The sequence below is a fragment of the Singulisphaera chitinilytica genome (assembly GCF_049331405.1).
In the GTDB taxonomy this organism is placed as follows: Bacteria; Planctomycetota; Planctomycetia; order Isosphaerales; family Isosphaeraceae; genus PoT.
On the sequence record NZ_CP186274.1, the window covers coordinates 2,645,110 to 2,760,452 of the forward strand.

Consider the following 115,343-nt stretch of genomic DNA (forward strand, 5'->3'; position numbering starts at 1 on the left):
CCCACCCCCGCCGTGGCGGCGTGGAGGATGAGCGCGACCAGCACGGCTCCCCACGAGAAATAAGCAGGATTGAACGCAAAGAGTGCCCCGACGTGAAGTCCCCCAATCCAGATCAGGGACTTCCAGGCGATCGGGTTGGATCGGTACGAAGGGATCGCGTCCGCTTGCATTGTTGACCCGTTGGACCTGCGAATCATTACGATTCGGATGCTTGAGAATCCGCGCCTCGCCCCATGAGGCCGAGATCCGTGCGCGGCCCGTCTCAACAGAAAATCAAATTATTTACGTTAGTAGCGGAGCGATGACCGGGTGCCAGGCTGGAGGAGTGGAGCTGGCTCGCCGGGGATCTAGGACGATCGGGGCTATCCGCATCCTCGCCCTTCCCGGCGCACGGGTGGAGGTTAGTGATTCGCATCGCGACGATCAAGGATGCTGTCCCGATGCTTCGTCACCGACCGATCTCTCGGCGAAGGCCGCGACAACGTCGTCTCGACCAGTTCGCTTCGATATCCGCAGTCATCTCAGATTTTCGAAGCGATCCCCATTGCCCGCGTCCGACACCAACCCCGGAGGATTGCACAGGAACTCAATGGAGCAGATTTCAATCATTGCCATTGACGGCGGGCAGTTCATTGGGCTGGACGCCCGGCTTCTGCGACTCCGCCTGCCGCAGGGCACATTGGGGGTGGATCCCCGACCTCGAGTAGACCGCCTCCAGGCAGACCGGACATCGCGCCCGCGACGAGGGGGCCGAGATCGGATTCCGTCGATGGTTGCTGCTCATGGATTCGCCTTGGAGTTCGGGGACGCCAGCCACATCCCGGCGGGACTTCCGGGAGCGGGGCGGGACCCTCGACTTGCCTCGGGCTATCGGCGCGAGGAAACTCATGCCGGGATGAACGACGGCTATCGCCGTCGATCCGGCCCTAATTCACTCGGAATCCTCGCACAGGGCGTGAGGCCAGGAGGCTTCCCAGCCCCTCGGCCCGTCGCGAACGAGCGGGGATCGCCCGCGGCCAGGTCGAACGGATTCAACCCGGCCCGTAGATCACTCGATCAGGCGACCGGACGATCCGCTCAATAACGGCCATATCCGCCGCGGCTGCCGCCGCCATAACCGCCGCCACCCGAACGGGGTTCGCGGGGCTTGGCTTCGTTGACCGTCAGGTTGCGACCGTTGTGCTCGGTGCCGTTGAGCCCTTCGATGGCTGCATCCACTTCCGCGTCGGAGCTCATCTCCACGAAGCCGAAGCCCTTGGAGCGATTGGTATCTCGGTCGATGATGATTTGCGCGCTCTGGACGACGCCGAACTGGCTGAAGAGGGCCTCGAGGTCGGACTCGTTCACGCTGTAAGTCAGGTTGCCGACATAAATCTTCTTGGCCACGGTCAAACTCCGACTCGGAGGGGATACATCGCCCGGGGGGTCCGCCCGGAACCGAGGCGAAATGTATCCATAAAACGGATCTTAAGGGAAGGAGAGGCGAGGGAGGGGAGCAGAGACCGGAGTAGGACTCGGCCAGCTACGCAACTCGGTCGACAGACCTAACCTTCGCCAATGTAACCCACATGGAGGGGAAATGATAGGAAAAACCGTATTATTTTTACGCATCCGACGAGGCCTGAAACGGGACATTCCGACGCGAGGCGGGCGGGGTTTCTGCCCGCGGACGGACGCCATTTTCATCATGAATTCTTAACAATTCACGTCTCAAGGCCACACAAACAAATCCCAATATTCTAAAAACATGAACACCATTAATAAGCTGATACAAGGCGCCAAACCCTGCAGAACTCAGGGGGATTCCGCGGCCCCGACGCGTCATCGACGCGACGATAAACCCTCCCGCTCCCGCCCGATTTCGGGCCGGACCCTCGAACAATCGGATCGGGGCTTGTGGACAAGCGGGTACGGACACGTGTATAGTATCAGGCTCGTCGGCCCTTTCGGTAAAGACATGGGATTGACGCTGCCTTGAGGAACAACCAAGGATGGCCACGACGGACATCGTGATCCGAGGTGCCCGCGAACACAACCTGCGGGACGTCTCGCTCAATCTACCGCGCGGCGCTTTGATCTGCTTCACGGGTGTCTCGGGTTCGGGGAAGAGCTCGCTCGCGTTCGACACCCTATATGCCGAGGGACAACGACGTTACGTCGAGAGCCTCTCGAGCTACGCACGCCAATTCCTGGGCCAGATGCCCAAACCCGAGGTCGACCGGATCGACGGGCTGAGCCCCTCCATCTCGATCCAGCAGAAGACCGGCGGCCGCAATCCGCGGAGCACCGTCGGCACGATCACCGAGATCAATGACTATCTCCGCGTCCTCTTCGCCCGAGTCGGCCAGGGGCACTGCCCCAAATGCGACCGTCCCGTCGCCGCCCAGACCCGCGAGCAGATCCTGGCACGCGTGCATGAACTGCCCGAAGGAACGGCGTTCAGCATCCTCGCGCCGGTGATCCGCGGCCAGAAGGGGGAATACAAGGACCTCTTCAGCGAACTCTCCCGCGCCGGTTATGTCCGGGCCCGCGTCAACGGGCAGGTCTTCAACCTGACCGACAACCTCGCGCTCGACCGCCAGACGAAGCACAACATCGAGGTCGTCATCGACCGGCTCAAGGCGAGCGCCTCGATCCGTTCGCGGCTCGCCGAGGCGATCGAGGCGGCCCTGCGCCTGGGCGAAGGCTCGGTCATCATCGCGCGAGAAGGGCAGCCCGACCTGCTCCTCTCATCCCACTATGCCTGCACCCACTGCGGCCTCAGTTTCGACCCGCCCAGCCCCCAGCTCTTCAGCTTTAATAGCCCCCAGGGGATGTGCCCGTCCTGCGACGGCCTGGGCGTCCGCCACGACTTCGACCCGAGCCTCCTGATCCCCGACCCTTCGAAATCCGTCTGGAAGGGTGCGATCGAGGCGCTGGGGCCGGTCTCGGACATGGGACGCTGGCGCAGGCATATTTTCGAGGGCGTGGCCGCGAACGTGGAGGCCGACAAGGACGGCCCGGCCAAGGGGACGATGCTCAAGGGACCCTGGCGTGACCTCGATCCCAAGTGGCAGAATGCCTGGCTGTACGGCCTCGGCGAGCGGGTGATCGTCCACAACTGGAAGAGCCGCGGCAAACGCTGGTCGCATGCCGAGACCTGGCCCGGGGTCGCCACCGAACTGCTCGCCAAGTTCCGCGAGACCGCGAGCGGGCCGCATCGGGCCAAGCTCGAGCCTTACATGCGGAGCATGACCTGCCCCGAGTGCTCCGGCGCCCGCCTCAACGCAAGGGCCCGAGCGGTCCGCGTGGGGGGCAGGACCCTCGTCGAGCTCGGTGGCATGCCGATCGGCAAGGCGGCGACGTTCTTCGATGCCCTGGCCAGCACCGAGCGCGACGCCTCGGTCGTCCCGCTCGATCCGCTCTCGAGGATGATCGCCGAGGAACTGCTCAAGGAGATCCGGGGTCGGCTAGGGTTCCTCACGAACGTCGGCCTGCATTACCTGACGCTCGACCGCTCCGCCCCGACCCTCTCCGGCGGCGAGGCCCAGCGCATCCGGCTGGCCAGCCAGGTCGGCGCAGGGCTCGTGGGCGTCCTCTATATCCTGGACGAACCCTCGATCGGGCTCCACCCTCGCGACAACGACCGGCTGATCGCCACACTCGAGCGGCTCCGCGACGCGGGGAACACCGTGATCGTCGTCGAGCACGACGAGGATACGATGAGGGCCTCCGACCACCTCGTCGACTTCGGCCCCGGGCCGGGGGTCAAGGGGGGCGAGGTCGTTGCGCAAGGGACGCTCGCCAAGGTCTCGGGGGCGTCGGAAAGCCTCACCGGGCAGTACCTCTCCGGCCGCAAGTCGATCGCCGTGCCCCAGCAGCGCAGGCCGCGGGGCGATAAGAAACTCAAGATCGTCGGGGCCAGGCAGAACAACCTCAAGGGGGTCGATGTCGAGGTCCCCCTGGGAGTCTTCGTCTGCGTGACCGGGGTGAGCGGCTCGGGCAAGAGCTCCCTGATCAGCGACATCCTCCGCGACGTCCTGGCGAGGGACCTGAACGGGGCGATCACCGAGCCGGGCCTGCACGATCGGATCGAGGGGATCGAACATCTCGATAAAATCATCGACATCGACCAGTCCCCGATCGGCAGGACCCCGCGGTCGAATCCGTCGACGTATATCAAGCTCTTCGACCTGATCCGGGACCTGTACACGAAGTTGCCGGAGGCGAAGTCGCGCGGGTACAAGGCCGGGCGCTTCAGCTTCAACGTGTCGGGCGGACGGTGCGAGGCCTGCGAGGGGAACGGCTCGAACCGGCTCGAGATGGACTTCCTGGCCGACGTCTGGGTCACCTGCCCGGTCTGCGAGGGGAAGCGCTTCAACCGTGAGACCCTGCACGTCCGGTTCAAGGGGAAGAGCATCAGCGACGTCCTCGAGATGGACGTGCAGGAGGCGCTCGAGCACTTCGCGAACGTCCCCAAGATCGCGGGGATGCTCCAGACCCTGCACGACGTCGGCCTCGACTATCTCAAGCTCGGCCAGGCCTCGCCGACGCTCTCGGGGGGTGAGGCGCAGCGGATCAAGCTGGCCCGCGAGCTCGTGAAGCGAGGGACGGGGCGGACCCTCTACCTGCTCGATGAGCCAACGACGGGGCTCCACTTCGACGACGTGCGCAAGCTCCTCGAGGTCCTGCACGGGTTCACCGCGCTCGGCAACTCGGTCGTCGTGATCGAGCACAACCTCGACGTGGTGAAGACGGCCGACTGGCTCCTCGACCTCGGCCCCGAAGGGGGCGAAGGAGGGGGGCAGGTCATCGCCGAGGGGACGCCGGAAGACGTGGCGAAGGTCGCCGAGAGCCACACCGGCGCCGCACTGCGCCGGCTCTTCCAGGGAGCCGCACCCAAGAAGGCCAAGGCGAAGGCAGGCCGCAAGGGCAAGCGGAAGTCGTCGGAGGAGGGGATCGACTCGATCGTCATCCGGGGCGCTCAACAGCATAACCTCAAGGGTGTGGATGTCGACATCCCCCGGCACAAGATGACGGTCTGCAGCGGGCCGAGCGGATCCGGCAAGACCTCGCTCGCGATCGATACGCTCTATGCCGAGGGGCAGCGGCGGTACGTCGAGAGCCTCTCGAGCTACGCCAGGCAGTTCCTCGCCCCCTTGCAGAAGCCCAAGGTCGAGCGCATCAGCGGCCTCTCGCCGGCCATCTGCATCGAGCAGAAGACGACGAGCAAGAGCCCGCGCTCGACGGTAGGGACCGTCACGGAGATCCATGATTATCTCCGCATCCTCTTCGCCAGGCTCGGCCAGCCGTATTGCCCGAGCTGCGGACTGGCGATCGGCACGCAGACGGCCGACGAGATCGTCGAGAAGATCCTGCACCTGCCCGAGGGGTCCAAGGTCTTCGTCATGGCCCCCGTCGATCGCCGCGACAATGACTCCTATGACGCCCTCTGGGACGACCTTCGGGGATCGGGCTTCACCAGGGTCCGGGTCGACGGCGTCTCGGTCAGTCTGGACAAGCCCCCCAAGCTGAGCCATCGCCGCAAGCACAGGGTCGAGGTCGTCATCGACCGCGCGGTCGTGAGGCGCTCGACCCGCTCTCGCCTGGCCGACTCGATCGAGGCGGCGCTCGACCTGGGCAAGGGGGTCGTGCTCGTCGCCAGGGTCGGTGACGAGGCGAACGAGGCCCACTGGCCCGTCGACCGCTACAGCCAGCATCGCTCGTGCGACGGCTGCGGTCGCAGCTTCGAGGAACTCTCGCCGCACAACTTCTCATTCAACAGCCCGCTCGGCTGGTGCCCGGTCTGCGAGGGGCTCGGCACCCAGCACGGGGCGAACCCGGCCATCCTCATCCCCGACGGCTCCAGGAGCCTGCGCCAAGGGGCCGTGGCCGTCTGGCCCGGCTTCGACGAGAACCCCTTCTTCGGGCGCATGATCTCGAGCATGGCCGAGGCCCGCGGGATCGACCTGGATATGCCCTTCGACGAGCTCGAAGGCCGCCACCGACGGTCGATCCTCCACGGCACAGGCGACTCCTGGTTCCAGGTCCCCGCCGGCAAGGGAACTGCCCCGTACTCGTTCCAGTACAAGGGGCTCTTCCCCGCCATCGAAGAAGCGGCACGCGTCTCATTTATTTATCGGTTCAAACTTCAGGGGATGGTCGACGACGTCCCTTGTGCGGCGTGCATGGGGGGGAGGCTCCGGGACGACTCGGCGGCCGTCCGGTTCCGCGACTTCACGATCGACCAGGTCGGCCAGTGGCCCCTGGGCCGTGCCCTCGACTTCTTCCAGGGGCTGAAGCTCGGCGGCGACGAGAAGCACATCGCGGGGGACCTCATCCGCGAGATCCGCGACCGGCTCAAGTTCCTGGTCGACGTCGGGCTCGATTATTTGACCCTTACCCGCGGCACCCCCACGCTCTCCGGCGGCGAGAGCCAGCGCATCCGGCTGGCCAGCCAGATCGGCAGCGGCCTGACGGGGGTGCTCTACGTCCTCGACGAGCCGACGATCGGGCTCCACCCTCGCGATAATACGCGACTCCTCGGGGCGCTCGAGCACCTGCGGAATCTCGGGAATTCGCTGGTGATCGTCGAGCACGACCGCGAGGTCATCGAGGCGGCGGACCACCTGATCGACTTCGGGCCCGGCTCGGGTCAGGGGGGCGGACAGGTCACCGCGGCGGGGACGCCGGCCAAGGTGAAGTTGAACAAGAAGTCGCTCACCGGGCAGTATCTCAGCGGCAAGGCCGCGATCCCCGTCCCCACCAACCGCCGACCCTGCGATGGGCCGGCGATCAAGGTCATCGGCGCCCGGCACCACAACCTCAAGAACATCGATGTGTCGTTCCCGCTCGGCGCCGTGACCGTCGTGACCGGGGTGAGCGGCTCGGGCAAGAGTTCCTTGATCGAGGACATCCTCTGGAAGTCGGCGGCCAGGGCCTTGCACCGGGCTCAGGTCACGCCGGGGGCCCACGACGAGATCGAGGGGTTGGAGCAGGTCGACAAGGTCATCAGCGTGGATCAGACCCCGCTTGGTAGCACGCCGACCTCCACGCCGGGGACCTATTCCGGCGTCTTCGACCTGATTCGCGAGTTGTACGCCAAGCTGCCCGAGTCCAAGGTCCGCGGGTACACCTCCAGGCGGTTCAGCTTCAATCAGGCGGGGGGGCGCTGCGAGGCCTGCGAGGGGGCCGGGCAGAAACGCATCGAGATGCACTTCCTGCCCGATGTGTGGGTCACGTGCGAAGCCTGCGAGGGTTCGCGTTACACGAAGGAGACCCTGGCGGTCAAGTTCCGCGGTCGGTCGATCGCCGACGTGCTCGCGATGACGATCGACGGGGCCCTCGAGCTCTTCGCGGGCGTGGCCCGGATCCGCAAGATTCTCCAGACCTTGCACGACGTGGGCCTCGGGTATCTCTCGCTCGGCCAGGCGGCGCCGACCCTCTCCGGCGGCGAGGCCCAGCGCGTCAAGCTCGCGGCCGAGTTGGCTCGGCCCGACACGGGGCGCACCCTGTACATCCTCGACGAGCCGACGACGGGCCTCCACCTGGACGACGTCCGCAAGCTGCTCGAGGTGGTCCATCGCCTGGCCGACCTCGGGAACACGGTCGTGATCATCGAGCACAACCTCGAGGTCATCAAGACGGCCGACTGGCTGGTGGACCTCGGGCCCGAGGCGGGCGGGGCAGGTGGGGAGATCGTCGCCCTGGGGACGCCCGAGACGATCGCGGCCACCAAGCGGAGCCTGACCGGGGCCATCTTGAAGGACGTGCTCGCCGCCGGGCCGTACCTCGAACGCCCCAAGTTCGACCGCAAGGCGGCAGCCCGCAAGGCGCTCGCCGAGGTGAAGAAGGCCAACGTCGAGGAACTCACCAACGGCGTCAAGCCTCCCTGGGAGCTCGACGGCCGGCGCTGGCATACCCGCGACCGGATCAGCCGCAACGGCAAGGCCGCCCGCTGGGAAGGCCGGCTCCTGGAGAACGTGGTCGACCGGATCCAGGATCTCGGCGAGTTCGCGGAGACCGATTGGACCCAGCGCGCCACCGTGAAGATCGCCGGGGCCGGGAAGGAGGCACCCGTCTTCTTCCAGGCACTGACCGGCCACGAGTGGATCGTGACACTCAAGTTCAACGTCGCCCGCAACGCCTTCAAGACGGCGACGCTCTCCGAGAAGCTCAAGCTCACCCCGTTCCATGAGAGTTCGCCGCCGATCCTCAGCGACTCCAATCGGGTCGAGGTCTCGAACGGGAAGGGAGGGGTCCAGGAAGTGACGGTGACCTGCCACTCCGCCGCGGACCTCGAGACGCCCGCATTCGAGTCCTTCCTGGGCGAGGCTATCGTGGCTTACCAGCGGATTGGTAAGACCGGGGCCCTGGTGAAGGGGAGTAAGCTCCAGAAGGTGAACTGATCTGAGCGTCGACTTTCGAGCGCAATATTTAACCCTCCGCACTGGTCATCTTTCTCCTGAAGACCAGTGCGGAGGGCTCTTTTTTCTTTACGTTTCAGGTAGTTTTCGTGGCGAACTGACGGCGATCTCGCTTCTTAGTCAAGTAATATTGCGATACATCAAGACTTCATAAAAGATTACAAATATCGTGATTTGACGTCGGGAGCGCGCCCACGACACGCCCCGACGAAAAACCACAGCGAGACCTCTTTCGGAAGGCTTTTCTCTAATTACTCTAGGGGTCTCAAGGTTGTTCGTCGTCATCGATTACTGACATACCAACCCCGAGCTCGCCTTACTTATTTATCCGAACAAGCGTTACTTATCTAATAATATCCGAATCCGGCCAGCCTAATCTATTTACCCATAACGGCGGTGATCGCTGACATATCGGATTTAATCCCTAACCTACCTAATTTAATCAACGACCGGATTACCACCCTCTTATTGACCCGCGGCAGCATTGCCCGCGGGTCACAGTCCTCTTCCAGGGGAAGCCAGGCCACGATTCATGGGAGATAACCTCCAAGAATCACCGGCCTCGATTCTCCCCTACACCTACTTAAGTGCGAGTCGGGCTCGGATCTAAACCTGGGATCTCGAGATTTTTGCAGGCGGCAGCATTCATGTTGCCTTTTTGCAACACCCTTGGCCTGCCAGATTTCTGGAAAGCGTTACCTCAAAGCACTTAAGGGTGATTGCCCTGGTTGATGCATGGCTCAAGTCCTTCTCGCATGAGATCACAATTTTCAGACACAAGATGGGGGTTGGAATTCCCGTGATAACCATGCTGCTGGTGGATCGAGCCGTTCGCACTGGCGGCCTGGAAGGCTTGGGATTTCGCATCTTGGCGGGATTTCGTATGATTTTCTCGTGACGATTTCCGAAGTACCGACGCGGCCTGACGAAGTTCGACGGGGTCGAACCGACGTTGGGTCGCGGGCTTTGTAGGCAGCCATGACCCGACGCACTCGAGGACGAGAGATCGCGCTCCAGGTCCTCTATCAGACCGAGCAGAATGCAGGACTCGCCCGCGCCGAGATCCGCAGGTTCGTCGAGCGACGACTCCGGGGCGATCGTAAGCTCTGCGAATTCGCCGAGGCGCTCATCGCCGGAGTTCAGGAGCACCAGGCCCGCATCGACGCCCTGATCTCGGGAGTGGCCGAGAACTGGCGGCTCGACCGCATGGCGGCCATCGACCGCAACATCTTGCGGCTCGGGGCCTATGAGATGCTCTTCAGCCCCGACGTCCCCGCCAAGGTCGCCATCAACGAATCGCTCGAGCTCGCCAAGCGTTACAGCACCGCGCAGTCCAGCCGGTTCGTCAACGGGATCCTGGATCGGCTCCAGGCGGCGGAGGTCAACGCGACGACCTCGGAAACGCCCGCCGGGTCGACCGAGGGCCCCAAGACCGCGGACGCCGGACCCACCGAGGCCGTCCCCCAGGCCGAGGAAGGCCCGGAATCGACCCCCTCAGCCCCCGAGGATGGGGACTGATCTCTCTGCAGAGTTCCCGGCGTCCATTGATTCGGACCCTGTTCGCCGCCGCAAAGGAGTACGGCCGTGAATTGGAATGGGAAGTTGAGCGGAATCTTGGCGATGAGCGTCGTCCTGTTCGGGGCCCATGCCCGGGCGGAGGACGACCAGAAAACAGTCCAGGGGACGTGGGTCCTTGTCGCCAGCGAACGCGACGGCCAGTCCACCCCCGCCGAGCAGTTGAAAGCTCGCGACGTCCGGATGATCTTCGAGGACGACCGCTTGCTCGCCAAGATGGCGGACAAGTCGGTGGGCCTGGGGACGTTCACCCTCGACCCCACGGCGTCGCCGAAGACCTACGACCGGATCTATCCCGACGGCAGCAAGCGTCTGGGGATCTACAAAATCGAAGGGAAGAACCTGACCATATGCGTGGCCGACCTCAAGAAAGAACGTCCCAAGGACTTCGGGACGGCCAAGGGGGATGGCCGCACACAGGTTGTCTATCAGCGTGAAGACTAGGAAGCGTTCGAGGCCGGGCGGAGAGCGACGGGACAAGCCCCGCCCGGCGGCGGTGCGAGTCCCCAGGGCCGACCTCCACATCCACACGACGCATTCCGACGGCGTCTGCTCGCCCTGCGAGGTCGTCGTCGCCGCCGAGCGCGTCGGGCTCTCGGCCCTGGCGATCACCGACCATGACACGATCACCGCGATCCCCGTCGCCCGGCCCGAGGCCGAGCGATTGGGGATCGAGCTCGTTTCCGGGGTCGAGCTGACCACCGAGATGGGGGGTCGCGAATACCACGTCCTCGGCCATTTCATCGACGAGACGAACCCCGAGTTGGCGTCGACCCTCGACGCCATGCGCCTCGGTCGCGCCGAGCGGCTCGCGGCGATGGTCGAAAAGCTGCGAGAGTTCGGCCTCTCGGTCGACCTGAAGGCGCTCCGCACCGCGTTCCCGAGGGCGACATTAGGTCGACGCCATCTCGCCGACTGGCTGACGAGGACGGGGCAGGTCTCCGGGACCCGCGAGGTCTTCACCCGCTTCCTCGGCGATCAGGGCCCTGTCCAGGTCCCCAAGCCCCGGCTGGCCCTGGGCTTCGCGATAGGGCTCGTGAGGCGAGCGGGCGGGGTTGCTGGCCTTGCTCACCCCCCCTATGATCTCCGAGAATCGACGTTGCGCGAGATGGTCGACGCCGGCCTGGGGGCGATCGAGGTCGCCGGCCCGGCGGTGGACTCCACGCGAGGCCGCCGCTGGAAGGAATGGGCCGAATTGTTCGGGCTCGTCCCGATCGCGGGATCCGACTTCCACGCGTCGGACCGCCCGGGGCGCTGGATCGGCTCGACGACGGTCGAAGGGGCCGAGTTGGAACGACTGAGGGCACGGCGCGGGACCTGAATTCCCGAAGGCTGCGAGCGGATCGATCGAAACGATACCCAGCCGACTGACACCGAGCGACGGGCTATCTGGGGAGACTCATGGCGATTAAGGACTTGTTGGGCCGGCTCCGCAAGGGGCTTTCCAAGACGGCCCAGCTCTTGAACATTCGATCCTGGTTCAACCGCAAAGTCGACCAGTCGTTCCTGGACGAGCTCGAGTCCCGCTTGATCCAGGCCGACGTCGGGGTCAAGGCGACCCAGCGGATCATCGACCGCGTCCGCGAGGCCTACGGCGACAAGACGGTCGACGAGGACCTCCTCCAGTTCGTCAAAGGCGAGTTGAAGGCGCTGCTCAAGGATCCGAGGCCGGGGACCCTGGCCGTCTCGCCGACGCGGCCGACCGTCTACCTGATCGCCGGCGTGAACGGCTCGGGCAAGACCACGTCGATCGCCAAGCTCTCGCAGCACCTGAAGGACGAGGGGAAGACCCTGCTCCTCGCCGCGTGCGACACCTTCCGCGCCGCGGCGGCCGACCAACTGAGCGTCTGGGCGACCCGCGCCGGGGCCGACCTCGTCCGCGGGGCCCAGGGAGCCGACCCGGCAAGCGTCGCGCATGACGCCTGCGACCGCGCGCTCGCGAGGAACGTCGACGTCCTCATCGTCGACACGGCCGGCCGCCTCCACACCCAGACCCATCTGATGCGCGAGCTGGAGAAGGTCCGCAGCGTCATCCAGCGCAAGATCCCGGGGGCTCCCCACGAAGTCCTGCTCGTGCTCGACGCGACGAACGGCCAGAACGCGATCCGGCAGGCCGAGGTCTTCACCAAGTCCATCGGCTGCACGGGGGTGATCCTGACGAAGCTCGACGGCACGGCGAAGGGGGGCGTGGTCGTCGCCATCCGCCAGACGATCGACCTGCCCGTCAAGTTCATCGGCGTAGGCGAGGGGATCGAGGATCTCCAGGCGTTCGACCCGGATACGTTCGTGGAATCGCTGTTCATCGCCTAGTCGCGTCGGTGGTCGGGGCTCCTTGGGTGTGAGTGTGGAAGGTGGGAGTGGCGACTTGCTTCGGCAGGGCGGTTCGCGTTAAGGTCAAGTTCCTGCCCGCGAGCACGATAATGCTGGCCCACCTTGCGACTCCCATAGGAGCCACCCAATGATGTTGTCGACCCTCCGAACCTCGCTGGTCCTCGTCGTGACGGGCCTGCTCGCCCACGTCCAGGCCGCGCCTGCCGTCGCCGGGCCCTTCCCGGACAAGAACCTCGAGGCCGCCGTCCGGGCCGTCCTGAAGCACGAGCCGAACGTCGAGCTGACCGATGAGAAACTGCTCAACGTCTACGTGCTCGAGGCCGTCGGTAAGGAGATCAAGGACCTCTCGGGCCTCGAGAAATGCAAGAACCTCGCCCTGATCCGGCTCACCAAGAATGAGGTCGTCGACCTCAAGCCGCTCAAGGACCTGAAGAACCTGCAGTCGCTCGACCTCGCCGATAACAAGATCGTCGACCTCAAGCCGCTCGCCGAGCTCAAGAACCTCCAGTATCTGGAGCTGAGCAACAACCAGGTCGCGGACATCGCCCCGCTCGCCGGCCTCACGAGCCTCTCCGCGCTCTATCTCAACGGCAACAAGATCGTCGACATCGCGCCCGTCGCCGGCCTGACGAAGCTGGCCTCGCTCTGCCTGGGCAAGAACCAGGTCAAGGACCTTGCCCCGTTGAGCAAGGTCACGAAGCTGTCGATGCTCGAGCTCCAGGACAACCAGATCGAGGACATCAGCCCGCTGGCCGGCCAGACCGAGGTCCGGATCCTGATCCTCGAGCGGAACAAGATCGCCGACCTCGCACCGCTCGTGAAGTCCTGCAAGGAAGACGCGGCCGGCCAGAAGCGGTTTGCCCCGTATCTGCGTCTCTACCTCTCGGGCAACCCGCTCTCCGACGACGCGAAGTCGAACCAGACCCCGGCGCTGAAAGAGGCGGGCGTCCGGATCGAGGGCTGAGACTCCCTCGGGGAAAGCTCAGGGGTCGGGCTGGCTCTCCTGGAAAACCTTCTTCGCGAGGGCCAACCCTTCCCAGCAGGCCGGGAAGCCGGCATAAGGTGCGATCTGGAGCAGGGTCTCGACGATCTCCTGGCGTGTCGCGCCGTTGTTGATCGCCATCCGGAGATTCAGCTCGAGGCCGAGGGGCCTCCCCATCGCCACCAACGTCGCGATGGTGACGAGGCTCTTGGTCCTCAGGTCGAGCTGGGGACGGCTCCAGATCTCCCCCGAGAGGAACTCGACGACATAGGCCTCGAACTCGGGGCAGATCTCTCGCCAGGCCTGGCGGGTCCGATCGGCCCCTTCCGGGCCCAGCATACGCTTTAATAGCTCCTCACCTCGCCCGATCCTCGCATTCAGATCCACGTCTCGACCCTCGTTTTACCGGGCGGCACCGCTCGATTCGACCTCGGTGCGCGCCCGCGGATTGTTCTCAAATCGAGCTGCCACGTTCTCATTTCGAGGCGCCCGAGCAAAGGGCTTGCCCCCGACTCGGATGTCGATCCGTGGAATTCCTCGGGCTTAGTCTCCGCATTTCCTCGCGATCCAGGCTTTTGCGAAGCAAACCGACAAGCTCGACCGTTGCAAGCTGGGGAAAAGGCTCGAGACTCCGATCGCACCCGATGCGCCGATGGTCCGCTTTATGCTTTGGCTAGGAAGTGGCGGGATTAGACCGAAAGCTCGATCCCGTTTCGGCGTACTAAAAACAACGATTCCGGGAAGCTGTCCGGCTGCGTGCTAAGATTAGGACAATGCAGCTTGTGTGGCTTCTTGAGTAGGGCGGATCGGGGAAGGGACTCTCGGATCTCGCCCGACGCTGATCCAAGGTTCAAGTCGTGCAGCAACCCGGTCGAGATATCCTGATCTTCGAAGTCGGCGGGCGACGCTTCGGCCTGCCGGCGGCCAACGTGCGGGAACTGGTGCGTGCCGTCGCCTTGATCTCCCTGCCGGGGGGCCCGGCCAACGTCGAGGGGGTCTTCGATTTCCGGGGGAGCGTGATCCCGGTCCTGGACATCCGCCAGCGTCTCGGGATTCCGGCCAAGCCGATCGGGCTCGGGGATCAAATCATCATCGGCGAGGCCCGACGCCGGCTCGTCGCCATCAGAGTCGACCGCGCGCTGCAGCTCGTCGGGGCGGGGGCCTCGGCGACGAACGGCGACGCGAACGGCTCCGACCATCAGAACTCGCAAGGCTCGGCCGAACGCATCACGAAGCTCGACGAAGGGCTCGCTCCGATCCTCGACCTCGCCTATCTCTTCAACGAGAGTGAAGCGGATTCACTCAGCCACTATCTGCCGAAGTCCTGGGCCGACTCGGAGGGAGCCCGATGAACACGTCATGGTCGGACCCCGACTTCGACCTCGTGGTCAGGGTCGTGAGCAACCATGCCGGCCTGGATTTCATGCCCGAGCGTCGCGCGAGCGTCGAGGTCGGCATCCGCCGCTCGATGGCGCGGGCCCGGATCGAGAAACTGTCGGAATACTCCCGCCGCATCGCGAGAGACGGCGGCCTCCTCAGGGACCTGATGGATGAGTTGACGGTCGGGGAGACTTACTTCTTCCGCGAGCCCTCCCACTTCCAGTTCATTCGCGAGGTCTTGATCCCGGAGCTGCGTCGGCCGGCGAACCTCGAGAAGAAGTTCCGGATCTGGAGCGCGGCCTGTTCTTCGGGGGAAGAGCCGTACTCCCTGGCGATGCTGTTCGAAGAGGAACAGATGGCCGACCGACTCTTCCTGATGGCGACCGACCTCTCCTCGGCGGCCCTCGAGAAGGCGAAGCGTGCGACCTACGGCGACTGGTCCTTCCGGGGCGAGTCCGGCCAGCTGGCCAGGCGCCACATGGGGCGGTCCGATAAGAACTACGTGGTCCTCGAGTCCATCCGTCGCCGGGTGAATTTCTCCCACCTGAACCTCGCGAGCACGTCGTACCCGTCGCTCGTGGGGGGCCCCTGGGAGATGGACCTCATCTTCTGCCGGAACGTGCTGATCTACTTCGACCGCAAGACGGTGCGAGAGGTCGCGAACCGGATGTACGACTCCCTCGCCCCCGGGGGATGGCTGATCACCGCGTCTTGCGACCCGACGCTGTCCGAACTGGCCCCCTTCGAGGCCGTCGTCACCAGCTACGGCGTCTTCTACCACCGCAGGGCCACGCCGGCGATGGTCCTGCCGAGCTTCGGCGGCGTCCAAACCTCGGCGATCAATATCGCGCTCGCGACTCGACCTTTCTCGCCGACACCCGTCCCGACCGCGAATGCCGAGCACCGCCGGCCATCGCCCGCATCGGAACTTGTCAACGCGGCCGGGGGGAACGTGGCGAAGTCGAAGGCGGAGCAGGACCGAGAGCGGCTCCTCGTCAAGGCCCGGGACGAGCTCGATCGGGGGAACTACGAGAGGGTGATCTCCCTCGTCGGCCCGCACCGGGACGACGCCGGGGCCTGCGCCTTGCACGTGCGGGCATTGGCCAACATCGACGTGAAGCGGGCCGAGCAGGTCTGCGCCGAGAGCCAGGCGAAGCATCCTCTCTCGAGCGAGCTGAGCTACCTGCGATCGGTCCTGCTCGCGGACCTCGGCCGGATCGAGGACGCCTGTGCGGCGGCGAAGAAGACATTGTATCTGGATCGGACGCTAGCAATCGTGCATTTCTTCATGGGAGGGCTCCTGAAGCGGCGGGGGGATCGCGAAGGGGCCCGACGCGCCTATCGCAATGCCCATGAGCTGTGCTCGGGCCGTCCCAGCCAGGAGGAAGTCCCTTTATCCGACGGCGAACTTGCGGGTGCCCTCGCCGAGGCGGCCCGCTTGCAGATGGAGCGGCTCGCCTTGTCTCCTGAGCCGGAGGTCCCATGAGCCCGGGGTCGAGTCGAACGAGCGGGAAGGTCGCGGAAATCTCGCCCGGGGAAGGGTCGGTCCCGGGCGTGGCGGGCTTCGACGAACCCGAGAACTTCAGCGCCGAGAAGGTGAAGGCGATCCTCGAAGGCCGGGCCCGCGTCCTCGCGACCGTCCCTCCGAAGGCCCCCCTCGCCTCCGAGGTCCTGAACCTCGCGGTCTTCGAGCTGGCGGGGGAGCGCTACGCCCTCGAGACCCGCTTCGTCAGGCGGATCGGCCGGCTCGGTCACTACACGCCCGTGCCGGGTGCGCCGAGCCTCCTGCTCGGCGTGTTCAACTCCGGGGGCGAGATCATCCCGCTGATCGACCTGGCCGTGCTCTTCGGGGTCGGCGGTGACGGCCCGACCTCATCGAGCCTGCTCGTCGTCCTGGGCGAGGATCACGAGGAGTTCGGCCTGCTCGTCGACAAAACCGACGAGGTCCTCGTGATCCGGCTCGAAGAGATCCTCCCGCCGACGGCCGTCGGCGAGACCGAGGGCCGATCCCTGATCCGAGGCGTGACCGAGGATGCCCTCATCGTCATCGACGGCGAGCAACTCCTGGCCGACCCGAGACTCATGATCGACCAGGGGCTCGACGCCTGATCGGCTGACCGACGCGGGCAACAACCGGCGCCTGCCCCCGGCCTCCCTGCGAATTGCCTTCCTCGAGCTCGTATCCAGATCCGAACGATCCTCCATCCTTCTCGAACACTGACGCGACCGAACATCACTCGTCATCGCTAGCGAGACATCCATGAGAATCCGTTGGAAGCTCCTGATCGGCTTCGGAGTCACCGTCCTCTTGATGATCGCGATCGGCTGGGTGTCGTACAACGGTACGTACAGGCTCATCGATACGAGCCATCGGATCACGCGTGCCCACGAGATCCTCCAGGGGATCGAATCCGTCCTCTCCGCGATCAAGGACGCCGAGACCGGCCAGCGTGGCTACCTGTTGACGGAGAAAGCCGAGTACCTCGAGCCCTATAGCAACGGGATCAATCAGAACGACCAGGCCATCGCAACCCTCAAGAGGCTGACCAGCGGCGAGAAGGAACAGGCCTCTCGGATCGAGAATCTCGAGGACTTCACCAAGCAGAAGTTCTCCGAGTTGGCGAAGACGATCGAGCTCACCAAGGCCGGCAAGAAGCCCGAGGCCCTGGAGCTAGTGAAGTCGGACCAGGGCAAGCAATTCATGGACGAGATCCGCAAGATCGTGGACCAGATGAGGTCGGATGAGCGCACGATCCTCAAGGAACGCGACCTGGAAGCCACGGCCACGGCGAGCTTCACGACGCTTTGCATCGTGTTCGGGACCATCGCCGCGCTCGTCGTGACGAGCATCACCGGCTTAGTCGTCGCCCGCAGCATCACCAAACCGCTGCATGCCCTGGTCAGCGCCGCGGCGAGGATCGGGCAGGGTGACCTGCAGTCGGCCATCAACGTCCGCTCGCGTGACGAGGTGGGCGACCTCGCCGAGGCCATCCGCAAGATGACCGGCGACCTGCGGTCGAGCATGGTCAACGTCGAGGTCGAGAAGGCCAGCCGCGAACGCGTCGAGAACCTGCTCGGCTCGATCCGAGAGGCCGTCGCCCGCCTGACCTCGGCCACGACCGAGATCCTCGCGAGCACCAGCCAGCAGGCCTCGGGAGCCCAGGAGCAGGCGGCGGCGATCACCGAGACGGTCTCCACCGTCGACGAGATCACCCAGACGGCCGCCCAGGCCGCCGAGCGGGCCAAGGGGGTCGGCGACTCGGTCCAGCGCACGATCCAGATCGGCAAGGCCGGGCGAGACGCCGTCGAGTCGTCGATCACGGCCATGAATCAACTCAAAGAACGGGTTGAATCCACGGCCGAGAACATCCTGATGCTGGCCGAGCAGGCCCAGGCGATCGGCGAGATCATCAGCACGGTCAACGACATCGCCGACCAGACCAATATCCTGGCCCTCAACGCCGCCATCGAGGCCTCCCGGGCGGGCGAGCACGGCAAGGGGTTCGCCGTCGTTGCGGGTGAGGTCAAGGCCCTCGCGGACCAGTCGAAGCGGGCGACCCAGCAGGTCCGCCAGATCCTCGGAGAGATCCAGAAGGCCACGAACACCGCCGTGCTCTCGACCGAGGAGGTCACCAAGGGCGTGGCGTCGGCGATCAAGATGGGTGCCGAGTCGGGCGTGACGATCAACTCGCTGGCCGACACGCTGACCGACGTCTCGCAGGCCTCCGCCCAGATCGTCGCATCGGCGGGTCAGCAGGCCACGGGTATGTCTCAGATCAACCTCGCTATGAAAAATCTCGATCAAGTCGCACGTCAATATCTGGTGGCGACGCGTCAGGTCGAGCAAGCGGCACAGAACTTGAACTCTCTCGGCACGCAACTCGCCGGGCTGACTCGATAACGCAGATAGGCGGCGCACCATGGACCGTGGCAAGTTGATCGAACGGTTGATGGCGACCTATCTCGGGGAGCTCGTCGACCACGTCCGCTCGCTCAATGAAGGCCTGCTCGCGCTGGAGAAGGACCCGTCGCCTGCCGACCGGACCGAGCGTTTCCATTCGCTCTTCCGGGCAGTCCATAGCCTGAAAGGGGCCTCGCGCTCGGTCGGCGTGATCGTGATCGAGCAATCTTGCCATTGGCTCGAAGAACTCCTGGCCGCGGCCAGGGACGGTCGCCTGAACCCGGGCGACGACGTCTACTCGGTCCTCTTCGCCTCGGTCGACGCCATCGAAGAAGCGGGGATGCGGCTCCGCGAGCAGCGAGACCTCACCGAATCGCCGCTCGCAGAGCTCCTCCCCAAGCTCGAGGCCCTTGCCGTCAACCTGGCCGAAGGGGAAGCCGACCCCCAGGCTTGGGCAAGCACGGCGCCCAGCAAACCTCCCATCGAAGCCCCGCGCCCGAAGGCCCCCGAGCCGGGGCCTGCTCCGATGCCAGCTCCAGAGCCCGTGGCTCAGGCCCCGGCCAGCAAAACCGCCCCGGTCGTCGCCGAGGAGTCCGCCGCAGAGCCCGCCTCCTCATCGGCCTCGAGCTCGTCATCCTCCTCGGCGGCCGACGCCGATCGATCGCTCAACTCCTCATTCGTGAGGCTCCCCGCCGAGAAGCTGGACGTGATGCTCGCCAGGAGCGGCGAGTTGCACGTGGCGCGTCGGCGGGTCGAGTCTCATTACGACGACCTGGCCGACCTCCGCGACTCGTTCCGCCAGTGGATGAACGAGTGGCAATCGGCCGTCAAACCCCTGCGCAAGACGCTCGCCAGGGGAACCGACAAGTCCGACCACGCGTACCTGCCGGTGCGGACCTTGCAGGCCTTCGTGAGGGCCGGGGATCACCTCGCCCAGTTCGAGAAGCAACTGGAGTCGCTCGGCTCGAAGATGGCCGGGGACCGCCGCCATCTGGCCCAAGCCGCCGGGCAGCTCGATGAGGAAGTGCGCCGGGTCCGCATGCTCCCGTTCAGCGATGCCTGCCAGGGGCTTGACCGCACGGTCCGCGACCTCGCCCGGGTCGCGGGCAAGGAAGTGCGGCTCGTCATCGAAGGGGGGCAGGTCGAGCTCGACCGCTCCGTGCTCGAATGGCTGAGGGATCCGCTCCTCCACCTCGTCAGGAACGCGGTCGACCACGGCATCGAGCCCCCCGAGAGGCGCCGGATGGCCGGGAAGCCGGCCAAGGGGCTGCTCACGGTGAAGGCCTCGCTGCGTGGCGACCTCGTCGAGGTCGTCGTCTCCGACGACGGCGAGGGGATCGACCACGAGTCGCTGCGTGAGGCGGCCCGACGTCGGGGGATCCCCGAGCCGGCCGACACCCGAGACCTCACCGAGCTGATCTTCAAGCCGGGGTTCTCGACCTCGACGATCATCACGAACATCTCGGGCCGAGGGGTCGGGCTCGACGTGGTGAAGAACCGCCTCGAGGCGCTCCACGGCTCGGTCGAGATGTCGTCGGAGCCGGGGAAGGGGACGCGGTTCACGCTGACGGTCCCGCTCACGCTGACGACCCTGCGAGCTCTGCTCGTGCAGGCGGGGGGGCATACCTTCGCCCTGGCGAGCGCCAACGTCCATCGGCTCGTGCGGATCGACTGGTCGCACCTGCGGACGGTCGAGGGGCGGCCGATGTTGATTTTGGGAGGCCCCCCCGTGCCGGTGGCTCCGCTCTCGGCGGTCCTGGGGATGCCGCAGCAGGAGTCGCAGCTTAAGGGGAAGCTCCCCGCGATCATCGTCACCTGGCGCGACCGCAAGATCGCCCTCGTGGTCGACGAGTTGATCGCCGAGCAGGAGGTGATCGTCAAGAGCCTGGGCGATCGCATCAGGCGGGTCCGGCTCGTCTCGGGCGCGACGATTCTCTCTTCGGGGCGGATCGCGTTGGTGCTGAACACGTCGGGCCTGGTGCGCGGGGGCATGACCCGCCGAGTGGCCTTGCCGACGGTGGCACCCACTCCGACCCCGGATGCCGCCATGCGAAAGCGCCTGATCGTCGTCGACGACTCGGTCACGACCCGGACCCTCGAGAAGAGCATCCTCGAGGCGGCCGGCTACGACGTCTCCACGGCCGTGGACGGCGAGGCCGGCTGGGAACTCCTGCAGGAGCAGGGGGCCGACCTGCTCATCTCCGATATCGAGATGCCGAGGCTCGACGGGTTCTCGCTCACGGCGAAGATCCGGGCCTCGCAGCGGTTCGAAGCCCTGCCCGTGATCCTGATCAGCTCACGCTCGAGCGACCAGGATAAGGCCAGGGGGGTCGAGGTCGGTGCCGATGCGTACATCGTGAAGGGGGCATTCGACCAGAACGACCTCGTCGCCACGGTCCAGCAATTGCTCTGATCGATGCCTCTGCGGGCGATGCCGCGTGAACATCCGCAGATTGAAAGGAGATTATTCAGGAAGTGGGGTCATGACCCTGGCAGATCCCCCGAGGTGACTTATGATGGGATGAGGGTCAGGTCGAAGTCCCGCGGCGACATCTGTCGTCGCGGCCCCGGGAGTTCCGGGGATAGACGCATCGTCATAGCCCATGTCCGACATGGGTTTGCTTGCCCTTGATCGTCGCCGAAACTTTTGGGCCGATTCCTTGGCCGCGGGTCGCTGCGACCGAACGGTCGGCCCGGCCACCCGCATGATGCCAACCCGGCGCGGGTCGTGCCTGGGTCCTCGTAGAAGGGATGAGCGAGTGATTCGCGTGCTCGTGGTCGACGACTCACCGACGGTCCGAACGCTGCTCATGCAGGTCCTGGGCGGCGACCCCGAGATCCAGGTCGTCGGCGAGGCGAAGGACGGCCTCGAGGCGATCCAACTCACCGAGTCGCTCAAGCCAGACCTGGTGACGATGGATATCTTCATGCCCAACATGGATGGGCTTGAAGCGACCAAGGAGATCATGTTCCGTTTCCCGACGCCGATCATCCTCGTCACGTCGAGCCAGAGGGCCCGCGAGGTCGAGTCGTCCTTGGCATCGCTGGGCAACGGGGCCCTCGACATCATCGAGAAGCCCATCGGCCCCTTCGCCCCCAAGTTCCAGGACTCGTCCACGCGCCTGATCGCGACCGTCAAAGCGATGTCCAAGGTCAAGGTGATCCGGCACTGGCGCAATCCGAATGCTGCGCCGCCATTGAAGCCGGCCGACGCCCGGTCCTCCCTCAAGTCCGGCGACTTCCAGACTTCGAGGAGCGTCCGCCCCAAGATCCTGGCGATCGCCGCGTCGACGGGGGGCCCGGCGGCGCTCCAGGCCTTGCTCTCGCAGCTCCCGCAAGAGTTCCCGCTGCCGGTGCTCATCGTCCAGCACATCACCCAGGGGTTCACCGAGGGATTGGCCTCCTGGCTGGGGACCTCGTCCAGGCTCGAGGTGAAGGTCGGGAAGCAGGGCGAGGCCCTGATGCCGGGGCGAGTCTACGTGGCGCCGGACAACCTCCACATGGGGGTGACGGAGCTGGGGAGCATCTCCCTCTCCAGTATCGACGCCATCCGGGGCTTCAGGCCCTCCGGCACCTTCCTATTCGAATCCGTGGCGAGGGCCTTCGGGCCCGCCACCCTCGCCGTGATCCTGACCGGGATGGGGGAGGACGGCCTCACGGGGCTGCACGCCGTCCGCAGGTCGGGCGGGCGGATCATCGCCCAGGATCAATCCACCTCGGTCATCTTCGGCATGCCGGGCGCGGCGGTCGCCGCGGGCATCGTGGACGTGGTCTTGCCCCTCGGCGACATCGCGGGCAAGATCATCAGCCTCGTCCCAATGACGTGAACGCGTTTTGAATCCACGCAATTTCACGCTTCCTGAAATCGATCACATATTCAGAAATGGGACCGGCAGCAGGAAGGCGTGCTGCTCGTAGAGGCTCCAGATCCCCCGCCAGGCCGTGTACTGGGTGAGGAAGACGATCACCGCGTAGATCAGGCCGACCGGGAGCATGATCAGCCTGCCCGTCCAGCGGAAGAACCAGTGCCTCATGGCCTCGCGTCGCTCCGACCGGGAGTAGGCCCAGGCGGTGAGCGTGCGAGCGGGGAGGCTGAACGCGAGGAAGATCAGGCTGGGGAGCCAGGCGACCTCGCGCGGGATCATCTCGATCTTGAGCAGGTAGAGCGGCACGGCGAACGTCAGCGTCATGAACGCGGCGACGGCGAAGGCCCAGGGTGCGCGGCGGAACCGCTCGCGGATGGCCCGGTACTCGAGGAAGGCCCGGAAGCGATCCTCGGCGGCGAACCGGATCTGGAGGAACGGGAGCGCCAGGGAGACGATCGCCAGCATCAGGCCCCCCACGAAGCCGACCGGCGGGAACCGCCTCCCGGCCGCGATCAGGCTGACGGGGATGATGAGCCAGCACGCCGTGCCCACGAACCCCAACGCGCCGATGCGGAAGTAGTACGGAAGCCGGAGCGCCGTCACGAAATCCCAGACGGCGTCGCGGGCCGTGACGAAGAGTCGCCCGCGTCTCCACTGCCTCAGGAACCAGCCGGGCGTCCCGAATGGCCAGAAGAAGTAGCGGAGCTTCCCGCCCCGGGCGCAGGCGGCCAGCATGTGCCCGACGATCAGGACGGTCAGCACGATGAGCCCGATCCGCCAGCGCCTGGCCACCGGCCCGTGCGGGTCGATGATCTCGGCGGACCTGGCCAGTGACGCCAGCAAACCGAGCGGCAGGAGCATGAGCCAGCAGCCGATCGCCATGCTCCCGAGCCTGGCGGCGAGCCGGACCCCGATGAAGGCATTGCGGAAACGCCCCGACCGCGCCACGCGCCCCGCCGACTCCAGCAGGTAGCCGAAGCTCAGCAGTTGCAGCAAGGGCAGGGTCGACAGGAGCGCGAGCCCCACGAAGATCGCCAGCGCGCCGAACATCCACTCCGACGCCGAGGCGATCGCGGACCCCAGCCTTCGCAGGCGCCGCCGGATCGAGTGAGGGGGCGGCGCCGGAACTGGGACCGGCTCGGATATCGGGGCAACCTCCGGCGACTCGGCCGGGATCGGCTCGAATTCGATCGGGGCGACCGGCATCGAGAGTGTGTCGGTGAGGGTGGCGTCATTCATGCCCGGTACTACAACCGTCGCCATTCGCAGGTTTCAGGAAACTCGAGGCCGCACGTGCGACCGTCGTCATGATCAGTCGTCATCATTGAACGATGATCGCCGAGGGGTCGAAATCCAGGCCCGGGAGAATTGGTTGAAACGCGGGCCCCCTCCCGTTGGTAACCAGGGCCGAGATTCCTCTGGGGAGGTCCTGACGATGTGGAGCCGTAATTTACTGTTCATCAGCCTGATCCTCGCCGGATTCGTGGCGTTGCGTTCGCGGCTCTTCGTCTCGAACGCGGCGGTGCGCGATCAATCCAATCCGGCTCTGGCCGCCAACCTGAAACCATTGCCCATCGACGACGACCTGAACCGGCAGTTCCGCAAGGAGTGGTCGGAGCAGGGGATCAAGCCCGCCGCCAAGGCATCCGAACTCGCGATCCTCCGCCGGGCCTCCCTGGCACTCACGGGTGCGATCCCATCGCTCCAGGAGATCCGACGCTTCGAGGCGTTACCGGAGGGCTCCAGGGTCGCTCGATGGCTGGCGGAGATCCTCGACGACCGCCGCTTCTCCGACTACTTCGCCGAGCGCTTCGCCAGGGCCTTCGTCGGCACCGAGGACGGCCCGTTCATCCGGTTCCGCCGCCGGCGTTTCGTCAACTGGCTGAGCGACGCCTTCGTCGCAAATCGACGATATGACCAGGTCGTCGGCGAGATGATCGCGAGCCGGGGGATCTGGACGGATCGGCCCTCCACCAACTTCGTCTCCGTCACGTTCGACCCCGACCGCAAGATCTTCGACCCCGAGCGTCTCGCGGCGAGGTCGGCCCGGGCCTTCCTGGGAGTTCGGATCGACTGCGCCCAGTGTCACGACCATCCATTCCAGTCCTGGAAGCAGAAGGATTTCCAGGGGCTCGCCGCCTTCTTCGGACAGGTCGAGCCGGGATTCACCGGGGTCCTCGACGGCCAGGGGAAATTCGAGATCAATGACCGCAAGACGGGCAAGCCGTCGACCATCGAGCCGGCCGTCCCCTTCCTGCCGGAACTCTGGACGAAAGAGGGGACCCGCCGCGAGCAGTTCGCCCGCTGGGTCGTGGACCCCAAGAACGCGAACATGCCCCGCGTCACGGTGAACCGGACCTGGGCCCTGATGTTCGGCAAGCCGCTCGTCGACCCGGTCGATGACATCCCGAACACCGGCGACCTCCCGAAACAGCTCGAGATCCTCGCCGACGACTTCACCGCGAACGGCTACGACCTCAAGCGCCTGATCCGCACGATCGTCTCCAGCGAGGCCTTCCAGCTCGAGAGCGCGACGACCGGCGAGGAGAGCGACTCGCAGACTCGCTCATGGGCCGTCTTCCCGATGACCCGACTCCGCCCCGAGCAGGTCGCGGGGAGCCTCTTCCAGGCCGGCTCGATCGAGACCATCAACCAGGACTCCCACATCCTCGTGAGGCTGACCCGATTCTTCGGCCAGCAGGAATTCGTCAAGCGCTACGGCGACACCGGCCAGGACGAGTTCTCCGAGGGCTCCGGGACCATCCCGCAGCGGCTGCTGATGATGAACGGCGAGCTCGTCCGCGAGAAGACGAAGGATGGCCTTTTTAATGCGTCGCAGCGGATCGGGATGCTCGCCCCCGACGACATGTCGGCCGTCGAGACGGCCTATCTCACCGTCCTGACCCGCCGGCCGACGCACGACGAGAACCGTCACTTCGTCGAGCGCCTCGGGAAATCGAAGGGGGATGACCGCCGGGCCAAGATGGCCGACCTCTTCTGGACGCTCATGAACGCGACCGAGTTCTCCTGGAACCATTGACTCGAGGCCGCCGAGGAATCACCCTTCTCGGTGGTGAGCCTACGCCATTGGATTCCGGGAGCCGACATGCCTCCGACCCTGCTCGCGATGGGAGCCCATTACGATGATTGCGTCTTCGGCGTCCCGGGCATCCTCCTCCAGGCGTTGAGAAAGGGGTACCGCGTCGTCATCCTCGCGATGATCGGCGACTACACCAACTGGCCGCCGGTCCGGGGACGCGAGCCGAAGCTCATCGAGGGGACGATCGAGATCTGCCGGGAGCTTGGCGCGGAGCTGCGTTACCTCGACTTCAAGTCGCATTGCTTCGACGTGGACATGGAGCACAAGCTGGCCGTCGCGAGGGTCGTCGCCGAGGTCCGGCCCGACATCGCGCTCATGCTCTGGCCGGGCGACAAGCACGACGACCACCGGGTCGCCTCGCAACTCTGCGAGATCGCCCTGCGCTACGCCGGGATCCTCGTCGAGGACCCGACGTACAAGCCGCCGCAGCGGATCTTCGCCTACGACAACGGCCCGCGTCACACCATCGGCTTCGAGCCGGACACCTATGTCGATGTGACCGAAGACTGGGAGGCCGCGATCCACTGGCTCGGCCGCTTCATGGCCCTCGTCCGCGACGAGCCCTATCAGCCGACCTCCAGGGACTACAACCAGCGGAAGAAGCAGGCGCTGGCCCTCTATCGGGGCGTCGCCTGCGGCAGGCAGTATGCCGAGGCGCTCCGCGCCGTCGACCCCTATCCTCAGGACATCCTCGACCTGGACGCCTGAGGCCCCGCGAGCCATCGACAAAATCTTATTGATATTTGCGAGTCAATCGCGCTTCAAAAAGGGCGAGCCTGAAACCGGGGGCCTTTGAACTCGGGTAGACGTTGTCGAACGCGAGGCCGAAGGTTGGCCGGCGTCGGGTGAGTCTCGGAACACGACCATGGATCTGGCCGCAATCCGGAGAAGGAGATTTCCCTTGGAACCGCACGACGGTCAGGTCCCGGCGCATGGGCATGGGCATGGGCATCGCCATCGGCTCGACGAGAGCCTCATCTACCCGAACCGCCGCGGCTTCCTCAAGCTGGCCGGCCTGAGCTGGCTGACGCCGGTCGGTCAACTCCTCGCCGCCCAGGCCGAGAAGACGAAGACCCCGGCGCAGTCGATCATACTCATCTGGCTCGACGGCGGCGCCAGCCAACTCGAGACGTTCGACCCGCACCCGAACACGATGTCGGCCGGCGGGACCAAGGCGATCGCGACGGCAATCAAGGGGGTCCAGCTCGCGGACACGTACCCGAGGCTGGCCGAGATGATGGGGTCGGTCTCCCTCGTCCGTTCGCTCGTGAGCAAGGAGGGGGACCATGAGCGAGGGAGCTATTACATCAGGACCGGATATCGTCCCGACCCGACCGTGGAGCACCCGTCCGTCGGGGCGATCTGCTGCCACGAGCTGCCGCCGGGGGACACGGGCATCCCGCGTCACATCTCGATCCTGCCGGGGCAGTGGCCGTCGCGAGGAGGCTTCCTCGGCAGCGAGTACGACGCCTTCAAGACGGACGACCCGCTCTCCAAGTTGCCGGACGTCACCGCGCACGTCCCCGGCGATCGCGATCAGCGGCGGGTGAGCGACCTCGACGTCGTCGAGCGTGCGTTCGCACGGGGCAGGGCGAAGCGGATCGACGCGACCTTGCATCGGGATACGATCCGGAGGGCCCGGACGATGATGAGCTCCGAGCAGCTCAAGGCGTTCGACATCGCCCAGGAGCCCAAGGCCCTCCGCGATTCCTACGGCAACACGCCCTTCGGGCGGGCATGCCTCGCGGCGAGGCGGCTGACTGAGGTCGGCGTGCGTTGCGTCGAGGTGACGCTCGGCGGCTGGGATGCCCACGTCAACAACCACGTCATCCACCGCAATCGCGCGGCGGAGCTGGACCCGGCCCTGAGCGCCTTGATCAAGGACCTCAAGGATCGGGGGAACCTGGAGAAGACGGTCGTCCTCTGCACCGGGGAGTTCGGGCGGACGCCCAAGGTCAACCTGGCGGGGGGGCGGGACCACTGGCCGAACGGGTTCAGCCTGGCGATCGCGGGGGGCGGGATCCGGGGCGGGGCGGTGATCGGGGCGACGGATCCCCAGGGGATCAAAGGGCCGGAGAATCCGCTGACGATCTCGGACGTCCACGCGACGATCCTGACCGCGGTGGGCTTGAATCCTCGCAAGGAGAACGTCTCGCCGGTCGGCCGTCCCATCGCCCTGAGCGACGGGAAGGCCATCGCCTCTCTCCTGGCTTAAGAGGAGAGAGGCTCTCGGCCCTCGATCAAGGCTCGGGCGCAGGCAGCGGGGGGTCGACCGGGGGAGGTGCGACCTGGCTGGGGGAGACGTCCAGAGACCCGGCCTCGGGGGGCAGTGGGGGCAGTGACGCCTCATCCACCGGCGCCGGAGCGGCCGGCTGGGGGCTCAAGGCGTGGGGGGGCAGGACGGCGACTCGGGGCGCCATCGGCTCCTCGCCGGGGGCGGAGCCGAGGGGGGACTCGGCCTCGGGCATGGGCTCGACCACGGCCACGGGCGCCGCGGCCTCCATGCTCGGCGCAGCGGCGACGGCGGTGTCAGGTGCCTCGGTCTCGGCCTCCTGGGCCGGCTCGGCGGCCTCGGCGACGACGGGCTCGTGATGCTCCGGCGGCGCGGGGGCGGCACCTTCGGCCGAGGCGACCGCGCGAGGCGGTGCGATCCCGGTCTCCTGCGCGGCCTTGGCCAGCGCGGCGTTCTTCGTCGCCTTCGTCTCCCAGGCCCACATGGAGGGCCGGGCACCCATCCGCCCCTCGGGATCCTGCGAGAGGATCGGCCGATACGGCGTCGGGAAAAGGCTGGCCACCTCCTGGTTGTAGTCCAACCCGCCGACTTGCGACGCGTTGAGGACCGAAGGGGGGATGAGCTGACCCGACTCAGTCGCCGGGACCCTCATCACTTCGGAGCTACAGCCGACCCCGGCGCCAAACGGTAGGAGCGCCAGGGCCGTCGAACGTATAAGGCGATACCGGCGTGACGCCGGTTGGACATCGTGGCGTTTCATGGTCATCCTCTCGACCTTCGCAGCCCGGTGCGCGCGGACGACCGGGACCGCTCCCTGGCGGTTTCCAACCGACATGGCCGCGATCCATCGACGACCACGGCCGGAGCCGATGCGAAGCCTGACGATTCCGCTCAGCCCTAGATATCGGTTGTCGCGAGAAGACGGATTGAGCCCGATCGAGCGATTTCAACAGTCTCGCCAGGTTCGCCATTGCGCTCAAAGAATCCCCAGACCCCCCAGAAACCGGCACAGGCTTCATTTCAACGAAACCCTCGACGAGCCAAAAATCCTTCGACGGCAATGACTTACAACTAGTATCGGCCTCGCTTGCACCTTTCGAGGGCTGCCGTTAGGATCAGGGGTGGAAAGCGGGGTTCGGCCACGAACCTCGTTCCTGCCTTCTTCATCGATCGGATGAGGAGAAGGCCGGCGCATCGCTCTCCCCGTGCGATTCCGACGAGGACCCGACCATGGATCGAATGAGTTTCCATTACCAGGCCACCTGCACGGCCCCCGGCTGCAACCGTGCGGCCACATATAAAGTGGCCGCCCCCTGGACCAACGCCCTCAGCCAGGAGCTCAAGAACTACGGGCTCGCCTGCGAGGAGCATCGTGATTCGCAGTTGCAGGTCGCCCGAGAGCACCGCGACTCGCTCAACGTGGCCGAGGAAGAGAGCGTCGGCCCGGTCGAGCTCTATCGGCTCGTCCCCGGCCGTCGCGACGTCGAGCTGAGCCAGATCGGCTGAACCGGGGCTCGCGCCCACGTCATTTGATGATCGATGGGGCGGGTTCTTGTCGTGCGGCCGAGTGAAGAGTCTTCGACGCACGCGATCGCAAGCCAACGCTCGCGACTCATAACGAGAGGGATGGATCCCTTGACCATGCGGAACTGGCGTGGGACGACCCGTTGGGCCCGGACCGGAGCCTGGGCGCTGACGATGCTGATGGCCTGGTCCGTCGGTGCGATGGCGGCCGAGCCCCAGGCCCGGAACCTGTTCGCGCAGTTCGATCTTCCGGATGCCTGGGAGAGTCGGTTCTGGCGCGATCCCGCCGTGGAAGCCTTGCTCGCGCTCGAGCCCAAAGCGATCGCCGACATGGTCCCGATCCAGGCGGGCGTCCGGTACTGCCGGTGCCCCGCCTGCGACGCGACCGAGGCCGAGGATCCGCTCGGCTGGTCGGTCGCCAAGCCCACGATCCTCACCTGCAGGCGCTGCGGCATCGCCGTCCCCAACGACAAGTTCCCCGCCCCCGACAAGGACAAGAAGATCCCCGAGGAAGCCGTCGAGGTCCTTCCCCGGATCATCCACAAGTATCCGTATCACGCGGTCGAGCCGGAGAAGCAGCGCTATCCCGACGAGCGGCTCTACCTCGCCGCCAAGCGTGACTACGAGGTCCGCCAGTTCCTGACCAAGGCCGCCTTCTATGCGGCAGTCCGTTATCACAAGGCCCCGGCCGGCAAGAAGGACCCGAAGCTCGCCCGGTTCGCCTCCGCGGTGATCCTCCGCTTCGCCCAGGTGTATCCGGCCTACGCCACGCACTTCGACCAGCCCGAGAATCCCAAGGTCTTCCAGCAGGCGGATCTGACCCCTCCCTATCGTCGAGGCTACAAGACCGGGAAGTGGGACTGGACGGCCAGCCTGAACGTCCCGCTCAATCTCGTCATCGCCTACGCCCTCCTGCGCGACGACCCCGCCCTCGTCGAGGCGGCGAAGGCCCTCGACGACCCCCACCCAAGGAAGACGATCGAGCGCGACTTCTTCCGTGCCTCGGCCGAGTTCGTGAAGATCCAGCCCGAGGAGTACAGCGAGATGTCGCTCCAGGCCTATCGAGGGCTCCTCGCGGTCGGGCGACTCCTCGACGATCCGACGCTCGTCCACGAGGCCCTCGGGCGACTCGACGGCTTCGCCGAGCGTGGGTTCTATCACGACGGGCTCTGGCGTCAGGGGGATGTCTCCGCCCACCGGCGGGTCATGTCGCTGATCGACGGCTGGATCGACAGGCTCCTCGCCGGCTACTCGGATCCGCCCGACTATCGCGAGCGTGAGCGAGAGCCCCGGCTCGACAAGATCGCGGGCGTCTCGCAGATCCCCGTCCTGATGCTCGCGAGGAACGCGGGGTCGCTGGCCCTGAGCGAGCCGCCGACTCCGGAGATCCAGCAGGCGGCCTGGCCGGTGGTGGCCCGACCCGCCAACCCGAGGCATCCCGCCTTGCTCGGCGGCGCGGGACTCGCCCGCCTGGCCGTGGGGGAAGGGCCGGGGGCCCTCGACCTCGAGGTCCGCGGGCAAGACAACTTCGGCGGCCTCCACTTCCAGCGCCTGGCGTTCCGCCTCTCCGTCGCCGGGAAGTCGGTGATGGGCGACCTCGACGAGCTGGCGGCGACCCCCACGGGCTGGGAACGCTCCACGGCGAGCCACAACACGGTCGTTGTCGACGGCCTGAACCAGCGCGAGTCGCTGGCCAAGGCGTCCATCCCCGCGCTCGGGAGCAACTTCCTCTACTTCGCCGCCGACCCCGATTTCCAGGTGGCCAGCCTCGACGACCCCCGCGCCTATCCCCTCTCCACGACCCGATATCGCCACACCATGATCGCAAGCTCGAATGAGAATGCGAATTATGCCGTCGGCGTCTTCGAGGTCCATGGCGGCCTGCAGCACGACCAGATCTTCCACGGCTCGGCCGGCTCGACGGCCCGCTGGGAAGTCGGGGTGCCGACGTTCGCGGGGCCTTCGTCGTTGCTCCCGTCGACCATCCCGTTCGTCCCCAACGCCAGGGCCGAGGACGGGCGCTGGTTCGTCCAGGCCTACGGCGAGTTCACCCCGCTGGCCCAGGCCCGATTCAAGAAGCCGACCACCGCCAGCCTCCGTCGACCGGACGGCTCGGGCCTCCGGCTCCACATCCTCGGCGACATGCCCGCGGCCGTCGTCACGGCGACCAGCCCGGATCCGACCATCGAGGTCAACACCAAGGCCGGGGAAGAGCCGGGACGCGGCAGCCTGATCCTGCGCCGGCGCTCGGGCAACGGCTCGACCCTGAAGACCACGTTCATCACCGTCTTCGAGCCCACCCTCGGCGAGAACAAGGGCCTGCTGAGGGTCGGACGCGTCGGCTCGCCTGAGGGGACTATCGTCCTCTATGTCGAGACCTCCGCGGGGCCGGAGAACATCGTCATCAACCTGCAACCGGGCACCGAGGTCGACGTCGCCCTCGCCGACGGGAACCGCGTGCGGACCGACGGCCTGGCGGTCCGGATCGTCGGGCAGGAAGTCGTGCTCGCCGGAGGGACGTTCGCGGAGACCGGCGGGCAGAGGGTCGTGCAGAGCGAGGCTGAGGGTCGGATCACGGGCACGATGCGTCATACATCCGAGGAGGAGCGAGGGTGGTTCACCACCGACGTCTCGCTCCCCGACCCGGCCACGCTCGTGGGACGGACCCTGCTCGTCCGCCACGGCGACGGCACCACCCACGGCTGGACCCTGAGGGCCGTCGAGAATACGAGCGAAGGCGCACGCCTGCACGTCCTCGAGGAGCCCGGCTTCGAGGTAGGTCGCCGGCGCGACGACCCCGCCCAGTATTATCAGTTCCCGAGGAACTCGGCCCCGGGCCCGCACAAGTTCCGCATCTCGAAAATGAGTCGTTCGATCGCACCGAGAAGTTGACGTGAGGGTTTCGTGTCGAATTTTCGCGTCGCGATATTGACTCTGCGAGCGAAGCGGATATCCTACCCGTGTCGCTCGTGAAGCTTCATCCACAACAGCCTCTCCGAGCGGCCGAGGCATCTGCCTCGATCATATGGCATTGTACTTATCATAGCCCCGTCGATCCGTATATCCCACGGATCGACGGGGTTTTTTCGATGGCCTCGATTTCAAAGCGACGAGGGCTGGAATGTCGCGAAGCTGGGACGGAGACGGGCCGGAGCTCATTATTCCCTGGGGAGGGCGGACGTGGACCCTCAAGGTCGACGATCCCCAGCCTGGCTTGCGGCTCCCCGCCGAAGGCATCGGGCCACTCCTCGGCCTCGAAGGCCTATCGGCGAAGGGGCGCACGGCGACCGACGTCTTCACGTTCAAGACCCTGGTCTCCTGGGAACGTCGCGCTGATCGCGTCGAGGCCCTCTACACCATCGAAGGCTGGGGCGGCCTCACGGTCCGAGCCGTCTGGAGCCTCTGGGAAGAGGACGGGATCGATCTCGAGGTCCAGGTGAACGCCAGCTCGGTCGACGAGCTGAAGGCCCTGGAAGTCCGGCTCATCAGCACCTTGCCCGACGACACCGACGGCAGCCGCCCGAGGCGGTGGGTCGAGCCTCGCGACGCGCGATCGGCCGGCCTGAGCTATGACGGCCGCGAGACGGATGTCCGCAACCTGACGACCCTCCCCCCCTCGGACGAATCCAACCCGATCGCCCCTCGCGTCCTGCCCGGCCCCTGGAAGGACGGCTGGTCGTACGCCGAGATGGTCCTGCCGCACGACGTCGCCCGGCGGATCACCGAGGCGGGCAAGCCGTCGAGCCTCGGCCACACGACGCGCTACGGTCTCTTCGGCCACGACCTGGAGAAGGGGGTCGTCCTGCGTGCCAGGCTCCGCGCCCTCTGGTCCAAGGCCAAGGACCCGAGGCAGGAGGCCCTGACGCTCGACGAGAAGTTCCGCAAGGAGCCGCCCCCGCTCGGCCCCTGAGACTCTCGTCGACCAGGGTCGGTTCGGGCTTTCGATCGGGCGCGGGACTTACTACCTTCCGTAGAATGCCCGAGCCGTCCGCGATCACCGATCGAGCCTAGAGAACCAGGGTAACGACATGCCGAAAGCCTTCCGCATCACCGAGACTGGCGGTCCCGAGGTCCTGAAGTGGGAAGACGTTGAGGTCGGAGAACCGGGCGAGGGCCAGGCTCGGATCCGGCACACGGCCATTGGCGTCAACTACATCGACACCTACCACCGCTCCGGCCTCTACCCGCTCCCCTTGCCGACGGGCCTTGGCAGCGAGGCGGCCGGGGTCGTCGAGGCCGTCGGCCCCGGGGTGACGGTGGTCAAGCCGGGGGACCGCGTCGCCTATGCCGGTGGCCCTCCCGGCTCATACGCCGAGGCCCGCTTGATCCCCGCGCAGCTCCTGGTCAAGATCCCAGGCGGGGTCTCCGACGAGATCGCCGCCGCCGTGATGCTCAAGGGGATGACCTCGCAGTACCTCATCAAGCGGACCTACCCGGTGAAGGCCGGCGAGACGGTCCTCTTCCACGCCGCGGCCGGCGGCGTCGGCCTGATCGCCTGTCAGTGGCTCAAGGCGCTGGGCGCGACCGTCATCGGCACCGTCGGCTCGGACGAGAAGGCGAAGATCGCCCTGGCGCATGGCTGCGATCACGTGATCATCTCCACCAGGGAGGACGTCGCCAAGCGCGTCCGCGAACTCACCGAGGGCGTTGGCGTGCCGGTCTCGTTCGACTCGGTCGGCAAGGACTCCTTCCTGTCGTCGATCGACTCCTTGAAGCCGCTCGGGATGTTCGTCAGCTTCGGCAACTCATCGGGCAAGGTGACGCCGTTCGACATCGGCCTGCTCACGCAGAAGGGGTCGCTCTATATGACCCGTCCCTCGCTGGCGACCTACACGGCGTCGAGGTCGGATCTGGAAGCGACCGCCGCCGACGTCTTCGACGTGATCCAGTCGGGCAAGGTCAAGGTCGAGATCCGGCACACCTATCCGCTCGCCGAGGCGGCACAGGTCCACCGCGACCTTGAGGGCCGTCGCACGGTCGGCTCGATCGTCATGACCCCTTGATCGACGCGTCGAGCCGCAACACATTCAGGCTACGCCTTGTCGCCCTCCCGCAAAGGAGTGCGACAAGGCGTAGTCTTCTTGGTTCGAACCAGTCGTGTTCACGTCTGCAATCGACAAGATGCGCCGGGATGACTCTTGAAGAGGTCATCCGGCATCAACCCCACTGCCAGGTCCAGGACGATTCGCCCGCGGGGAGCTCGACGTTCCAGGCGAGCCGGCAACTGCGACGGTCGTAGGGGGGGGCGGGGATTTCCGGGACGGATTGCCAGGGGCCGAGCTCGGTGAGGCCCGGGCAGCTCAGGACGACCTCGAGCATGACCGGCTCCTGGAGCCTGGCGTTGATGCTGAGGTGGTGCACGGCGCCACCGATCGGGCGCTCCAGCCGGTATGTCACCTCGCCGCAGGCGAAGGTCTGGCTCAGGCCGATATGCGGCCAGGAGCTGGGGAGGGCCGGCTTGAGCATCAATCGACGGTCGACCGCGTCGTAGTCGAGGCCGGCGAACTCGAGCATCGTGTCGGCGAGCATGGCGTGCAGGCCCCAGACCCCGGCGGCGGCACCGCCGCTGTGCTTGGGCCCGTCGGACACTCGCAGGGACGAACGCAGGAGCAGGCCGAGCGGGAGAAGCCTGGCCAGGATGCCGTCGAGCATGGCCACGGCGCGGTTCCAGTGCCGGACCTGGCCCGTCTCGCGTCCCAGATCGAGCAGGTAGCGAGCCATCCAGAGGGTGGCGAGGCTCGAGATGTCGTGGCTGTGCGACTCGCTCGGGGCGACGCTCTGGTCCGGACTCTTCGGATCCGTCGACCATCGCGAGAGCATGTTCGGGTCGCCGCTGACCGCGTTGTGCCGCAGGATGGCCTCGGCCGTCCGGATCAGGCGGGGATCCGATGCCGGCAGCAGGCCGAACGGGACGACCAGGCCGAGCTGGCTGATGTCGAGGGCCCTCGAGCGGTTGAGGAGCATCTCGGGCCGGTCGGTCCAGAGACTCCTGACGGTCGAGAGCCGGCGGGCGTCGAGGAAGCGGCCGGTCTCGATGTCGACGAGGCCGGGGCCGTCGCTCCCCGGGGCCGTGCCGGTGCCGAGGATCCCCACGTTCCAGATCTCGTCGGCGAGTTCCCGCCAGCGGGCCGCCGGCCCGGTATGCTCGAGCAACTCGGCGAGCCGGGCCGCGGCCCTCAGTCCGGCGACCACGCAGGCGTTGGAATAGAGGAAGGCCCCGTAGTGTTGATCCCAGAGGCCGGCCGATGAGATCAGCTTCAGTTCATCGACCCAACGCAGGCCCGGGTGCCCCGACTCCCCGCTACAAACAAGCGCGGCCTGCTCGATCATCGGCCAGACGGAGGCGACGAACTCGCGGTCGGCGGTGCGGCGATAGTGGCGTTCGATCCCCCAGGGGATCATGGCCGTCTGGTCGACGGCGGGGGTCTCCCACTCGGGGCCGCCGTCGATCGTGTACTTCTGGAACCAGTACGAATAAGGGCGATTCAGGCCTCGGACGCGCGAGAGCCACTGGAAGACGCCCCGGCCCGAGGACGTGTGCCCGAGACGGTCCATCGTCCCGGCGACCCAGATCGCGTCACGCGGCCAGCAATAGGCGCTCAGGCCGCGGTCGAAGCCTGAGGCGATGGCCCCCCACTGCGCGTCGGCGTGAACCGCGGTAGCCAGGGCCGAGCGTCGGAGGCTGACCGCATACGTGGGCTTGGCGAAGTGGAGGCTCGGCAGCGGCTCGACGAACGAATCCCACTCCTGGCCGGTGGACTGCTCGACCTGGTCGAGGTCGGCCGAGCGGAACCAGGCGAGGGCGGGGCGAAGCCAATGCTCGAAGGTACCGGGATCGCCGCGCCAGCCCGTGAAGGCCCCGCTCACGAGCAGGTCGACCGTCACGGTCTCGCCGGCGGAGAGGTCGAGCCAGCGCAGGAGGATCGCCTCGTTGGGCCCCGTCGGCTCGCAATGGACCTCACCGCGGTCGTCGAGCGCGACGGCGAATTCGACCGTGGCATCGCGAGCAAGCTTGCGGTTGGCGTGGGCGTGGCCCCGGTTCGTCGCCAGGAGGGTCCGATCGCCATCCTGCCAGCTCAGGCCGGGCTCGCCGATCCCGCCGTTCACCTCGGCGTGGATGTAGACCCCGAGCAGGGCCCTGCGTGCCTCGGACCCCTCATTCTTGATCCGGAAACGCTTGATGTACTGCCCGGGAGACTCGGTCCCGCCGGCCGTCCTCGGGAGGCTACTCCCCATGGCGATGAAGTCGGTAATGAGGACCCGGATCGGCCCCCCTCGCCACGAGAGCTCGGTCATCAGCAGGTTCGTCGCGCCGAGGTAATGCTGGAAGGGCTCCCAGCTCAATCGCTCGGTGAACCAGTCGAGCCTTCTCCCGACCGCCAGGCCTCCCACGATCGCCCGGAAATGCGATCGGCTCTGGGGGCGGTCCCCCTCGGCCGGCCTGACGTCGGAGTGCAAGCCCACGGTCGGGAAGTAGATGTCGTAGGTCGACCCTCGTGAGTCCACCCTGGCCGTCATCTGGCGGTTGCCGACGAGGCCCTCGGGGCTGATCCCCACGATCTCGGATGTTTCGCTGCGGTCGGGGAGATTCGGCCGGACGATCGTGTCCTGGGGCGGGCTAGACGCCACCTCGGAGTTCCGGCAGCGCACGGCCGATCGGTAATGGAGCCGGACCCCGACGGGCTGAGGTGGGATCGGGACGTGCCAGAGGCTATTGACGCCCTTATTCTCGATCCAGAACGCCGGCAAAGGGCCGAGCGGGACGTCGTCCGCCGACACTTCGAGCCAGACGATCTGGTCGGCCTCGATGGGATGGGTGCCGACCACCACGGCCGACCAAACCCCGGCGCGCACCGGTCCGCCATGCCGCCCCTTCGCCGCCGCCTCGATCCAGGTCGACACCATATCTCATATCGCCCCGCGCCCGCGTCGCGCCCGCCCAGGCCCGAACGTCCCGCCGAGAATGCAGCGGGCCGTGATACGACCCGGGCGTTCGATTGTGAAGGCTTGCCTGGACCGCGCCAAGGCCCGTGTTCACATGACGACCCGCTTTGTACCATTGCCCGAGCCGTTTGCCCGAAGAATGATAGGAAGCCCTACAAGGCGCGTGTCCGGAGTCTAGATTGCCCGACAATTCGACGCGTGTCCAAGATTCCCGCGCGGAATCGCCCGCGATTCGAGGCAATCGCCCGGACGACCCTCACCCAACCCGTCCCATCGAGCCTCATCCTTCATGTATACGAGTTTCAACGCGAGGGCCCTCGGCCTCAATATGTCGACCGAAAGGACGCTCGAGCTCGCCAGCCTCGCCGGTTTCGAGGGGGTCGACCTGCTCGTGCGCGACCTGCTGGAACGCAATGAGGACCCCAGGGAAATCCGCTCGCGCATGGACGACCTGGGACTGCTCGGGGGCGCCTTCCCCCTGCCGGTCGACTGGAAGGACGATCCCCAACGCTTCGAGGCCGACCTCGGGCGCCTGCCCAGATACGCCGAGGCCGCGGCCGAGCTCGGCCTGTTGAGGACGGGGACGTGGGTCCTCCCCGAGACCCCCTCTCGGCCGGAATCGGAAGCGAAGTTACCAGCTTATCTCGCCTCCGTCGCGGCCTGGCACGTGGACCGGCTCGGGAAGATGGCACGCGTGCTCGAGCCCTACGGGGTCATGCTAGGGCTCGAGGTGATCGGGGTCGAGAGGTTCCGCAAGGGTACGGGCGTCCCCTTCGTCGCCTGCATGGCCGACCTCGACCGTCGCCTGCCGGCGATCTGGGACGAGGCCAACAACCTCGGGATCCTCTTCGACTCGTACCACCTCTATGCGGCGGGAGAGCCGGCCGAGGCCGGGCTCGCATGGGGGATTGAGCGCGTAGTCTGGACGCACGTCTCGGACCTGGATCGCGATGCGCCTGACGATCGCACGGCGATCACGGACGGAGATCGGGCCCTGCCCGGACATCGTGGTGTGGTGGACTGCAAGGGCCACCTCCAGCGTCTGTGGGCGCAGGGATACAAAGGGCCGGTCACGGCCGAACCCTTAGCGGGATGTCGAATGCTGCAAGGACTCGATGACGAAACCGTGGCCCGCAACGTCGCGGGGGCTCTACGCTCGGTCTGGCCGAGCCCGTCGAGACTGACCTAACCTAACCACCGAGGCGAGACGACTGCCGGTTCAACGGAGAACCGGCACGTCTTCGGTCGCCTTGAGGGAACGGTTCGGGGAGATCTCTTCACGGTAGACGGGAACTTCGTGAGGAGCTTCGATCCCGATCCGGATCTGGTTGCGGTCAATTTTGACAACCGTCACGACGATGTTATCACCGATGACGATCTTTTCGCCTAGCTTCCTGCTCAAAACCAGCATGGTCAACTCCCTCTCTTGGTGATTACCCCGTTGTCGAATCTCCGCCACCGTTACAGGTTGGCTCAAGGTTCTGCACTATTTATAAAGCACATCGAGTGCCAAAGGGAAGTGGCAACAGGAAGAATATTCCCTAACCAATCCCCAAATTTAAAGTTAGATCCTCATTCGACTGCAAACGGATTGGGTGTTACCCCTCGAGCACTTGTCAACATTGCCGCCAGTTCTTCGTCCGCTATTGTAAAAATGGGAGGCTGAGTTGCCACACGCTTGGTGACGACCAAGGGTTGAGAGCCCCGATTGTCAATCTCTCACCCCCACGGCCTGTCGCAAAGTTGCCGCGACCCGACCAGTCGATGGCGTAAGTCCGAGCTTGTCGGCCTTGCCGGCGCCAATCTCCAGGGAATCCCTTCAACTTCCTTTCACGCCGAGAATCAAGCGAATTCGCAGCCCTCGCCCCGTGACAATCCACGGTCAATCCGCCACGGCAACCCCGCCTGATGCGGGATTCGATCAGACTTTCATTTGTCGATCTTTTCGCCGCCAACGATTCGTGCCGCGGGTAGCCCGGTTTACAACCGACATTCTCCCGGCTTTGTTCCGACCGAGGTTTGTGCCTCGCCAACCCGCGAATTTGTACTCCAAACGCAACCAACCCGATGATTCCGCGACGCCGAACACATTGTGCGCAAAGGCGCCGGTCGTAAGTCTTTGATCCCGATGAAATTCGGACTCCCGTTTTGATCTCCGGACAGGTGTCAAGGCTCCGGCACCGGGAAGTCAGAGCGCATCTGACAGGAGTCAAATGCGTGTCGTCATCTGACGGAGAGGGGGATCCGGAGGGGCCGGAAACCGAGGGCGTCGGCGGCGACGCAGTAGTAACGCGTGCCCTGGACCATCCCCTGCGTGGCGAGCGACCACTGCGCCTGGATGTGCAGGTGGCCGTAGAGGCAGATCGAGACCCGGGAGGCCTGGAACCGGGAGACGCAGGGGCCGGGACGTCGGTGGGCGTCGAACGGAGGGTAGTGCCAGAGGACGATGAGAGGTTCACTTCCCACTCTCAAAGTGGCCCCTTCGGCCAGGGACGCGTCGAGGGCCGCGAGCTCGCGATCCTCGACTTCGCGCTGCTGGGCCTCGGGCTCTTCGGCGAGGACGGCCGTGCCCATCGCCCCGCAGACGATGATGTTGTTGACTTTGACGGCATTGCCTCCGACCGCCAGGATCGACTTGCGCAGGATGCGCTGGACGTTCTCGACGCCGTTCCACCAGTGGTCGTGATTGCCCGCCGAGAGGACCTTGGTGCCGGGGAGGCTGTGGAGCCAATCCAGGTCGGGTTGGAGGTCGCGATGGTTCCTGGCCATCGAGACGTCGCCGGGGAGGAGGACGAGGTCATCCGCACGCACGACGGCCCGCCACTCGCGCTCGAGCTTGTTAGCGTGGTCGCGCCAGCGCTCTGCGTAGCGTTCTCTCCGGTCGGGGCGAGCGAAGGAGAGGTGGAGATCCGAGATCGACCAAACGTTCATGACCGACCTATGCCATGGAGCCCGGCCTGGTCGCCGACGAACGGGTTCGAGCGACGCTCGGCGGCAACAGTCGTCTCCGGGCCGTGCCCCGGCAGGACGCGCGTATCGCCGGGCAGGTTGAAGAGCTTGGACCGGATTCCGGAGAAAAGCAGGGGGGCATTGCCGCCCAGGTCCGTCCGGCCGACCGAGCCCAGGAAGAGGACGTCACCGCCGAAGACGATCACGGGCTCGAACCGATCGCAGACGAGGACGATCGAGCCGGGGCTATGGCCGGGGATCTCCCGGACCTCCATCTCGATCCCGGCGAACTCGACCCGCTCCCCCTCGTCGAGCAGGCGGTCGGCCTCGGGGCTGACGATCGGGAAGCCATAGAGGCCGCTGAGATTGGCCTGGGGGTCGGTGAGGAGGTGGGCCTCATTCCTGCCGATGACCAGCGGAGCCTCGGGGAACTCGGCCTTCATCGCGCCGTTGCCCGCGATGTGGTCGACGTGGCCGTGGGTATTGAGGATCGCGGCCAGGCGCAGTCCGTTGGATTGTAACGTCTGGAGGATCGATTGGGCGTCGAACCCGGGGTCGATCACGAATGCGTCCGAACGCCCCTTGAGCCAGACGACGTAGGACATCTCGCCGAACGGGTCCGACTCGATCGCCACGATCTCGATCTCTTGACTATTCATGACACACTCCATGAGGCCGGGCCGATTTCATTCGCCCCTGGTTGTAATTTCGCGGCCGCAATTGCAATAATAACAACATCATTTTCTCGACGAGCCTCGTCGCCCGCACGAGCAATCGTCAATATCGGAACCTCTTGAATCGACTTCTTCGAGTTCCTCGTACTTTTCCCGTGGCCCCGGAATTGCAGGGTAGAGTTTCCCTTTGAAGGAAGCAACTCCGCCGCAACCGGCCCGCGATGTCTTCTGCGCGCGATTACGCGACCGGGCTTCGCTCCTTCGGCACCATCTCCAGCGGAAAGACTGAGATTCACACCCGCCATCCGCCGGTCGACTGGCCGGTACGAAGGATAGAGTATGAACATCGATTTGAGGTCACGGGTTGTCGGTTTCGATCCGGACCGGCGATGGATCGTCCGGGGGCTGGTTGCTTGCGCGGTGATAGGAGCGGTGGGGATCGCGGCGGCGCCCGCCGGCAGGGGGGGCGAGCCGACGTCTCCTTCGAGCTCGAAGTCGTCATCATACTCGACGCCCGGGGGGGCCGGAAGCGTGGGCGGTTCCGGGGCCCTCACCGTCTCGCTCCGGGAAGCTTCGATCCCCTCGCCCGACATCGAGGGGACCCTCGACACCGGCCTGCGTCGCGCCGGGACCGACAGCAAGGAAGCCGCCTCGGAGACCTCGAAGCGGAAAGGCGACGAGTCGGCCGACCGGGTCGCCACCACGCTCGGGCGTAACTCGCCCTCGAGCCTGCCGAAGGCCGTCGCGACCTTCCATCCGACGAGCACGGAGTTGGACTCGTCCCCCGAGGCCATCGCCCTGGCGCTCCAGACGATCGCCGAATGCAAGTCGCGTTATGCCGAGATCAACGACTACACCTGCACCTTCTATAAGAGGGAGCGGATCGATGGCAAGCTCCATCACCCGCACGTGATGTCGATGAAGTCGAGGACGAAGCCCTCGAGCATCTACTTCAAGTTCGTCACCCCCAATAAAGGGCGCGAGGCGATCTTCGTGACGGGCAAGCACAAGGGCAAGATCGTCTGCCACGACGTGGGCCTCGGTAAGTTCTTCGCCGGCACCATGCACCTCGACCCCAAGGGGACGATGGCCATGGGCGAGAACCGCCACCCGATCACCGAGGCCGGCATCGGCCAGCTCATCGAGACCGTCTCGCACCGCTGGAATGCCGAGCTGAAGCCCGAGGACTCGGCCGTCGCGTTCCACCCGAACATGCACGTCGGCGACCACGCCTGCCGGATGATCGAGTCGGTCCACCCCGAGAAGCGCCCCGAGTTCCTCTTCCACAAGGTGAAGCTCTTCATCAGCCACGAGACCGGCCTGCCCATCCGCTTCGAGGCCTACGACTGGCCCCGGCACGCCGGCCACGCCCCCGAACTGATCGAGGAATACACCTACATGAACGTACGCGTGAATGTAGGCCTGCGCGACACCGACTTCGACCCGGCCAGCCCCCAGTACTCCTTCGGCCGGTTCTGAACCCGGACGTCGAAGGCCCGATATCGCTCGACCAACATGGAACGAGGTTGAGGCCGGCTTCATCCCGGCGTCAACCTCGTTCCCGCGCGCCGTCTGCGCGCGGCTCGCACGCGCATCAGCTTGCCGATTCGGGCCAACCAATGTAATTCCGGTTATGCCGAAAACGCCGAAAACCTCGACCCGAGTTCGCGTTTCTCACGAAATGCTTATGTGTTCACCGAGGCCTCAGGAAGGTTTGCGGGACAGAGCGAGATTAATCCGCACAATCCTCACGTGACTCGATCGGGCCGGCCGATAGATAGACTCGGCTGGAGGGAAACGGAGACTGGGTCGTTCCCCCAACCAGGCCGCGAGTCGACCCCGGTCGGCTCGCGAATTCAAGGTGCGGATTCGCCAGGGGAATGGGCCTGGAAGCGGCCTTGGCAGGTCGTAGGGCCTTCGCTAGAATCCGCCTCGCCTCGGGGACGTCAGTTTAAATCCCTGGATTCCCGGGGATCAACACCCCCCACGGCCGAGGCGTCACTTCCAGCCTGGCGATTCGCGCCGATGTCGATGCGGGTCTGATTTTGCCGACCGCCCTCAAGATGAGGGATGGTCTCCGTCCGTCCGATCCATGGAAGGAGGCTCGATGAGCACGGTCCCGACCGCCAAGGCTCAGGTCCGCGTCCATATACGCTGGATGATTCGCCGCGACATGCCCGAAGTCCTGGCCATCGAGCACGCCAGCTTCGAGTATCCCTGGTGTGAAGAGGAATTCCTCCGGGTGCTCCGCCAGCGCAATTGCATCGGCATGGTCGCCGAGTACGGCGAGCGGGTCGTCGGGTTCATGATCTATGAACTCCACAAGAACCGGCTCCACGTCCTCGACTTCGCGACCCATCCGGAGTTCCGCCGCCAGGCCGTCGGCCAGCAGATGGTGGCCAAGCTCATCGGGAAGCTCTCGAATCATCGCCGGACCCGCATCGTGCTGAGCGTCCGCGAGACGAACCTGTCGGCGCAGCTCTTCTTCCGCATCCAGGGGTTCCGGGCGATGGAAGTCGTCCGCGAGCACTACCAGGACACCGGCGAAGACGCCTACGTCATGCAGTACCTGCTGGACGAGTCGCTCATCGAGAGCCCGGCGCCCGCCAACCGGATCGCCAAGCAGCTCGAGAGCTGATCGAGCCTGAGGTCGGATCGAGTCAGGCCAGGGATCGAACCTTCCGGACGAGCCAGCGAGCCATGAGCGGACCGCGTCGGCAGGCCAACCAGCCTGCCGACGCGGTCCGCTCGCTTGTTACCACTGGCTATCGAAGACCCGCGATCGCCGAGCCAACTGGCCTCGGCCATCCCCGGCGACGATAATGGGGAGGTCAGGAGCGCCAGCAACACGATCCCTCACCCTTCCCGGGCGACCATGACCGACCTCGTCGACACCGAATTGCAAGCCCCGCCAACCGACCTCCGCGCCCCCCACGTCGGATTGCCCGAACGGGCCTCCCCGGCATTCAAGCGGGGCCTCATCGCCCTCGGCCTGCTCATCGGCCTGGGTAAGGCCCTTACCCAGCTCGCACAGAGATCCGACCTCCTGCTGATCCTCGCGGCACTCTGCGAGGTGCTCGCCTACGGCCTCGTCTTCGGCGGCCTGGCCGCGCTGATCGACCCGCTGCTGACCCTGACCTCATGGCTCATGACTCGCAGGTCGCGACGGGTTGAGAATAGCGTGCTTCGCGAAGAACGCTTGCTCGAGATTCTCGCGAGGATCGCCGAGCAGCGGCCTGCCTTCGCGCCCCCGCCGGCTCCGATGACACAAGCCGGGCCCCGGACCCAGCCAAGCCCGCCGACTCCCCAGGTCGAGCTAGACGAGGAAGTCCGCCGGGCGATCAGGGAAGGGCACTGGCAGGAGGCGTCGAGCCGGCTCCAGGCCTTTGCGTCCGAGGCCCCCGACGATCCTCGGGTCGCCTCCCTCTCGGCCGAGTTGGAGCAGGCGAAAGGCTCGATCGTCGAGTCGATCCGGGCGAAGGTCGCCGCCGCTCGCGGGGTGAACGACTCCGATCGAGTCTTCGAGCTCCACGACGAGATCGCCGGCCTCCTCGACCACGAGGCGAAGGACGCCTGGGACAAGGACCTCGTCCGCTGGTTCATGGTCGTGATCCAGAAGCGCCTCCGCTCCGGGACGGTCGGCCCGGACGTGGCGACGATCGCCGCCAAGGTCGCGGAGCGATTCGACACCACATCGGAAGGCGCAAGCCTCCGCGCGGCGCTGCCGACCCTGAGGCGAAGCGCCGGCCTCTGCGCCCGCTGCGGCGAGCCTTACAAGGGGCTCGCCGACGCCTGCCCCAAATGCCTGGGTGCCGCCTACGTCGAGCCCGAGATCAACATCGAGCCCGTCGAGGAGGAGGAGGAATCCGAGACCTACCGCGAGTTCCCATTCGGCGAAATCTGAGGTTCGGGAAGCCTCTGAGTCTTATTCCGGAAGGCCGGTCGGGTCGTCCAGAGGATGCCTCGAGATAACCGGCAACTTCGACAGAGACATTTCCCGAAATTTCCCTCGTCGGAAGATTTCTTGGATTTCCCGAGAGTTCCTCACCTGCCCAACTTGACGTGACGCCAGTCGTCGGATAGGGATTGATTGAGGACTTCTTTCCACGAAGACCAACATCAAGCTTTCGCAACCGAAGCGGAAAGGAGCGGGCCGATGTCCCGCCAAACGATACTGGGATGGGTCGTGGTGGCCTTCCTGAGTGCCACCGCACAGGCTCAAATGCCATTCCCTCGGGACCTGGTCCCGACGCGCTCGGCCCTGGGCCGGTTGGGCTTGGAGCGGCAGTGGATGACGGCCGTGCCGTTGACGGGCACGGAGCGTCTCACCGAGATCAGCATGGCGGACACCATGGTGTTCGCCCAGACCGACTACGCCAACTTCTACGCCTACGACTCCGAGACCGGGCGCATGCTCTGGGGCACGAACCTCGGCATCCGCACCGGCGACATCTATCCGGCCGACGCCAACTCCAAGCTCGTCTTCCTCACGAACTCCAACTATCTTTATGCGTTGGATCGTGGGACCGGCCGCACGGTCTGGACCGCGAATCTCGGGAGCCTGCCGACCAGCCCGGTCGCCTGCGACGAAGACTACGTCGTTGTGGGCCTGAACACGGGGCTCGTCAAGGGGTTCGACCTTCGCGAGCACGACCATGAAGGCAAGATCATCCGCGATGAGGACGGCAAGACGAAGCTGGCGACCCGCGCCATCCCCGTCTGGAACTGGCAGACGAACGGCTCGTTCACCTCTCGCCCGCTCCTCGCCGGCAAGCTCGTCGCCTTCGGTGCCCACGACGGCAAGCTCTACGTCGCCCTGACCGAAGCCAACACGCTCCTCTACCGGTTCGCATCAGGCGGCCAGATCACCGCGTCGATGGGTTCCTTCGGCACCCGGACGATGATCATCCCGTCTCAGGACCGCAACGTCTACTCGGTCGACCTGTTCACCGGCACCGTGAACTGGACGTCGCCGACAGGCTCTTCGATCGTGCAGCAGCCGCTCGTCTCCGGCGATGAGGTTTTCGTAGTCAACTCCGGCGGGATGCTGATGGCGATCGACATCCACGGCGGCAAGACGCTTTGGTCGGTCTCGACGCACGGCGGCCGGCTCCTCTCCGTCAGCGCCGGCAAGGTGTACCTCGAGACGCACGACGATGACCTCTTCATCGTGGACCGGACGACGGGCAAGACGATCGCCGAGCCCCGGGCCACCTACCAGCGGGCCGGCCTCAACCTCCGCCCGTACGAACTCGCGGTCGTCAATGAGCGGAATGACCGGCTCTATCTCGGCACGAAGTCGGGGCTGGTCATCGGGCTCAGGGAGATCGGCCAGTCGACGCCGCACCTCCACCGCGACCCGAAGGAGAAGCCCTTCGGCTACATCCCGCCCGAAGGCCTGCCCGACACCCAGACGCCCCCGATCCCGCCGACGGTCGACCAGCCGATCACCGACGAGGAGGTGGCGCCGAAGGAAGCGGATGAGGCCAAGCCCCTCGAGCAGCCCGCGATGGAAAACGAAGAGCCCAAGTAAGTGAAGAGGATCTCGGGCCCTTGCCGGGGCCTAAGACCAACTCCGGGCGGCGCTTCTTCACAGGGGAGCGCCGCCCGGTCGTACTTTCGAAGCCAGCGATTCAACGCGGCCCCCACGAGCGCAGGTGGACAGAAAAACCGTGAGGGAAAAGCCGCGGGGATAATTATCCTGGAAGTGTTGCAGGTTCCATTGCCCGTCTCGTCGGTGAGGAAGCGAGGAGCGAATGTCGGATCTCGTCCCGGTGCGCCGGGCTCTCTTGAGCGTGAGTGATAAACGTGGGCTGATCGAGCTGGCCAAGGTCCTCGTCGAGAACGGGGCCCAGTTGCTGGCCAGCGGCGGAACTCGGACGGCCATCGCCGATGCGGGCCTGCCGGTGACCGAGGTGTCGGCCTACACGGGGCAGCCCGAGATCCTCGGCGGCCGTGTGAAGACCCTGCACCCCAAGCTGCACGGGGGGATCCTCGCCCGGCGCGAGATCCCGGAGGATCTCGCCGCGCTCGAGGCCCAGGGGATGGAGCCGATCGACCTCGTCGTGGTGAACCTCTACCCGTTCGAGGCAACCGTCGCGAAGCCGGGCGTCTCGATCGACGAGGCCATCGAGAACATCGACATCGGCGGCCCCAGCCTGATCCGAGGCGCCGCCAAGAACCACGCCCACGTCGCCGTCCTGACCGACCCCGATCAGTACGAGCAGGTCGCCAAGCTCCTGCGAGATGAAGGGGGCACCACCCTCGAGACCCGCCGGGCCCTCGCGCTGGCGGCCTACACCAAGACGGCCCAATACGATCGCGCCATCTCCGAGTACCTCGGCGAGGTCTGGGGTCAGGTCGAGAAGTCCAAGGAAGACTTCCCCGCCACCTACTCCCCCCAGTTCGAGCGCCGGAACGTCCTCCGCTACGGCGAGAATCCCCACCAGCGTGCCGCCTTCTACGTCGAGCCGGAGACGAAGGGCCCCAACCTTGCCACCGCGAAGGTGCTGCACGGCAAGGAACTCTCGTACAACAACCTGCTCGACCTCGACAGCGCCCTGCGCCTGATCCGCAACTTCGCCGAGCCCGCGGCGACGATCCTCAAGCACAACAACCCCTGCGGCGCCGCGATCGCCGAGAACCTGGCCGAGGCCTTCGAGCTCGCCTACGAGGGGGATCCGGTCAGTGCCTTCGGCGGCATCGTCGGCGTGAACCGCCGGGTCGACCGGGCGACGGCCGAACGCCTCTGCGTCCCCGGGCGTTTCATCGAGGCGATCGTCGCCCCCGGCTATGACGAGGACGCCCTCAAGCTCCTAACGACCAAGCCGACCTGGAAGAATAGCGTCCGACTCCTCGACCTCGGCGCCGAGCTCGGGCCGGGCTCGCCCGCGCCGGGCGGATTCGACATCAGGCGCGTCGAAGGGGGGCTCCTCGTCCAGGATTGGGACGCGACCGAGGCAGACCCCGCGTCGGGCACCGTCGCCACCAAGCGGGCCCCGACCGACGCCGAGCGCCTCGCGCTCGGGTTCGCCTGGCGGGTCTGCCAGGCGGTGAAGTCGAACGCGATCGTGCTGACCCAGGGCTGCCAGCTCGTCGGCGTCGGGGCCGGACAGATGAGCCGGCTCGACTCGGTCCGGATCGCCGTGAACAAGGCGGGGGCGAAAGCCAAGGGCGCTGTGCTCGCCTCCGACGCCTTCTTTCCGTTCCGCGACGGCCCGGATGTCGCTGCGGCGGCAGGGGTCACCGCCCTGATCCAGCCCGGCGGCTCCAAGCGCGACGACGAAACGCTTGCCGCCTGCGACGAGCACGGCATGGCCATGATCCTGACCGGCCGGCGGCACTTCCGCCATTGATCCGACGCGGTCGAGCGTCCTCTCATTCACACCTGGCCCAAAAAAACGCCCCGGCCCGAGATCACCTCGGGCCGGGGCATTGTCGTTATCAAAGGGAACAAGGCCTTTGGTCGGGCTCAACGGTGACCGCCACCGCCGTGGCCACCGCCACCACCATGGCCCATCCCGCCGCCGCCGAAGCCACCACCCATATGCCCGCCCCCCATGTGGCCTCCGCTGAAGCCGCCCATGTGGCCTCCGCCCATGCCACCGACGTGCCCGCCGCTGAACCCACCGACGTGCCCGCCACTGTAGCCGCCGAGGTGCCCACCTCCCATGCCGCCGAGGTAGTTACCCCCGCCCATGTGGTGGTTGGCGACCCCGCCGTTGAAGTTGCCGAGGGCGTGCTGCTGGAAGCCTCCCGGATTACCGCCGAGGTGATGGGTCGGCATCCCGCCCAGGCCCGCGCCGACACCTCCCGCGAGGTGGTTCGGCCTCATCCCGCCGAGCTGGTTGCCCATGCCGGCCCCGCCCAGATGATTACCGCCGACGCCACCGAGATGGTTCAGGCCGTTCGCGCCCAGGGCGTGGTTCGCACCCAGGCCGGGGCCTCCGGCGCCGTGGTGCGTGGTGTTCGCGGCGCCAAGGCCGCCGAGGCCACCGGCGCCGTTGCCTCGGAACGCACCGGCCGCGCCGTTGTGCAGGCCGCCATTAGCACCGAGCCCGCCGAGATTTCGATTGAGCCCGCCCGCGGCTCCGCCGTGGGCCAAGCCCTGGTGGTTGATCGCGTTGCCGCCCAATCCGCCGCGGTTGATCCCGTTCGCACCCAGGCCGCCATGATTGAGCCCGTTGGCACCGAGCCCGCCATGGTTAATCCCGTTCGCACCGAGGCCGCCGTGATGAACTGCCGGCCCATTCGCGCCGAGGCCGTGGTTGAACTGGTTGATGTTGTGCGACAACCCGCCCTGATGGTTCAGGCCGTTGCCGGCAAAGTTAGGTCGAGCGGCCGTGTGCGAGATCGGGGTATGATGCACGCCATTGAAGCCGGCTCCCCAGTTCGACCCGCCGCCCATCCCGGATCCCCGATGCGTCAGCGACGCATTGCGGAAGGGGTTGCCGAACGGGTGCGACGAGGGAGGGGCGCTGACGCCATGACGAGCGCCTCCCGCGACGAGCGAGGCGTGTCGGACCGCCGCGCCGTTCCCGAGGCCGCCGGCATGGTTGGCGAACCCGCCCCGACCCGCGTTCAGACCGGGGTGATGACCCGCGACGCCCGCCCAGCGATTCCCGGCGCCGAACGCCCCGCCACGATTGACCCAATGGTTGTTACCGCCGTGGTTGCCACCGGGATAGAAGGGGTAGTGACCGCGGCCGCCGCCGTGACCTCCCCAGTTCCCGTTGCCGCCTCGGCCCCAGCCCCAACCGCCGCCGCGATGGGCCCAGCCACCGCCACCCCAACCACCTCGATTCCAACCCCATCCGCCTCGGTTCCAACCCCATCCGCCCCAGCCACCTCCCCATCCCCAGCCGCCGAAATAGGGATTCCCGAAGCCCCAACCGAAGGCCGACCCGAGGCCATAGCCGAACGGGAAGCCGAAGCCGCCATAGCCGAGGTACGGATACCCCAGGCCATAACCGAAGGGATAGCCGAAGCCCGCGCCGAGGTATGGATAGCCGAAGCCGTAACCGTAATAAGGAGACCCGAGGCCGAAGCCGAGGCCATATCCCAGGCCGAACCCAAACGAACGGGCCAGGGCGCCGCCGAAGAGACCGAGGTTGTTGTAGCCATATCCGCCGTAACCATATCCGCCGTAGCCATAGCCGAATGTGTTCGGCATCGCGTAGCCGTAGGTCGCGTACGGATAGCCGAGGGTGCCGTAATAGGGGTAGTCGAGGTAGCCGTAGTACGGGCTGATGGTGCCGTACTGGGCATAGCCGTAGTACTGGCCGTTCGGGTCGTAGTAGCACCCGGGATAGCCATCGTAGTACGAGTTCGGCCGGCCGAAGGCTCCATAAAGGAGGCCATAGCTCTGCGGCGAGATCTGGGTGTACGGCTGATAGACCGTGCCGGGAGTCCTGGCCGCCTCATCGACCTGGGCCGGGGCGAACAGGGTCCCGCGATCCTCGAGGACGCGATCCCAGTAGCCTTCCTGGAACGTCCAGCCTTCGGGCTGGTGGACCCACTGCGCGGGGACCCACGACCAGCCTTCCTGGCTCTTCGACCAGAAGCCGGGCTTCCAGACGACGCCGTCGCCATCGGGGACGTACGTGCCCGGGACATAGAAATAATCGTTGCCGGGAGCCGCGCCGGGCTCATCCTCCGGGTGATCGGCCGGGGGGCCATTCTTGCGGAAGTCGATCCGGTCGGTCTTGCGGTCGCTCCAAAAGCCGGGGACACGATACCAGCCGGTGTCGTCACGCTTCCAGTAGCCGTTGACCCAGAAGCGCCCCGGAGGCGCCACGCGCCAGGTCCCGGTCACCCAGACGAAGTCCTTCCGGCCTTCATCCCAGGACCAGTAACCTTCGATCCACTGGGCCGACGGGTTCGGCGCGTCGACGCCAGGTCGCTCGACGATCGGCGGCGGAGGAGCCTTCTCGACGCGAGCCGGATCGCGATCCTTGGCAGGGGAGAGGAAGGCCTCGTGCAGGGGACCATCGTTCAAGGCCTTGACGGGCCCCTTGTCCTCGGTCGTAGCCGGTGGCGTATTGCTGGCCTCGGGCGACGGAGCCGGCTCGTTCGCATTGCCCGCGTTGGGCTCGGCGATGGCCGGAGCGTCGGCGGGCGCCTGGCCCGGATTCGGATTGGCGAATGGGGATTTGTTATCGTCGGCCGCGGGTGCCGGAGGGTTCACCTGCGGTTGTTCGAGCGGTGGTGCGTTATCTTGCCCGACGGAAACGCCGGGGCTCAGGAGCGACGCCGAGAACAGCGTCCCTAGCCAAAGGCCCAACCCGAGGACAGATCGGGAAAACATGGTGAACACTCCGGCTGGCGGTTTAGACCCCACAGAAGATTCGGACTCGAGGCTCTCGACTTACTACGAACTCAAGTTCATAGCTGATCGACAAATCTGCCGAATTCCGCTTGGAACGTGAACGGACAAGGACGAAGTGGGGGGAGATGTTATTCCGGAGGCGCATGCGAAAGGTGCACGTCTCGGATCGTCGCACCCCAAACAGTAACACGCCCGATTCTCAGAAAGAGAAAGACACTCTGGTTTCTTGCCGCTAAATCCTCGTTACAAGCCGCCCCACGTTCACAAATGGATTTAGTAGCAAGTCGAATGCCGCCCTGGATCGAGGCTTACGCACGTAGGCGACTGTCAATTCCCAACGAGGCTGTATGCGTGGATCTGCGGGCCAACGGCCTCATCGTCAACCCTCCGAATTTCTAGATCACCCGACAATCCTTACCAATTCGCCAATCGAAACCACCCCTAAAATCTACTGGATTTCCGCTCTTTCCCCATTATTACAAGGCTTGAGAAAAGGAAATTGGCCGCGACTTCGGGAAAATCACGACTCGACAAATCCCATCATAGCGTGCATGATATCGTTAGTGTATGTTGTGCCAGATTATCGCTCGGGGTACAATACGTCAATGTGTTGCCGACGCAGGCGGGCGTAATCGTCAACACACGACTCGATCATCGCGAAGGGATCGCCCCATGAAAGCCGAGCTGGTCCCCGAGAACGGGGACGCGCCGATTCCGATCGATAAGGACATGACGATCGTGGGCCGTCGAGGCTATTGCGACGTCGTCGTCGACCACGCCAGCCTGTCGAAGCGGCATTGCGTCCTGGTGAAGACGGACGGCCTGCTCGTCATCAGGGACCTGGCGAGCACGAACGGGACCAAGGTCAAGGGGCAGAAGATCCGCTGGGCGGCCCTCTTGCCGGACGACCGGGTGACCTTCGGCAGCTACAAGGTCCGGATCTACCTCGGGCCCGACGACGCGCCCGCCCCTTCGGAGAAGTGGCAGAAGCGCAAGACGAGCGTGGCCGCCGCGAGGCCTGCGGCGAGGGCGGATGCGGCGTCGCCGCTCCAGGCGGGGGAGTTCCCATCCCCGACGCCTCTGGGGATGCCGATGGTCAGTTCGGCCTCCTCGTGGCCTCCGGACCTCGGCCAGGACACGGACGACTCGGGCTGGCGGAACATGATCGGCGACAAGGATAAAGACGACGACGACATCATCATCGAGCTGGACTGACGTCGGGTCGCGTCCGGACGATGGGGTCCGCGGCCGAGGCAGGCCGAGAATTGGCGCGAAGCGGGCCCCTCGGGAAAGCAAGAACCGGGCGGTGCTTCCGAAGGAGGAAGCACGCCCGGTCGGTTGCGACTCAGGTTGTCGGGGTGAGGGGCCCTGGCGAGCCAGGCCCCCTGCCGATCAACGCGTCCTCAATCAAAGATCGTCAGTCCGAGGGCGACGGATGTCGCGCCGGAGCGGCGGATTGAGGTGCTCGAGCTGGCGGGCGTCCTGGGGATCCAGTCGGCTCGCCTGCCGATTTTCGCGCTGAATGGCCTCGTACACCTCCTGGCGGTGTACGGAGATTTCGATGGGGGCCGCGATCCCCAATCGGACCTTATCACCCCGGATATCCACCACGGTGATGACGATGTCATCTCCGATGATGATGCTTTCGTCGCGGTGTCGGGACAGGACCAGCATTTCAGGCTCCTTCCTCCTGCCAACGAGACCCGTGACCGTCCCTGATCACGTTGCCCGGGCTCTCGGTTACCACGACGGGGCTGATGACGAGGGATGTTACGTCGTTGGATGTGATGCCCCTGACCAACCGGTCAAGCCGTCGCTCGAAGCGCGGACGGACCGGGGAGCAGGGTGGGTGCCGGGGCCTGATTGGGTTCGAGCGGGAACCGTACCGCGTAGCGACTGGAGGTCAGCACGAGTTGCCGGCCGAGCCGACGAACCGGGTTGATCACCAGGGGCCCCTGGAGGTTGGCCGTGAGGCCGCCCCCCTCGCCGCGATTGAGGATCACGTAGATGAGCGCCGATCGCTCTTCTTCCAGCTCCAGCGCCGCCCGATCTCCTGGGCGAAGCTCGATCCGATAGTCGCTGACCGCCAGGGGGGGGGCGATCAGGCCGAAGGCCAGCTCGGGCGAGGTTACGCTCTGCAACCACGTCAGGCCAGCTACCACCGGGTCTGTGAAGTGGACGAATTGAGTGAACGAACGGAACCCGACCAGACCTTCCGGAATGCGGATGAGATCCGCTTCCGAGGCTGGAATCAGGCCGAAGCGGGTCGTGACGATGTTCACTTCCTGTTTACCTCCTTGAACGTCGGGCTGGCACGTCGCCACAGCCCAACGCAACACCTGGCGTCCCCGGCTGAAGCTGGCCGACCTACCTATGGGGGTCAAATCAGCGATCATCCATAGACGGGTCGTTGGCTTCTTCGGTATCACCGAACTCGGCCACGACGCATCCCGCGGACACTCCTCGCCCCGTCCCTGCGGCTCCCACCGAGGGCTACGAGGCAGGTTTGACCGACCGTAATATCGTCGCGAAATTGCGCCGGGTCTGAGCCCCGGACGCCCGAAATGACACCCCGCCGGCCTGTTGCGATAGCTGCGCCAGTCGTTCCGTTCGTAGCGACAACAACCGGCGTTCAACACTTCGCGTCGCACGCGTCGTGACGACCCTGCAAGGCCACCCGAAGTGCGCCGAAGGGCTTGTTCTTCCTGCCGTTAGGAATAGGCCAACGAATCGGGACGTGTCGGGTTCGAGGAGGGGACGCGTCGGCGCCAAACCCGGCGTGATGCCGGTCCGGATACAACGGTCGATCCGGTCGGGGGCCTGTCGCGAGGGGATCGGACGATCCGGGCGAGGGAAGGGCTCAAGTCTCAATCGATTCAGGGGTCGCCGGAGGCCGGAGAGGTGCGGCGGGACCTCCGTCGAAGCCTGTATCCAGTGGCTCTCTCATTCGGTACGCGGCTCAGGACCGATAATTCTCTTCCAAGCCCCAGAGGCGCTGGAGCTGCCGGTCGCGCTTGCCCTGCTCGTAGCGATAGATCGCGATCTCCTCGATCGACTCGCCGCTCGAAGGGACATAGCTCGCCTTCCGCCCCTCGGCCTCGCGGAAAACCGCGCCGAGGTGATCGGGACAGGAGAAGCCGAACGTCTTCAGCTCGGCGAAGCTGCCCCCGCTCCAGAGCGCGGCGATCTTGTAGACCGCGGGCTCGTTGCAACCCCGGAGCGAGCACTGAACCTCGGTGGTCGGCATCTTTGGCGTCCTCAACATCGCGCTGGGTTCGAGGCGAAATGCGACGGGAGACCGGCGATCCTCAACGGCGCCGCCTCCGCACGGGGCGGGCCTGGTGAAGCCGTCCGATAGGATACGTCGCCCGGACCTCGTTGAGAAGCAATCGGCCTCGAAATAGACCCGAACCGATCGGCCCGACGACGGACGCAAGTCGGTCGATCGAATGAGCCTGTGTCGAACCACCATTGGGAAGTCGGGGACGAGAACGATCGGGGCGATGGATCGCGCAATGACCCAGGAGGATTTGCGTATTCAAGCTATCTGATCAATTCGCCAATTGCTTGGCCCAAGCACGTGCCCCCCTCAAGGGCGATTGGGCGACGCCTTGAATCGCGTCGCCTTCGATGGCTGAGAGGAGCCCCGATGGCCCCAGAGGTCGAAGTGCTTCGTGCGCTCGCGCTCCTCGTAAGTTCTCGACGATGAGCCGGTAGAACGCGTCGGCGAAAAGCGGCAGCTTGCGCGGCGGGATCTCGAGCCAGTCGTAGAGGGAGTACTTCGAGAAGGGGTGGTCGCCCGAGGGGACGAGCCACATCGGGGTCGCTCCGTCGCTGATGCAAATCGATGGAGCCGAGTCGGCGCATGCAAGCCTGGCCGGACGAAATCCATACCTGGCTCGATCGCAAACATGCAGGGTCCGCGGCCGAATGAGGTCCGGATTTCTTCCGTCAAGGGTGGCAAAGAAGGGACGACATCCTGAACGTATTCCCCGCCGGGGGAGAGAAAAACCGTGACCGAGATGCGCGATTAAGTCCAATGAAACGAAGGAATTGCAGTTTTTGCAACGAATCCTTAATGGTGGTCAATTATCAACGTGGGTTTAAAGAGCAGTAATGCATCTCTCGCCGACGCCCCTGCTACCTTCGCGGGGCTTTTGGGCTCGTGTTTGTGACCCGTGTAGAGATGGCTCAAGCAGCATATTCTGTTGGCGCGAAGCACTCGCTTCAACCATCAACCCATATTCAACAAATAGATTACCGAGGGCTGCACACCCGAATCCCAATCATAAAATCAAGACACCACAAAATATAGCATCCGACTGAGACGCAGAGGAAGGGGAGTCGATGATCGCCTCCGCGAGGAAACTTGGAGGCGATCACCATCGTGCCGAGGGGAGATTGGGGCGGGGCCGAACCGCAAACTCAAGGATCAAGAAACCCTCGAAACTCGCGACTCATCGATCCAAAGGATCTCAATAGCGATGGAAGGCGTAATCCGGGTTCGCCGGGTCGAAGTCGAGTACGGTGAGCGTGGCTTCGGTATTCACATTCTCATAGGAGTACCGCTCCGCCAGCAGGAGGTCGCCCGTGTGCCCGGCCTCGGGCCAGTCGTAGCTGCTGATCTGGAACGGGATCCGGGTGTCTGGGTGGTAGAGGACCTCGACGCGCGCGAAGGGGCGCTCGGGCGTCTTGTGGACGTGGAAGTGGGTCGAGCGGAGGCAGGGCTTGCCCGCCAGGTCGGTCGCGCGGTCGAGGATCGTCGTGGCCGAGGCGTCCTTGATATCCTTGTGCCGGAAGCCCACGAGCCGGTCGATCAGGTGGCTGAGCCCCGCCTCGGTCACCGGATGGCGCGAGTCGGCCAGGGCCAGGGGATGGTCGGGCGGCACCATCAGCCTGGGGACGAGCAGGCGCGAGACCCCCGTCGAGTGGGCGATCACCTTGTTGTCGCGCTGGCCCTCGGCATACACGACTTCCTTGCCCGGGTTGGGCGCGAGAAACTTGAAGTAGACCGCGAAGGGGCGCTCGCGCACCTTCATCGCCAGGGTCTGCTCCGGCCCGAGCTTGCCCCGCAGCCGCTCCTGCTTATGGAAGGTGGCCGTGTAGCCCTCGACCTTCGCGAAACGCTCCTGGACGCGTTCCAGGGTCGTCAGGAGCAGTTCCTTGGCGGGCATCCCATCCAGACGCCCGACGGGCCACTCGGGCATCACCGCCTCCTTGGGAGGCGCCGAGGCCTCGTCGGCCGACTCGGCCTTCGACTTCGCCGTGGCGGAGATCGCGTCGGCGACCGGGCTCGGCTCCAGGGGTGCCGTCAGCCACCAGCTCGCCCCGACGACGGAGGCGACCGGTAAGGCCACGAGCAGCAAGACGAGCCGACGCCCCTTGGGTGTCGCGAATGGATTGCGCGTGAAGTACGCCGCCATGCTCACAAACTCCAGGATCGGTAGGTCCGCTACCTGAGGTGGGGGGGGATGTTTGACCGGGAGAGCGGAGGAGGGCGTCGCCGACCGGGGCTCATCGAGGGGTAATCGAACCTCGGATGAGGACGATCCGTCATCCCTCGGGCACCGCTCGAAGGTTTCCTTCTCGCTCGCGATCGAGCTGCCAAGAGCGACGTGGCAGGTTGGCTCGCAGACGCGACCGATTACCGCCCCGGAGTCTGTTTGGCGTCGATACCGAAAGATATCGAACGAAACTCACCCTCTCAACAACGAAAGTCGGATCGTTGACGCGAGCAGCAACGCTCGGGGCGCAAGTTCGGCGAACTCGCGGTTCTCGCGGAAAGACGGGCTGTGACACTCGGGGAGGAAAGGTCCATCGTGAGCCTTGATTTGGAGGCTCCGGTCGCGGCAAGAGGCCGGGAGAACTCCTGCGGGCTGGCATCGGCATCCGGGACGATCGTCGATGGTTCCTCGTCTGCCCAGTGCTCATTGACATGCCCGTTTCCGGTCTCGCCGGGAAGCGGATTGCCAGCACCCGAGGGCAGTTCCCGGTGTAGCGACGCCGCGCCCCGATTTCGAAGGAGATCCTCCCCACCTCGTGGTTTGCGTAAGCCCCGATCGTGAGAATTGACCGATCCGGGTCGTGCCGTCTACGATGGGGCTTTGGCCAGGTTTCGACGCCCAGTGCAAGAGCCGGGGTCGTCCGTCGCCGTGATCCCGAGGGGCAACGTCCAAGCCCCTCGGCGGAGGATAGAGATCAGATGACTCAGATTGAACAGGCGCGTCAGGGAACCGTCACGCCCGAGATGGCCTTCGTGGCCCAGCGCGAGCGGATCGAGCCGGAGCAGGTCCGGGCGGAAGTCGCCCGCGGCCGCATGGTGATCCCGGCCAACGTCGAGCACCTCAGGCTCGGCCTCCAGCCGATGGGCATCGGCATCAAGGCCTGCTGCAAGATCAATGCGAACATCGGCAACTCGGCCGTGACCTCGGATATCGACAACGAGCTCGCCAAGCTCAAGATGGCCGTCGACCTCGGCGCCGACACGGTCATGGATCTGTCGACCGGCGGCAACATCGACGCCATCCGCCAGGCCATCATCGCGGCCAGCCCCGTCCCGATCGGCACCGTGCCGATGTACCAGGCCATCCAGAAGGTCAAGAAGGTCGAGGACCTCACCGAGCAGGATCTCCTCGACATCGTCGAGCACCAGGCGAAGCAGGGGGTCGACTACATGACCCTGCACGCCGGCATCCTCCGCGACTACATCCAGCTCACCGCCCACCGGATCACCGGCATCGTCTCGCGAGGCGGGGCCCTGATGGCCCAGTGGATGATCGCCCACAAGAAAGAGAACCCGCTCTACACCCGGTTCGACGACCTCTGTGACATCATGCGGCAGTACGACGTGACCTGGAGCCTCGGCGACAGCCTCCGCCCCGGCTCGATCGCCGACGCCTCCGACGCCGCCCAGTTCGCCGAGCTCAAGACCCTGGGCGAGCTGACCCGGCGGGCCTGGGAGCGCGGCTGCCAGGTCATGGTCGAGGGCCCCGGCCACGTGCCGATGGACCAGATCGCCATGAACATGGAGAAGCAGGCCGTCGAGTGCAGCGAGGCCCCCTTCTACGTCCTCGGGCCGCTCGTCACCGACATCGCGCCGGGCTATGACCATATCACGTCGGCCATCGGCGCGGCCATCGCCGGCTGGCACGGCGCGAGCATGCTTTGCTACGTCACGCCCAAGGAGCACCTGGGCCTCCCCGAGGTCGAGGACGTCCGCCAGGGGGTGATCGCCTACAAGATCGCCGCCCACGCAGCCGACCTCGCCCGGCACCGCCCGGGTGCCCGCGACCGCGACGACGCCCTCAGCCGTGCCCGCTACGCGTTCGACTGGGAGAAGCAGTTCGAGCTCTCGCTCGACCCCGAGACCGCCCGCCGCATGCACGACGAGACCCTGCCGCAGGACGCCTTCAAGACGGCGGCCTTCTGCAGCATGTGCGGACCCAAGTTCTGCTCGATGCGGATCTCCGAAGACCTCCGCAAGCACGCCGCCGAAGCCGCCGCCCTGATCCAGATCGGCGAGCCCCAGGCCGCGGGCGCCTGATAGATCGCGAGGATGAGCCGCTAACTCAAGAGGCCGGGTTGCCGACCGAATCGGGTCGACAACCCGGCCTCGTCGTTCTCAGTGGTTTCCGAGGCGTCGTCATGTCTCAGACCGAGCCCGATTACACCCGATCCTCGACCGGGGACCTGCTCGATGTCGAGCGTCACCTCGACCGCGAAGCCCATCCCGACCGCTGGGAACGGCTCCAGGTCGAGCTCGATAAGCGGCGATCCGAGGCCAGGCGAGCCGGGCCCTCGGACGAGGCATTCCCCAGGTATCGCCTGATCGCCGGCTTCCAGTGGTGGACCGCCTTCTACGTGCTCGTCGCACTCGCAGGGCCGAACCACGACACTCGCCGGATGCTCGTTTCGCTGCTGGTGAGCGGCTGGGGGATCCTCGCCGGTTACCTGCTCTGGCGGGGGGATTGGAGGGGCCGCCTCGCGGCGATCCCGTTCCTGCTGATCCAGATTCCGATCGTCCAGCTCCGGGGCACCGCTTACGGGATCATGCCGGGACTGGTCGTCCTCGCCGGCAAGTTCACCACCCCCGATCAACGCTCGGGGTACATGGCTACCTTCAATTTCACCGCCCAGGTCCTCCTGGGCGACGCCATCGACCCCCGTCTCCCCGGCGTCTTGGCGGTCAGCGTCTTGCCCGTGGTCGCCCTCGCCTGGTTGCTCATCAGGGTCCGCCCGGCATCGGCCCTCGAGGCCTGATCGGCGGGAGTCGCCCGGCACAATCGGACCCGCCCCTTTACCGCTCGTTAGAATTCAGAAGGTCTTCGGACTCGTCGCCCGGCAGGCTGGCGTCCTCAAGGCTCTCGCACCCATCGCGGCCGTGGCAGCGGCTGATTCGCTCCATGTGCTCGTGGCCCCAGGTGCAGAGCGGGTCGAGGACTTCCTTGAGGGAGACGCCGAACTCGGTGAGGGAATACTCCACCCTCGGCGGGATCTCGTGGAAGACCTCGCGGCGGATGATCCCGTCCGCCTCCATCTGCCGCAGTTGCTGGATGAGCATTTTCTCCGTGATCCCGGTCGCCAGCCGCTTCAACTCGCCGAAACGGCGGGGTTGAGGCAGCAGGACCCACAAGATCACGACCTTCCACTTTCCACCGATGACGTCGAAGGCCGCCTCGATGCCGCTGCTGTAGGCTCGCTTGGACTTCATGGCAATTTGTTCATGGCTAACTTTTTGGTAAGCACCCTACTTTAAGGTAGGTACTTTACCAAAGTAAAGAATCCCCTAGCATGCTTCCAGATTGAAATCGTCATGGGTATCGCGGTCGCCCGGGACGCAAATTTGTCCCGACGATCTCATGAGACGTCCGCGAGTGGGATGTGCTCGCCCTGAGATGAGTCGATCCCGAAAAACCGAAAGGTTCCGTCTCACACCGTCCGAGCCCGCGCCAGCCCGAGAGATGTAGTCCGGGTGCAGGCGACAGTCCGGGGTCGCCGCCCAACGCGGCCGGCCCTATTTCGATCCAACCTCGCGGAAAAAGGGCGATCGCATCGACCGCCCGGTCGTTCGCGATCCTCGAAGCCTTCGACGGCGGCGAGGACGTGCATCGTGCGCGCGAACTCAATGGCCGGGATGAACGGCCACCTTGGAATCAAGAGTGAGGTATCCGACCTTGAAACGTGCTCAAGAAAAGACTTCGGTTCTGCTAGGAACGGCAGGTTTCTTCGTATTCCTCACGATCGCCGGCTGCGGGCAAGAGAACTCGTATGTCCCGCCGGAACCGCCCGAGGTCACGGTGAGCGCCCCCGTCCAGAGGTCCGTGACCAACTACCTCGAATACACGGGGACGACCAAGGCGCTCGAGACCGTCGACCTCCGGGCCAGGGTCAAGGGGTTCCTCAAGGAGCGGCACTTCGACGAGCGGACACCGGTCAAGAAGGGGCAACTCCTCTTCGTGATCGACGAGGAGCCGTTCCAGGTGAGCCTCGCCATGGCGAAGGCCCGCCTGACCGAGGCCGAGGCCGCCCTCAAGCGCGCCGAGCAGTCGAAGGCCAAGGAGGTCGCCGCCGCCCAGTATGACCTCGACCAGGCCTCGCTCGTGCTCGCCCGCCTCGACGAGCGGCGCAACAAGAACCTGCTCGATCGCAACGCGGGGACCCGCGAGGCCCTCGACCAGTCGGAGGCGTCCCTGCGCAAGGCCGAGGCCCAGGTGAAGGCGGACAAGGCGAGCCTCGACCAGGCCATCGCCGACTACCAGACCAACATCCTCTCGGCCAAGGGGACCGTCGATGCCGCGCGGTCCGAGGTGCGGAACGCCGAGATCAACCTCGGCTATTGCCGGATCACCGCCCCCTACGACGGCCGGATCTCGCGCCGGTATTACGACGTGGGCAACCTCGTCGGCGACGGCCAGGCCACCGTGCTGGCGACGATCTACCGCGACGATCATATCTACGCCTACATCAACATGAGCGAGAGCGACCTCCTCCGGTTCCGCCAGATGGTCCGAGAAGGCCGGCGTAAGGACCTCGAGCACGGCGACCAGATCCCCGTCGACCTGGGCCTGGCCAACGAGGTCGGGTTCCCGCACAAGGGGACGATCGACTACTCCGACCCGGCCGTCGACCCGGCGAGCGGCACCGTCCTCTCGCGAGGGCTCTTCATCAATAAGGACCGGCAGATCGTGCCCGGCCTGTTCGCGAGGATCCGCGTCGCGCTCGAGGAGCGGCCCAATGCCCTGCTCGTCCCCGAGAAGGCCCTCGGCACCGATCAGGAGGGGCGGTTCCTGATGATCGTAGGGGACAAGGACGTCGTCGAGAAGCGCAAGGTCCGCGTCGGCGCCCTCGAGGGGAACTACCGGGTCATCGAGGAGAACCTCAAGTCGGGCGAGCTCGTCATCGTCAACGGCCTCCAGAAGGCCAGGCCGGAGTCGAAGGTGAAGCCGAAGAAGCAGGAGCAGGGCGACCAGGCCATCGCCACCGCGTCCGTCGGCAAATCCCCCCAACAATAACGAACGAAGGGCGCGCGAGTCTCGACTTATGTTCACGAAATTCTTCATCGAGCGTCCGATCTTCGCGAACGTCCTCGCGATCGTCACGATGCTGATCGGCGCGGTCACGATCTTCGTGCTGCCGATCGAGCAGTATCCGGAGATCACCCCCCCGACGGTCCAGGTCACGACGACCTACCCGGGGGCCGACTCCAAGACCCTGTCCGACACCGTGGCCTCTCCCATCGAGCAGGAGGTCAACGGCGTGCAGGGGATGCTCTACATGTCGTCCACCTGCGCCTCGGACGGCTCGTACAACCTGACGGTGACCTTCGAGGTCGGCACGAACCTGGACATGGCCCAGGTCCTCGTGCAGAACCGGGTCGCGGTCGCCCAGCCGAGGCTCCCGCAGGAGGTCCAGCGGCAGGGCATCACGACCAAGAAGAAGTCCACAGCCATCATCCTCGTCGTGGCCCTGACGTCCAAGAAGGACAGCAAGGTCCAGTACGACAGCCTCTTCCTGAGCAACTACGCCACGCTCCGGGTGAAGGACGTTCTGAGCCGGATCTACGGCGTAGGCGACATCCAGATCTTCGGCTCCAGCAACTACGGCATGCGGATCTGGCTCGACCCCGAGAAGCTGAAGGCCCGCAACCTGACGACGATCGACGTCCTGACCGCGATCCAGGAGCAGAACATCCAGGTCGCCGCGGGGCAGGTGGGGGCGCCACCGACGCCGGGCAACCAGGACTTCCAGTACAGCGTGAGGACTCAGGGGCGGCTCAAGGATCCCGACGAGTTCGGCAACATCATCATCAAGACCAGCTCCGCCCCGGGCAATGAGGGCCTCGGCGCCCGCCTGACGCGCGTCAAAGACGTGGCCAGGGTCGAACTCGGTGCCCAGGTCTACGACCAGTGGTGCGACGTCTCGGGCAGGGCCGCCGCGGGGGTCGCGGTCTTCCAGCTCCCGGGGGCCAATGCTCTGGACGTGGCCGACAAGGTCATCCAGGCCATGGACGAGCTCAAGAAGACCTTCCCCGAAGGCATGGAGTATTCCACACCTTACGATACGACAATCTTCGTCCGCGAGTCGATCCACGAGGTCTACAAGACCTTGTTCGAGGCGGGCGTCCTCGTGCTGATCGTGATCCTGCTCTTCCTCCAGGACTGGCGGGCGACGCTCGTGCCGGCCACGACCGTCCCCGTGACGATCATCGGGGCGTTTGCCGCGATGTTCGCCCTCGGGTTCACGGTGAACCTGCTCACGCTCTTCGGCCTGATCCTGGCGATCGGGATCGTGGTCGACGACGCCATCGTGATCGTCGAGAACGCCGCGCACCACATCGACCACGACAAGCTCCCGGCCAAGGAAGCCACCATCCTGGCGATGGGCGAGGTCATCGGGCCGGTCATCGGGATCACGCTCGTCTTGATGGCTGTGTTCCTCCCGACCGCCTTCCTGGGCGGGATCACCGGGCAACTCTATCGCCAGTTCGCGCTCACGATCGCGGCGACCGCGGTGATCAGCGCCATCAATGCCGTGACGCTCAAGCCGGCGCAGTGCTCGACGTACCTCCGCCCCACGCCCGCGAGGAAGAACGCCTTCTACCGGGCCTTCAACGCCGTCTACGACCGCTGCGAGCGCATCTATGTGGCGATTATCACAAGGCTCGTGCGACATACGGCCATCATGATGCTCGCCTTCGTGGGCCTGACGGTCTTTACGGGCTGGTGGTTCACTCGCCTACCGACGGGCTTCCTGCCGGTCGAGGACCAGGGGTATGCGATCGTCGGGATCCAGCTCCCGGACGCATCCTCGCAGGACCGCACCCGCGCGGTGGTCACGCAGGTCGAGGAGATCTTCAAGAAGACGGAAGGGGTCTCGCACTGGGTGATGATCGGCGGCCAGTCGGTCCTGGATCAGACCGTTGCCTCGAACGCTGCGACGATCTACGTCTGCTGGAAGCCTTATGAGGAGCGGACGACCCCCGAGACGAGCCAGGACGCGATCATCGGCCGGCTCCGCGGCGAGTTCGCCAAGATCGAGGAGGCGATGGTCTTCGCCTTCCCCCCCCCCGCGATCATGGGGCTCGGCGTGGCCGGCGGCTTCCAGATCCAGATCGAGGACCGCGGCAACGTCGGCCTCAAGGACCTCCAGGACCTGACCGACGACATGATCGTCGCGGGCAACGGCCAGAAGGGAGCCGGCGGCCGGGCCAAGCTCCGCTCGCTGAATTCCACCTTCCGCGCGGGGGTGCCGCAGCTCTACGCCGACATCGACCGCGTGAAGGCGAAGAGCCTCGACGTGCCGCTCGAGACCGTCTTCAACACGCTGCAATCCTCGATGGGATCGGCGTATGTGAACGACTTCAACCTCTTCGGCCGGACGTTCCAGGTCCGCGTGCAGGCCGACGACAAGTTCCGGCTCGAGCCGAACGACATCCGCAGGCTCGAGGTCCGCAACCGGACGGGGGCGATGCTCCCGATCGGGACGCTCGCCAGCATCCGCGAGGAGCCCGGGCCGCAGATCATCACGAGGTACAACCTCTACCCGTCCGCGTCGATCTCCGGTGAGGCGGGGGAGGGCTTCAGCTCCGGCCAGGCGTTGACCTTGATGGAGCAGATCGCCGAGGAGAAATTCCCGAGCGGCGTCGGCTACGAGTGGACGGCGATGTCGTACCAGGAGAAGCGCGTGGGCTCCCAGGCGATCTTCATCTTCGCCCTGGCCGTCCTGCTCGTCTATCTCGTGCTGGCCGCCCAGTACGAGAGCTGGTACACGCCGGCGGCGGTGATCCTGGTCGTCCCCCTGGCTCTATTGGGGACGGTGGCGGCGGTGGCCTATCGGGGGATGGATAACAATATCTACACCCAGATCGGCATCGTGCTCATCATCTCATTGGCGAGCAAGAACGCGATCCTGATCGTCGAGTTCGCCCGGGAACTGAGGGCCAAGGGGATGAGCATCGTCGAATCGGCCGTGCAGGCGTCGAGGCTCCGGTTCCGGCCGATCCTCATGACCTCGTTCGCGTTCATCCTCGGGATCGTCCCCCTGGTGAACGCCCACGGCGCGGGGGCTGCCAGCCGCCAGGCGCTGGGGACCGCCGTCTTCGGCGGCATGCTCGCGGCGACGCTGCTCGCCGTCTTCTTCGTGCCGGTCTTCTACGTCGTGATCCAGCGGTTCAGCGAGTACCGGAAGAAGACGAGCTGACCCCGGATCGGATCGAGGGCCTTTGACACCGGGGACGTTGCGGGGCTGCCGAGCTTGCTCGGCCCCGCAGCGACCCGCGTCAAAGGTCGTTCGATGCGCCTATCGGATCAATCGATCTTGAATCGCAAATAGGCGAGTATGAGGAGGGCCGCCGAGGCCGGGATCCTTCCCGGTTCCGGCGGACTTCATCACGGGATGGCATTTCGAAATGCCGATGGGTTTCACATCGACGCCCCCCTTGCATCGTTGGCAAGGGGCGGGCGTCGGGTTGTGAAATCCTGGGCATGTTCAGCTCGCCTTGGCCAGCGTGAGGGCGGGCTTGGCCGAGTTGGCGTAGTTCAGCGAGGCGGCGGTGAAGGCCTCGATGAGCTGCATGTCGAGGGAGATGTTCCCCTCGTTCTCGGGGTGCCACTGCACGCCGACGACCCACCAGTTCGCGTCCTTGCCTTCGTAGGCCTCGATCAGTCCGTCCGGGGCGAGGGCGCCCACGCGGAAGTTCGGGGCGAGCTTGCGGATGCCCTGGTGGTGGTAGCTGTTGACCCGGATCTCTCCCGGGCCGTAGATCTCCTCCATCCGCGTGCCCGGCTCCATGATGACGGTGTGCCGGTGGGCGCCGCCTTGCGGGTCGCGGTGGGGGATCGAGCGCGGGAGGTCTTCGGGCAGGTGGAGGTAGATGCCGCCGCCGTTGACGACGTTCAACTCCTGCATGCCCAGGCCGATTCCGAGGACGGGCATCCGCCGCTGCTGGATCAGCTTGCAGAGGAGGCGGTCGGCCGTCTCGCGACGCTCGGGCATCACGGTGACCGACGGGTGGGGCGACAGGCCCATCTTCTTGGGATCCAGGTCGTCGCCTCCGGTCAGCATCACGCCGTCGAGGCGGTCGAGGATCGGGGCGAGGTCGTGCTCCTTGATCAAGGGGGGCAGCATGACCGGCAAGGCATTCGCCGAGAGGATGGCGTCGAAGTATCCGCTGTGCATATAGCTATGCGGAGTGCGGCCCTTGGTGGTGGCGCGATAGTCAGTGTTGATACCGATCAGGGGTCGGTCCTTCATGGCGGGCTTCCTTCCTTGCGTTGGCTTCAGCGAAATCCGTTCGTTGACCGACCTGCCAGATACCCTCGGAGACATCCATGAACTCCGAAGTGGGATGTATCAGGCCAAGCCGGCGGCCAAGTGCGCGACGATGCACATCCGGATCGCCGCGTCCGCAACTTCCCGGGATCTCCAACCGCAACTTCCGCGACAATCAAGCCGCGACCGATGCGAGAAGACCGAACCGAATTTTTTTCTCGAGAGGCGTGACGCTAGAGTGGGGACAAATCCGTTTGTTCTTATGGCCTCCTTACCGAAGCAGCGGCCTAAGTCTAGCCAGCCGAGAATGGCGGCTCAAGGAAATTCACCCGCATTTTCGGCTGTTTTCTCAAGGTTTTCGAAGAGTTGGCCGAGAGGGAAGGCGGGGTGTCAGAGTGGCGGCGGCTGATGTGACAGCCAGTGTTCAGCCGCCCACCACGAGGGGCCTGAAGGTGACGAAGGCTGCCCATTTTTTTGAGAACGTGGGGATACACCGAGAGGCCAGGGACACACTTCGCGTCGATTTGAGCTAATCGTGAGCAAGGTCGGATCGGCGTCAAGGCCGATGCAATGTCGGGCACTCCGCCAATGACAACGCCCTCCCGGTCACGAATGGGCCGGGAGGGCGTTTGGTTCTCTTGGGTCTGGAGGCCGTCGGGGGACGGGCCCCGGATCACTTCGCGGGGGTGACGGGCTTGACCGCGACTTCCTCGGTGGGTTCTTCCGCCTTCTTGGAGTTGGGCGCCCCGACGTAATCATCCTTCAGGAAGCGGATGATCATCGTCGTGTCGTTTTCGCTGAGCTGATCGACGGTGAAGGCGGGCATCCGATCCTTCTCCTCGATGTAGCCGTAGAGCTCGGAAGCCCCCGGCTTGTGGATCATGCGCCTGATCCAGCGGGTCGAGCCCCAGGCGAAGAGGTTCGGGGAGTCCTTCAGGCCCCCTTCGGTCAGCCCTTCGACGACGTGGCACTTGCCGCAGTCCTCGGTGAACGGCTTGTAGCCGGGGTGATCGACGATACCTGGCTGGCTGAGCCATTCCTCGGGCGTCGTATCCGGGCCGATCTCGGCGAAGCTCGCCACGAACTTGGCGACGTCGTCGAGCTCCTTGGACGTGAGCTTGGTGCTCTTCTTCCACTCGGCCATGCCGTCGCAGCCCTTGGCCTTGCCGAAGTAGAGGTCGGACTTCGGATTCTCGAGCATCCCCCGGAGCCAGGCGTAGGAGCCGAACCCCTTGAGGTCCGAGGCCACCTGCGGGCTATACACGTCCTTGCCGTCGATCTTGGAGAGGATCTGCCCCTTGCCCGCGAAATAGTGGCAGCTCAGGCACTTGCTTTCGAGGACGGCGTTCCCATGCGTGAACGGATCTCGGACCAAAACATACGTCGCCCCGTCGGGCGGGACGCCGACGTTGGGGTCGTTCGCGAGCTGGATGGCACGCTGCCTGGAGAGGTCGGCCCGCTGGCGATCGGCCTGGAAGCCCTCGTCGGCCAGGTCCTCGCGGACCGCCTGGATCGAGAGGAAGACCACGCCCCCCATCAGGCCGAAGATGAACCCGCAGGCGAGAAAGTGGGCCAGCCTCCTGGGGAAGATCCGGTCGAGCAAGGGCAGGAGCGCCAGGACGGTCACGATCGACGCGGGGATCACGACGGTGGCGATCATCTCGAGCCGACCGGGGAAGACCTTCAGGAGCTGGAAGAGCGAGAGGAAGTACCACTCGGGCCTTGCCGGGTAGTCGGAGCTCGACGGGTCGGCCGGGGCGTCGAGATTGGCCCCGTGCTGGCTCAGCACGATGGTCAGCAGGATCCCGAATACCAGGGCGCCCGCCACGGCGTTCATGAAGAACTGCTCGGGCCAGTTCTTGCCCACCGGGAGATGCTCGGAGTTCCTCGCGGGCGTCAGGCCGTGCCGGCGGGCGAGGGCGATGTGCGCGGTGAGGGTCAGGAACGTCAGCACCGGCAGGAGGCCGACGTGGAGCCCGTAGAACCGCGTGATCGTCTGATTCCCGTAGTCGGGGCCGCCGATGACGATCTTCTGGATGTAGGGGCCGAGGACGGGGACGCCCCCCATGATGCCCGTGGCGACGCGCGTGGCCCAGAAGCCCTTCTGATCCCAGGGCAGCAGGTAACCCGTGAGGCTGAACCCGAGGACCAGGAACATGAGCCCCATGCCGAACCACCAGTTGGCCTCGCGAGGGCGGCGATAGGCGCCGGCGGCGACCACCTGGATCAGGTGCAGCGCCAGCAAGCTCATCATCGCGCCCGAGCCGAAGTGGTGCAGGCCGCGGATGACCCATCCGAGGGTCATTTTCTCATTGATATAAAAGACACTTCCCCACGCCGTGGACGACGATGGGGAATACGACAGCATCAGGAGCAGGCCGGTCGCGAGCTGCAGCAGGAAGGTCGTCGACAGGGCCGCCCCGAACACGTACCTGACGCGGGCCCCGCCCTGGATCGGCTCTTCGAGGATCGACTTCAGGGCGTCGCGATAGCCGGTGCGGTCGTTGATCCAATCGGACAGTGAATTAGTCAAGGGAGATCTTCTCCTCGCTCTGGCAGCGGAATCGCGCGAACTTGACCATCACGACGGGGTCGGGGTCGGGCGAGACCTTGACTTCGAGGGTGTCCATGGGGCGGGGGGGGACGTCGTTCATCGGCTTCCCCGAGAATTCGAAGCGGCTGGAGTGGCAGGCGCAGTAGAACGTGGTGCGATCGCCCGAGAGGTTGATCGCGCAGCCGAGATGCGGGCAGGTCGAGCTGAAGGCGACGACCGGCTCCTTGGCGTCGTCCGGCTGACGGACGAGCCAGACGGCCCCGATCGGCTCCTTGGGGTACTTCACCCAGGCGTCCAGGCGTTCCTCGACGACCGGCACGGCGACGGGCACGCCCACCTTGAGCTCGTTGAGCTTGGCCATCGGCTGGAAGGCCCCGGCCTTCGACTTCTTGCCCAGCGGGTCGAGCAGGTAGGCAACTCCTGGAATCGCGAGCGCCATCGCGGCGAGATTGCCCAGCAGTATCGTGCCGTAGCGGTAGAGATTGCGGCGATTCATCGAGGAATCTCCAGTGACTGTCGGGCAGGGAGGACTGACGTCGTCATGGCGGGAAGAACGAATCGCAATCGATGTCGGCGAGCTAGCTGGCGGGGGATCCAAAGGCCCAGGGCTGCGGGATTGCGGGCCCGCATTCGCACGTTCGGGGGGATTGTCGACGAGGCCCGCGTGTGCGGGCCTCGTGTCTACCTCTTACGATACGGCAAAACCGCCGCGGTTCGCGAATGATTATTGGGCCGCGACCGACGAATCTTGGGCGAGCAGGGCTTCCTCGACGGCCGCGAGCACGTCCTTGATGCACTGCGAGAGGGGCTCGGGCAGGCTCGCCCCGGCCGCCGCGCGGTGCCCGCCGCCGCCGAATTTGCCCGCGAGCTTCGAGCAGTCGAGCCCCTTGCGGGAGCGGGCGCTGAGCTTGATCCCCCCTCGGGCCTGCTCGAGGAAGAGGAGCCCGACCTCGACGCCGACGATGCTGACCGTGAAGTCGACGAGGTCCTCGGTATCCTGCGGGATCGCCCCCGTCCGCTCGATGGCCTCGCGCGTCACGGTGGCGTAGGCGACCCGCCCGTCCATCGCCGTCTTGAGGTTCGACAGGGTCTCCCCCATCAGGCGGAGCCGCCCCAGGGTACTGCGTTCGAAGAGGGACCGGTAGATATCGTCGATCGGGGCCCCCGCCTCGAGGAGGTCGGCGACGTTTCGCAAGGTCTGCGGGCTCGTCGACGGATGGCGGAACCAGCCGGTGTCCATGGCGATGGCGGTCAAGAGCCCCGTCGCGATCTCGGGCGTGAAGGAACCGCCGAGGCTCCGGATCAGCCGCACGATCAGGGTGCCGGTTGCCTCGGCCGTCGTATCCTTGAGGAAGGTCGCCCCCAGGTCGTCCTGGCTGACGTGATGGTCGATCACGACGCGAGGCCCCGGAAATTGGCGCATGTACCCGGCCATGTCGCCGAGTTGGCTCCAGGCCGAGAGGTCGAGGATCACCGCCACCTCGCGATCGGCGAGATCTTCCGGCTGCACCGTCGTCCCGAAGTGCTCGAAGAAGTCCCCCTTCGGGTCGAGGAAGTCGTAACGGGGCGGGGTCCGGCTGGTGTTCACGACCCGGACGTCCTTGCCCTTCTGACGGAGGAAGCCCGCCATCCCGACCTCGGAACCGAGCGCATCGCCGTCAGGGCGGACGTGGGAGGTCACGAGGAAGCGGTCGTGCTTCTCGAGCAGGTCGGCGAGCGGCGTCCAGTCAATGGGCATGTCACGACTCGATCGAAAGTGACGAAAAGATTCAAAATAACGAATTCGCGAGAGGCTTCGCAACCCGGTCTTCATGATCGGCCAGCCGCGCAATCCCCCTCCACGCCGCCTGAATTACTGCCAAATCGACCGACTTAATGAGGTACAAGTCGACTATCCCGCAGGAGATAGTGTCGATGGAAATTCGTTCGTGGATTTGTCGATCCGGCTTGAAAGAGGGAGTCGATTTCGGTGCAATGAAGTTGAAGATTCAATGAAGGACTTCGCGTGTCCTTCACACGGTCAACGACACATCTGACCGGGGCAGATCTCAGATGAAGCATCACATCGCAAACGCATTGGTTTGGGTGTTTCTGGTGTCTGGCATGTATGGCGTCGTCGCTTTCCATGCGGGCATGAAGGCCAGGGACGAGGCCTCGGCGAGTGGCATGGGTCGGGCGCAACACGACCCGAACTGCCATGTCTGCCAGCATTCCAGCAAGGGGCTGCCCGATGAGATCGGGTCCGAGAACGTCCAGACGTTCATGCCCCAACTGGCGGAATCCAACTGACCCGACTTGGCCGCCCGACCTTCGCCGACGCGACGGGTCAGGTCGTGTAGGTGTCGACGCGGTAGTCGTTGATGTTCTCGCGGACCCAGGCGATCGTCTCGTCGATCGCCTCTTCCATCGAGTAGCGCGGGGCCCATCCCCAGAGTTCCTGGGCGAGCTTGGTCCCGGCAAGGAGCCGGCCCACCTCGCTCGCGGCCGGCCTCAGGCGGTCCGTATCGGTCTGGACGGTGATCGGCTTGCCCAGCCTGGCTCCGATCAGCTCCACCAGCTCACCAATCGTCAGGTCGTCGCCGCGCCCGATATTCACGGTGCGGCCGATGGCGGCGTCGCAGCCGGCGATCGAGAGGAAGCCGGAGACGGTGTCCTTGACGTAGGTGAGGTCGCGCCTCGGGTCGAGGCTACCCAGCTTGACGACCGGCCTCGTCAGGGCCTGGCTGATGATGGTGGGGATGATCGCCCTGGCCGATTGCCTCGGGCCGAACGTGTTGAACGGGCGGAGGACCGAGACGGGGAGCCCAAACGCCCGGTGATAGCTCTCGCCCAGCGCATCGGCCCCGATCTTCGTGGCGGAGTAGGGGGATTGCCCGCGCAGGGGGTGCTTCTCGTCGATCGGGACGTATTGCGCGGTCCCGTAGACCTCGGATGTCGAGGTGAGGACCACGCGCTCGAGCGTGTCGCTCATCCGGCAGGCGTCGAGGACGTGGGCGGTCCCGTTGACGTTCGTCTGCACGACGTCATAGGGGTTCTGATACGAGTAGGGGATCGCGATCAGGGCGCCGAGGTGGAGGACCCACTCTCGCCCCTGGACGGCGCGTCGGACCGTGTCGGGATCCTTGAGGTCGCCGCGGTAGGTTTCGAAGGCCGACTGCACGTCGGAGTCGAGTCGGTCGAGGTGCCCCCGATCGTCCCTGCCGTTGTAGCGGACGAAGGCGCGGACCTCATACCCATCGCGAACCAGGCGCTCCGTGAGGTGGCTGCCGATGAAGCCGGCGGCTCCCGTCACCAGGACCTTCTTACCCATCCTCGGCCACTCCCTTGGCGGACTGATGCGCGAGGGGACGATCCCGGATGCTAATTGCCCCGGGCTCCGCTCCGACCTACGCAGACGCACCTCGAACGAAGCCCGGCCCTGCCGATGGCCGCGACTCGAGGCCCATCCTACGGTTTTTCACGCCCCTGGCAACGCGAAAGAGCCGCGTCAGGGGATAGTCGCCAGGAGATCCGGCATCGAGGCCGGGGAAGGTTCGGTCCCGTCGGACTACCCACGATTCCATCCGACCTCGAGACTCGCGTCCCCCGTCTTGACGGTCACCGTTTCCGTTTCCAAATGAGGCTCCTCGGCCGGAGGCCGAGGTATCAGGAAGGCCCCCCGAGGGGGCCCGATACGTGAGGAAGCCCCCGTTGGGGGCGATGACTTGAGTCGCTCCGTCGGAGCCCGGTACATGCGGTAGCCCCCGCGGGGGCGTAAGGCCAGGAAGGCCCCCTCGGGGCCTACGGGGTTACTCCAGGTTCAACTCGCCCTGCCGACGATCCAGCTCATCCTGCTCGCGGATGTACTGCCGCACCCGGGCCTCATCAAGGCCCACCGTGCTCACGCAATAACCCGTCGCCCAGAAATGCAGGCCCGTCATCCGGCGCTCCTTCAACAGCTCACGATGGATCCGGACGGCGCTCTTGCCCTTCAGGAACCCGATCGTGTTCGCCACGCTATACTTGGGCGGTATGCTCAAGCACAGGTGGATGTGGTCGGGCATCGCGTGCCCTTCCAACAGATCGATCCCGCGTTGACGGCACAATTCCCGAAGGATCGGGCCGATCTGATGCCGAAGCCTTCCGTAGAAGACTTTGCGGCGGTACTTCGGTATGATCACGACGTGGTACTTGCATTCCCACCGGACATGGGAAAGGCTCTGCCATTCGTGCATAGGCTCCTCCTTCCTGCCCCTCGGGGCCTTCCTGGAAGGAGGAGCCTATTTCATTGCACGTCGGATCGCTCGAAGCTCTTCGGGTCGCACGGCCAGAGGCCGTGGATTTATGACGTATTAAACCCGAAGAGGAGAAGCCCCACAGTCCAGGCCAAATAAAACGACCTCTAAGCCATTAGTTCCCGCTTCTTAAAGCGATTACGAATGGGATTTCCGGTATCCGAGCTTCGAGGCGACGCCAAGGATCTCGTTGGAAGTGGGGTGTACGCGACCGGATTGGCTCTTGAATCGCTGCATGGCGTTCATGAACTCAATCTCGTCGTCGGTGTACTGCTTCTCGAAAGTCGTGGGATCGACGCGTCGTCGTCGCCCGGGTTTCGGGGCCTTGGCGGTAGCCTTCTCGGCGATGGTGTCGACCGAGATTTCCGCGCAGCAATCGGCTTCGGTGATGTCGGCTTCGACCTGCATGGGATGCTCTTGGATCAGAAGTTTCTCGGGTGGAACAACGCGATCGAATTTTGAACCCTTGGGATTCGTCTCTTCGGGAGACGCCATGGAGTTCTCCAGGTCAGGGAACCAACGCCGCTCGGTCATTGGGGGCGGGGTTCCGACGCTTCAATTGCGGGCCGGGAGGCGAGCTTCCGATGTCTGCACCTCGTCGACGTTGGTGACGTGCCGGTTCCCTTGGCTCGTTGTTCTAACTTTGCTTAGGACACGGAGCCTAATCTGTCAAACCGGTATAACGCGATCGCCAGGCGTCGAGGCGCCGAAGCTCAGGCCTTCTATCCGGTTCAGTGCGATGCCCGGTGCGACGATTCCGGAGTTTGGCTCACGTCCGATCCGTGTGGCATAATGAAAAAGACAGCGTGGATCGATCGCGGTCCACGCCTCCTCGGTGCGTATCGATCGCGAATGCGTCGCCTCATGGCTATTGGTTCCGTTGCGCGTTTTGCGGCGCCCAGTTCAACCGGAGAAACGTCGCGCGGAATGGGGAGATCGGTACTCGTCCGTTTCGATCCGATCACCTTGTGAACCTGCCACCTGTGGCGTAGATTTGAGATAACTCAGCCAAGCGCCCGTTCCGGTCCGAAAGCCGGTCTCCTTTCTTGAGAGGAACTTACATGTCCCGAACCGCGCGAATGTGGAAAGGCGTCGGGCCGTTGACGCTGGGCGGCCTGGTCCTATCCGGCGCCCTCTGCGGGGCCGCCGAACCCGCGTCGCTGCCCGACCAGTTGAACATGCTGGGTCGCCAGGCCCTCGCCCAGGGCGAGAAGGATCACGCGGCGACGTTCTTCCGTAAAGCCCTCGCCCTCGACCCGGCGAACACCGAGGCCCGCAAGGCCCTCGCCCGTGTCGGCAAGGTCGAGAGAGTCGCCCTCCAGGATCCCGCTCCCGAAGCACCTCCCGCCGACGCGACGGTGGCCCCGGCTCCCGCACCCGCGGATGAGCCCGTCCCCGCCTCGCCCCCGCTCGAGAACGCTCCGGTTCTTGGCAATGCCCATCGGCCCCAGGCCACCATCGAAGAGGCCGAGCGCACCGCGGAAGTGATGCGGCAGCAGTTGACCGCCGACATCCGGCAGCGCGAGCAGGTCGCCCGCGATCAGGTCACGGCCGGCCAGCCCGAAGCCGCCCTCAACACCCTCCGGCTCGCCCAGACGGTGATCCGGTCCTCGACCGACGTCGCCGAGACGACCCGGAACGCCCTCGATCGCGAAGTCCAGGCCCAGATCCTCTCGACCGTCAGGGCCGAGGAACAGATCGTCCAGGATCGCGCCGAGAAGCTCCGCGTCGAGGCCGCGGCCGAGCAACAGGTCCGCGCCCTGGATCTGCTGACCCGCAACCACGACACGGTCAGCACCATGATGATCCAGTTCGACAGCCTCATGGCGCAGGGCCAGTACAACGTGCTGTTCAACGGCGGCACCGGCGACATCATCGCCACGACGGCCCCGTTCTACGAGGCTCGTCTGCTCGCCCAGAAGGCCCGAGCCCTGGTGCCGAACGACCCGACCCCCCGGGCCGGCGTGTTCGTCTCCTCGACGACCGGCTTCCTCGCCCAGGAGATGGCCTACGAGCAGTTGAAAGAGTTCCGGTTCATGCTGTCCATGCAGGACGCGGAGCGAGCCGCCGTTCCGTTCCCGGACACGATCACGATCGAGTACCCCGACGCCGAGATCTGGCGGACTATCTCGGAGAAGCGGATCAAGCGCTACGGCAAGGCCGTCGACCTGCTCGACCGCGACCCGAAGACGAAGAACATCATCGAGAAGCTCAATGAGCCCATCACGATGTCCTTCCCCAACGAGACGCCGTTCGAGGAAGTCCTCAAGTACATCAAAACGGCGACGACCGGGGCCAATGACTCGGGCATCCCGATCTACGTCGATCCCGTCGGCCTGCAAGAGGCCGAGAAGACGATGTCCTCGCCGGTCACGCTCGACCTCGAAGGCGTCCCCCTCAAGACGACCCTGCGGCTGATCCTCAAGCAGCTCACCCTCACCTACACGGTGAAGGACGGCATGCTGACGATCACCTCGGAGAACGCTGAGGACACTCCGACCGAGATCCGCGTCTACCCGGTCGCCGACCTCGCCATCATCCCAATCTCCCTCATCCGCGGCGGTGGCGGTGGTGGTATGGGCGGCATGGGCGGCGGTATGGGCGGTGGCATGGGCGGCGGTGGTATGGGTGGCATGGGCGGCGGTGGTATGGGCGGCATGGGCGGCGGCATGGGTGGTGGCGGCGGCATGGGGATGATGTCCGTCCCGCCTCGCGACCCGAATGCGGCCGATGAAGCGTCCACGCCCCCAAGCACCTCCAGCTTCGCGGAAAAAAAAAGCAGCTAGAGGCGGCCAAGGCCAAATCTGCGGGTAATACGGCTTCTAAACAAGCCAAGAAACAGGGTCAGCGGGGGTCAACCTCCGCTGATCCTGTTTCCGTTTCCCCATCCCCCAAGTCGCGCAAACCCGGCCAGAACGACCCGCTCATGGTCGTGCCGGCGAAGCCAGGCTCCAGCAACTCGGGTCTCCTCGAGATCAAACCGGGTGCGGGCACTGCCACTCATAAGGCCGCCAGCAAGAATGCCGCCGCGACCGATCAGTATTGGCTTAACTATTACAAGACCCACGAAGAAGAGCCGAAGGACCTGAGGGAGAAGGTCTCGCTCCTGAATGTGAACAAGAAAACACAGGATGTCGAAGGCGCCCTCAAGGGGTATCTCACCTATCATTCCAAGAATGCCGAGCCCTGGATGTATGAGGCCCTCGCCCTCGCCATCAAGATGAACAAGGGGAAGGATTCCGACATCCAGTCCGCGCTCGGCCATGCGGCCGACCTGGCCGAGGCGAGCCAGAACCCCAACTACCTCGTCAGCGTAGCCGACCTGATGTTCATCCACGGCTACGACCAGCGCGTGGGCAAGCTCCTCGACCAGGCGATGGACAAGATCCCCCATCGCGGCGAGCCGATGATCATGTCGATCAACCTCGCCCAGCGGACGAAGGACCCGAAGCGCATGGCGACCTCGGTCGACCGGCTCCTCTCGCTCGGCTGGCCTGGCATCGACGACCAGATCCGTCGCGACGCGAGGCAACAGGTCGAGACCCTCGCCAAGTCCCTCCGCGACGAGGGGCAAAACGAGGAAGCGGACGCCATGACCCAGCGCCTGACCGACTCGGAGACGCGAGATCTCTTCGTGCGGCTGAGCTGGTCGGGAGACGCCGACCTAGACCTCGCCGTCGACGAGCCCCTCGGAGCCACCGCGCACTACCAAACGCCCCGCACGGTCTTCGGCGGCTCGATCGTCCGGAACGGCTACGGCAAGCACCCCGAAGAGGTCTACGTCTGCCCCAGAGCCTTCGACGGCCAGTACACGATCCGGGTCGAGACGATCTACAACAACCCGGAAAAGCCGGCGCTCCAGGCGACGATCGAGGTCTTCACTCACGAAGGCGCGAGCGACGAGAAGAAGGAGACGAAGACGATCAACATCGGCAGCAAGTCGCCCGCCCCGCTCGTCGTCACGCTGAAGGGGGGCCGCCGCAAGGAGGTCCTGCCGTTCCTGGCTCCGACCCCCATCCCGACGCCCGTCATCGCCTCGCAAAAGAAGGCCGATGTCGCCAAGGCGCAGACGAAGACCCCCGCCACTCCCAAGGCCGGCAAGCCCGATCAGGGCAAGGCCAAGCCTCGTTGATGACGAGGGTCGGTTTGATTCTCGGGACGAACCGCCGCGGGGGCCTCGATCAGAGGACCCCAGCGGTGATCTCCGAGAGGGCGGCGATGAAGGTCTCGATCTCCTCGACCGTCGTGAACGGCCCAGGGCTGAGACGCAAGGTCCCGTCCGGGAACGTCCCCAGGGCCTGGTGGGCGTAGGGCGAACAGTGCAGGCCGGGCCGGACGGCGATCTCGAAGCTCGCGTCGAGGATCGAGCCGAGGTCCTGCGGCGTGAGCGTGTCGGGGACGATCAGGGAGAGGGCCCCGACGTGCGTGGCCGGATCCCAGCGCCCGGCGATGCTCCAACCTTCGGCGGCCTCCGCCCAGGCGACCACGCGCTCGAGCAGCGAGACCTCGTGGAGCCGGAGCGAGTCGACCCCGCGCTCGGCGACCCAGGCGATGCCGGCGGCCAGGCCGGCGACCCCCAGCACGTTGGGAGTCCCCCCCTCGTAGTAGTACGGCAGGAGCGTCGGCTGCGTCTCGCTCGACGAGTCGCCGCCGGTGCCCCCTTCGCGCCAGGTGCGGAGCTTGGCCGCGCGAGGCCCGACATACAGCGCCCCGGTCCCCGTGGGACCGTAGAGGCACTTGTGGCCGGGGAAGGCGAGCAGGTCGATCGGAGTGGCCTTCAGGTCAATCGGCACGACCCCGGCTGACTGGGCGGCGTCGACGAGGAACAAGGCGCCCGACTCCCGGACGATCGGCGCGATCGCCTCGATCGGCTGGACGGTCCCGAGCACGTTGGAGGCATGCGTCAGGGCGACGAGCGTCGTCTTCGGCGTGAGTGCAGCCTTGATCGTCTCGGGGTTGAGGTAACCTCGCTCCGAGGCGACTCGCGTCAGGGTGATGACGCCGGCCTTCTCCAGCGCCCGCAGTGGGCGGCTCACCGAGTTGTGCTCGAGGTCCGACGTGATGACATGGTCGCCGGGGTTCACGCTCCCCTTGATCGCCATGTTCAGGCCGTCGGTGCAGTTGAGCGTGAAGATCCAGCGCTCGGGGGTCTCACCTCGGAAGAACTGGTTGAGCGCGTGTCGCGTGTCGTCGAGCGTACGCTCGGCCGAGACCGCCATGCGGTGCCCTGCGCGTCCGGGGTTCGCCAGGCTCGTGCGGGCGAACTTATCCAGGGCCTGATAGACCGGCTCGGGCTTGGGGAAACTGGTCGCGGCGTTGTCGAGATAGATCATGGCAAAGAACCCCGTGAGAGCGATCCGCGGTCGAGTCGAACTCGTCTCGGCCTGGGCCCGGAGGCTCTCCCCATTCAAGGGGGGATGGCCGGGCCCGGCGCGATCCGACCTGTTCAACCCGGCCGGCTCAGCTCCCCACAAACTGGGCGTAGAGCGTCCGGGCCTTGGTGATGTCGTTGGTTCCCTTGATGATCGCGCGACCGTCGGGGAAGACCGTGAACTCGTGGCCTTCCGCCGCGAAGCGGAGCATGAAGTTGTTGTGCCGCACTTCGCCCAGGGGGGACAACCGGGTCGCGAGTTCGGGGAAGTTGAGCGGCTCGGCGCGTCGGGTGGCGATCTGGACCGCGTTGCGGCCGCAGAGCGTGGTCGTGTGGGAGCCGAGAGCCCCGTCGAGCCACTCGAACTTGCGCTGACGACAGCAAGGGCAGTCCACCTTGCCGAGCAGGCCGGCCACCTTGAGACGGCGGAAGCTCCACTCCCAGATGTCGACCATGATCAGCTCGTTGTTCAGGGCGTCGGTCGCGCCGCTGAGGAGCTTGATGGCCTCGATGGCCTCGAACGAGGCGATGACCGAGACCGCGGGGCCGAGCACGCCGGCCGTCTCGCAGGTGGGGGTCATGCCCGGCGGCGGGCTCGTCTCGATCAGGCAGCGGATGCAGGGGGTCTTGCCCGGGATGATGGTCATCGTCTGACCTTCGCTCCCGATGACGCCGCCGAAGATCCAGGGCTTGTCGAGCTTCACCGCCGCGTCGTTGATGAGGTAGCGGGTCTCGAAGTTGTCGGTGCCGTCGAGGATCAGGTCGGCGTCCGAGACGAGGTCGAGGATGTTCGTGTGGTCGATGTCGGTCACGACCGACTCGATCGACACCGCGCTGTTGATCAGGCGGAGCTTGCGTGCGGCGGCCTCGGCCTTCGGGAGATTGTCCGCGACGTCCGTCTCGTCGAAGAGGATCTGGCGCTGGAGGTTGTGCGTCTCGATGAAGTCGCGGTCGACGATCCGGATGTGGCCGACGCCCGCGCGGACCAGGTGATTGGCGAGGACCGTGCCCAGGGCGCCGCAGCCGCAGATCGTGACGCGGCTCTGCATCAACTTGCGCTGACCTGCTTCTCCGAGAGCCGGGAAACGGACCTGGCGGCTGTACCGATCGAGCGGGTCTGGCGAGGCGGCGGACATGAGCGATTCCCTGGGCTTTGGGCCTTGCTAAGAGTCGATTCGGGTCGTTCGTATCAAATCAAATCAAGATCACTGGACTCGAAAGGCATCAACAGGAGGTCGACGGCCGATCTCAGCCGCCGGCGACGGCCGGGATGATGTCGACGACGTCGCGGTCGGCGACGGGCGTCTCGAGGTCTTCGAGGAAGCGGATGTCTTCGCTGTTCACGTAAACATTCACGTACTGCTGGAGCTCTCCGCTCGCGCTGAAGATCCGCTTGTGGAACTCGGGGTAGCGGGTGCCGAGGTCGCTGAGGATCGCGCCCACGGTGGCCCCCTGGGCCTCGACGCGGGTCTGCCCATCGGTGTGGGGGCGGAGCGGGGTGGGGATGGTGACGACGGGCATGTTGCTGAACCTTCTGGCTAGCCAGGCTAGGAAACGTTGGGGGCGAAGGAAGAGGAGAGGGGTCCGCCCTCGGACCGGCCTCGCCTTGGCCATCTCATTCATTTTATTGTACGGCAGGACCCAGCCGCTTCGGGGCGGGTCCTGCCCGTGGATGTTGCCCGTTCGCGGCGACGGGGCATCCCGACGACGCCGGGGCTGGGCTCGCGCCCTCGCCGGTTTGGCTGCCGGCGTCGGGCGGCCTCGCTCAGGCTCAGGCCGTCGTGGCCGTGAGCTCGTTGGCTTCGACCCCGACCAGGGCCTCGAACTCGTCGAGCGACGGCTTGATGACGACCGGCTTGGCGATCTTGCCCAGCAAGGCCTCCTGCGTCTTCAGGCCGTTGCCCGTGATGCAGAGGACGGTCGAGCCGTCGCGATCGATCTTGCCCTGGGCGATCAACTTCTGGGCAACCGCGACGGTCACGCCGCCGGCGGTCTCGGCCCAGATCCCTTCGGTCTCGGCCAGCAGTCGCATCGCGGAGACGATCGCGTCGTCGTCCACGTCCTCGCTCCAGCCGCCCGTGTCTCGGATCAGCTTGGAGGCGAAGTAGCCGTCGGCGGGATCGCCGATGGCGAGGCTCTTGGCGATCGTGTTCGGGTTCCGGACCGGCTTGACCTTCAGGGCGTCGGTCTTGACCGTGTTCGAGATCGGGTTGCAGCCGGTGGCCTGGGCACCGTACATCTTGGTGTTGACGGGCCCTTCGATCAGGCCGAGGAGCTCCAGCTCCTTGAACGACTTGTGCAGCTTGCCGATCAGGCTGCCGCCGGCCATCGGGGCGACGACGTGGTCGGGGATCTTCCAGCCGAGGTCTTCGGCAATCTCGAAGCCCATCGACTTCGAACCTTCGGCGTAGAAGGGGCGGAGGTTGACGTTCACGAAGCCCCAGCCGAACCGGAAGGCGATCTGCGAGCAGAGCCGGTTGACGTGGTCGTAGTTCCCCTCGATGGCGATGACCTTCGCGCCATAGATGGTCGCCCCCAGCACCTTGCCCTGCTCGAGGCCGTCGGGGATCAGGACGTAGGCCTTCAGGCCGGCCGCGGCGGCGTTGGCCGCCACGCTGCCGGCGAGGTTGCCGGTCGAGGCGCAACCGACCGTCTCGAACCCGAGCTCGACCGCCTTGGACAGCGCCACGGCGACGACACGATCCTTGAACGAGAGCGACGGGTGGCTGACGGCGTCATTCTTGACGTAGAGCTCGCGGACGCCCAGCGCCTCGGCGAGGCGGTCCGCCTTGATCAAGGGGGTGCAGCCGACGTGCTTGCCGACGGTCGGCTCGCCGTCAAGCGGCAGGAGCTCGCGATACCGCCACATCGTCCGGGGTCGGGCTTCGATCGCCTTGCGGGTGAAGGATCTGGCGACCGCCTCGTAGTCGTATGCGACTTCGAGAGGGCCGAAGTCCTCCGTGCAGAAGTTCAACGCTTCTTTGGGGTACAACTTGCCGCAGAGGCGACACTTCAAGCCTTGGACGAGATCTCCAGACACCGGCAATTCTCCTGTGGTCCTCTCCGCAACCGTGGGCAGACGGCCGCGAGGCGGGACGGTGAGATAGAACGATTACCCCGAGGGATAAACGCCCCGATGCGCGATGATCCAGAACTCATGAGGGGAGACGAATGGAATGGATGAGGTAGGCCGAAGGCGAGCCGTTTTGCGATGAAAACGAAGATTCGCCGGAGGCCATCTTATCTATCCCATCGGCACATCGAGCGTTTCAGCGTCGATGCACTGGGCAGGAGTTAGCACCAGCATTCACCCGATGGTGAACCGGTTGCTGTGGCGTCGCAGGGCCCGTCCCTCAGCCACTCTGGATAAGATGCGCACCAAATTGTGATCGAGTTACTGTATGCCGATGGGCGACCATCCGTCAAGTCCCCGCGATGCGGGACCGCCGAATTTCAACGCTCATACACAAGCCCAAAACGAGCACGGCGGCCATGTTGAGGCCGCCGCACCCGGTCATCTCGGATGATGTTTCAAGCCGGCTTGGGCTCAACCCTGGAGCTTGGCCTTGACGTGGGCGAGGGCCTTCTCGAGGGCCTCGGCGACCTTGCTCGGATCTTTGCCGCCGGCCTGGGCGAGGTCGGGCCGGCCACCGCCGCCGCCCCCCACCACCGGGGCCACGTCCTTGAGCCAGTGGCCGGCGTTCAGGACCTTACTCTCGACGATGTCGGGGGTCAGGCCCGCGGCCAGGTTCACCTTGCCGTCGACCACCGAGGCCAGCAGGACGGCCAGGCCCGTGCCCACCTTACGCCTGAGGACGTCAATCAACTGGCGGAGGTCGTCGGGCGAGACGTTCTCGAGGGCGTGTGCGATGACCTTCAAGTCATTCACGGCCGTCGCCGAGGCGAGCAGCTCGTCGGGGGACGCCTTGGTGGACGGCCCCTCGGCTTTCCGCTGCTTGGCCTCTTTCTTGAGGGTCTTGATCTCCTCGAGGATCGTGTTGACGCGATCGACGACCATCGCCGGCGAGACCTTGAGGCTCTGGGCGACCTCGGAGAGGATCTCCTCCTCCTGGCGGACATAGTCGATCGCCGCCTGACCCGTCAGCGCCGTGATGCGCCTGACACCCGCCGAGACCGATTCCTCGGAGACGATCTTGAACAGGCCGACCTGGCCGACGTTGTCCAGGTGTGTGCCGCCGCAGAGCTCGCGAGAGAACTCGCCCATCTTCACGACGCGGACGATATCCGGGTACTTCTCGCCGAAGAGGGCCATCGCGCCGAGCGACCGGGCCTCTTCGATCGGCATCGTCGACCAGGAGACGTCCTCGCCCAGGAGCACGCGTTGATTGACCGTCTCCTCGACCAGTCGCAAGCGATCGCGGCCGACCGCCTCCGGATTCGAGAAGTCGAAGCGGAGCCGGTCCGGCTCGACCTTGCTCCCCGCCTGCTGCGCGTGCTTGCCGAGGTGCGTGTGGAGCGCGTGGTGGAGCACGTGGGTCGCCGAGTGGGCGCGGCGGATCGCCTGACGCCTCGTCGGGTCGACCACGGCCTTGGCGCGATTCCCCACCGCAACCTTGCCCTCGACGACGTTGCCGATGTGGATCGTGAAGTCGTTATCTTTCTTCGTATCGATGACCTGGAAGACGAAGCCCTCGCCCCGGATCTCGCCGAGGTCGCCGACCTGCCCGCCGCTCTCGCCATAGAAGGGCGTGCGATCCAGGATCAGGGCCACGGGCGTGGTCCCGCCGACCTGGGCCGAATCGGCGAGGTTCTTCTGCTCGATGATCCCGATCACCTCCGAATCCGATTCGGTGGTCTCGTAACCGAGGAACTCGCTGCCCCGGTGGTAGGACTTCTTGAGCGTATCGAGCGGCCCCGTCGCGAAGACGGCGGCCGCCTCGGTCGTGCCTCGCGAGATGGCCCCGTGCTTGTCAGACGCCTCCTCGAAGGCCTTCATGTCGACGCGGAGGTTCTGGTCGTTCGCCAGGCTCTCGGTGACCTCGATGGGAATACCGTAGGTCGAGTGCAGCACGAACGCCTCGGCACCCGAGAAGGTGTCCGAGCCGGCGGCCTTCGTCTTGCTGAAGGTGTCGTTGAGGCGCTTGAGCCCGTTCTCCAGGTTATTGAGGAACTGCTCTTCTTCCTCCCGCACGACGGTCTGGATGCGCTTGACGCTCTCCTGAAGCTCCGGATAGGGGCGCTTCATCACGTCGGCAACCGTCGGGATGATCTGGTAGAGGAACGGCTCGCGATATCCCATCTGGTAGGCGTCGAGCACCGCGCGACGCAGCAGACGCCGGATCACATATCCCTGCTTCTGCTTGTCGGGCTTGACGTTCTCGTGGATGCAGAAGGTCAAGGCGCGGGAGTGATCCGCCATCCGGCGGATCCGGATGCCGTCGAGGCTGCTCGCGTCATACTTGACGCTCAACTGGTCGGAGACCGCGGCGACGATCGGCTTGAAGATGTCGGTCGCGAAGACGGTCGGCACCCCCTGCAAGCAGGCCGCCGCGCGCTCAAGGCCCATGCCCGTGTCGATGTTCTTGCTGGGCAGGGGCTCGAGCTGCCCGGGCCCGACGCGGTTGAACTGGGTGAAGACGAGGTTCCAGATCTCGACTTCCTTGGGGCCGTTGCCGTGATAGAAGATCTCGGAGCAGGGGCCGCAGACCCCGTCGGGGCCGTGCGTCGGCGCGCCCGCCGGCCAGAAGTTGTCGTCCTCTCCCATGCGGGTGATCCGCGAGGCGGGGACCTTGATCTCGTCGTGCCAGATGTTGAACGCTTCGTCGTCGTCGAGGTAGACCGTGATCGTGAGCCGCTCGCGGTCCATCTTGAGGACCTTGGTGAGGAACTCCCAGGCCCAGTGGATCGCCTCGCGCTTGAAGTAGTCGCCGAAGCTGAAGTTCCCGAGCATTTCGAAGAATGTCTCGTGGAACGACGTCTTGCCGACGTTCTCGATGTCGCCGGTGCGGATGCACTTCTGGCACGTCGTCGCGCGGGTGAAGTTCGGGTCTCCGAGGCCCATGAACTCCCGCTTGAACTGGTTCATGCCTGCCGGCGTGAACAACACGGTCGGGTCGTTCGGGACCAGCACGTCGCTGGGACGGCGGACGCAGCCCTTGGAGACGAAGAAGTCGAGATATGCTTCGCGAAGTTCGTCGGTAGTCATGGGAAAAGTCGTTTACTTGAGTCCTAGGGCTGGGTCACGCACAAGAGACAGACGATTCGGGAGCGGCCTCATCTCGGCCCCTCCGTCGGGGCCGGTCCTCAACGCTCGGGGACCTACCTCCACGGAGAACCTTAATCGGAAACCGGGTTCGGACGCCTGGCGGATTCGCAACGGATTCTACGCCCTGAGCGCCGACAATGCGATAATGGCGAGTCCGGGATGGACCGCCTGGCCGACCCGAGGCCTATAAACCTCGGGGCCGGCAGCTTTCCGGCCCTATTTGACCGTGACGGGGCCGATATCGGTCAACACAGTGACGGGGCCGTCGCGACCGGCGATCGCCTTCGAGAATTCCGCCGGGCTGCGGACGGGCTTGCCCTCGACGGATCGGATCAACTGCCCCTGCTTGAGCCCGGCCTTCTCGGCGGGAGAGCCCGTCTCGACCTCGACGATGACCACTCCCCCCATGGAGAGGGCGCCGACGAAGTCGCCGCCGAGCATCCGCGTGGGCAGCGTGCTTGTAAAGTCGACCCGGGCGCCTCGCCAGGGCAGGGGACGGTTCGTGGCGATCACCTCGCCGTCGACCCTGAACTTGGCCAGCTCCACCGTGCGCTCGATCGTCTCGTTGCGGCGGCGGATCTTGAGCGGAATCTGAGTGCCGACCGGCACCGAGTTGATCGCCAGCACGAGGTCGTCGACGTCGTGCAGTTCCCTGTCGCCGACGGAGAGGATCTGGTCATCGAGCAGGATGCCCCCCATCGCCGCGGGCGAACCCGGCTGGGCCTGGGTCACGCGGGTCGTCCTGGTCTGACGATCGAGGCCGATGCCGAGGTAGCCGTACTCGACTTCCTTCCCCTCGCGGAGCGCGTTGATGGCCCGCCGCCCCATGGCGTCGATCGGGATCGCGTAGCCGGCCAGGGCGTCGAACCCGGCGGCGTTGGCGCTGCTCGATGTCAGGCCGACCAGCTCTCCCTTCAGGTTGACGACCGCGCCGCCGCTCATGCCGAGGTTGAGCTTGGAGTCGAGCTGCAGGAGCGTCGGGTAATTCTTGAGCGAGAGGGGCTGCGTCTCGTCGAGCTGCTCGATCCGGCGTGCGATGTTCGAGAGGATCCCCCAACTCGCCGAGGGTCGCCCATCCCGGATCGCCGCGTTGAACGGGTTCCCGAGCGCCACGAGGAACGAGCCCTTGCGGAGCTTGGTGGCATCGCCGAGCGAAATCGGCGTGAACTTGAGGGCGCGGGCCGTCCTGACCTCGCGGGGCATGACCACCGCCAGGTCGCTCCTGGGGTCGGCGGCGATGATCTCGGCCTCGAATTCGGGGTTGCCGATCGAGCGGATGTGGATCCGGCTCGCCCCCTTGACCACGTGGAAGGCCGTGAGGATCTCTCCCTTGTCCCCGATCACCACGCCGGAGCCATAATCGAAGGTGAGCGTGTCGGGCCCGAACGGGTCGGACGGAGGCGCGGGATTCTTGCCGCGGATGGCCGTGGTCACGTCGTTCTCGGCCCGCTCCCGGGCGATCGCGACGACCGAGGGCTCCGCCTTGGCGATGGCGTCGGCCAGGGCCGTCTCCAGGGCCGTCGCGACGTCGATCGCCGCCGGTGGGGGGCTGGGTGCGGGGGCAGGTGCGGGATTGTCGGCCCCGAGGACGAGGAGGCAGGCCAACGGGAGTATGTTCGGCATCAACGATCACCTCGCCCGGAGTCCGAGAGGCTCGACATTTCGAATGGAGAGCCCACTTCCTCTTGGGCATCCTCTAATTTATCTTTTCGAGTTCTCGGCGGTTGAGCAACCCAGGATTGCCCGAACCACGACCATTGTCGATGCCTCGGGCATGAGAAATCCCCCCCTGCAATGGTCGGTTGCAAAAGCGTCGAGCGGCAGTTGACTTCCCCAAGCCTCCATCGGATAGTGGATGCATTGGGTCATCGAGAAAGAGCTTCCGTGCTGCGATCGCGAGGCTTTTGATGCCGCTTTGGGGCTCGCATCGGCGGTAGCACTCCGCTCGGCGCAAGACGCGGCCCATGAGCGAGTCAGTCACCGTTCATTGGTTCAAGCCAACACATCACATGACGGCGATTTCACCCTCCAGGGAGATACCGGCGATGCCGACGTTGCCCCAATCGATGGTCCTTGGGAGCGGACGGGCGAAGGCGTGGATCCTGTTCGTGGTGGGGGTCCTGTTCACCCTGTCCCTGATGCCGGCACCGGCCGCCCGGGCGCAAGAGCCCGCCAAGGACGAGGCGGCGAAGGCCGCCGCTGCGCCCGCCCCCGCCGCGGCGGGGAGCACAAGCGACGTCGCCCCCCCCAAGACCAAGTCGATGCTCCGCTGGGCGCTCGAGGCGTCGGGCCCCATCGGCGTCTTCCTGCTCTGCCTCTCGGTCTACTTCACCTCGGTCGTCATCAAGCTCTTCCTGGAGATGCGGGTGAGCGAGAACGTCCCGCCTGCGCTCGTCGAGAAGATGGAGGCGGCGATCCGCGACCGCAAGTTCCAGGAGCTCTACGACGCCTGCCGCGACAACGAATCGTTCCTGGCCAAGGTCGTCCGCACGGGCGTCGCCAACCTGCCCAACGGCCGCCCCGAGGCCAAGGAAGCCATGAACGCCGTGACCGACGAGATCGTCACCGGCATGGAATCCAAGATCAGCTACCTCGCCATCATCGGGCAGCTCGGGCCGATGATCGGGCTGGTCGGCACGATCTGGGGCATGATCATGAGCTTCCAGGAAATCGCCACCGCCGCCGGCTCTCAGCCCAAGCCCGAGAAGGTGGCCGAGGGGATCTCGACGGCCCTCTTCATCACGCTCGAAGGGGTGGCCCTGGCCGTCCCGGCGATCTTCTTCTTCTCCTTCTTCCGGAACCGGATCGCGACGATCGCCATGGAGGTCACCAAGGTGGCCGACCGCACGATCGCCTCGCTGGTCCAGGCCGCCAAGCAGTCCAAGACCGTCTGATCGGACCGGATCCGGACGGGCACAACGAGCAGGAAGTGGAGAGGAGACGCGACCATGTCCGCCTCGATGAGTTCCGAGATGTCGGCGGAGCCCAATCTCACCCCCTTGCTGGACGTCGTCTTCCAGTTGATCACGTTCTTCATGCTCGTGATCAACTTCAGCAACGAGAACTACGACCAGCGCATCAAGCTGCCGGTGGCGGGCTCGGCCCAGCCCACCGAAGATGGGCAGAAGGGGGTCGACGAAGACCGGCTGGTCCTCAACATCAGCAACCAGGGGCACCTCCTGGTCAACGGCAAGGACCTGCCGTCCGATAAGGCCGGCGCGGAGATCCGGCACCTGGCGGACCTCACCCGCCGCAACCTGGACGCGGCCGGGGTCAAGAAGTCTGCCGACCTGCCCACGACGATCATCCTCCGGGCCGACAAGGGCACCGAGTTCTCCGACCTGTACGCCCTGATCACGCAGTGCCAGGCCAATGGCTTCCGCAAATTCGCCCTCAAGGCGATGAGCGGAGAATAATGACGCCGATCGGTTCCTCCCAGCGGATCCATTCAGCTTTGCGGGGGTTATTCTCTTGAGCCAGAATCGTGGCCGGAAGAAGAAAGCTCACACGAGCCTGGAAATCCCCGTCACGCCCATGCTCGACATGGCCTTCCAGTTGCTCACCTTCTTCATCCTGACCTATCACCCGATGCCGTCCGAGGTCCAGTTCGTCATGAACCTGATGCCGGCGGCCCCCGCCACCGACATCAACGCCCAGCAGCCCGAGGCGGCCGAGGCCAATCCCGACCTCCCCGCCTCGCTCAAGACCCTGGAGACCACCTTGCGGGCCGGGGAAGGGGGCTCGCTCGGCCGGATCATCCTCGGTGAGAATGAGATCCAGGGGGGCCTCGACGCCCTGAAACGCGAGCTCGACGCCAACTTGACCGACCCGACCCTCCCCTTCGAGCAGACCCTGCTGAAGGTCGACCCCGAGCTCAAGTACGACGCCTTGATGAAGGTGATCGACGTCTTCTCCAAGGCCTTCTCAGACGCGAAGAAGGAGCCCAAGGTCGCCTTCGCCGAGCTGAGCGCCGAGGAGAAGGCCGCGCAGTGATCGCCCGGCAACCCTGCGGGATCGGGCCCTCGGGGCGTCGGGCAACGCCAACACGGAGCGTCCGGGGAAGAGGGCCGTCATGAGCCAGTCGAACACGTTCTTCCGCGGGTCGGAGTTCCCGAGGCTCCTCGTCCTGCTCGCGATCCTCGTCGGCGGCTCGGCCCTGCTCTACGCCTACCTCTACGACCGCGACAAGGGGATCGACGGCGGCCCCGTGGCCACCGTCCCCCTCACGCCGATCGTGCCGGACAGGTCGACCGAGTTCGAGACGGTCGAGGATAAGACCTCGATCGGCCTCCGCGACATGGCGGCCTACAAGAAGCTCCTGCAGCAGGCCGAGAAGCGCACGCCGGTCGAGCTCGACAAGGAGAGCCGACGCGACGTCCTCTCGATCCAGATCTGGGAGCATCCCAACAGCTACCGAGGCGTGCCCATCCACATCCTCGGCACCGTCCTCCGCGTCATGACCTACGAGAGCAAGCTCGTCCCCTCGGGCCGCCTGTACGAGGCCTGGATGGTGACCTCCGACAGCCAGCGCAACTTCTATGTCTGCGTCTTCGAGGACGCGCCGAAAGGGTTCCCGGTCGGCGACAACATCTCGGAGCGGGTGGTCTTCAACGGCTACTTCCTCAAGCTGATGAAGTACCAGTCGGGCAAGGACCTGGGCTACTACTCCTCGCCCGTCCTGATCGGCCGGATCGGCTGGAACGCCCCCACCAAGGCTCCCGCCGACAAAACGCCCGGCCCGGTGAAGTGGATGGCCGTCGCCGTGGCCCTGATGTTCGTCCTCTCATTCTTCCGCTGGCTAGGGGGCCTGCGCAAGTCCTTCGCCCCGAGGTCGATCGCTTCGACCCTCCGCGAGCGCCCCACCGAAGAGATCTCGCCCGAGGACCTCGCCGCCTGGGTCCAGAGCGTCCCGCAAGAGGAAGCCGAGATCGGCGAGGACGAGCCGCCTCGCCACGACGGCAAGGCCTGATCGCCCGGCTTCCGCCCATCGAACCGCAAGCATTCCTTCCTGCATCGAACTTCGATCGACCGTAGACAGCTCGTTCGCGTCCCACAAATAACACACATGTCGAACAAAAATATCATCAATTCTATCCATAAAGTCATAATTCTTTACGAACCGAAGTATTCAGCGATCTCCGGTATGACTTGGTCGCGCACTCCCTTCAAAGTCTGTGGATTTAATCCCAAGGATCGAATGCGAGGGTTTGGAAAAGCGGGGCGTTTCGCGGAGGCTTGACAGTGCGAGTGATCGGCCTTATGGTCGAGTTTTCTTTGTCTCGCCCGCCGCGAACGATTCCCACCGCCTGGGGCTAACGGGATGCACCGCGAATATCATCCCGCCGACATGCACCGACTGCGTGCGCACGCCTTCGAGGGAGAAGGCGGAGGGGAACCCGGCCGTCGCGAGGATCATCGGGGCCTCTATGCCCTGACGACCATCCTGGGGTTGCTGATCGGCGGGGACATCCTCTTCGCGTACCTCGGCCTGGAGTCCTGGAGGGCCCCGGCGGGCATCTCGCTGGTCAAGGCCGCCGCGATCCTGGGGGGGATCCGCATCGTCTACGGGGCCCTTGAGGCCCTCGCCCAGAAGCGCATCGGCGCCGATCTCGCGCTGGCCCAGGCGTGCATCGCCGCGTTGGTGATCGGCCAGCCGTTCGTCGCCGCCGAGGTCGTCTTCATCGCGTTGGTGGGGGAGGTCCTTGAGGCCCTCACCTTCGAGCGGACCCAACGCGCGATCCATCGCCTGCTCGATCAGGCCCCGCGCACGGCTCGAATACGCCGCGACGGCCGGGAGCACGAGATCGAGGCCCGGTATGTCGCCGAGGGGGACACGGTCATCGTCCGGCCCGGCGAGCGGATCCCGGTGGACGGGCCGGTCCTCGTCGGGCGATCCTCCGTGGACCAGGCGGCGCTCACGGGGGAGTCGCACCCGGTCGACAAGGGGGTCGGAGACCCGGCCTTCTCGGGCACGATCAACCAGTTCGGCGTCCTGGAGATCCGGGCGGAGAAGGTCGGCCACGAAACGACCCTGGGCCAGGTGTTGCGCCTGGTAGCCGAGGCGCAGCAGCGCAAGGCTCCGATCCAGAAGACGGCCGACCGGCTCGCCGGCTACTTCCTCCCGGTCGTCGAGAGTGTCGCCGCCCTGACGCTAATTTTCGGGTACCTCCTGCGCTGGCCCGACGTCTGGATGAGGACGGTCGCCGTGCTGGTGGTGGCCTGCCCGTGTGCCCTGGTCCTGGCCACGCCGGCCGCCATCCTCGCGAGCATGGCCTGGCTGGCGCGGCATGGCATCCTCATCAAGGGGGGCGAGGCGCTCGAACGGCTGGCCGCCTGCGACACGTTCGCGTTCGACAAGACCGGCACCCTGACACTGGGCCGGCCCGAGGTCACGAGCCTCGTCCCGCTCGACGGCTGGACCGAGGCCGAGATCCTGACCCTCGCCGCGATCGCCGAGTCGTCGAACCCGCATCCGCTGGCCGTGGCGATCGTCGAGGAAGCCCGTCGGCGCGGCCTGAAACCGGGGACCGCCACCGAGGTCCTCGCCCAGCCCGGGGCGGGGGTCTCGTCCCGCTGCCAGCTCGACGCCGGGGGCTCGATCGCGGTCCTCGTGGGCAATCAGCGGCTCTTGAATGAACATGCGATCGAGATTTCAAACGAGGCGGCCGACGCCCTCCAGGCCCTCGACGCCCGCGGCGATACACCGCTTTTGGTCGCGGTCGAGGGGAAGCTCGCGGGCATCCTCGGGGCGCGCGACCGGATCCGCCCCGAGGCCCAGGGGGTCGTCTCCGAGCTGAAAGCCCTGGGCTTCCGCGAGGTCGCCATCCTGACCGGCGACCGCGCCGCGGCGGCCGAGGTCGTCGCCAGGAAGACGCAGGCCACGAGCGTCGAGGCGGGCCTGCTCCCCGCCGACAAGGCGCACTGGGTCCAGGAACGTCAATCGGCCGGCAAGCGCGTGGCGATGGTCGGGGATGGGATCAACGACGCCCCGGCGCTCGCGGGGGCCCACGTCGGGATCGCCCTCGGCGGGATCGGGGCCGACCTCGCGGCCGAGGCCGGCGACTTCGTCGTGCTCGGCGAACCCCTGGCCTGGCTCCCGGAACTCGTGCAGCTCTCGCGATCGACGGTCGCCGTCATCCGCCAGAACATCCTCATCTTTGCATTCACATTGAACGCTGTTGCGATGGGGCTGGCCGCCCTGGGGATCCTGGGGCCGGTGCCGGCGGCGATCCTGCACCAGGCGGGGTCGCTGCTCGTCCTGCTGAACGCCATGAGGCTCCTGGCGTTCGGGGAATGGAGACGACTCAGGCCCTTCCATCGGATCAACTCGCTCCTCGAATGGATGGCAAGGATCGACGACCGCCTCGATCCGACGGATTACCTGGGTCGCCTGCTCTCGCACTGGCGAGGTTTCGTCGCCCTGATGGTTGCAGTGCTAATCGCCCTGGGCCTGACCTCGGGCTGGACGGCCATAGGCCCTGGCGAGGTGGGGCTCGTCCAGCGGCAGGGGCGTTACTTGCGGGCGCTGGAGCCGGGACTCCACCTGCGCTGGCCCCCGCCGTTCGAGCGCGTGGTCCGGCTCCGGCCCGATCGGCTGAGGAGCCTCGAACTCGGCTTCCGCTCGAACGAAGGAGGCGACTCGGGGCCGGTGCGGTGGGAGTCGCGGCACGACCGAGGCGCCGTCGCCCGAGCCGAGGACGAGTCCCTCCTGCTCACGGGCGATGGCCAGCTCGTCGAGCTCGCCGCGACGGCGCAGTACCGGCTCGATACATCAAAGCCCGAGTCGCTGCGATCCTACGCCTTCGCCATCGCCGAGCCCGACCGCGCATTGCGTCCTCTCGGCGAATCGGCGATCCGCGCGGTCGTGGGGCGTCTGACGCTCAACGATTTGCTGACCACGGGGCGACAATCCGCCGAGAAATCGGCCGTGAGCTTGCTCCAGGAGCGGGCGGATCGCTACGGCATGGGGCTGTTCATCGCGGGGGTCGAATTCCAGGATGTTCATCCCCCGCTGCCGGTGGTGGACGCCTACCGCGACGTCTCCCGGGCCGAGAGCGAACGGGCCAAGCGCGACAACGACGGCAAGGCCTACGAGGCCAAGGTCGTCGCCGAGGCCCAAGGCCGTGCCGACGCACTCCGCAACCAGGCCCTCGCCGCGATGTCTTCGCGTGTGACCCGTGCAGACGCGGAGTCGAGCACCTTCCTCGACCTGCTCTCCGCTCGTTCGACGGCCCCCGCGCTGACCGACCTCCGGCTCTATTGGGAGCGGATCGAGGAGTCGCTCGCTGGCAAGTCGAAGGTCGTCACGGAGCCCGACTCCACCGGCCGACGGATCCGGATGATCCCCGACCTCCCCTTCGAGGGCCGGGCCCTCGCCCCCGAGCCTAATCCCACCCCCGACCCCTCGGCTCGGAGAACGCCATGAACGCGATCGCCCCGGCCATCCGCCTGCGATTCACCCTGGCCCAGTTGCTGTCCCTGGTCATCCTGAGCACCCTCTGCATGGCCCCGCTGATGGCCTCGCTCAAGTCGGGGAAGGGAATGCTCATCCTCGCGGCCGTCACGCTCGACGTCTTCATCGCCCCGATGATCGAGACGGTCATCGTGATGGCCTATGTCCGCTCGCCCGAGCGTCGCGATTGGATCGTCCGAGCAATCTGGGTGATCCCCGCGCTGTTCGTGGGGGCCTTCCTGACCGTCCTGGTTCCGATCCTGCTGTTCGTCAACGACCCGTTCTCGCGCTGAGGTTTGCCTCGCGAGCCGCAACAGAATCTGTCGAGCTTCCCCGAGACCTCCGCAATGACACGCCCCTTCCGCTGGCTGACTGCCCTCATCGTGCTCGGCCTCGTCGCGCTCTTCGGTTTCCGAGGTTGGGTCATCGTCGACGAGACCGAGTACGCGGTGATCACCGACTTCGGCCGGATCGTGAAGGTCTACGGGGCGGAGCCGGGGTTGCACGCCAAATGGCCCTGGCAGTCGGTGGAGACCATCGACCGCCGACTCCAGGTGTTCGACCCGCCCCCTCGCGAGATGATCACGGGGGATAAGCGGAACCTCGAGGTCTCCAGCTACGTCGTCTGGCGCGTGGCCGACGCCGTCCGCTTCCTACGCTCGGCGGCGACCCTCGAGACGGCGGAAGCCCGCCTCAACGAGCGGGTGACCGCCGCACTGAGTCATGCGGTAGGGAGCCGCGAACTCCGGACGCTCGCCTCCACCGATCCAAAGGTCTGGAAGCTCGACGCGATCACCGAGGAGGTCCGCACGAGCATCGCCCCGGGCGCCCGCGAGGAACTCGGGGTCGAGGTCGTCGACGTGAGGCTCCGTCGCTTCAACCATCCGACGGAAGTCCGGCCCGCGATCTTCGAGCTGATCAGGAGCGAGCGGAAGCAGGTCGCGGCGAGCCTCCGGGCCGAGGGCGAGGCCCGCTACCTCTCCCTCACGAGCCAGGCCGACCGCCAGCGCGACACCATCCTCGCCGAGGCCGAGGCGGAGGCCGAGCGGATCAGGGGCCAGGCCGAATCCGAGTCGACCCGGATCTACAACAAGGCCCACTCCCAGGACCCGAAGTTCTACGAGTTCGTGCGGACGCTCGAGTCGTACCGGGCCTTACTCGACGAAAAGGCTACCGTCGTCCTCTCGTCCGCGAGTCCGCTGCTCCGGCTCCTGACTCAAGGGCCCTCCGAGGACCTACTCCGGGGTCCCGCCCGCGATAAGGCGGCGGTGACGCCCTCGCCGACTGAGACAAAGCCATGAGCCGGAACGTATTCCGCTGGCTCCTCGCGTCATTCGTCCTGGCGGCGATCGCCTACGGGCTGTCGGGGGTCGTCGTGGTCGCCCCCGGCGAGGTGGCCGTGGTCCGCAGGTTCGGCCGGGCGCTGGCGAGGCCCTTGCCGCCGGGTCCGCACTGGTTGCTCCCCGCGTGGATCGACCGGATCACGCGAGTCCGCACCGACACCGTGCGACGGCTCGAAGTCGGGCTCGTCGGCACGCCGGGGCCCGACGCCCTCGCCGACGACGGAGAATACATCACCGGCGACCTGAACATGCTGCGTGCGTCTGGCGTCGTGCAGTACCGGGTATCCGACCCCATCGCGTTCACCCTCCGAGCCAAAGAGCTCGAACCGATCCTCACGCGGTTGATCGAATCGACCTTGAGCCGATCCCTGGCGCGAGTGTCCATCGACCTCGCGCTCCGGTCGGGCCGGGCCGAGATCGCCCGCGAGATGGAAGGGGAGCTCTCCCAGGCCGCCGCACGCTATGGCCTGGGGATCTCGATCCTGGGCGTGAGCCTCACCGAGGCCCGGCCCCCCGTCGAGGTCGCGCCCGACTTCGCCTCGGCCCAAGCCGCCCAGAGCGAACGCGACGGCCGGATCCGCGAGGCCCAGACTTACGAGGCGACGGCTTTGACAGGTGCCAGGGCCTCGGCCCTGGCCACGAAGGAGAAGGCCAAATCACGGGCCGACCGCTCGCTCGCACTGGCGAAGGCCCGCGCAGCCCGTTTCGAGACGCTGCTGGCCGAGGCCTCGGGCTGGAGGCGATTGACGATCCGTCGGCTCTACCTCGACACCTTGCGAGAGCTCTGGCCGAAGGCCAAGCGCAAGATCATCACGAGCCCCGACGAGCCGGTCGACCTCAGCATCCTCGACGACACTCGTCAGTAAGGCTCAGCGCCCGCCTCGAGGGCGCTGACCGCCCCCCGATGGACGCGACCGCGGCTGGGACGATCCCGACTCTTCCCAGGCATCGAGGTCGCACCAGGGGCCTCGGCTCCGGAACGTGGGTAGCGGGAGGCTGTTGGCGGCGTTGAGGGCCTCGGAGCGGGTGAGGCCGTCGCGACGGATCGCCGTGCCCCGGAAGATGCGGAGGCCCCGGCTGCGCGCCAGGATCTCGCGCCGGGAGCGGCCCTCGGGGGCGTCGGGCCAGGGGTCGGGATGTTCCGCAAACTCGAAGAAGACCGGGATGACCTTCTTGATGAATTCCCAGTAGTCGGGGTTATCCGTCTGGATGACGAAGAGCCCGCCGGGCGCGAGGCCCCTGTGGAGGTCGGCGAGGAATTTCGGGGCGACCAGGCGCAGGTGGGCGCGGCGAGGGTCGTGGTAGGGTTGCGGGTGATAGAGGTGGGCCTCGGCCAGGCTCCCCTCGGGCACGTATTCGGAGACGAAGGACTGGCCGTCCCTGACGGCGAACCGGACGTGATGGAGGCCTCGCTGATTCCCGCGCCGGGTCGCGTAGCGGATCACGACGGGGAGCAGGTCGATGCCGATGTGGTCGCACTCGGGGCGATTGAGGGCACTCAGGAGGGTATAGCGGCCGTTGCCGCAGCCGAGTTCGAGGACGACGGGGGCCTTCCTGCCGAAGATACCTTCCCAGTCGAGCGGGCCCGAGGGGGGCAGGTGCTTGATGGCCGTCCTGGCCCACTGGTCTTCGGGGAGGATCTGCCCGGGGATGGGGACGCCGAACTCCGTCTCGATTTCGCCGGGGACTGGCATAACTCGTCGTCCTCTCTCGCGGTCGGCCGATGATCCGTCGGGGCTCGCCTCGGATGGCGGGGACTTTATCGCCCCCGTCCCGAAGGTCGCGTGCCGGTCCGACCCCCGAGATCAGGATAAAGCTGAGCCCGGGGGCCAGGATCGACTCGATCATACGACCTGCTTGGAGGAGACATCCAGATCGACCCTGTGGGTTTGCTTCCGCTTCCGCTCGACCCGATCCTCGCGGCACCTCCAGAGCTGCCAGATCCCGATCACGACGCCGAGCGAGAGGGCGGGCCTGGCGGCCTTCGTCGCCTCGGGGTCCTCGCCGCTCGACGGGGCCGGGGGCGGGACCTCCATCGGCTGATCGGGGGTGGCCGGGAGCGTCCCGGGCGCCTGTCCCGCCTCGGGGACGACGGGGGCCTTGTCCCGCTTGGAGTCGAGAGTCTGCCCGGCCTTCAGGTCGGCCTTGCCGGGGTCGGCCTTGCCGGGGTCGGCCTTCGGGGTCGCGGCCTTCGCGTGGGCGTTCGTCCCCGTCGTCGCCTGCGTGCGGTCCGCCTTGCGACGGTTCACGACCGACCGGGCGAGCGGCTGGTCCTCGGTGGCCGACCGGAGGAAGAGCGTCCCGCGCGGCTCGGGGAGCGACTGCCCGAGCGAGGCGCCCGCGATGGTCGACTCCGACGTGCTGGTCGCCGAGGCGGTCGTCGTGCTGGTGCTCGTGCTGGAGTTCGTCTCAGTGGTCGAGGTGGGGACCACCGTGAAGACCGCCGTGGACTGGCTCGCGGTCGTGGTGGTGGTTGTGGTCGTCGTGGTCGTGCTGGTCGAGGTCGAGGTCGAGGTCGGCGTCGTGAACTGGCGGGGGCCGGGGCCGTGAGGCCCGCTATGGGGCGGAGGCTGCGTCGGGCCGTCGTGCGTCGAGCCCGAGCTGCCAGAGCTACCGGAAGACGTCGTGCCGGTGGTCGTGGTGGTCGTCGTGGTGGCGGAGGCCAGGAACGTGGCAAGGCTGCTGGCCTTGGGACTGCCAAGGCCGGTGACGAGGTCGTAGCCGCGGCCGGCCTGGTAGTACGCGTTGTAGCCGGTGGTGATGTCGTTGAAGTAGGTCGACGGGGTCGACTGATACTCGGTCGCGGCCTTGCTGTAGAGCAGGCTCAGCGTGTCCTGCGAGTCGAGCGAGGAGAGCCCGGAGAGGGACCGACCCTGGTCGGCGATCGCGACGAGGGCCGACCATTGCGGGGCCCCGGCGCTGGTGCCGCCGACCTCGAACCAGCCCGACTGGCCGGACACGCCCAGCGAGTCATACACGGCGTAGCCGTTGGTGGCGCTGGCGTCGTACGAGACGTCGGGGGTCGAACGCGCCGGGAGTTGGTTGCCGAAGACCGACGTCTGATAGCTCGGGGTCGACTCGTACTGACTGAGCCCGCCGCCGCTGCCTTGCGAGTAGTAGCCGCTCCAGGCGGTCTCACCCTGGTAGGTGCCGGTGGTCGAGGCGGAGAGCGTGGTGCCGCCGACGCTGACGACGTTGGGCGAGGCCGCGGGCCACTCGGCCCCCGAGATGCCCCCCGAGTCGCCCGAGGAGGCCACGAAGGTGACGCCGGGGACGTTGAAAAGGGAGTCGAGCGAGGTCTCGCCCAAGAATTCGCCGGTTCCCCAGCTCATCGAGACGACGTTCGCCTGGGTGGAGGCGTACTTCACCGCGGCCGTCAGGTCGCTCAGGCTGCTGGAATTCGCCTCGACGAGCAGGATCTTGGCGCCAGGGGCCATCGCGTGGGCCCACTCGACGTCGAGCGAGATTTCCAGGGCCCAGCCGGCGTCGGTGGCCGGGAGCGAGGTCGTGCTGCCGGACTGGTTCACGACGGTCAGGCTGGCGGAGGGGAGGTTGTACTGGCTGTCGAACTTCGCGAGGTCGGCGGCGATGTTCGGGTCGTTGTAGGCGTCGACGATGGCGATGGTCTCGCCGGTGCCGTCCCCCTTGACCGATTTCGTTCCCGAGTTGAATACGATCTGGCTGAAGCCGTATGCTTGGCTCACCTGGCTCGGGGTCAGGCTCCCGGCGACCGGGCTCGAGACGACCGTCGTCCCCGTGGAGCCGAGGCCGCTGCGGTCGGCCGCGACCGACGGGGCCACCACGATATCGCTGAGGGATGTGAGGAGATGACGAGACTCCATCGACTCGACCCGAGGAACGTTCCCCCTCCGTGTCCGCGTGCGGACGGAGGCGCACCCGCGCCCTCCCTGCGTCTTCGTTCGGCGCATGGCAGACCCTTGTTGTCGTTCTGGTGATGCGTGACTCGGCGGCCGGACACCGCGAATCGCATTCGCGGCTGCTAATCCGACCGAAGGCCAGCCGATCCTCGCGACGGGGGGGGGTCGAGGAAACGGTGCGACATGAATGCACCCATACGTCGGGTGCATTCCAAGGTTAGCCCGCTCTCGAAGGTTATTCAAGGAGAAGTTCGGGGTGGCTATGACGAATGCCGTAAAGTTTCCTTAACCCCGAGAGCGGTCACGAGTGCCGATATAGGCCCCCATCGATGAACGTCCAACGGGACCCTTGACATCCAATTTCGAGGACATGATCTGATGTCGAATCCTTCCATGATTCATGCGTTGATGGCCCTCATCGCCGAGCGCAAGGCGAACCCCCCGGCCGAGCGTTCCTACGTCGTCTCGCTGATCCAGTCGGGCGACGCCAAGATCCTGGGCAAGATCGCCGAGGAGACCGCCGAGGTCATCGAGGCCGCCGCCGAACCTGGCGAAGAAGGGCGGGCCCACCTCGTCAAGGAGGCCGCCGACCTGATCTTCCACGCCCTCGTCCTACTGGGCCGACACGACGTGGCCTGGGGCGACGTGGAGGCCGAGCTGGCCCGCCGATTCGGGATCAGCGGGATCGTGGAGAAGGAGTCGCGCGCCTCGAAGTGAGCCCGCCCCAGGCTCGGCGCGGGCCGGCGGGCGCAAAGGTCCTGTTGTGGCTCGTCGGCTCGAACGTGTACGATGGTGCGGTGAACCAAGTTCGGGCCTCCTTGATTTCGGGAACGCGGGCGCATGGGTAGTCGGGTCGTCCTGGCGATGAGTGGCGGAGTCGACAGTTCCGTCGCGGCGCACCTGCTCAAGGAGCAGGGGCATGAGGTGATCGGCCTCTTCATGCGCACGGGTGCTCATGAAGGGGGACTCGAGCGCCGGGCGAAGACCTGCTGCAGCGCCACTGACGCCGTCGACGCCCAGAACGTGGCGGACCGGCTCGACATCCCCTTCTACGCCCTCGACTTCGAGCGAGACTTCAGCCGAATCATGGACCAGTTCGCCGACGAGTATGCCGCCGGCCGGACGCCCAACCCCTGCGTGATGTGCAACATCTGGCTCAAGTTCGGCAAGCTCTGGTCGTACGGAAAGCAGGTCGGCGCCGACTTCGTGGCGACAGGGCACTACGCCGGGATCGTGAACGACGCCGACTCGGCACCGAGGATCGCCCGCGCCCAGGATCGCTCCAAGGATCAGTCCTACGTCCTGTTCGGGCTGCGCCGCGAGTTGCTGCCGCACGTCCTCTTCCCGGTCGGGCACCTGCCCAAGTCCGAGATCCGGGAACTGGCGAAGGACCTCGGCCTCCCCGTTCACGACAAGCCCGATAGCCAGGAGATCTGCTTCGTCCCCGACGACGACTACCTCGAGTTCGTCCGCAACCGCCGCCCCGACCTCGACACGAAGGGGGATATCGTGGACGAGGATGGCAAGGTCGTCGGCAGCCACGCGGGGATCGAGGGGTTCACGATCGGCCAGCGCCGGGGGCTCGGCATCGCCGTGGGCGCCCCGCGTTACGTCGTCGAGATCGAGCCGATGAGCCGGACGGTCACGATCGGCGGCAGGGGCTCGCTCGAGAAGCGCGTCCTGGAGGCCTCGAGGTTCAACTGGCAAGGGCCCATGCCCGACGGCCCGATCACCTGCGACGCCCAGATCCGGGCCAGGCACACTGCTGCGCCCGCGACGGTCCATCCGGTCGGCTCCGACAAGGTTCGTGTTGTTTTCGAGCAACCTCAGTCCGCGATCACCCCCGGCCAGGTCGTCGCCCTCTACCAGGGGGATATGGTCCTCGGCGGCGGTTGGATCGACCGCGCCCTCGACGAACTCCCCCCCGGCTGAGTCCTGCCCGCCAGCCTGAGCCTGCTGCGTCCCTACTTTCCCAGCCTCGACGACGGTGTCATTGGAGTTGCCACGATGCTAACCGTGGGCATGTATTACGACGTGCTGCCAGACAAGGTGGACCTTTTCACCACGAAGTTCCAGGATGTTTTGAGATTACTCGAGACAATTCCCGGGCATTCGACCAGCTTCCTCTATCAGCGCGTGGACGACCCGCTCTCGTACGCGATCCTCAGCGAGTGGAGCGACGAGAAGGCCTTCCGCGACTTCATCCGCTCGGCCGCCTTCCACCAGGTCACGTCCTGGGGCAAGGAGCAGGTCCTCCGCTCGGCCCCTCGCCACAAGGTCTACCCCCGGACCGAGGACGTCGGCCGCCCTTCCTGAACTCGGATTGCCAAGTTTGCGTGTAGGAAATAGGATTTCCTCACCGTGCCGCAGGGAAGAGCCCGCAGATATGCCAAACTGTTCAATTTCCCTGGCTTACGGCCTAGACATCCTCAATTCCACATCCCGAGTCCCGAGGCCGCAACGCGAGGGACGACGAAAGGGAGCCTGGGGCGATCAATGGCTCAGCTTAGCCTTATACTTCCGGTGACCCCGCGTGTATCCCCGGCGGTTGAGCCGATCCGTGATCTCTGCTCGAACCTGAACGCCCTGGGGCATACGGTCGACTGCATCATCTCCCTCGACCCTGGCGCGGTCTCGGACCCAAAATTTGCGGATACGGGATGGAGCGTCTGCACGGCCAAGAATCCGGGGCTGTCCGCGGCGGCCGTCGCGGGGCTGGCGCAGGCGCAAGGTGACGTCCTGCTGCTCCTCGATGGCACCAGGAATTACTCGATCGAGGATCTCAAACGGGTCATCGAGCCGGTCGTCCAGAATGAGGCCGACCTCGTCATCTCGAGCCCGAGGGTCGAAGGCGGGAAGGGGACTCGCTGGCCTCTCCAGAAGCCGGTCGGCACCCTGTCTCGACGCCTGCTCGGCACGTCTGACCCGCTCTCGGGGCTCGTCGCGATCTCGCCGAAGCTGCTGGCGACCACCGAGTTCTTCCCGATCGGCTCCCTCTTCGCGCTGGAACTAGCGATCCGGGTCGATGCCCGGCGCCTCGACGTACCGCTCTCGAGGGCGGTCGGCTCCCCGCACCGGCACTGGTCGATCGACGACCTCCGGTTCGCCAAGCGCTTGTCGGAGGAGCGTTTCGGCAACTTCTCGCGGCTGATCCAGTTCTGCCTCGTGGGCGCCTCGGGGATGATCGTCGACCTGAGCTGCTACGCCCTCTTCCAGTGGCTCCTGTCGAAGACCTCGCTGGCCTCGGCGCAGATGCCCCTGATCGGCGGGCCGCTGACGCTGGCCGTGGCGGCCGCCCTGGCGATCGGGATCGCCCTGACCTGGAACTTCTCGCTCAATCGCCGGCTCACATTCAGTTATGCCCGGGGCGAGTCGATCCTCAAGCAATTCTTCGCTTATGCGTTGAGCAACGCCCTCGGGATCGTCCTGAGCTACTCGCTGCGGCTGCTCCTGCCCCGGCACGTCGGCTACTTCCAGCGCCACAAGCTCGCCGCCGCGCTGGTCGGCATCGTCTGCGCGACGGGCATCAGCTTCTCGATGGCCCGCTGGTTCGTCTTCGCCAGGCGGCACAACTCGGACATGCCCGAGGCCACCGGGGTCGTCGAGGCCAAGGTCGTCGAGGCGGTCCCCGCTTCTCGAGAAGCCGGCGATTCGACTTCCAGTTACACCTCGCCCCGCAACCTGTCGGCCTCGGCGCTCGAGGCGCTCTGACCCTCGGAGTCCGTCGAGGTCGTTCCCTCCGGCGCGAGGAACTGCAACGGTTCGTCTCGGGTCGGGGGGGCCGGGCGTCGTCGAGGGCGGCGGGCGTACTGATTGAACATGACGGCGACGAACACGACCAGCGCGCCCAGGGCGATCGCCCAGTCGAGCTGGTTCGATCGTTTCCGGGGAGCCGGCGCGGCGGGACTTTGCGCGCCGGCCTTCGGCGGTTGGCTCCCCACGATGAGCGGGGCACCCCGCACGGCGTCGCCCCCTTCGTAGCGGACCTTCTTGAGGTACATCCCCGCGAATTGGAGCGTGCCGGTCTTCGGCAGGTCGATTCCCTTCTCATCGGGGAAGACGACGCAGAAGGGGTCTCCCGCCGGCGAAATGAGCCAGGCCTCGGTCAGCGAGGGGAAGGTGCCGAACGGCGGCTGATGGAAGCGGCGGGCGAGCCGGCCTTCCACCTGCACGAATTTGCCCTCGAATTCAGCGCCGCGGAACCAGAGGTCGCGGAAGGTGACCCGACTCGGGGGCGTCTTCGGCCGGTTCGACTCCGTGAGTGCCGCGCGGTACGCGGGCAAGTCGACGAGTTCGAGTTTGGAATCGGCGAGGAGCCGGGCGGCGGCGAGGTTCGAGATCGCCAGGGCGAGGCTCGCGATCGCCTTGCGTCGGGTCATGGTATGGTCTTCGTCGCGGGAGAGTCGGGCTGAAACTCGCTCGAAGGATTGGCGAGGCGGATCGTGGTCGCCCCCGCGCTCGAGATCGCGGCGACGAGGCGCGCGGCCTCTTCATAGCGTAAGGCGTCGTCGGCCGCGAGCCTGACGCGGAGCGGACGGCCTTCGAGGACCTTGACGTAGCGCTGGAGCCGTTCGCCCAGCGTCGAGACGTCGGGGATGGCGAGTTCGCCCAGGCGAAGACCCTTCAGGTCGCCGAGCTCATTGGCCTCGGCCCTGACGAAGAGGTCGTTCTCGAGGTCGGTATCCACCCGCCTGGCCGGGTTGGGCCGGGCCGTCCCCTTCGTCTCGCCCGGCAGGGCCAGGGGTGTGGCGGGGAGGTCGAGGTCGATGTGGGTTTCGAGCGAGGGGGACTGGAAGGTCAGCACGAAGAAGGCCAGGAGCTGGAAGGCCATGTCGAGCATCGGCGTGACGGGGAACTGGACCCCCTCGTCGGGCTTGTGCCGGACCTTCGGCTTACCATGCGGGTAACTCATCGCTCTTGGCCTCGCATGACGACCAGCGTGAAGTGGGCGAATCCGCGTTCCTGGGCGATCGCGAGCGTCCGGCGGACCTTCCCATAAGGGACGTCGCGGTCGGCCCTGATGATGACGACCGTCTGGATCTCGAGCGTCGGACCTCCGAGCGTCTCCTGGCCGGCGACCCGACGCTTGCCTTGTTCGGCCCACCAGGCGTCGGCAGCGTCGCCGTCGATCGCGCCCGAGTCGAGCAGGATCTTCCCCTCGCGATCCATGAGCACGACCAGGCGGTCGAGGCTCAGGTCCTTGCCCGGCAGCGCCGCGGGCGCGATCGGGAGCCGGATGTCCTTCGTCGCCCCCTCGAGCTTCGAGCCGAAGTGGATCAGCATCATGAAGAACGTGATGAGCTGGAGCACGACGTCGAGCAACGGCGTCAAATTCAGGTTGAAGACCTCTTCGCCACGGTTCCAGGGTTTGCGGGGCATGGCGAATTCTCGCAGGGCCTCTCGGCCGTTGTCTTCGGGCGACTTGACGCGTTGAGGGGCGTGGACGACGAGGAACCGGGACAACCTCCGCAACCGCATCTTCAGGGATCGAAGCGGTCCGCGCGGGCGATCACTTCTCGTAAGGGGGCAGGGCGGTGGTCGGCCTGGGCGCCGCGACGACCGGCGCGGTCGAGGCGGAGGCCAGCGGGTGCAGCGACCGGATGCCGGGGGCGAACTGCTCCAGGAGCGTCTCTGAGGTCAGGGCCACCTCGAGCGAGATCCGGGCGATCCGGTTCCGGAAGAGCGAGTGGAAGTAGATCGCGGGGATCGACAGCGCGATCCCTTCCAGCGTGGCGAAGAGTGCCGTCGAGATCCCCTCGGCGAGCTGACTCGCCTGGGGCGAACCGCCGGCCGTCGCGATCACGCGAAAGCTCATGATCATGCCATAGACCGTCCCCACCAGCCCGATCATGGGGCCGAGGGTGCCGACCGTCGCCAGGTAGGTCGTCTGGTGCTCGAGCTCCATGGTGGCGTCTTCGTTGGCCATCTCCATCGAGCGTTGCGCGGGGCCGGCCCCCGACGGCAGCTTGCGGACGCCGGCGCCCAGGACCCTGGCCAGGAACGACGTGTTCACGACGAGCCGCTGGTAGGCCTCCTCATACAGCTTCTGGCCGAGGAGGTTGCTCAGTTCGTTGAGCAGCGACGCGGGGATGGCCACCGATCGCCGGCACTGGAAGGCCATCCAGGCGACGAGGGCGATCAGGTAGAAGGACATCACCGCGATGATGAGGCCCATCGGCCACGAGGCGCGCATCATCCAGTGGAGGAAGGACTCGGAGCCTTCGGCCTGGGCCGCCGCGGCCGCGGCAGCCTCCGGGGCCTGGGCCGCTTCCTGCGCGAAGGCCGGGGCGAAGACGCCCAGGCCCATCAAGATGGCGATGGCGATCAGCGTGTGTCGGAAAGTCGAAGACATGGGACGACGAACTCCCCGGCCGGCATGAGCAAGCGCACACGCGAGGCACCAAGGTCTTAATCGGCAGGTCCGATCCCGGGCAACGGGCTCAGCTTAGCCGATACCCCCATCGTCGACAACTCCACCAATCCATCCCACCGTCCCATAAATACGGCTCTCCTATGCGAGCAGGAAAGACGGGTAAGTGAGAGCGCCGCGCGGGGCGTATCACCGGCCGCTCCTCGACACTTGCGACGGCCCATTGGGACTGCTCTAATCCTTCTCCGTCCGTTCTTCCCGCCTTCTCATCCTCCCGCCGGAGTTCGTCATGCCGAGACGCCGGACGTCCATTCTCAGGGGTGCAGGGCTCGCCGCCCTCCTCCTCGGATCCCAGGGCTCCCTCCCCGCCGCCGAGCCGAAGCCGATCGAGGCTTCCGTCGCCAAGGCCCTCGCCAAGGAAGTCATCGGCCCCCGCCAGACCCAGGCCGAGGTCGCCGACTATTGCGAGACGGCCATCCCCGCGATGCCTCGCCTCACGACCGTCGCCGACTGGGAGGCCTACGCCCGGGAGGTCCGGTCGAAGGTCTTCGACCAGGTCATCTTCCGGGGCGAGGCCGAGCGCTGGCGCGACGCCAAGGGGCGCGTCGAGTGGTTCGAGACCCTCAAGGGGGGCCCCGGCTATCGGATCAAGAGGCTCCGCTACGAGGCGCTCCCCGGGCTCTGGATCCCGGCCCTGCTGTACGAGCCGGAGAAGCTCGAGGGGAAGGTCCCCGTCGTCCTCGACGTCAACGGCCACGAGAAGGTCGGGAAGTCGGCCGACTACAAACAGGCGATCTGCATCAACCAGGCCAAGCGCGGGATGCTCGCCCTGAACATCGAGTGGTTCGAGATGGGCCAGCTCACGGGGGGCTATCGACATGACCTCATCAACCACATCGACCTCACCGGGACGTCCGGCATCGCCGCCCACTATCTCGCGATGACCCGGGGGATCGACGTCCTCCTCGCCCACGAGCACGCCGACCCGACCCGCGTCGCGGTGACGGGGCTCTCCGGCGGCGGCTGGCAGACCATCTTCGTGAGCGCCTTCGACACCAGAGTGACGCTGGCCGACCCCGTCGCCGGCTATTCGAGCTTCCGGACCCGCGCCCGCGTCCTGAGCGACCTGGGCGACTCGGAGCAGACCCCCTGCGACCTCGCGACGGTGACCGACTACGCGACGATGACGGCGATGCTCGCCCCCAGGGCCGCCCTCCTCACCTTCAACGCGACGGACAACTGCTGCTTCGCGGCAGGCCACGCCCTCCCGCCGCTCCTGGAAGCCGCCAAGCCCGTCTATCAGCTCTACAACAAGGCGGACCGCCTCCGCTCGCACGTGAACACCGACCCCGGCACGCACAACTACCTCGTCGACAACCGCCAGGCCTTCTACCGGATGGCCGGCGACCAGTTCTACAAGGGGGACAGCAGCTACGACCCGAAGGAGATCCCGTCCGACTCCGAGCTGAAGTCGGCCGAGGAGCTCTCCGTCCCCCTGCCCAAGGACAACGCCACCTTCCACAGCCTCGCGCTCAGCCTGAGCGAGAAGACCCCGGCCATCGCGAACCTCCCGAAGGATGACGACGGCGCCCAGGCCTGGGGCGACTCGCATCGCGCCAAGCTCCGCGACCTCGTCCGGTTCAAGAGCTACAAGGTCCAGGTCGTGTCCAAGTCCGAAGCCGAGGAGGCGGGCATCCGCACGACCCACTGGCGCCTGAAGGTCGGGGAATGGTCGGTGCCGGCCGTCGAGTTCGTGAAGGGCAAGCCCGAAGGGGCGACGGTCATCCTCGGCGACTCCGGTCGCAAGGGGCTCTCGAAGGAGATCGCGAGCCGTCTCGAGAAGGCCGAGGCCGCCCGCTTCGTGGCGATCGACCCGTTCTACCTCGGCGAGGCGAGCGTGAACGATCACGGCTACCTCTACGCCCTCTTGCTGAGCGCGGTGGGAGACCGGCCGCTCGGGTTGCAGGCGAGCGAGGTCATCGCCGTCGCGGGCTGGATCAAGGAGGCCCGGGGGCTCAACTCGATCGACATCGAGGCGTTCGGTCCCCGGACGAGCCTCATCGCCCTCGTCGCAGGAGCCCTGGGAGTCGACGAGATCGCCAAGGTGACGCTCACCGACTCGCTCGGCAGCCTCCGCGAGCCGATCGAGTCGAACATGGTCTACAACGACGCCCCCGAGATCTTCTGCTTCGGCCTTTTGAGGCAGTTCGACATCCCGACCCTCGCGGCGCTCGTGGCCCCTCGCCCCGTGACCTTCGAGCATCAGTCCGACCGCCTGAAGACGACGATCAAGGATCTGGCCGCCTGGTACGCCCACTGGGACTCGAAGTCCAAGCCCTGATCCCGGCGCAACCCACTCTCACGCCCGAGAACGCGACGGAGGCAGTGCACGCCGGGAAACCGGCCTGCCTGCCTCCGCGTTCGTTTCGCGTTCGTCCTCGGTGCTGATCAGACGGCGGCGCCGCTGAAGAGTGGGGCGATGACCTGGCCTCGGTTCAGCTCAAGGGGTCGGCCCAGGGGATCCATGACCATGCTCGACGGGTCGACACCGAGGACGCTGTAGATCGTCGCGCCGAGGTCGGACGGATAGAAGCCCCGGGTCGCCGGATAGGCGCCGATCTTGTCCGACTTGCCGATGAACTGGCCGCCCCGAACCCCCGCGCCGGCGAAGAGGGCGGAGAAGACCCCCGACCAGTGGTCGCGGCCGACCTTCGCCGGGTTCGTGCTGCCGACGTTGGGAACGAGCTTCGGCGTGCGGCCGAACTCGCCCACCATCACGACAAGCGTGTCGTCGATGAGGCCGGTGGCGTTCAGGTCGTCGAGTAAGGCCGAGACGGCCTGGTCGAGCGGGGGCAGGAGCCTGGTCTTGAGCTGCTCGCAGTTGTCGTTGTGCGTGTCCCAGTTGTTCATCGAGCCCATGTTGGCCTGGATGATCGGGACCCCGGCCTGCACGAGCCTCCTGGACAGCAGCAACGACTGGCCGAAGAGGTGTCGCCCATAGCGGTCGCGGACCCGCGGATCCTCGCGCTCGAGGGCGAAGGCCCGCTTGACCTTGCCCGAGGTCAGCATGGTGAATGCCTTGTCCTGCAGGCCGCCGAACTCGTTCCTCGACGACATGCCGTCGATCCGGGCGTGCTGGCCGTCGATCTCCTGCAGGAGCGCCCGGCGATTCCCGAGCTGGTCGGCGGTCAGGCCGACGGGGAGCGTCAGGGACTCGATCTGGAAATTGGCCGCGCTCGGGTCCTGGGTGATGTGCCAGGGGTCGAACTTCGACCCGAGCAGCCCGGCGTTCTGGCCCGAGAAGCCGTAGCCGTTATTCAGGTACGTCGGCAGCATGACCCCGTTGGGGATCCCGTCGTTGCGGGGCCGGACGAAGTCGAGCCCCGACGCATAGCAGGGCCAGTCCGACCTCGACGCCATGTGGGTCGAGCCCGGCGGCATCTTGTCGATGCCGGTCAGCACCATGTGGGTCCCGTGCTCGTGGCTCGGGATCTCGTGCGTCATCGACCGGATCACCGCGTATTGATCGGCGCGCGAGGCGAGTTGGGGGAGATGCTCGCAGATCGAGACCCCCGGCAGTTTGGTCGGGATCGGCTGGAAGCCACCCCGGACCTCGGCGGGCGCCTCAGGCTTCATGTCGAACGTGTCTATGTGGCTCGGTGCGCCGGTCAGGAAGATCAGGATGACCGACTTCCCCCGACGCGGCATGACCTCCGCATTCGCCCTCGCCTGCCCGCCGAGCAGGCTGGGCAGACCCATCCCCATGAGCCCCGAGAAACCGACCTGGAGCAATTCGCGGCGATGGAAACCGATGGAATGCGAATGTCCACGCACGGAGAGTCTTCGATCCACGGTTCACCTCGCGATCACGGACGGCGGGATACTGCGGAGACCCTCCTTTATGCCCCATAAAGCCGATTTGTTCAACAGAAATCAAATTCGGTTCTTTGCGCGTCGGGAGGCTGGAGGAAACAGGCAACTACGGACCTGGAGTTCGGCGTACCGACCGACTCAACCCTGCGGTCTCATTGCCGACATCTCCGGGTTCGGAACGGGTTCGGGCGGCTCAGTGACCCGACTGCGGCGCGACGAGGACCTTGCCGGCGGCCTCGGCACCGAGGGCGACCGTGCGGTTCTCGAGCCGGATGACCAGCGCGCCGGACTCGGGCCGGTTCTCGGCGAGCTCTCCCGAGGCGTTCAGGTCGAGGCCGCACTCGGTCAGATACCGGAGAAAGGCGGGGTCCTGGTCGACGACCCGGACGACCCGGAAGGACTGCCCACGGGGGAGCTTGGCCAGGGGGGTCCCCTCGATCTCGGCGAGCGAGCCGTCCGCCGTGGGGATTGGGTCGCCGTGCGGGTCGACCGCCGGATGCCCGAGGAAAGCGTCGATCCGGTCGATCAGGCGCTCGGAGGCCGCATGCTCCATGTGCTCGGCCTCCTCGTGGACCTCATCCCAGGGCATGTCCAGCGTCTTGACCAGGAAGAGCTCCAGGAGGCGATGGCGGCGGATGACCTTCATCGCCAGGCGCTGGCCGGACTCGGTGAGGCGGGCCCCTTCATAGGGGGTGTATGTGGCGAGACTCGCCTCGGAGAGGGTCTTGAGCATCCCGGTCACGGTCCCGGGAGAGACCCCCAAGGCGTGCGCGAGGACCCCCGTCGCCACCGCGGAATGCCCCCCGTCGCGGGCGGCGATCTGGGCGATGGCCTTCACGTAGTTCTCGACGGTCAAACTCGCCACGAAGAACCGCCTCCTCCAGGGGAAGGTCGTCGTCCGCCGACGGACGACCTATTTCTCGCTCCGGCTTGCACCCATGGTACGCAAGAGCCGGGTGGGTGGGGAAGGAACCAACGCCGAGATCGTCCTAAATCTCGAATTGCACGCAAGTTCGGCTCACAAGAGAGGGGCTCGATCGGCCTACCTACGCTCGATCCCGGACTCGACGCCCGGGCCCTGGAGCCGGACTTGTGTGCATACGATGCAAGCATCCCGCCCCGCGAGACGCATGTCAGCTCGACCCATTCGAGGCGGGGTCGGGCGTCAATCGAAGTCCTCGGGCTCTCCCTCGTCTTCGCCCTCATTATTCTCGAGGGTCTCGATCGTGGTCAGGCCGGTGGGCTCGCCGATCCGGAGCCAGATCGCCTTGAGGTAGGACCCTTCGAGGGCTTCCAGGCCGATCGGGTGATCGGGAGAGGCCCCGGTCACGTTCAGGACCTGGACCGAGCGCCTGGCCTTCCTCGCGGCGGCCCGCAGGAGGATCAGGAACTCCTCGGCGGAGAGCAGGCCGGAGCAGGAGCAGGTCAGGAGCAGGCCCCCGGGCTCGACCAGGGACATGGCGAGGACGTTGAGGTCGAAGTACTTGCGCTTGCCGGCCGAGATGTCGAGCCGGCCGGGGATCAGCTTGGGAGGGTCGAGCACCACGACGCCGTACGAGCGGCCGTTGACCACCATCTGCCGCATGTAGCTGAAGGCGTCGGCATGCACGAAGGTCGGCCGGACCTGGTTCAGGTTGCCGTTGTCGCGGGCCCAGCCGATGGCCTTCTCGTCGAGGTCGACGCAGGTGACCTCGCTGGCCTTGCCCCGGGCGAGCGCCGCGACGCCGAAGCCGCCGGAGTAGCAGCAGAGGTCGAGCACCGTGCGGCCGGGGGTGAACCGGGTCAGGGCGAGCCGGTTCTCGCGCTGATCGCAGAAGAAGCCGGTCTTGTGGCTCCCCTCGAAGTTCACCCGGTAGCGGACGCCGTTCTCGTGGATCGTGACCCGAGGGGGGAGCTTGGGGCTGATCACCGGCCTGCCGGGGAAGTCCTCGGCAAGGGCGATCCGCTCGTCGACCTGGACCCGGAAGTGCTTCGTCCCCAGGCGTTCCGAGAAGATCTCGAGGATCGGCCCGATCCGCTGATACATCCCCAGACTGAAGATTTCGACCGAGAGCACGTCGTCGAACCGGTCCATGATGAGGCCCGAGAGGCCGTCCCCTTCGGCGTGGACGACCCGATAGGCGTTCGTCACCTCGTCGAGGCCGAGGGCCTCGCGGCGGAGCGAGATCGCCCGCTCGGCCCGATGGACCCAGAAGTCGGCGCCAGGCGCATCGACCCCCTGGGCCAGGAGCCGGATATTGATCTGGGATCGGCTGTTCCAGAGCCCGAAGCCGACCGGGAGCCGGTCGCGGTCGACGACGCGGACGAGGTCGCCGTCGGAGGGGCGCAGGTGGCCGACCGTGCTGACCACCATCTTGCGGTAGACGAAAGGATGATGCCCGGCGGCGCGGATGGAGACGATCGGCAGGTCCCCGTCGACGTCGAGCGGGCGGTCGGGGACCCCCGCGAGGAAGTTGGACGGCTCGTTCTGGCGGTACGGGGGTCCGCCCTGGTCGTATCCCCCGCGTCGAGGCGGCTGGTTGGGTCTCGGGTGGTCGGGTCTTGGCAAGGGACGCCTCGGGTCGTCTCGGGAAAATAGGCGGATCGTCGGGGGATCTATCGTCGCTATCCACAGAGCATCGCGGCTGATTTCCCCCTCGTAACCGCGGGAAAATCAGCCGTGCAAGGTCTCGGGAAAATTCCCCGGACCGGGATCGTGTCATGAGATCGACGGGGCGAGGGCCTCGCGAGCCCCGGCGTCAATTCTCGTCGAATTCCTCGCCATCATCGTCATCGTCGGGGCCGACCGTGCCGGTGCGCTCGAGTCGTCGCAGGCGGACGAGCAGGGCGGTGGCGTAGCGTTGCACGGCGAGCTGCTTCGTCATCACCGCCTCGTTGGCGGCCTCGAGGGGGATCGTCGCCAGGATCCGGTGGGACGCGAGCAGACTCTCCCAGCCGATCTTGAGGGTTCCTCGGGCCGCCTGAGGGTTCTCCCTGGACAACCGAAGCGCCTGCCTCGCCTTCTTCATTCCCGCCTGCGCCTGCTGGAGTTGACGAAGCGCGGTGCCTGGGCTCATCTCGGGCATGGAAACTCCTCGGAACCATCGTGAGAAAACATTGCCAATTGGCGGGCAAGAGAACACGATATCGTAGTCCAGACCCGGTTCGTCCTTCAATTCGGATTCGGAATTCCTCGATGAATGAAGAGCTTCCCCTCGAGCCCGACGCCGCAGAAACGGTGGTCACGACCCAGTCCGCCCCCCGGGCCGAGGAAGTCGTGGAGACGAAGACGCGGCGGCAGCCGCCGTACAATGTCATCGTCCTGAACGACGAGGATCACACGTTCGAATATGTCATCGGGATGCTCATGAAATTATTCGGCCACTCGATGGCGACGTCGGAGGAGCTGGCCCACCGCATCGACAAGGAAGGCCGCGCCATCGTCTACACGACCCATCTCGAGAAGGCCGAGCTGAAATGCGACCAGGTCATCACCTACGGCCCCGACCCCCGCAACGAGAAGCCGCACGGCCCGCTCGGCTGCTACATCGAGCCCGCGCCCGGCGCCTGACCCGAGTCACCGGAGGGCGTCGGCGAGCCCGGTGGTGATATCCGGATAGATCAAGTCCACCCCGAGCCCTTGCCGGAGCCGACGGTTGGAGATCCGCTTGTTCGAGGCGTCACGCCTGGCCTCGGGGCTCCCCGGGGCCGGGGTCTCGAACCTCGGAGGCGGGGCGTCGAGCAGACTCGCGGCGAGCCCGTAATACTCGCCACGGTGCACGGGGCGATCGTCGCAGACGAGGTAGCAAGCCTCGGGCTGCTGCGCATCGAGTGCGGCGACGACGGCCTGCGCCGCATCGTCGATGTGGACGAGGTTGAGGAACTTCTCGGGATCCCCCGCGATCGGCTCCCCGCCGCAGAGCGCCGCCCGCCTGACGATCCGCCCTGGTCCGTACAGGCCGGCGAAGCGGAGGACGACGGCCGAATGACTCGCGTCGGCCTGGGCCCGGATGAGTTTCTCGGCATCGAGGCAGACCTGCCCCGATTCGTGGGTCGGTTCCGCCGGCGAGTCCTCCGTCACCCAACTCCCGTCAGACTGGCCGTAGACCCCCGTCGAGCTCGCGTAGACGAGCCGCTCGTATCGGCCGACCCTCGCGTCGAGGAACGCCCGCAGGCCGTCGACGTAGACCGACCGCATCGAGGCGCCGGCCTTGCGGTCGAAGCCGACGCAGTAGACGATCCGCTCGGCATCCGGGATCGCCTGGAGCGACTCGGCCGAGAGCACATCCGCGATTTGCGGCTCGATCCCGAGTTCGGCGAGTTGGGCCGCACGCTCGGGGGATCGGACCGTCCCCAGGACCCGTTCGCCCGAGGCGATCAGCCGGCGGCCGACGACCTGGCCCAGGTAGCCGCAGCCCACGATCAGGGTGGTCAACTCAGGGGTTCTCCTCGGCGTCGGCATCAGAGTCGGATTCGGCCTCGACCGGGTCTGCGAGGGGTGCCGCGGGGGCTTCCTCCTCGGGACAGCCGGCGTCGAGGTAGTTCTGGAGCAGGATCCGGGCCGCGAGCATGTCGCGGAGCCCTTTCCGCTTCTTACGCTTGAAACCGACGTCCATGAGGCTCTCTTCCGCCTCCGACGTCGTGTAACGCTCGTCGTAGAAGGTGACGGGCAGGTTCGTCTTCTCGGCGAGCCAGGCCCCGAACTTCCTGGCGAGGATCGCCGACGACCCCTCGCGCCCCCCCGTGTGCAGCGGGAGCCCGATGACGATGCGCTCGACCTCGTGCTCGACGACGAGCTTCTGGTAATGGGCGGCGTCGCGCACGGGGACGATCCGCTCGTAGACTTCGAGCGGGGTCGCGATGACGCCGCGGGGGTCGCTGATGGCCGCCCCCACGCGACGCGTCCCGAAATCGAGGCCGAGGATCCTGGGCATCAGTCGTTTCCTCGTTCGCAGGAGGCGTCGGCGGCGTCCGGGTCTTGCATGGGGTCAGAGTGTCGAGCCGAAGCCCGCCTTGTCGAGGCCTTCCACGAGGGCCTTGAGCTTGTCGAGCTGGTCCTTCTTCGCGACGAGCGTCGCGCCGCCGGCCTGGACGATGACGAGGTCGTCGACGCTGAGGGTCGCGATCAGGCCGCCGTCGTCGGAGACGATGATGGAGTTCGTCGTCTCTTTGGCGAGCACACTCCCCTGGGTCGTGTTCCCCTGGGCGTCGGCCGCGACGAGGGCGGTCAGGGCCCGCCAGTCTCCCACGTCATTCCAGTCGTAGACGACCTCGAGGACGTAGATGTTCTCGGCTTTCTCCATCACGGCCTTGTCGATGGGGACCTTCTCCATCGCCGGGTATTCGCGGGCGATGGTCTCGGCCTCGGAGGGGGTGCCGAGGGTCTTGCCGACGCGGTCGAGCGCCTCGGCGAGGCCGGGCCGGTGCAGCTTGAGGGCGTCGAGGATCGCGCGGGCGCGCCAGACGAAGATGCCCGAATTCCAGGAGAAGCGGCCTTCGGCGAGGAACCTCTCGGCCGTCGCCAGGTCGGGCTTCTCGCGGAACTGGGCGACGCGGTTCACGGCGATGCCGTCGATCGCCGGCGACTCCTCCCCGCGCTCGATGTAGCCGTATCCGGTCTCGGGGCGGGTCGGCTTGATGCCGAAGGTGATGAACGCGGTCGGATCCTTGTCGAGGATCGAGACGGCGGCGTTCACGGTGCGCTGGAATTTCTCGGGGGGCTCGATGACGTGATCGGCGGGCATCACGATCATCGTCCCTTCGGGGTCGCGCCTGGCGACGATCTCGGCGGCGAGGCCCACGCAGGCGGCCGTGTCACGCGGGCAAGGTTCGGCGACGACGTTCTCGGCCGGCAGCTCGGGCAACTGGGCCCGGACGGCCTCGGCCTGGTCGGCGCCGGTGATGATCAGGACGCGCTCGTGGCTGACCAGCGGCGCGATGCGCGCGACCGTCTGCTGGAGCATCGTCGCGTCGCCGTAGAGCTTCAGCAACTGCTTCGGCTTGTTCCGGCGGCTCTTGGGCCAGAAGCGGGTTCCACTTCCACCGGCCATGACGACGGCGTAAAGCATGACTCTTTCCGTTTACCTTGTCCGAGTGAAAGGCCTCGAGATCGACGACCTCGAGGCAGGAAGGGGTGGACCGGCCTCCACCGGATGGTCAAAGGCCGAGGAGAAGGCCCGATCCGCCCGTCGAATCTCGGGCGGGCCCGGCCTCCTCGCTTCGTCCAAACCCTTGGCTAGTCTCAGGTAACCTAGAACAAGATCCTCCAGGGTACCCGGATGGCTCGCGGCACCACAAGGACGCCGCGGCCTCACTCACCGGTCAACGCAGGTAGGTCGCCTTGTCGACGACGAGGCCGGGCTCGAGCTTGTGCTTGAGCTCTTCGGCGTCGAGGGCGAGGAGCGGGCTGATCTCGATGCCGAAGGGGACCGAACCGTCGGGCAGCCGGTTCACCACGGCCCCGGCTCGTTCGAGCCAGTTCGCGTAGAGCTCGGTCATGCGCTTGCGGACGCTCTCGGGAGAGTCGGAGCCCGTCGCGTTCTTGAGCGGCTCGAACTCGATCGCCCGGTCGGTCTCGACCATCGTCGAGTTCTCGGCCATGGGGAGGGCATCGAAGATGAACCGTTCGAACTTGATCGCGTTCGGCTCTTTCGGAGAGACGAAGTTCCCCGACTCGTCGACGTAGGGGACCTTCTTGACGGCGCGATGGAAGGGGAGCCTGAGTCCTTCCAGGAGCCGCTCGATGAAGCCTCGCTCGATGATGTGGACGGCGATGCTGCCGGCCCAGAGCTGCAACGTCCCTTCCGGCTCGCGACGCTCGGCGAGCTCGCTGGGGAGGTCGGAGTATTCGATCACCTGCGGCTTGCCGTCGACGCGGACGACGAGGCCCACCTTCTCATCCGGGGTGAGCTTCTCGATGACCTTGAACGACATCTCGGCGTCGGCCTGGCGATGCAGGCCGATGAACGCCGGGTCGGCGATCTTGACCATCGGGTTGTCGACCTGGAAATAGAAGAGGGTGCGAACGCCGAGTTCGCGCATCTCATCAAGGCAGCTCGGCTTG

Annotated in this window: 91 protein-coding genes and 1 riboswitch (2 of these 92 only partly in view); of the genes, 48 read left to right on the top strand and 43 right to left on the bottom strand. The window is 66.0% G+C overall.

The window, feature by feature from the left end; genetic code table 11:
• From ACOYYX_RS10535 to ACOYYX_RS10545, 3 genes are all read right to left on the bottom strand, one after another.
• On the bottom strand, nt 1–170 hold the 5' portion of the coding sequence (locus ACOYYX_RS10535; RefSeq protein WP_422929882.1) for an acyl-CoA desaturase. 754 nt of this gene lie to the left of the window's left edge; the window shows 170 of its 924 coding nt (coding positions 1–170); the start codon lies at nt 168–170; its stop codon lies off the left edge, out of view.
• 431 nt (nt 171–601) lie between these two features.
• Nucleotides 602–784 carry a hypothetical protein gene (locus ACOYYX_RS10540; RefSeq protein ID WP_422929883.1) on the bottom strand — a complete coding sequence of 61 codons (183 nt, stop codon included), beginning with the start codon at nt 782–784 and terminating at the stop codon, nt 602–604.
• 293 nt (nt 785–1,077) lie between these two features.
• Nucleotides 1,078–1,386, bottom strand: a complete 309-nt coding sequence (locus tag ACOYYX_RS10545) for an RNA recognition motif domain-containing protein (RefSeq protein WP_422929884.1) — start codon at nt 1,384–1,386, stop codon at nt 1,078–1,080.
• A gap of 605 nt (nt 1,387–1,991) precedes the next feature.
• On the opposite strand from ACOYYX_RS10545, the gene uvrA reads away from it, so the two are divergent.
• The 6 genes from uvrA (at nt 1,992) to ACOYYX_RS10575 (ending at nt 13,275) form a co-directional block, all read left to right on the top strand.
• Entirely contained in the window at nt 1,992–8,387 is a 6,396-nt protein-coding gene (gene uvrA / locus ACOYYX_RS10550) for an excinuclease ABC subunit UvrA (RefSeq protein WP_422929885.1), read from the top strand.
• 996 nt (nt 8,388–9,383) lie between these two features.
• Nucleotides 9,384–9,923, top strand: coding sequence for a transcription antitermination factor NusB (gene nusB, locus ACOYYX_RS10555; RefSeq protein WP_422929886.1), 540 nt, complete (start codon nt 9,384–9,386; stop codon nt 9,921–9,923).
• Nucleotides 9,924–10,025: 102 nt separating this feature from the next.
• Entirely contained in the window at nt 10,026–10,424 is a 399-nt protein-coding gene (locus ACOYYX_RS10560; RefSeq protein ID WP_422929887.1) for a TIGR03067 domain-containing protein, read from the top strand.
• The gene (locus ACOYYX_RS10565) at nt 10,414–11,301 is read left to right on the top strand and encodes a PHP domain-containing protein (protein ID WP_422929888.1); all 888 of its coding nucleotides are present in this window, start codon (nt 10,414–10,416) and stop codon (nt 11,299–11,301) included. The genes ACOYYX_RS10560 and ACOYYX_RS10565 overlap by 11 nt, the downstream gene beginning before the upstream one ends.
• Before the next feature lie 80 nt (nt 11,302–11,381).
• Entirely contained in the window at nt 11,382–12,290 is a 909-nt protein-coding gene (ftsY, locus tag ACOYYX_RS10570) for a signal recognition particle-docking protein FtsY (protein ID WP_422929889.1), read from the top strand.
• A 148-nt stretch (nt 12,291–12,438) separates the two neighbouring features.
• On the top strand, nt 12,439–13,275 hold the full coding sequence (locus ACOYYX_RS10575; RefSeq protein ID WP_422929890.1) for a leucine-rich repeat domain-containing protein: 837 nt from the start codon (nt 12,439–12,441) through the stop codon (nt 13,273–13,275).
• A gap of 18 nt (nt 13,276–13,293) precedes the next feature.
• On the opposite strand, the gene ACOYYX_RS10580 is transcribed toward ACOYYX_RS10575, so the two are convergent.
• Nucleotides 13,294–13,680 carry a carboxymuconolactone decarboxylase family protein gene (locus ACOYYX_RS10580; RefSeq protein WP_422929891.1) on the bottom strand — a complete coding sequence of 129 codons (387 nt, stop codon included), beginning with the start codon at nt 13,678–13,680 and terminating at the stop codon, nt 13,294–13,296.
• Nucleotides 13,681–14,150: 470 nt separating this feature from the next.
• On the opposite strand from ACOYYX_RS10580, the gene ACOYYX_RS10585 reads away from it, so the two are divergent.
• The 6 genes from ACOYYX_RS10585 (at nt 14,151) to cheB (ending at nt 22,401) form a co-directional block, all read left to right on the top strand.
• A complete protein-coding gene (locus tag ACOYYX_RS10585) occupies nt 14,151–14,645 on the top strand; it encodes a chemotaxis protein CheW (RefSeq protein WP_422929892.1) in 495 nt (164 codons plus the stop codon).
• Nucleotides 14,642–16,159, top strand: coding sequence for a CheR family methyltransferase (locus ACOYYX_RS10590; RefSeq protein ID WP_422929893.1), 1,518 nt, complete (start codon nt 14,642–14,644; stop codon nt 16,157–16,159). Before ACOYYX_RS10585 ends, ACOYYX_RS10590 begins: the two co-directional genes overlap by 4 nt.
• A complete protein-coding gene (locus ACOYYX_RS10595; protein WP_422929894.1) occupies nt 16,156–16,782 on the top strand; it encodes a chemotaxis protein CheW in 627 nt (208 codons plus the stop codon). The genes ACOYYX_RS10590 and ACOYYX_RS10595 overlap by 4 nt, the downstream gene beginning before the upstream one ends.
• A 151-nt stretch (nt 16,783–16,933) precedes the next feature.
• Complete coding sequence (locus tag ACOYYX_RS10600; RefSeq protein WP_422929895.1) at nt 16,934–18,574, top strand: methyl-accepting chemotaxis protein; 1,641 nt, start codon at nt 16,934–16,936, stop codon at nt 18,572–18,574.
• A 49-nt stretch (nt 18,575–18,623) separates the two neighbouring features.
• Nucleotides 18,624–20,987, top strand: a complete 2,364-nt coding sequence (locus ACOYYX_RS10605; RefSeq protein WP_422929896.1) for a hybrid sensor histidine kinase/response regulator — start codon at nt 18,624–18,626, stop codon at nt 20,985–20,987.
• 397 nt (nt 20,988–21,384) lie between these two features.
• The gene (gene cheB, locus ACOYYX_RS10610; protein ID WP_422931612.1) at nt 21,385–22,401 is read left to right on the top strand and encodes a chemotaxis-specific protein-glutamate methyltransferase CheB; all 1,017 of its coding nucleotides are present in this window, start codon (nt 21,385–21,387) and stop codon (nt 22,399–22,401) included.
• A 42-nt stretch (nt 22,402–22,443) separates the two neighbouring features.
• Here the strand turns inward: cheB and ACOYYX_RS10615 are convergent, their stop codons facing one another.
• Nucleotides 22,444–23,679 (bottom strand): hypothetical protein, encoded by a 1,236-nt coding sequence (locus tag ACOYYX_RS10615; RefSeq protein WP_422929897.1) that lies wholly within the window; start codon nt 23,677–23,679, stop codon nt 22,444–22,446.
• 196 nt (nt 23,680–23,875) lie between these two features.
• Here ACOYYX_RS10615 and ACOYYX_RS10620 point away from each other — a divergent pair, with 196 nt between their 5' ends.
• The 3 genes from ACOYYX_RS10620 to ACOYYX_RS10630 all read left to right on the top strand — a co-directional run bounded on the left by ACOYYX_RS10620 (nt 23,876) and on the right by ACOYYX_RS10630 (nt 27,755).
• On the top strand, nt 23,876–25,480 hold the full coding sequence (locus tag ACOYYX_RS10620; protein ID WP_422929898.1) for a DUF1549 domain-containing protein: 1,605 nt from the start codon (nt 23,876–23,878) through the stop codon (nt 25,478–25,480).
• Between the two features lie 66 nt (nt 25,481–25,546).
• Complete coding sequence (locus ACOYYX_RS10625) at nt 25,547–26,248, top strand: PIG-L deacetylase family protein (RefSeq protein WP_422929899.1); 702 nt, start codon at nt 25,547–25,549, stop codon at nt 26,246–26,248.
• Nucleotides 26,249–26,441: 193 nt separating this feature from the next.
• Nucleotides 26,442–27,755 carry a DUF1501 domain-containing protein gene (locus ACOYYX_RS10630; protein WP_422929900.1) on the top strand — a complete coding sequence of 438 codons (1,314 nt, stop codon included), beginning with the start codon at nt 26,442–26,444 and terminating at the stop codon, nt 27,753–27,755.
• A 25-nt stretch (nt 27,756–27,780) separates the two neighbouring features.
• Here the strand turns inward: ACOYYX_RS10630 and ACOYYX_RS10635 are convergent, their stop codons facing one another.
• On the bottom strand, nt 27,781–28,533 hold the full coding sequence (locus tag ACOYYX_RS10635) for a hypothetical protein (RefSeq protein ID WP_422929901.1): 753 nt from the start codon (nt 28,531–28,533) through the stop codon (nt 27,781–27,783).
• A gap of 470 nt (nt 28,534–29,003) precedes the next feature.
• Here ACOYYX_RS10635 and ACOYYX_RS10640 point away from each other — a divergent pair, with 470 nt between their 5' ends.
• The 4 genes from ACOYYX_RS10640 (at nt 29,004) to ACOYYX_RS10655 (ending at nt 34,300) form a co-directional block, all read left to right on the top strand.
• A complete protein-coding gene (locus ACOYYX_RS10640) occupies nt 29,004–29,279 on the top strand; it encodes a hypothetical protein (protein WP_422929902.1) in 276 nt (91 codons plus the stop codon).
• Nucleotides 29,280–29,414: 135 nt separating this feature from the next.
• Nucleotides 29,415–32,189, top strand: coding sequence for a heparinase II/III domain-containing protein (locus ACOYYX_RS10645; RefSeq protein WP_422929903.1), 2,775 nt, complete (start codon nt 29,415–29,417; stop codon nt 32,187–32,189).
• A 229-nt stretch (nt 32,190–32,418) separates the two neighbouring features.
• Nucleotides 32,419–33,207 (top strand): hypothetical protein, encoded by a 789-nt coding sequence (locus ACOYYX_RS10650; RefSeq protein ID WP_422929904.1) that lies wholly within the window; start codon nt 32,419–32,421, stop codon nt 33,205–33,207.
• Between the two features lie 118 nt (nt 33,208–33,325).
• The gene (locus tag ACOYYX_RS10655; RefSeq protein ID WP_422929905.1) at nt 33,326–34,300 is read left to right on the top strand and encodes a quinone oxidoreductase family protein; all 975 of its coding nucleotides are present in this window, start codon (nt 33,326–33,328) and stop codon (nt 34,298–34,300) included.
• A gap of 154 nt (nt 34,301–34,454) precedes the next feature.
• On the opposite strand, the gene ACOYYX_RS10660 is transcribed toward ACOYYX_RS10655, so the two are convergent.
• Entirely contained in the window at nt 34,455–37,202 is a 2,748-nt protein-coding gene (locus ACOYYX_RS10660; protein ID WP_422929906.1) for a glycoside hydrolase family 15 protein, read from the bottom strand.
• Between the two features lie 328 nt (nt 37,203–37,530).
• Between ACOYYX_RS10660 and ACOYYX_RS10665 the strand changes: the two genes are divergently transcribed.
• Entirely contained in the window at nt 37,531–38,430 is a 900-nt protein-coding gene (locus ACOYYX_RS10665; RefSeq protein WP_422929907.1) for a sugar phosphate isomerase/epimerase family protein, read from the top strand.
• 30 nt (nt 38,431–38,460) lie between these two features.
• Here the strand turns inward: ACOYYX_RS10665 and csrA (ACOYYX_RS10670) are convergent, their stop codons facing one another.
• The 3 genes from csrA (ACOYYX_RS10670) to ACOYYX_RS10680 form a co-directional block, all read right to left on the bottom strand.
• Nucleotides 38,461–38,652: a carbon storage regulator CsrA gene (csrA, locus tag ACOYYX_RS10670; protein WP_422929908.1), complete on the bottom strand. Its 192-nt coding sequence runs from the start codon at nt 38,650–38,652 to the stop codon at nt 38,461–38,463.
• A gap of 812 nt (nt 38,653–39,464) precedes the next feature.
• Complete coding sequence (locus tag ACOYYX_RS10675) at nt 39,465–40,172, bottom strand: metallophosphoesterase (protein WP_422929909.1); 708 nt, start codon at nt 40,170–40,172, stop codon at nt 39,465–39,467.
• Nucleotides 40,169–40,849: an MBL fold metallo-hydrolase gene (locus ACOYYX_RS10680; RefSeq protein WP_422929910.1), complete on the bottom strand. Its 681-nt coding sequence runs from the start codon at nt 40,847–40,849 to the stop codon at nt 40,169–40,171. The genes ACOYYX_RS10675 and ACOYYX_RS10680 overlap by 4 nt, the downstream gene beginning before the upstream one ends.
• Nucleotides 40,850–41,395: 546 nt before the next feature.
• Here ACOYYX_RS10680 and ACOYYX_RS10685 point away from each other — a divergent pair.
• The 5 genes from ACOYYX_RS10685 to purH all read left to right on the top strand — a co-directional run bounded on the left by ACOYYX_RS10685 (nt 41,396) and on the right by purH (nt 48,219).
• Nucleotides 41,396–42,343 (top strand): DUF1571 domain-containing protein, encoded by a 948-nt coding sequence (locus tag ACOYYX_RS10685; RefSeq protein ID WP_422929911.1) that lies wholly within the window; start codon nt 41,396–41,398, stop codon nt 42,341–42,343.
• Between the two features lie 628 nt (nt 42,344–42,971).
• Nucleotides 42,972–43,502 (top strand): ribosomal protein S18-alanine N-acetyltransferase, encoded by a 531-nt coding sequence (rimI, locus tag ACOYYX_RS10690; RefSeq protein WP_422929912.1) that lies wholly within the window; start codon nt 42,972–42,974, stop codon nt 43,500–43,502.
• Nucleotides 43,503–43,616: 114 nt separating this feature from the next.
• Nucleotides 43,617–44,768, top strand: a complete 1,152-nt coding sequence (locus ACOYYX_RS10695) for a hypothetical protein (RefSeq protein ID WP_422929913.1) — start codon at nt 43,617–43,619, stop codon at nt 44,766–44,768.
• 252 nt (nt 44,769–45,020) lie between these two features.
• Nucleotides 45,021–46,397: a PQQ-binding-like beta-propeller repeat protein gene (locus tag ACOYYX_RS10700; protein ID WP_422929914.1), complete on the top strand. Its 1,377-nt coding sequence runs from the start codon at nt 45,021–45,023 to the stop codon at nt 46,395–46,397.
• 223 nt (nt 46,398–46,620) lie between these two features.
• Entirely contained in the window at nt 46,621–48,219 is a 1,599-nt protein-coding gene (gene purH, locus ACOYYX_RS10705) for a bifunctional phosphoribosylaminoimidazolecarboxamide formyltransferase/IMP cyclohydrolase (RefSeq protein WP_422929915.1), read from the top strand.
• A 116-nt stretch (nt 48,220–48,335) separates the two neighbouring features.
• On the opposite strand, the gene ACOYYX_RS10710 is transcribed toward purH, so the two are convergent.
• Nucleotides 48,336–51,170 (bottom strand): hypothetical protein, encoded by a 2,835-nt coding sequence (locus tag ACOYYX_RS10710; protein ID WP_422929916.1) that lies wholly within the window; start codon nt 51,168–51,170, stop codon nt 48,336–48,338.
• Nucleotides 51,171–51,863: 693 nt separating this feature from the next.
• Here ACOYYX_RS10710 and ACOYYX_RS10715 point away from each other — a divergent pair.
• Nucleotides 51,864–52,406 (top strand): FHA domain-containing protein, encoded by a 543-nt coding sequence (locus ACOYYX_RS10715; protein ID WP_422929917.1) that lies wholly within the window; start codon nt 51,864–51,866, stop codon nt 52,404–52,406.
• A 192-nt stretch (nt 52,407–52,598) separates the two neighbouring features.
• On the opposite strand, the gene csrA (ACOYYX_RS10720) is transcribed toward ACOYYX_RS10715, so the two are convergent.
• From csrA (ACOYYX_RS10720) to ACOYYX_RS10740, 5 genes are all read right to left on the bottom strand, one after another.
• Nucleotides 52,599–52,865: a carbon storage regulator CsrA gene (gene csrA / locus ACOYYX_RS10720; RefSeq protein WP_422929918.1), complete on the bottom strand. Its 267-nt coding sequence runs from the start codon at nt 52,863–52,865 to the stop codon at nt 52,599–52,601.
• 131 nt (nt 52,866–52,996) lie between these two features.
• Nucleotides 52,997–53,473, bottom strand: a complete 477-nt coding sequence (fliW, locus tag ACOYYX_RS10725; RefSeq protein ID WP_422929919.1) for a flagellar assembly protein FliW — start codon at nt 53,471–53,473, stop codon at nt 52,997–52,999.
• 677 nt (nt 53,474–54,150) lie between these two features.
• Nucleotides 54,151–54,438, bottom strand: a complete 288-nt coding sequence (locus tag ACOYYX_RS10730) for a hypothetical protein (protein ID WP_422929920.1) — start codon at nt 54,436–54,438, stop codon at nt 54,151–54,153.
• Nucleotides 54,439–54,742: 304 nt separating this feature from the next.
• On the bottom strand, nt 54,743–55,009 hold the full coding sequence (locus tag ACOYYX_RS10735) for a hypothetical protein (RefSeq protein ID WP_422929921.1): 267 nt from the start codon (nt 55,007–55,009) through the stop codon (nt 54,743–54,745).
• Between the two features lie 657 nt (nt 55,010–55,666).
• On the bottom strand, nt 55,667–56,614 hold the full coding sequence (locus ACOYYX_RS10740) for a DUF1571 domain-containing protein (protein ID WP_422929922.1): 948 nt from the start codon (nt 56,612–56,614) through the stop codon (nt 55,667–55,669).
• 779 nt (nt 56,615–57,393) lie between these two features.
• Here ACOYYX_RS10740 and thiC point away from each other — a divergent pair.
• Nucleotides 57,394–58,734 carry a phosphomethylpyrimidine synthase ThiC gene (gene thiC, locus ACOYYX_RS10745; protein ID WP_422929923.1) on the top strand — a complete coding sequence of 447 codons (1,341 nt, stop codon included), beginning with the start codon at nt 57,394–57,396 and terminating at the stop codon, nt 58,732–58,734.
• 101 nt (nt 58,735–58,835) lie between these two features.
• A complete protein-coding gene (locus tag ACOYYX_RS10750; protein ID WP_422929924.1) occupies nt 58,836–59,450 on the top strand; it encodes a hypothetical protein in 615 nt (204 codons plus the stop codon).
• Nucleotides 59,451–59,487: 37 nt separating this feature from the next.
• Here the strand turns inward: ACOYYX_RS10750 and ACOYYX_RS10755 are convergent, their stop codons facing one another.
• A complete protein-coding gene (locus ACOYYX_RS10755) occupies nt 59,488–59,901 on the bottom strand; it encodes a winged helix-turn-helix transcriptional regulator (protein ID WP_422929925.1) in 414 nt (137 codons plus the stop codon).
• 463 nt (nt 59,902–60,364) lie between these two features.
• On the opposite strand from ACOYYX_RS10755, the gene ACOYYX_RS10760 reads away from it, so the two are divergent.
• Entirely contained in the window at nt 60,365–61,702 is a 1,338-nt protein-coding gene (locus ACOYYX_RS10760; RefSeq protein WP_422929926.1) for an efflux RND transporter periplasmic adaptor subunit, read from the top strand.
• Between the two features lie 28 nt (nt 61,703–61,730).
• Nucleotides 61,731–64,889, top strand: a complete 3,159-nt coding sequence (locus ACOYYX_RS10765) for an efflux RND transporter permease subunit (protein ID WP_422929927.1) — start codon at nt 61,731–61,733, stop codon at nt 64,887–64,889.
• A gap of 288 nt (nt 64,890–65,177) precedes the next feature.
• On the opposite strand, the gene ACOYYX_RS10770 is transcribed toward ACOYYX_RS10765, so the two are convergent.
• The 4 genes from ACOYYX_RS10770 to ACOYYX_RS10785 all read right to left on the bottom strand — a co-directional run bounded on the left by ACOYYX_RS10770 (nt 65,178) and on the right by ACOYYX_RS10785 (nt 70,252).
• Nucleotides 65,178–65,942: a gamma-glutamyl-gamma-aminobutyrate hydrolase family protein gene (locus ACOYYX_RS10770; protein ID WP_422929928.1), complete on the bottom strand. Its 765-nt coding sequence runs from the start codon at nt 65,940–65,942 to the stop codon at nt 65,178–65,180.
• 691 nt (nt 65,943–66,633) lie between these two features.
• Nucleotides 66,634–68,493, bottom strand: coding sequence for a cytochrome b N-terminal domain-containing protein (locus tag ACOYYX_RS10775; RefSeq protein ID WP_422929929.1), 1,860 nt, complete (start codon nt 68,491–68,493; stop codon nt 66,634–66,636).
• On the bottom strand, nt 68,486–69,010 hold the full coding sequence (locus ACOYYX_RS10780; RefSeq protein ID WP_422929930.1) for a ubiquinol-cytochrome c reductase iron-sulfur subunit: 525 nt from the start codon (nt 69,008–69,010) through the stop codon (nt 68,486–68,488). The genes ACOYYX_RS10775 and ACOYYX_RS10780 overlap by 8 nt, the downstream gene beginning before the upstream one ends.
• A 228-nt stretch (nt 69,011–69,238) precedes the next feature.
• On the bottom strand, nt 69,239–70,252 hold the full coding sequence (locus tag ACOYYX_RS10785) for a DHH family phosphoesterase (RefSeq protein ID WP_422929931.1): 1,014 nt from the start codon (nt 70,250–70,252) through the stop codon (nt 69,239–69,241).
• A 356-nt stretch (nt 70,253–70,608) separates the two neighbouring features.
• Here ACOYYX_RS10785 and ACOYYX_RS10790 point away from each other — a divergent pair, with 356 nt between their 5' ends.
• Nucleotides 70,609–70,803 (top strand): hypothetical protein, encoded by a 195-nt coding sequence (locus tag ACOYYX_RS10790; protein ID WP_422929932.1) that lies wholly within the window; start codon nt 70,609–70,611, stop codon nt 70,801–70,803.
• A 37-nt stretch (nt 70,804–70,840) separates the two neighbouring features.
• Here ACOYYX_RS10790 and ACOYYX_RS10795 read toward each other — a convergent pair whose 3' ends face one another.
• Together ACOYYX_RS10795 and tnpA are read right to left on the bottom strand one after the other, a co-directional pair.
• Nucleotides 70,841–71,824 (bottom strand): SDR family NAD(P)-dependent oxidoreductase, encoded by a 984-nt coding sequence (locus ACOYYX_RS10795; protein ID WP_422929933.1) that lies wholly within the window; start codon nt 71,822–71,824, stop codon nt 70,841–70,843.
• Between the two features lie 478 nt (nt 71,825–72,302).
• Nucleotides 72,303–72,728, bottom strand: a complete 426-nt coding sequence (gene tnpA / locus ACOYYX_RS10800) for an IS200/IS605 family transposase (protein WP_422923331.1) — start codon at nt 72,726–72,728, stop codon at nt 72,303–72,305.
• 204 nt (nt 72,729–72,932) lie between these two features.
• Between tnpA and ACOYYX_RS10805 the strand changes: the two genes are divergently transcribed.
• From ACOYYX_RS10805 to ACOYYX_RS10815, 3 genes are all read left to right on the top strand, one after another.
• Nucleotides 72,933–73,250, top strand: a complete 318-nt coding sequence (locus ACOYYX_RS10805; protein ID WP_422929934.1) for a hypothetical protein — start codon at nt 72,933–72,935, stop codon at nt 73,248–73,250.
• Between the two features lie 599 nt (nt 73,251–73,849).
• Nucleotides 73,850–75,574: a tetratricopeptide repeat protein gene (locus tag ACOYYX_RS10810; protein ID WP_422929935.1), complete on the top strand. Its 1,725-nt coding sequence runs from the start codon at nt 73,850–73,852 to the stop codon at nt 75,572–75,574.
• 140 nt (nt 75,575–75,714) lie between these two features.
• On the top strand, nt 75,715–76,920 hold the full coding sequence (locus ACOYYX_RS10815; RefSeq protein ID WP_422929936.1) for a hypothetical protein: 1,206 nt from the start codon (nt 75,715–75,717) through the stop codon (nt 76,918–76,920).
• A gap of 49 nt (nt 76,921–76,969) precedes the next feature.
• Here ACOYYX_RS10815 and ACOYYX_RS10820 read toward each other — a convergent pair whose 3' ends face one another.
• From ACOYYX_RS10820 to ACOYYX_RS10845, 6 genes are all read right to left on the bottom strand, one after another.
• Nucleotides 76,970–78,121: an aminotransferase class V-fold PLP-dependent enzyme gene (locus tag ACOYYX_RS10820; RefSeq protein ID WP_422929937.1), complete on the bottom strand. Its 1,152-nt coding sequence runs from the start codon at nt 78,119–78,121 to the stop codon at nt 76,970–76,972.
• A 127-nt stretch (nt 78,122–78,248) separates the two neighbouring features.
• Complete coding sequence (locus ACOYYX_RS10825) at nt 78,249–79,295, bottom strand: ThiF family adenylyltransferase (protein ID WP_422929938.1); 1,047 nt, start codon at nt 79,293–79,295, stop codon at nt 78,249–78,251.
• A 112-nt stretch (nt 79,296–79,407) separates the two neighbouring features.
• Entirely contained in the window at nt 79,408–79,680 is a 273-nt protein-coding gene (locus ACOYYX_RS10830) for a ubiquitin-like small modifier protein 1 (protein ID WP_422929939.1), read from the bottom strand.
• Between the two features lie 250 nt (nt 79,681–79,930).
• Nucleotides 79,931–81,199 carry a threonine synthase gene (thrC, locus tag ACOYYX_RS10835; protein WP_422929940.1) on the bottom strand — a complete coding sequence of 423 codons (1,269 nt, stop codon included), beginning with the start codon at nt 81,197–81,199 and terminating at the stop codon, nt 79,931–79,933.
• Between the two features lie 197 nt (nt 81,200–81,396).
• Nucleotides 81,397–81,532: riboswitch (SAM riboswitch) on the bottom strand.
• 174 nt (nt 81,533–81,706) lie between these two features.
• Nucleotides 81,707–84,325 (bottom strand): alanine--tRNA ligase, encoded by a 2,619-nt coding sequence (gene alaS / locus ACOYYX_RS10840; RefSeq protein WP_422929941.1) that lies wholly within the window; start codon nt 84,323–84,325, stop codon nt 81,707–81,709.
• Nucleotides 84,326–84,601: 276 nt separating this feature from the next.
• Complete coding sequence (locus tag ACOYYX_RS10845; RefSeq protein ID WP_422929942.1) at nt 84,602–86,008, bottom strand: trypsin-like peptidase domain-containing protein; 1,407 nt, start codon at nt 86,006–86,008, stop codon at nt 84,602–84,604.
• A 422-nt stretch (nt 86,009–86,430) separates the two neighbouring features.
• Between ACOYYX_RS10845 and ACOYYX_RS10850 the strand changes: the two genes are divergently transcribed.
• From ACOYYX_RS10850 to hflK, 8 genes are all read left to right on the top strand, one after another.
• Nucleotides 86,431–87,279, top strand: coding sequence for a MotA/TolQ/ExbB proton channel family protein (locus ACOYYX_RS10850; RefSeq protein ID WP_422929943.1), 849 nt, complete (start codon nt 86,431–86,433; stop codon nt 87,277–87,279).
• A gap of 54 nt (nt 87,280–87,333) precedes the next feature.
• Nucleotides 87,334–87,801, top strand: coding sequence for an ExbD/TolR family protein (locus ACOYYX_RS10855; protein WP_422929944.1), 468 nt, complete (start codon nt 87,334–87,336; stop codon nt 87,799–87,801).
• A 55-nt stretch (nt 87,802–87,856) separates the two neighbouring features.
• Nucleotides 87,857–88,378 carry an ExbD/TolR family protein gene (locus ACOYYX_RS10860; protein ID WP_422929945.1) on the top strand — a complete coding sequence of 174 codons (522 nt, stop codon included), beginning with the start codon at nt 87,857–87,859 and terminating at the stop codon, nt 88,376–88,378.
• A gap of 79 nt (nt 88,379–88,457) precedes the next feature.
• Nucleotides 88,458–89,354: a hypothetical protein gene (locus ACOYYX_RS10865; protein WP_422929946.1), complete on the top strand. Its 897-nt coding sequence runs from the start codon at nt 88,458–88,460 to the stop codon at nt 89,352–89,354.
• 351 nt (nt 89,355–89,705) lie between these two features.
• Nucleotides 89,706–92,810 carry a cation-translocating P-type ATPase family protein gene (locus ACOYYX_RS10870; protein WP_422929947.1) on the top strand — a complete coding sequence of 1,035 codons (3,105 nt, stop codon included), beginning with the start codon at nt 89,706–89,708 and terminating at the stop codon, nt 92,808–92,810.
• Nucleotides 92,807–93,130 (top strand): hypothetical protein, encoded by a 324-nt coding sequence (locus ACOYYX_RS10875; RefSeq protein ID WP_422929948.1) that lies wholly within the window; start codon nt 92,807–92,809, stop codon nt 93,128–93,130. Before ACOYYX_RS10870 ends, ACOYYX_RS10875 begins: the two co-directional genes overlap by 4 nt.
• 54 nt (nt 93,131–93,184) lie before the next feature.
• Nucleotides 93,185–94,138, top strand: a complete 954-nt coding sequence (gene hflC / locus ACOYYX_RS10880) for a protease modulator HflC (RefSeq protein ID WP_422929949.1) — start codon at nt 93,185–93,187, stop codon at nt 94,136–94,138.
• Complete coding sequence (gene hflK / locus ACOYYX_RS10885) at nt 94,135–95,046, top strand: protease modulator HflK (protein ID WP_422929950.1); 912 nt, start codon at nt 94,135–94,137, stop codon at nt 95,044–95,046. The genes hflC and hflK overlap by 4 nt, the downstream gene beginning before the upstream one ends.
• Before the next feature lie 3 nt (nt 95,047–95,049).
• Here the strand turns inward: hflK and trmB are convergent, their stop codons facing one another.
• Together trmB and ACOYYX_RS10895 are read right to left on the bottom strand one after the other, a co-directional pair.
• On the bottom strand, nt 95,050–95,874 hold the full coding sequence (gene trmB, locus ACOYYX_RS10890; protein WP_422929951.1) for a tRNA (guanine(46)-N(7))-methyltransferase TrmB: 825 nt from the start codon (nt 95,872–95,874) through the stop codon (nt 95,050–95,052).
• 150 nt (nt 95,875–96,024) lie between these two features.
• Nucleotides 96,025–98,022 carry a hypothetical protein gene (locus ACOYYX_RS10895; protein ID WP_422929952.1) on the bottom strand — a complete coding sequence of 666 codons (1,998 nt, stop codon included), beginning with the start codon at nt 98,020–98,022 and terminating at the stop codon, nt 96,025–96,027.
• A 414-nt stretch (nt 98,023–98,436) separates the two neighbouring features.
• On the opposite strand from ACOYYX_RS10895, the gene ACOYYX_RS10900 reads away from it, so the two are divergent.
• From ACOYYX_RS10900 to ACOYYX_RS10915, 4 genes are all read left to right on the top strand, one after another.
• Nucleotides 98,437–98,775, top strand: coding sequence for a phosphoribosyl-ATP diphosphatase (locus ACOYYX_RS10900; protein WP_422929953.1), 339 nt, complete (start codon nt 98,437–98,439; stop codon nt 98,773–98,775).
• Between the two features lie 123 nt (nt 98,776–98,898).
• Nucleotides 98,899–99,990: a tRNA 2-thiouridine(34) synthase MnmA gene (gene mnmA / locus ACOYYX_RS10905; protein WP_422929954.1), complete on the top strand. Its 1,092-nt coding sequence runs from the start codon at nt 98,899–98,901 to the stop codon at nt 99,988–99,990.
• A gap of 75 nt (nt 99,991–100,065) precedes the next feature.
• Nucleotides 100,066–100,374: an antibiotic biosynthesis monooxygenase family protein gene (locus tag ACOYYX_RS10910; protein ID WP_422929955.1), complete on the top strand. Its 309-nt coding sequence runs from the start codon at nt 100,066–100,068 to the stop codon at nt 100,372–100,374.
• Nucleotides 100,375–100,554: 180 nt separating this feature from the next.
• The gene (locus ACOYYX_RS10915) at nt 100,555–101,769 is read left to right on the top strand and encodes a GtrA family protein (RefSeq protein WP_422929956.1); all 1,215 of its coding nucleotides are present in this window, start codon (nt 100,555–100,557) and stop codon (nt 101,767–101,769) included.
• Here the strand turns inward: ACOYYX_RS10915 and ACOYYX_RS10920 are convergent.
• From ACOYYX_RS10920 to ACOYYX_RS10935, 4 genes are read right to left on the bottom strand one after another with little or no spacing between them, the layout of a single operon-like run.
• Nucleotides 101,721–102,437 carry a hypothetical protein gene (locus ACOYYX_RS10920; RefSeq protein ID WP_422929957.1) on the bottom strand — a complete coding sequence of 239 codons (717 nt, stop codon included), beginning with the start codon at nt 102,435–102,437 and terminating at the stop codon, nt 101,721–101,723. The two genes, ACOYYX_RS10915 and ACOYYX_RS10920, sit on opposite strands and share 49 nt — an antisense overlap.
• Complete coding sequence (locus ACOYYX_RS10925; protein ID WP_422929958.1) at nt 102,434–102,970, bottom strand: ExbD/TolR family protein; 537 nt, start codon at nt 102,968–102,970, stop codon at nt 102,434–102,436. The genes ACOYYX_RS10920 and ACOYYX_RS10925 overlap by 4 nt, the downstream gene beginning before the upstream one ends.
• Nucleotides 102,967–103,536, bottom strand: coding sequence for an ExbD/TolR family protein (locus ACOYYX_RS10930; protein WP_422929959.1), 570 nt, complete (start codon nt 103,534–103,536; stop codon nt 102,967–102,969). The genes ACOYYX_RS10925 and ACOYYX_RS10930 overlap by 4 nt, the downstream gene beginning before the upstream one ends.
• Nucleotides 103,537–103,567: 31 nt before the next feature.
• On the bottom strand, nt 103,568–104,410 hold the full coding sequence (locus ACOYYX_RS10935; RefSeq protein WP_422929960.1) for a MotA/TolQ/ExbB proton channel family protein: 843 nt from the start codon (nt 104,408–104,410) through the stop codon (nt 103,568–103,570).
• A 307-nt stretch (nt 104,411–104,717) separates the two neighbouring features.
• Here ACOYYX_RS10935 and ACOYYX_RS10940 point away from each other — a divergent pair, with 307 nt between their 5' ends.
• Nucleotides 104,718–106,769, top strand: coding sequence for an alpha/beta hydrolase family protein (locus ACOYYX_RS10940; RefSeq protein ID WP_422929961.1), 2,052 nt, complete (start codon nt 104,718–104,720; stop codon nt 106,767–106,769).
• A 107-nt stretch (nt 106,770–106,876) separates the two neighbouring features.
• On the opposite strand, the gene ACOYYX_RS10945 is transcribed toward ACOYYX_RS10940, so the two are convergent.
• The 4 genes from ACOYYX_RS10945 to ACOYYX_RS10960 all read right to left on the bottom strand — a co-directional run bounded on the left by ACOYYX_RS10945 (nt 106,877) and on the right by ACOYYX_RS10960 (nt 111,366).
• A complete protein-coding gene (locus ACOYYX_RS10945; protein ID WP_422929962.1) occupies nt 106,877–108,262 on the bottom strand; it encodes a DUF1501 domain-containing protein in 1,386 nt (461 codons plus the stop codon).
• Between the two features lie 232 nt (nt 108,263–108,494).
• A complete protein-coding gene (locus ACOYYX_RS10950; protein WP_422929963.1) occupies nt 108,495–109,166 on the bottom strand; it encodes a metal-dependent transcriptional regulator in 672 nt (223 codons plus the stop codon).
• 300 nt (nt 109,167–109,466) lie between these two features.
• The gene (locus tag ACOYYX_RS10955) at nt 109,467–110,849 is read right to left on the bottom strand and encodes a class I SAM-dependent rRNA methyltransferase (RefSeq protein WP_422929964.1); all 1,383 of its coding nucleotides are present in this window, start codon (nt 110,847–110,849) and stop codon (nt 109,467–109,469) included.
• A 190-nt stretch (nt 110,850–111,039) separates the two neighbouring features.
• Complete coding sequence (locus tag ACOYYX_RS10960) at nt 111,040–111,366, bottom strand: hypothetical protein (RefSeq protein ID WP_422929965.1); 327 nt, start codon at nt 111,364–111,366, stop codon at nt 111,040–111,042.
• A gap of 110 nt (nt 111,367–111,476) precedes the next feature.
• Between ACOYYX_RS10960 and ACOYYX_RS10965 the strand changes: the two genes are divergently transcribed.
• On the top strand, nt 111,477–111,851 hold the full coding sequence (locus ACOYYX_RS10965) for an ATP-dependent Clp protease adaptor ClpS (protein ID WP_422929966.1): 375 nt from the start codon (nt 111,477–111,479) through the stop codon (nt 111,849–111,851).
• Nucleotides 111,852–111,857: 6 nt separating this feature from the next.
• Here the strand turns inward: ACOYYX_RS10965 and ACOYYX_RS10970 are convergent, their stop codons facing one another.
• From ACOYYX_RS10970 to ACOYYX_RS10985, 4 genes are all read right to left on the bottom strand, one after another.
• Nucleotides 111,858–112,715 (bottom strand): SDR family oxidoreductase, encoded by an 858-nt coding sequence (locus ACOYYX_RS10970; protein ID WP_422929967.1) that lies wholly within the window; start codon nt 112,713–112,715, stop codon nt 111,858–111,860.
• Between the two features lies 1 nt (nt 112,716).
• Nucleotides 112,717–113,214 carry a Holliday junction resolvase RuvX gene (gene ruvX / locus ACOYYX_RS10975; protein ID WP_422929968.1) on the bottom strand — a complete coding sequence of 166 codons (498 nt, stop codon included), beginning with the start codon at nt 113,212–113,214 and terminating at the stop codon, nt 112,717–112,719.
• A 54-nt stretch (nt 113,215–113,268) separates the two neighbouring features.
• Entirely contained in the window at nt 113,269–114,348 is a 1,080-nt protein-coding gene (locus ACOYYX_RS10980) for a mannose-1-phosphate guanylyltransferase (RefSeq protein ID WP_422929969.1), read from the bottom strand.
• Between the two features lie 253 nt (nt 114,349–114,601).
• A protein-coding gene (locus tag ACOYYX_RS10985; protein ID WP_422929970.1) for a UTP--glucose-1-phosphate uridylyltransferase crosses the window boundary here: on the bottom strand, nt 114,602–115,343 show its 3' portion. The gene runs 686 nt beyond the window's last position; the window shows 742 of its 1,428 coding nt (coding positions 687–1,428); the start codon falls outside the window, past its right edge; the stop codon is at nt 114,602–114,604.

Coding starts and splice junctions, on each gene's coding strand:
- ACOYYX_RS10540 (WP_422929883.1), bottom strand. CDS start 784: ATGAGCAGCAACCATCGACGGAATCCGATCTCGGCCCCCTCGTCGCGG.
- uvrA (WP_422929885.1), top strand. CDS start 1,992: ATGGCCACGACGGACATCGTGATCCGAGGTGCCCGCGAACACAACCTG.
- nusB (WP_422929886.1), top strand. CDS start 9,384: ATGACCCGACGCACTCGAGGACGAGAGATCGCGCTCCAGGTCCTCTAT.
- ACOYYX_RS10560 (WP_422929887.1), top strand. CDS start 10,026: ATGAGCGTCGTCCTGTTCGGGGCCCATGCCCGGGCGGAGGACGACCAG.
- ftsY (WP_422929889.1), top strand. CDS start 11,382: ATGGCGATTAAGGACTTGTTGGGCCGGCTCCGCAAGGGGCTTTCCAAG.
- ACOYYX_RS10575 (WP_422929890.1), top strand. CDS start 12,439: ATGATGTTGTCGACCCTCCGAACCTCGCTGGTCCTCGTCGTGACGGGC.
- ACOYYX_RS10590 (WP_422929893.1), top strand. CDS start 14,642: ATGAACACGTCATGGTCGGACCCCGACTTCGACCTCGTGGTCAGGGTC.
- ACOYYX_RS10595 (WP_422929894.1), top strand. CDS start 16,156: ATGAGCCCGGGGTCGAGTCGAACGAGCGGGAAGGTCGCGGAAATCTCG.
- ACOYYX_RS10600 (WP_422929895.1), top strand. CDS start 16,934: ATGAGAATCCGTTGGAAGCTCCTGATCGGCTTCGGAGTCACCGTCCTC.
- ACOYYX_RS10605 (WP_422929896.1), top strand. CDS start 18,624: ATGGCGACCTATCTCGGGGAGCTCGTCGACCACGTCCGCTCGCTCAAT.
- cheB (WP_422931612.1), top strand. CDS start 21,385: ATGCAGGTCCTGGGCGGCGACCCCGAGATCCAGGTCGTCGGCGAGGCG.
- ACOYYX_RS10615 (WP_422929897.1), bottom strand. CDS start 23,679: ATGAATGACGCCACCCTCACCGACACACTCTCGATGCCGGTCGCCCCG.
- ACOYYX_RS10620 (WP_422929898.1), top strand. CDS start 23,876: ATGTGGAGCCGTAATTTACTGTTCATCAGCCTGATCCTCGCCGGATTC.
- ACOYYX_RS10625 (WP_422929899.1), top strand. CDS start 25,547: ATGCCTCCGACCCTGCTCGCGATGGGAGCCCATTACGATGATTGCGTC.
- ACOYYX_RS10635 (WP_422929901.1), bottom strand. CDS start 28,533: ATGAAACGCCACGATGTCCAACCGGCGTCACGCCGGTATCGCCTTATA.
- ACOYYX_RS10640 (WP_422929902.1), top strand. CDS start 29,004: ATGGATCGAATGAGTTTCCATTACCAGGCCACCTGCACGGCCCCCGGC.
- ACOYYX_RS10645 (WP_422929903.1), top strand. CDS start 29,415: ATGCGGAACTGGCGTGGGACGACCCGTTGGGCCCGGACCGGAGCCTGG.
- ACOYYX_RS10650 (WP_422929904.1), top strand. CDS start 32,419: ATGTCGCGAAGCTGGGACGGAGACGGGCCGGAGCTCATTATTCCCTGG.
- ACOYYX_RS10655 (WP_422929905.1), top strand. CDS start 33,326: ATGCCGAAAGCCTTCCGCATCACCGAGACTGGCGGTCCCGAGGTCCTG.
- ACOYYX_RS10660 (WP_422929906.1), bottom strand. CDS start 37,202: ATGGTGTCGACCTGGATCGAGGCGGCGGCGAAGGGGCGGCATGGCGGA.
- ACOYYX_RS10665 (WP_422929907.1), top strand. CDS start 37,531: ATGTATACGAGTTTCAACGCGAGGGCCCTCGGCCTCAATATGTCGACC.
- csrA (WP_422929908.1), bottom strand. CDS start 38,652: ATGCTGGTTTTGAGCAGGAAGCTAGGCGAAAAGATCGTCATCGGTGAT.
- ACOYYX_RS10675 (WP_422929909.1), bottom strand. CDS start 40,172: ATGAACGTTTGGTCGATCTCGGATCTCCACCTCTCCTTCGCTCGCCCC.
- ACOYYX_RS10680 (WP_422929910.1), bottom strand. CDS start 40,849: ATGAATAGTCAAGAGATCGAGATCGTGGCGATCGAGTCGGACCCGTTC.
- rimI (WP_422929912.1), top strand. CDS start 42,972: ATGAGCACGGTCCCGACCGCCAAGGCTCAGGTCCGCGTCCATATACGC.
- ACOYYX_RS10700 (WP_422929914.1), top strand. CDS start 45,021: ATGTCCCGCCAAACGATACTGGGATGGGTCGTGGTGGCCTTCCTGAGT.
- purH (WP_422929915.1), top strand. CDS start 46,621: ATGTCGGATCTCGTCCCGGTGCGCCGGGCTCTCTTGAGCGTGAGTGAT.
- ACOYYX_RS10710 (WP_422929916.1), bottom strand. CDS start 51,170: ATGTTTTCCCGATCTGTCCTCGGGTTGGGCCTTTGGCTAGGGACGCTG.
- ACOYYX_RS10715 (WP_422929917.1), top strand. CDS start 51,864: ATGAAAGCCGAGCTGGTCCCCGAGAACGGGGACGCGCCGATTCCGATC.
- csrA (WP_422929918.1), bottom strand. CDS start 52,865: ATGCTGGTCCTGTCCCGACACCGCGACGAAAGCATCATCATCGGAGAT.
- ACOYYX_RS10730 (WP_422929920.1), bottom strand. CDS start 54,438: ATGCCGACCACCGAGGTTCAGTGCTCGCTCCGGGGTTGCAACGAGCCC.
- ACOYYX_RS10735 (WP_422929921.1), bottom strand. CDS start 55,009: ATGTGGCTCGTCCCCTCGGGCGACCACCCCTTCTCGAAGTACTCCCTC.
- ACOYYX_RS10740 (WP_422929922.1), bottom strand. CDS start 56,614: ATGGCGGCGTACTTCACGCGCAATCCATTCGCGACACCCAAGGGGCGT.
- thiC (WP_422929923.1), top strand. CDS start 57,394: ATGACTCAGATTGAACAGGCGCGTCAGGGAACCGTCACGCCCGAGATG.
- ACOYYX_RS10750 (WP_422929924.1), top strand. CDS start 58,836: ATGTCTCAGACCGAGCCCGATTACACCCGATCCTCGACCGGGGACCTG.
- ACOYYX_RS10755 (WP_422929925.1), bottom strand. CDS start 59,901: ATGAAGTCCAAGCGAGCCTACAGCAGCGGCATCGAGGCGGCCTTCGAC.
- ACOYYX_RS10765 (WP_422929927.1), top strand. CDS start 61,731: ATGTTCACGAAATTCTTCATCGAGCGTCCGATCTTCGCGAACGTCCTC.
- ACOYYX_RS10770 (WP_422929928.1), bottom strand. CDS start 65,942: ATGAAGGACCGACCCCTGATCGGTATCAACACTGACTATCGCGCCACC.
- ACOYYX_RS10780 (WP_422929930.1), bottom strand. CDS start 69,010: ATGAATCGCCGCAATCTCTACCGCTACGGCACGATACTGCTGGGCAAT.
- ACOYYX_RS10785 (WP_422929931.1), bottom strand. CDS start 70,252: ATGCCCATTGACTGGACGCCGCTCGCCGACCTGCTCGAGAAGCACGAC.
- ACOYYX_RS10795 (WP_422929933.1), bottom strand. CDS start 71,824: ATGGGTAAGAAGGTCCTGGTGACGGGAGCCGCCGGCTTCATCGGCAGC.
- tnpA (WP_422923331.1), bottom strand. CDS start 72,728: ATGCACGAATGGCAGAGCCTTTCCCATGTCCGGTGGGAATGCAAGTAC.
- ACOYYX_RS10805 (WP_422929934.1), top strand. CDS start 72,933: ATGGGATTTCCGGTATCCGAGCTTCGAGGCGACGCCAAGGATCTCGTT.
- ACOYYX_RS10810 (WP_422929935.1), top strand. CDS start 73,850: ATGTCCCGAACCGCGCGAATGTGGAAAGGCGTCGGGCCGTTGACGCTG.
- ACOYYX_RS10815 (WP_422929936.1), top strand. CDS start 75,715: ATGGTCGTGCCGGCGAAGCCAGGCTCCAGCAACTCGGGTCTCCTCGAG.
- ACOYYX_RS10820 (WP_422929937.1), bottom strand. CDS start 78,121: ATGATCTATCTCGACAACGCCGCGACCAGTTTCCCCAAGCCCGAGCCG.
- ACOYYX_RS10825 (WP_422929938.1), bottom strand. CDS start 79,295: ATGTCCGCCGCCTCGCCAGACCCGCTCGATCGGTACAGCCGCCAGGTC.
- ACOYYX_RS10830 (WP_422929939.1), bottom strand. CDS start 79,680: ATGCCCGTCGTCACCATCCCCACCCCGCTCCGCCCCCACACCGATGGG.
- alaS (WP_422929941.1), bottom strand. CDS start 84,325: ATGACTACCGACGAACTTCGCGAAGCATATCTCGACTTCTTCGTCTCC.
- ACOYYX_RS10845 (WP_422929942.1), bottom strand. CDS start 86,008: ATGCCGAACATACTCCCGTTGGCCTGCCTCCTCGTCCTCGGGGCCGAC.
- ACOYYX_RS10850 (WP_422929943.1), top strand. CDS start 86,431: ATGCCGACGTTGCCCCAATCGATGGTCCTTGGGAGCGGACGGGCGAAG.
- ACOYYX_RS10855 (WP_422929944.1), top strand. CDS start 87,334: ATGTCCGCCTCGATGAGTTCCGAGATGTCGGCGGAGCCCAATCTCACC.
- ACOYYX_RS10865 (WP_422929946.1), top strand. CDS start 88,458: ATGAGCCAGTCGAACACGTTCTTCCGCGGGTCGGAGTTCCCGAGGCTC.
- ACOYYX_RS10870 (WP_422929947.1), top strand. CDS start 89,706: ATGCACCGCGAATATCATCCCGCCGACATGCACCGACTGCGTGCGCAC.
- ACOYYX_RS10875 (WP_422929948.1), top strand. CDS start 92,807: ATGAACGCGATCGCCCCGGCCATCCGCCTGCGATTCACCCTGGCCCAG.
- hflC (WP_422929949.1), top strand. CDS start 93,185: ATGACACGCCCCTTCCGCTGGCTGACTGCCCTCATCGTGCTCGGCCTC.
- hflK (WP_422929950.1), top strand. CDS start 94,135: ATGAGCCGGAACGTATTCCGCTGGCTCCTCGCGTCATTCGTCCTGGCG.
- trmB (WP_422929951.1), bottom strand. CDS start 95,874: ATGCCAGTCCCCGGCGAAATCGAGACGGAGTTCGGCGTCCCCATCCCC.
- ACOYYX_RS10895 (WP_422929952.1), bottom strand. CDS start 98,022: ATGGAGTCTCGTCATCTCCTCACATCCCTCAGCGATATCGTGGTGGCC.
- ACOYYX_RS10900 (WP_422929953.1), top strand. CDS start 98,437: ATGTCGAATCCTTCCATGATTCATGCGTTGATGGCCCTCATCGCCGAG.
- mnmA (WP_422929954.1), top strand. CDS start 98,899: ATGGGTAGTCGGGTCGTCCTGGCGATGAGTGGCGGAGTCGACAGTTCC.
- ACOYYX_RS10910 (WP_422929955.1), top strand. CDS start 100,066: ATGCTAACCGTGGGCATGTATTACGACGTGCTGCCAGACAAGGTGGAC.
- ACOYYX_RS10915 (WP_422929956.1), top strand. CDS start 100,555: ATGGCTCAGCTTAGCCTTATACTTCCGGTGACCCCGCGTGTATCCCCG.
- ACOYYX_RS10920 (WP_422929957.1), bottom strand. CDS start 102,437: ATGACCCGACGCAAGGCGATCGCGAGCCTCGCCCTGGCGATCTCGAAC.
- ACOYYX_RS10925 (WP_422929958.1), bottom strand. CDS start 102,970: ATGAGTTACCCGCATGGTAAGCCGAAGGTCCGGCACAAGCCCGACGAG.
- ACOYYX_RS10930 (WP_422929959.1), bottom strand. CDS start 103,536: ATGCGGTTGCGGAGGTTGTCCCGGTTCCTCGTCGTCCACGCCCCTCAA.
- ACOYYX_RS10935 (WP_422929960.1), bottom strand. CDS start 104,410: ATGTCTTCGACTTTCCGACACACGCTGATCGCCATCGCCATCTTGATG.
- ACOYYX_RS10940 (WP_422929961.1), top strand. CDS start 104,718: ATGCCGAGACGCCGGACGTCCATTCTCAGGGGTGCAGGGCTCGCCGCC.
- ACOYYX_RS10960 (WP_422929965.1), bottom strand. CDS start 111,366: ATGCCCGAGATGAGCCCAGGCACCGCGCTTCGTCAACTCCAGCAGGCG.
- ACOYYX_RS10965 (WP_422929966.1), top strand. CDS start 111,477: ATGAATGAAGAGCTTCCCCTCGAGCCCGACGCCGCAGAAACGGTGGTC.
- ruvX (WP_422929968.1), bottom strand. CDS start 113,214: ATGCCCAGGATCCTCGGCCTCGATTTCGGGACGCGTCGCGTGGGGGCG.
- ACOYYX_RS10980 (WP_422929969.1), bottom strand. CDS start 114,348: ATGCTTTACGCCGTCGTCATGGCCGGTGGAAGTGGAACCCGCTTCTGG.